At 69.6% G+C, this 82,948-nt stretch carries 68 protein-coding genes; 44 read left to right on the top strand and 24 right to left on the bottom strand.

All coding sequences use genetic code 11. The features are described from left to right. The first annotated feature begins 153 nt into the window (after nucleotides 1-153). The 3 genes from dxr to ispG all read left to right on the top strand — a co-directional run bounded on the left by dxr (nucleotide 154) and on the right by ispG (nucleotide 4,036). Nucleotides 154-1,407: a 1-deoxy-D-xylulose-5-phosphate reductoisomerase gene (gene dxr, locus ACZ48Z_RS39845; protein WP_468740805.1), complete on the top strand. Its 1,254-nt coding sequence runs from the start codon at nucleotides 154-156 to the stop codon at nucleotides 1,405-1,407. Between the two features lie 8 nt (nucleotides 1,408-1,415). Beyond that, nucleotides 1,416-2,708, top strand: a complete 1,293-nt coding sequence (locus tag ACZ48Z_RS39840) for a M50 family metallopeptidase (RefSeq protein WP_468740835.1) — start codon at nucleotides 1,416-1,418, stop codon at nucleotides 2,706-2,708. 170 nt (nucleotides 2,709-2,878) lie between these two features. Beyond that, nucleotides 2,879-4,036: a flavodoxin-dependent (E)-4-hydroxy-3-methylbut-2-enyl-diphosphate synthase gene (gene ispG, locus ACZ48Z_RS39835; RefSeq protein ID WP_468740804.1), complete on the top strand. Its 1,158-nt coding sequence runs from the start codon at nucleotides 2,879-2,881 to the stop codon at nucleotides 4,034-4,036. A 6-nt stretch (nucleotides 4,037-4,042) separates the two neighbouring features. Here the strand turns inward: ispG and ACZ48Z_RS39830 are convergent, their stop codons facing one another. Then, nucleotides 4,043-4,780 carry a GNAT family N-acetyltransferase gene (locus tag ACZ48Z_RS39830; RefSeq protein ID WP_468740803.1) on the bottom strand — a complete coding sequence of 246 codons (738 nt, stop codon included), beginning with the start codon at nucleotides 4,778-4,780 and terminating at the stop codon, nucleotides 4,043-4,045. Nucleotides 4,781-4,996: 216 nt separating this feature from the next. Here ACZ48Z_RS39830 and ACZ48Z_RS39825 point away from each other — a divergent pair, with 216 nt between their 5' ends. The 3 genes from ACZ48Z_RS39825 to ACZ48Z_RS39815 all read left to right on the top strand — a co-directional run bounded on the left by ACZ48Z_RS39825 (nucleotide 4,997) and on the right by ACZ48Z_RS39815 (nucleotide 8,218). Beyond that, nucleotides 4,997-5,845, top strand: coding sequence for a GNAT family N-acetyltransferase (locus ACZ48Z_RS39825; protein WP_468740802.1), 849 nt, complete (start codon nucleotides 4,997-4,999; stop codon nucleotides 5,843-5,845). Between the two features lie 66 nt (nucleotides 5,846-5,911). Further along, the gene (locus ACZ48Z_RS39820) at nucleotides 5,912-6,442 is read left to right on the top strand and encodes a GNAT family N-acetyltransferase (RefSeq protein WP_468740801.1); all 531 of its coding nucleotides are present in this window, start codon (nucleotides 5,912-5,914) and stop codon (nucleotides 6,440-6,442) included. Between the two features lie 72 nt (nucleotides 6,443-6,514). Beyond that, nucleotides 6,515-8,218 carry a proline--tRNA ligase gene (locus tag ACZ48Z_RS39815; RefSeq protein WP_468740800.1) on the top strand — a complete coding sequence of 568 codons (1,704 nt, stop codon included), beginning with the start codon at nucleotides 6,515-6,517 and terminating at the stop codon, nucleotides 8,216-8,218. An 80-nt stretch (nucleotides 8,219-8,298) separates the two neighbouring features. Here the strand turns inward: ACZ48Z_RS39815 and ACZ48Z_RS39810 are convergent, their stop codons facing one another. The 4 genes from ACZ48Z_RS39810 to ACZ48Z_RS39795 all read right to left on the bottom strand — a co-directional run bounded on the left by ACZ48Z_RS39810 (nucleotide 8,299) and on the right by ACZ48Z_RS39795 (nucleotide 11,345). Next, on the bottom strand, nucleotides 8,299-9,303 hold the full coding sequence (locus ACZ48Z_RS39810; RefSeq protein ID WP_468740799.1) for an ArsR/SmtB family transcription factor: 1,005 nt from the start codon (nucleotides 9,301-9,303) through the stop codon (nucleotides 8,299-8,301). A 134-nt stretch (nucleotides 9,304-9,437) separates the two neighbouring features. Next, the gene (locus ACZ48Z_RS39805; RefSeq protein ID WP_468740798.1) at nucleotides 9,438-10,328 is read right to left on the bottom strand and encodes an aminoglycoside phosphotransferase family protein; all 891 of its coding nucleotides are present in this window, start codon (nucleotides 10,326-10,328) and stop codon (nucleotides 9,438-9,440) included. A 28-nt stretch (nucleotides 10,329-10,356) separates the two neighbouring features. Beyond that, on the bottom strand, nucleotides 10,357-10,815 hold the full coding sequence (locus ACZ48Z_RS39800; protein ID WP_468740797.1) for a ferritin-like domain-containing protein: 459 nt from the start codon (nucleotides 10,813-10,815) through the stop codon (nucleotides 10,357-10,359). Next, entirely contained in the window at nucleotides 10,812-11,345 is a 534-nt protein-coding gene (locus ACZ48Z_RS39795) for a hypothetical protein (protein ID WP_468740796.1), read from the bottom strand. The genes ACZ48Z_RS39800 and ACZ48Z_RS39795 overlap by 4 nt, the downstream gene beginning before the upstream one ends. A 175-nt stretch (nucleotides 11,346-11,520) precedes the next feature. Here ACZ48Z_RS39795 and rimP point away from each other — a divergent pair, with 175 nt between their 5' ends. The 9 genes from rimP to ACZ48Z_RS39750 all read left to right on the top strand — a co-directional run bounded on the left by rimP (nucleotide 11,521) and on the right by ACZ48Z_RS39750 (nucleotide 23,825). Continuing rightward, the gene (rimP, locus tag ACZ48Z_RS39790) at nucleotides 11,521-12,036 is read left to right on the top strand and encodes a ribosome maturation factor RimP (protein WP_468740795.1); all 516 of its coding nucleotides are present in this window, start codon (nucleotides 11,521-11,523) and stop codon (nucleotides 12,034-12,036) included. Between the two features lie 2 nt (nucleotides 12,037-12,038). Beyond that, nucleotides 12,039-13,025, top strand: a complete 987-nt coding sequence (gene nusA, locus ACZ48Z_RS39785) for a transcription termination factor NusA (RefSeq protein WP_468740794.1) — start codon at nucleotides 12,039-12,041, stop codon at nucleotides 13,023-13,025. A 102-nt stretch (nucleotides 13,026-13,127) separates the two neighbouring features. Further along, nucleotides 13,128-13,409, top strand: a complete 282-nt coding sequence (locus ACZ48Z_RS39780) for a YlxR family protein (protein WP_468740793.1) — start codon at nucleotides 13,128-13,130, stop codon at nucleotides 13,407-13,409. A gap of 162 nt (nucleotides 13,410-13,571) precedes the next feature. Continuing rightward, a complete protein-coding gene (gene infB / locus ACZ48Z_RS39775; RefSeq protein ID WP_468740792.1) occupies nucleotides 13,572-16,739 on the top strand; it encodes a translation initiation factor IF-2 in 3,168 nt (1,055 codons plus the stop codon). A gap of 135 nt (nucleotides 16,740-16,874) precedes the next feature. Further along, nucleotides 16,875-17,168 carry a DUF503 domain-containing protein gene (locus tag ACZ48Z_RS39770; RefSeq protein WP_468740791.1) on the top strand — a complete coding sequence of 98 codons (294 nt, stop codon included), beginning with the start codon at nucleotides 16,875-16,877 and terminating at the stop codon, nucleotides 17,166-17,168. Between the two features lie 36 nt (nucleotides 17,169-17,204). Next, on the top strand, nucleotides 17,205-17,657 hold the full coding sequence (gene rbfA, locus ACZ48Z_RS39765; RefSeq protein ID WP_468740790.1) for a 30S ribosome-binding factor RbfA: 453 nt from the start codon (nucleotides 17,205-17,207) through the stop codon (nucleotides 17,655-17,657). Further along, nucleotides 17,654-18,559: a tRNA pseudouridine(55) synthase TruB gene (gene truB / locus ACZ48Z_RS39760; protein ID WP_468740789.1), complete on the top strand. Its 906-nt coding sequence runs from the start codon at nucleotides 17,654-17,656 to the stop codon at nucleotides 18,557-18,559. The genes rbfA and truB overlap by 4 nt, the downstream gene beginning before the upstream one ends. Nucleotides 18,560-19,002: 443 nt before the next feature. Further along, nucleotides 19,003-22,746: a trypsin-like peptidase domain-containing protein gene (locus tag ACZ48Z_RS39755; protein WP_468740788.1), complete on the top strand. Its 3,744-nt coding sequence runs from the start codon at nucleotides 19,003-19,005 to the stop codon at nucleotides 22,744-22,746. Nucleotides 22,747-22,871: 125 nt separating this feature from the next. Then, nucleotides 22,872-23,825, top strand: coding sequence for a bifunctional riboflavin kinase/FAD synthetase (locus ACZ48Z_RS39750; RefSeq protein ID WP_468740787.1), 954 nt, complete (start codon nucleotides 22,872-22,874; stop codon nucleotides 23,823-23,825). Nucleotides 23,826-23,897: 72 nt separating this feature from the next. Here ACZ48Z_RS39750 and ACZ48Z_RS39745 read toward each other — a convergent pair whose 3' ends face one another. The 4 genes from ACZ48Z_RS39745 to eccE form a co-directional block, all read right to left on the bottom strand. Then, complete coding sequence (locus ACZ48Z_RS39745; RefSeq protein WP_468740786.1) at nucleotides 23,898-26,852, bottom strand: SCO5717 family growth-regulating ATPase; 2,955 nt, start codon at nucleotides 26,850-26,852, stop codon at nucleotides 23,898-23,900. Between the two features lie 302 nt (nucleotides 26,853-27,154). Then, nucleotides 27,155-27,472: a DUF397 domain-containing protein gene (locus ACZ48Z_RS39740; RefSeq protein ID WP_468740834.1), complete on the bottom strand. Its 318-nt coding sequence runs from the start codon at nucleotides 27,470-27,472 to the stop codon at nucleotides 27,155-27,157. Between the two features lie 148 nt (nucleotides 27,473-27,620). Next, nucleotides 27,621-28,448: a hypothetical protein gene (locus ACZ48Z_RS39735; RefSeq protein WP_468740785.1), complete on the bottom strand. Its 828-nt coding sequence runs from the start codon at nucleotides 28,446-28,448 to the stop codon at nucleotides 27,621-27,623. Next, nucleotides 28,448-29,779 carry a type VII secretion protein EccE gene (gene eccE, locus ACZ48Z_RS39730; RefSeq protein WP_468740784.1) on the bottom strand — a complete coding sequence of 444 codons (1,332 nt, stop codon included), beginning with the start codon at nucleotides 29,777-29,779 and terminating at the stop codon, nucleotides 28,448-28,450. The genes ACZ48Z_RS39735 and eccE overlap by 1 nt, the downstream gene beginning before the upstream one ends. A gap of 196 nt (nucleotides 29,780-29,975) precedes the next feature. Here eccE and eccB point away from each other — a divergent pair, with 196 nt between their 5' ends. The 9 genes from eccB (at nucleotide 29,976) to ACZ48Z_RS39685 (ending at nucleotide 39,701) form a co-directional block, all read left to right on the top strand. Beyond that, on the top strand, nucleotides 29,976-31,547 hold the full coding sequence (gene eccB / locus ACZ48Z_RS39725) for a type VII secretion protein EccB (RefSeq protein WP_468740783.1): 1,572 nt from the start codon (nucleotides 29,976-29,978) through the stop codon (nucleotides 31,545-31,547). Nucleotides 31,548-31,949: 402 nt separating this feature from the next. Then, nucleotides 31,950-32,270 carry a WXG100 family type VII secretion target gene (locus tag ACZ48Z_RS39720; protein WP_031049986.1) on the top strand — a complete coding sequence of 107 codons (321 nt, stop codon included), beginning with the start codon at nucleotides 31,950-31,952 and terminating at the stop codon, nucleotides 32,268-32,270. Nucleotides 32,271-32,337: 67 nt separating this feature from the next. Beyond that, nucleotides 32,338-32,631: a WXG100 family type VII secretion target gene (locus ACZ48Z_RS39715; RefSeq protein WP_266558894.1), complete on the top strand. Its 294-nt coding sequence runs from the start codon at nucleotides 32,338-32,340 to the stop codon at nucleotides 32,629-32,631. 211 nt (nucleotides 32,632-32,842) lie between these two features. Further along, a complete protein-coding gene (gene mycP, locus ACZ48Z_RS39710) occupies nucleotides 32,843-34,090 on the top strand; it encodes a type VII secretion-associated serine protease mycosin (RefSeq protein WP_468740782.1) in 1,248 nt (415 codons plus the stop codon). A gap of 5 nt (nucleotides 34,091-34,095) precedes the next feature. Continuing rightward, complete coding sequence (locus ACZ48Z_RS39705; RefSeq protein WP_468740781.1) at nucleotides 34,096-34,410, top strand: WXG100 family type VII secretion target; 315 nt, start codon at nucleotides 34,096-34,098, stop codon at nucleotides 34,408-34,410. A gap of 39 nt (nucleotides 34,411-34,449) precedes the next feature. Beyond that, nucleotides 34,450-35,877, top strand: a complete 1,428-nt coding sequence (locus ACZ48Z_RS39700; protein WP_468740780.1) for a hypothetical protein — start codon at nucleotides 34,450-34,452, stop codon at nucleotides 35,875-35,877. Nucleotides 35,878-35,963: 86 nt separating this feature from the next. Next, the gene (gene mycP / locus ACZ48Z_RS39695; RefSeq protein WP_468740779.1) at nucleotides 35,964-37,298 is read left to right on the top strand and encodes a type VII secretion-associated serine protease mycosin; all 1,335 of its coding nucleotides are present in this window, start codon (nucleotides 35,964-35,966) and stop codon (nucleotides 37,296-37,298) included. Between the two features lie 314 nt (nucleotides 37,299-37,612). Continuing rightward, a complete protein-coding gene (locus ACZ48Z_RS39690) occupies nucleotides 37,613-38,902 on the top strand; it encodes a S8 family serine peptidase (protein WP_468740833.1) in 1,290 nt (429 codons plus the stop codon). Nucleotides 38,903-39,062: 160 nt separating this feature from the next. Continuing rightward, on the top strand, nucleotides 39,063-39,701 hold the full coding sequence (locus tag ACZ48Z_RS39685) for a hypothetical protein (RefSeq protein WP_468740778.1): 639 nt from the start codon (nucleotides 39,063-39,065) through the stop codon (nucleotides 39,699-39,701). Nucleotides 39,702-40,010: 309 nt separating this feature from the next. Here the strand turns inward: ACZ48Z_RS39685 and ACZ48Z_RS39680 are convergent, their stop codons facing one another. Further along, a complete protein-coding gene (locus tag ACZ48Z_RS39680; RefSeq protein WP_468740777.1) occupies nucleotides 40,011-40,523 on the bottom strand; it encodes a hypothetical protein in 513 nt (170 codons plus the stop codon). 372 nt (nucleotides 40,524-40,895) lie between these two features. Between ACZ48Z_RS39680 and ACZ48Z_RS39675 the strand changes: the two genes are divergently transcribed. The 4 genes from ACZ48Z_RS39675 to ACZ48Z_RS39660 all read left to right on the top strand — a co-directional run bounded on the left by ACZ48Z_RS39675 (nucleotide 40,896) and on the right by ACZ48Z_RS39660 (nucleotide 45,817). Then, entirely contained in the window at nucleotides 40,896-41,660 is a 765-nt protein-coding gene (locus tag ACZ48Z_RS39675; RefSeq protein WP_468740776.1) for a hypothetical protein, read from the top strand. A gap of 262 nt (nucleotides 41,661-41,922) precedes the next feature. Next, entirely contained in the window at nucleotides 41,923-42,357 is a 435-nt protein-coding gene (locus ACZ48Z_RS39670; protein ID WP_468740775.1) for a hypothetical protein, read from the top strand. Between the two features lie 82 nt (nucleotides 42,358-42,439). Further along, nucleotides 42,440-44,677, top strand: a complete 2,238-nt coding sequence (locus ACZ48Z_RS39665) for a hypothetical protein (protein WP_468740774.1) — start codon at nucleotides 42,440-42,442, stop codon at nucleotides 44,675-44,677. A gap of 81 nt (nucleotides 44,678-44,758) precedes the next feature. Continuing rightward, nucleotides 44,759-45,817, top strand: coding sequence for a hypothetical protein (locus ACZ48Z_RS39660; protein WP_468740773.1), 1,059 nt, complete (start codon nucleotides 44,759-44,761; stop codon nucleotides 45,815-45,817). A 35-nt stretch (nucleotides 45,818-45,852) separates the two neighbouring features. On the opposite strand, the gene ACZ48Z_RS39655 is transcribed toward ACZ48Z_RS39660, so the two are convergent. After that, complete coding sequence (locus ACZ48Z_RS39655) at nucleotides 45,853-46,359, bottom strand: hypothetical protein (RefSeq protein ID WP_468740772.1); 507 nt, start codon at nucleotides 46,357-46,359, stop codon at nucleotides 45,853-45,855. A gap of 933 nt (nucleotides 46,360-47,292) precedes the next feature. Here ACZ48Z_RS39655 and ACZ48Z_RS39650 point away from each other — a divergent pair. Continuing rightward, nucleotides 47,293-47,913 carry a hypothetical protein gene (locus tag ACZ48Z_RS39650; RefSeq protein WP_468740771.1) on the top strand — a complete coding sequence of 207 codons (621 nt, stop codon included), beginning with the start codon at nucleotides 47,293-47,295 and terminating at the stop codon, nucleotides 47,911-47,913. A gap of 251 nt (nucleotides 47,914-48,164) precedes the next feature. On the opposite strand, the gene ACZ48Z_RS39645 is transcribed toward ACZ48Z_RS39650, so the two are convergent. From ACZ48Z_RS39645 to ACZ48Z_RS39620, 6 genes are all read right to left on the bottom strand, one after another. Further along, entirely contained in the window at nucleotides 48,165-49,469 is a 1,305-nt protein-coding gene (locus ACZ48Z_RS39645) for an outer membrane protein assembly factor BamB family protein (protein ID WP_468740770.1), read from the bottom strand. Between the two features lie 374 nt (nucleotides 49,470-49,843). Continuing rightward, nucleotides 49,844-51,331, bottom strand: coding sequence for a hypothetical protein (locus ACZ48Z_RS39640; protein ID WP_468740769.1), 1,488 nt, complete (start codon nucleotides 51,329-51,331; stop codon nucleotides 49,844-49,846). A gap of 1,186 nt (nucleotides 51,332-52,517) precedes the next feature. Then, the gene (locus ACZ48Z_RS39635) at nucleotides 52,518-54,287 is read right to left on the bottom strand and encodes a WD40 repeat domain-containing protein (RefSeq protein ID WP_468740768.1); all 1,770 of its coding nucleotides are present in this window, start codon (nucleotides 54,285-54,287) and stop codon (nucleotides 52,518-52,520) included. A gap of 85 nt (nucleotides 54,288-54,372) precedes the next feature. After that, nucleotides 54,373-55,200 (bottom strand): nucleic acid/nucleotide deaminase domain-containing protein, encoded by an 828-nt coding sequence (locus ACZ48Z_RS39630; protein ID WP_468740767.1) that lies wholly within the window; start codon nucleotides 55,198-55,200, stop codon nucleotides 54,373-54,375. Between the two features lie 12 nt (nucleotides 55,201-55,212). After that, nucleotides 55,213-55,845 (bottom strand): SUKH-4 family immunity protein, encoded by a 633-nt coding sequence (locus tag ACZ48Z_RS39625; RefSeq protein WP_468740766.1) that lies wholly within the window; start codon nucleotides 55,843-55,845, stop codon nucleotides 55,213-55,215. Nucleotides 55,846-55,854: 9 nt separating this feature from the next. Then, nucleotides 55,855-57,573: a nucleic acid/nucleotide deaminase domain-containing protein gene (locus ACZ48Z_RS39620; protein WP_468740765.1), complete on the bottom strand. Its 1,719-nt coding sequence runs from the start codon at nucleotides 57,571-57,573 to the stop codon at nucleotides 55,855-55,857. Nucleotides 57,574-57,777: 204 nt separating this feature from the next. Here ACZ48Z_RS39620 and ACZ48Z_RS39615 point away from each other — a divergent pair, with 204 nt between their 5' ends. The 6 genes from ACZ48Z_RS39615 to ACZ48Z_RS39590 all read left to right on the top strand — a co-directional run bounded on the left by ACZ48Z_RS39615 (nucleotide 57,778) and on the right by ACZ48Z_RS39590 (nucleotide 63,516). Continuing rightward, nucleotides 57,778-58,533: a DinB family protein gene (locus tag ACZ48Z_RS39615; protein WP_468740764.1), complete on the top strand. Its 756-nt coding sequence runs from the start codon at nucleotides 57,778-57,780 to the stop codon at nucleotides 58,531-58,533. Between the two features lie 517 nt (nucleotides 58,534-59,050). Next, nucleotides 59,051-59,791, top strand: coding sequence for a hypothetical protein (locus ACZ48Z_RS39610; protein ID WP_468740763.1), 741 nt, complete (start codon nucleotides 59,051-59,053; stop codon nucleotides 59,789-59,791). Between the two features lie 112 nt (nucleotides 59,792-59,903). After that, the gene (locus tag ACZ48Z_RS39605) at nucleotides 59,904-60,191 is read left to right on the top strand and encodes a WXG100 family type VII secretion target (protein ID WP_468740762.1); all 288 of its coding nucleotides are present in this window, start codon (nucleotides 59,904-59,906) and stop codon (nucleotides 60,189-60,191) included. A 51-nt stretch (nucleotides 60,192-60,242) separates the two neighbouring features. Continuing rightward, entirely contained in the window at nucleotides 60,243-61,493 is a 1,251-nt protein-coding gene (locus ACZ48Z_RS39600; RefSeq protein ID WP_468740761.1) for a putative T7SS-secreted protein, read from the top strand. Nucleotides 61,494-61,498: 5 nt separating this feature from the next. Then, complete coding sequence (locus ACZ48Z_RS39595; protein WP_468740760.1) at nucleotides 61,499-62,620, top strand: hypothetical protein; 1,122 nt, start codon at nucleotides 61,499-61,501, stop codon at nucleotides 62,618-62,620. A 23-nt stretch (nucleotides 62,621-62,643) separates the two neighbouring features. Further along, complete coding sequence (locus ACZ48Z_RS39590) at nucleotides 62,644-63,516, top strand: hypothetical protein (RefSeq protein WP_468740759.1); 873 nt, start codon at nucleotides 62,644-62,646, stop codon at nucleotides 63,514-63,516. Nucleotides 63,517-63,593: 77 nt separating this feature from the next. Here the strand turns inward: ACZ48Z_RS39590 and ACZ48Z_RS39585 are convergent, their stop codons facing one another. From ACZ48Z_RS39585 to eccCa, 5 genes are all read right to left on the bottom strand, one after another. Continuing rightward, a complete protein-coding gene (locus ACZ48Z_RS39585) occupies nucleotides 63,594-64,196 on the bottom strand; it encodes a hypothetical protein (RefSeq protein WP_468740758.1) in 603 nt (200 codons plus the stop codon). Between the two features lie 20 nt (nucleotides 64,197-64,216). Further along, on the bottom strand, nucleotides 64,217-64,933 hold the full coding sequence (locus tag ACZ48Z_RS39580; protein WP_468740757.1) for a hypothetical protein: 717 nt from the start codon (nucleotides 64,931-64,933) through the stop codon (nucleotides 64,217-64,219). Nucleotides 64,934-64,946: 13 nt separating this feature from the next. Further along, nucleotides 64,947-66,245: a hypothetical protein gene (locus ACZ48Z_RS39575; RefSeq protein ID WP_468740756.1), complete on the bottom strand. Its 1,299-nt coding sequence runs from the start codon at nucleotides 66,243-66,245 to the stop codon at nucleotides 64,947-64,949. After that, nucleotides 66,242-66,553 (bottom strand): hypothetical protein, encoded by a 312-nt coding sequence (locus tag ACZ48Z_RS39570; protein ID WP_468740755.1) that lies wholly within the window; start codon nucleotides 66,551-66,553, stop codon nucleotides 66,242-66,244. The genes ACZ48Z_RS39575 and ACZ48Z_RS39570 overlap by 4 nt, the downstream gene beginning before the upstream one ends. An 88-nt stretch (nucleotides 66,554-66,641) precedes the next feature. Next, on the bottom strand, nucleotides 66,642-70,580 hold the full coding sequence (gene eccCa, locus ACZ48Z_RS39565; protein WP_468740754.1) for a type VII secretion protein EccCa: 3,939 nt from the start codon (nucleotides 70,578-70,580) through the stop codon (nucleotides 66,642-66,644). Nucleotides 70,581-70,840: 260 nt separating this feature from the next. Between eccCa and eccD the strand changes: the two genes are divergently transcribed. The 6 genes from eccD (at nucleotide 70,841) to ACZ48Z_RS39535 (ending at nucleotide 77,989) form a co-directional block, all read left to right on the top strand. Then, nucleotides 70,841-72,304 (top strand): type VII secretion integral membrane protein EccD, encoded by a 1,464-nt coding sequence (gene eccD / locus ACZ48Z_RS39560; RefSeq protein WP_468740753.1) that lies wholly within the window; start codon nucleotides 70,841-70,843, stop codon nucleotides 72,302-72,304. A gap of 257 nt (nucleotides 72,305-72,561) precedes the next feature. Next, nucleotides 72,562-72,849 (top strand): 30S ribosomal protein S15, encoded by a 288-nt coding sequence (rpsO, locus tag ACZ48Z_RS39555; RefSeq protein ID WP_007385095.1) that lies wholly within the window; start codon nucleotides 72,562-72,564, stop codon nucleotides 72,847-72,849. 302 nt (nucleotides 72,850-73,151) lie between these two features. Beyond that, nucleotides 73,152-75,368, top strand: coding sequence for a polyribonucleotide nucleotidyltransferase (locus ACZ48Z_RS39550; RefSeq protein ID WP_468740752.1), 2,217 nt, complete (start codon nucleotides 73,152-73,154; stop codon nucleotides 75,366-75,368). After that, nucleotides 75,365-76,744 carry a M16 family metallopeptidase gene (locus tag ACZ48Z_RS39545; RefSeq protein ID WP_468740751.1) on the top strand — a complete coding sequence of 460 codons (1,380 nt, stop codon included), beginning with the start codon at nucleotides 75,365-75,367 and terminating at the stop codon, nucleotides 76,742-76,744. The genes ACZ48Z_RS39550 and ACZ48Z_RS39545 overlap by 4 nt, the downstream gene beginning before the upstream one ends. Nucleotides 76,745-76,776: 32 nt before the next feature. Then, a complete protein-coding gene (dapB, locus tag ACZ48Z_RS39540) occupies nucleotides 76,777-77,529 on the top strand; it encodes a 4-hydroxy-tetrahydrodipicolinate reductase (protein WP_468740750.1) in 753 nt (250 codons plus the stop codon). Between the two features lie 7 nt (nucleotides 77,530-77,536). After that, the gene (locus ACZ48Z_RS39535) at nucleotides 77,537-77,989 is read left to right on the top strand and encodes a hypothetical protein (RefSeq protein WP_468740749.1); all 453 of its coding nucleotides are present in this window, start codon (nucleotides 77,537-77,539) and stop codon (nucleotides 77,987-77,989) included. Between the two features lie 68 nt (nucleotides 77,990-78,057). Here ACZ48Z_RS39535 and ACZ48Z_RS39530 read toward each other — a convergent pair whose 3' ends face one another. Together ACZ48Z_RS39530 and ACZ48Z_RS39525 are read right to left on the bottom strand one after the other, a co-directional pair. Beyond that, a complete protein-coding gene (locus tag ACZ48Z_RS39530; RefSeq protein WP_468740748.1) occupies nucleotides 78,058-78,612 on the bottom strand; it encodes a phage holin family protein in 555 nt (184 codons plus the stop codon). Between the two features lie 91 nt (nucleotides 78,613-78,703). Beyond that, a complete protein-coding gene (locus tag ACZ48Z_RS39525) occupies nucleotides 78,704-78,943 on the bottom strand; it encodes a hypothetical protein (RefSeq protein ID WP_468740832.1) in 240 nt (79 codons plus the stop codon). 178 nt (nucleotides 78,944-79,121) lie between these two features. Here ACZ48Z_RS39525 and thyX point away from each other — a divergent pair, with 178 nt between their 5' ends. The 3 genes from thyX (at nucleotide 79,122) to ACZ48Z_RS39510 (ending at nucleotide 82,820) form a co-directional block, all read left to right on the top strand. Then, on the top strand, nucleotides 79,122-79,862 hold the full coding sequence (gene thyX, locus ACZ48Z_RS39520; protein WP_468740747.1) for an FAD-dependent thymidylate synthase: 741 nt from the start codon (nucleotides 79,122-79,124) through the stop codon (nucleotides 79,860-79,862). Between the two features lie 217 nt (nucleotides 79,863-80,079). Beyond that, complete coding sequence (gene dapA / locus ACZ48Z_RS39515) at nucleotides 80,080-80,979, top strand: 4-hydroxy-tetrahydrodipicolinate synthase (protein ID WP_468740746.1); 900 nt, start codon at nucleotides 80,080-80,082, stop codon at nucleotides 80,977-80,979. A gap of 155 nt (nucleotides 80,980-81,134) precedes the next feature. Continuing rightward, nucleotides 81,135-82,820, top strand: a complete 1,686-nt coding sequence (locus ACZ48Z_RS39510) for a ribonuclease J (protein WP_468740745.1) — start codon at nucleotides 81,135-81,137, stop codon at nucleotides 82,818-82,820. The last annotated feature ends 128 nt before the right edge of the window (nucleotides 82,821-82,948 follow it).

Raw genomic sequence — 82,948 nt, 5'->3', positions numbered from 1 at the left:
CGCGAAGGCGTCTTCTCACCCCCACCGCCACCCCGACCCACACCAAGACCCCCCCCCCCCCCCCCCCCCCCCCCCCCCCCCCCCCCCCCCCCCCCCCCCCCCCCCCCCCCCCCCGCTGTCCTCCTACGCCGTCCTTACGGCCACAATGGAGGGATGAGCGACAGTCCAGCCCCCCTCGCCGACCCGCACTCGGTCCACGACCCCGTCGCGGGCGACGGCCCCAAGGACGTGGTGATCCTCGGCTCCACAGGCTCGATCGGCACCCAGGCCATCGACCTCGTGCTGCGCAACCCCGACCGCTTCAGGGTGACCGGACTCTCGGCCAACGGCGGCCGGGTCGCGCTCCTCGCCGAGCAGGCGCACCGACTCGGGGCACGGACCGTCGCGGTCGCCCGCGAGGACGTCGTACCGCAGCTGCGCGAAGCACTCCGCGCCCTCTACGGCGCGGAACCCCTTCCCGAGATCCTCGCCGGCCCGGACGCCGCCACCCAGGTCGCCGCCTCCGACTGCCACACCGTCCTCAACGGCATCACCGGCTCCATCGGCCTCGCCCCCACCCTCGCCGCCCTGGAAGCGGGCCGCACCCTCGCGCTCGCCAACAAGGAGTCGCTCATCGTGGGCGGCCCGCTGGTGAAGGCGCTCGCCAAGCCCGGACAGATCATCCCGGTCGACTCCGAGCACGCGGCACTGTTCCAGGCCCTGGCTTCCGGCACGCGGGCCGACGTGCGGAAGCTGGTCGTCACAGCGTCCGGGGGACCGTTCCGCGGGCGTACGAAAGCCGACCTCGCCCAGGTGACGGTCGAGGAGGCCCTCGCCCACCCCACCTGGGCCATGGGCCCGGTCATCACGATCAACTCCGCGACCCTCGTCAACAAGGGTCTCGAGGTCATCGAGGCGCACCTCCTCTACGACATTCCCTTCGACCGCATTGAGGTGGTCGTGCATCCCCAGTCGTATGTCCACTCGATGGTTGAGTTCACGGACGGATCCACGATCGCCCAGGCGACGCCCCCCGACATGCGGGGGCCGATCGCCATCGGCCTGGGCTGGCCCGAACGCGTCCCCGACGCGGCACCGGCCTTCGACTGGAGCAAGGCGTCGACCTGGGAGTTCTTCCCGCTCGACAACGACGCGTTCCCTTCGGTCAACCTTGCGAGACACGTCGGACAGCTCGCGGGCACGGCCCCGGCGGTGTTCAATGCGGCCAACGAGGAGTGCGTGGAGGCCTTCCGGGCCGGCGCGCTGCCGTTCGACGGGATCATCGACACCGTGACCCGGGTGGTGGACGAGCACGGCACCCCGCGCGCCGGAACCTCGCTCACCGTCGCGGACGTCCTCGAAGCGGAGACCTGGGCGCGGACCCGGGCCCGGGAACTGACGGCACAGACGGCGGAGGCCCGTGCATGACGACCCTGATGTTCATCCTCGGCATAGGGCTGTTCGCCTTGGGCCTGCTGATCTCGATCGCGTGGCACGAGCTCGGACACCTGTCCTTCGCCAAGCTGTTCGGCATCCGCGTGCCGCAGTACATGGTCGGCTTCGGCCCGACCGTCTTCTCCCGCAAGAAGGGCGACACGGAGTACGGCATCAAGGCCATCCCCTTCGGCGGCTACATCCGCATGATCGGCATGTTCCCGCCCGGCGACGACGGCCGCATAAGCGCCCGCTCCACCTCGCCCTGGCGCGGCATGATCGAGGACGCCCGCTCGGCCGCCTTCGAGGAACTCCAGCCCGGCGACGAGAAGCGCCTCTTCTACACCCGTAAGCCCTGGAAGCGCGTCATCGTCATGTTCGCGGGCCCCTTCGCGAACCTGATCCTCGCCGTGGCGCTGTTCCTCACGGTCCTCATGGGCTTCGGCATCTCCCAGCAGACCAACACGGTCAGCTCGGTCTCCAAGTGCGTGATCGCCCAGAGCCAGAACCGCGAGAACTGCAAGGCCTCCGACCCGGCCTCCCCGGCCGCGGCCGCCGGCCTCAAGGCGGGCGACAAGATCCTCTCCTTCAACGGCGTGACGACGGGCGACTGGAACAAGCTCTCCGACCTCATCCGCGCCAACCCCGACAAGACGGTCCCGATCGTCGTCGAGCGCGACGGCAAGGACGTCACCCTGACGGCGAAGATCGCCAGCAACCAGGTCGCGAAGAAGGACTCCAGCGGTCAGTACGTCCAGGGCGAGTACGTCACCGCCGGCTTCCTCGGCTTCAGCGCCGCCACCGGCATCGTCAAGCAGGACTTCGGCGACTCCGTGATCTGGATGGGCGACCGGGTCGGCGAGGCCGTCGACTCCCTCGCCGCCCTGCCCGGCAAGATCCCGGCCCTGTGGAACGCCGCCTTCGGCGACGCCCCGCGCGAACCGGACTCCCCGATGGGCGTGGTCGGCGCAGCCAGGGTGGGCGGCGAGATCTTCACGCTCGACATCCCCCCGACCCAGCAACTCGCCATGGCCCTGATGCTGGTGGCGGGCTTCAACCTCTCCCTGTTCCTCTTCAACATGCTCCCGCTGCTCCCCCTGGACGGCGGCCACATCGCGGGTGCGCTGTGGGAGTCCCTGCGCCGCAACCTGGCAAAGGTCCTCAAGCGCCCGGACCCGGGCCCGTTCGACGTGGCGAAGCTGATGCCGGTCGCTTATGTGGTGGCGGGGATCTTCATTTGCTTTACGGTCCTCGTCCTGATCGCGGACGTCGTTAACCCCGTACGCCTCTCCTAGCCATACGGCGTTGGCGGCGGCCCGGCGCACTGCGTGCCGGGCCGCCTTCCATTGAGTGGGTTTGACGGCGGTGATGTGCTCGTCCCCGCGCCGGTGCCGTAATCTCGAAGTCCGGAGCCCGCCGCTGACGGGACCTGGGCCTTGATCCACGACTTGGGGTTGCACAGCAGATGACTGCGATTTCTCTCGGCATGCCGTCCGTTCCGACCAGGCTCGCCGAGCGCCGGAAGAGCCGGCAGATCCAGGTCGGGTCCGTGGCGGTCGGCGGCGACGCCCCGGTCTCCGTGCAGTCGATGACGACGACCCGTACGTCCGACATCGGCGCCACCCTGCAGCAGATCGCCGAGCTGACGGCGTCCGGCTGCCAGATCGTGCGGGTGGCTTGTCCCACGCAGGACGACGCCGACGCGCTGTCGACCATCGCGCGCAAGTCGCAGATCCCGGTGATCGCGGACATCCACTTCCAGCCGAAGTACGTGTTCGCGGCGATCGAGGCGGGCTGCGCCGCGGTGCGGGTGAACCCCGGCAACATCAAGCAGTTCGACGACAAGGTCAAGGAGATCGCGCGGGCCGCGAAGGACCACGGCACCCCGATCCGCATCGGCGTGAACGCGGGGTCGCTGGACCGCCGTCTCCTCCAGAAGTACGGCAAGGCGACGCCCGAGGCGCTGGCCGAGTCCGCGCTGTGGGAGGCCTCCCTCTTCGAGGAGCACGACTTCCGGGACATCAAGATCTCGGTCAAGCACAACGACCCGGTCGTCATGGTCGAGGCGTACCGCCAGCTCGCCGCGCAGTGCGACTACCCGCTGCACCTCGGTGTGACGGAGGCGGGACCGGCCTTCCAGGGCACCATCAAGTCGGCCGTCGCCTTCGGCGCGCTGCTCTCCCAGGGCATCGGCGACACGATCCGCGTGTCCCTGTCGGCGCCTCCGGTCGAGGAGGTCAAGGTCGGCAACCAGATCCTGGAGTCCCTGAACCTCAGGCAGCGCGGCCTGGAGATCGTCTCCTGCCCGTCCTGCGGCCGCGCCCAGGTCGACGTCTACAAGCTCGCCGAGGAGGTCACCGCGGGGCTGACCGGCATGGAGGTTCCGCTCCGTGTCGCCGTCATGGGCTGCGTGGTGAACGGCCCGGGCGAGGCCCGCGAGGCCGACCTCGGTGTCGCCTCCGGCAACGGCAAGGGCCAGATCTTCGTCAAGGGCGAGGTCATCAAGACCGTCCCCGAGTCGAAGATCGTGGAGACCCTCATCGAGGAGGCCATGAAGCTGGCCGAGCAGATGGAGGCGGACGGCATCGCCTCGGGCGAGCCGTCGGTGTCGGTCGCGGGCTAGTACGTTTCAGCGGTGCCGCATCCAGACGTTCGGCTCCTGGTAGGAGCCGACGTCGGCGTCCCGGTCGACCCGTAGCACACTCAGCCCGTCCGGGATCACGTAGTCGCCCGACTCCGGGAGGGCCAGGCCCGTCCAGCCCTCCCACTCGGCGACCGTGCCGGTCATTGTCTGTGAGGCGGGGGCGGCGGCCAGGATCTCGGCGCCGAGGCGTTCGTGCGTGCGGATCCACGGGTCGAGGGCGCTGCCGTCGTCCCGCCGCCACCGCATGTACGACTCGATGGGCGTCAGCGGATAGCGCGCCTTGGCCGTGGGCCGCACGGGCGCGATGACCCGCCGGAGCCCCGCATCCTCTCCTGCGTCCCGCAGGGCGGCGAGCATCCGCCCGGCGAGCCCCTGCCCCTTCAGTGACGGGGTGACGATCGCCCCGCAGATCACCAGGGTGTCGGGATCGGCCTTGTCCTCATGCCCCTCCACGGCCCGCACCAGCGCGTCGCTGTACCCCGAGGGCAGCCCACCGACCAGCCCGTCCCACCGCACGGGAACGCCCCACCCGGCGGCCACGGGCACCCCGTCCTCGTCCACCAGCGTCAGATCCAGCTCCGGGAAGAACTCCTGTACCCGGCCGATGTACTGCGTCACCAGCCGGTCGGCGGTGATGAACTGCGGGAACCCCTCACTGAACAACTCCGCGAGTTGTTCGTCGGGCCGGGTCCGGGCATCGGATCGCTCAGCGGTCGAGATCATCTGCCGTTCCTATCAGCGCCGGCCAGACGGTGTCAGCCCGTCCGGCGTTCGAGGACGAGGCCCTTCGGGCCGGCGGGGGCCGGGCGCAGCCCCAGGAGACGGTGGGGCGAGGTGGTCGTCACGGTTCGGTGAACGGGGCCCTGACTCAGGGCGGCGCGGCTCAGCTTCCGCAGGTACAGTGCGGAGATCAGCAGACCCCAGTGTGAGGCCCCGCCCGTGTTGACCCAGACGACCTCCCGGGTCCTCGAACCGAGCGACCTGGACGCCGCGCTCGCCGTCCTCGACCGTGAGCCGGTCGCGAACGCCTTCGTGACGTCGAGGGTTCAGGTCGCCGGCCTCGACCCGTGGCGGCTCGGCGGCGAGATGTGGGGCTGGTACGAGGACGGCATGCTCACGTCCCTCTGCTACGCCGGCGCCAACCTGGTCCCGATCTGCGCGACCCCACGAGCGGTCCGCGCCTTCGCCGACAGGGCCCGGCGGGCCGGCCGCCGTTGCTCCTCCATCGTCGGTGCCGCCGAACCCACCGCGCAGCTCTGGCGGCTGCTGGAGCCCAGCTGGGGTCCGGCCCGGGAGGTCCGCGCCCGCCAGCCCCTCATGGTCACCGACCGCATGCCCGCCGATATCGCCCCGGATCCGTACGTCCGTCGCATCCGCAAGGACGAGATGGAGACGATCATGCCGGCGTGCGTGGCGATGTTCACGGAGGAGGTCGGCGTCTCGCCGCTGGCGGGGGACGGGGGACTGCTGTACCAGGCCCGCGTGGCCGAACTGGTCGGTGCCGGCCGCTCGTTCGCCCGCCTCGACGAACACGGCAAGGTCGTCTTCAAGGCGGAGATCGGCGCGGCGACGAACAGGGCCTGCCAGATCCAGGGTGTGTGGGTGGCCCCCGAGTACCGGGGCAGGGGAGTGGCGGCCCCGGGGATGGCGGCGGTGCTGCGGTACGCGCTGGCGGACGTGGCCCCGGTGGTGAGCCTTTACGTGAACGACTTCAATACGCCGGCGAGAAGGGCGTACTCGAGGGTGGGGTTCCAAGAGGTGGGCGCGTTCATGAGCGTTCTCTTCTAGCGGACGGCCCGCCGCACGCGGCCTGGACCAGGCGCACAACCGGAACTCCCCCTGTACGCTCCCCGCATGGACCTCGTCATCGGCCCCCTGGACCTGTCCGCCCACGTGGACGAGGCCCTGGCGGTCCAGGCCGTCGCGTTCGGTCTCGGCGCCGACGAGGTGGCGGTACGGCGGCAGATCGTCCTGCGCCACATGACCTTCCCGGGCGCGCGGGCACTCGGCGCGAGTGTCGGAGGGCGCCTCGTCGGGTTCGTGTACGGCATGCCCAACGACCGCACCCACTGGTGGTCCACCGTCGTGGAGTCCTACCTCCGCGCCCAGCACAACGACATCTGGCTCGACGACTCCTTCGTGATCACCGAGCTCCATGTGCACCCCCACCACCAGAACCGCGGCATCGGCCGCACCCTGATCACCACGATCACCGACGGCGCCGACGAGCCCCGCTCGATCCTCTCCGCGATCGACACCGACAGCCCGGCCCGCGGCCTGTACCACTCCCTCGGCTACCAGGACCTCGCCCGCCAGGTCCTCTTCCCGAGCGCCCCGAAGCCGTACGCCGTGATGGGGGCACCGCTGCCCCTGCGTCGCCGCTGACGGATTTCCACCGGCGCAGGGCGCCCGGCTACCCTCCTGGCATCACCTCGACGCAGCAGGAGTACGAGAACCATGGCGAACCCACCGGTCCAGCGCATGTCCCAGTTGATGGCGAAGACGCTGCGCGACGACCCCGCGGACGCCGAGGTCCTCAGCCACAAGCTGCTCGTCCGCGCCGGCTACGTCCGCCGCACCGCGGCCGGCATCTGGAGCTGGCTGCCGCTCGGCAAGAAGGTGCTGTCCAACGTCGAGCGGATCGTCCGTGAGGAGATGGACGCGATCGGCGCCCAGGAGGTGCTGCTGCCCGCCATCCTGCCGCGGGAGCCGTACGAGGCGACCGGCCGCTGGGACGAGTACGGCCCCGAGCTGTTCCGCCTCCAGGACCGCAAGGGCGGCGACTACCTCCTCGGCCCGACCCACGAGGAGATCTTCACGCTGATCGTGAAGGACCAGGCGTCCTCCTACAAGGACCTGCCGGTCATCCTCTACCAGATCCAGCACAAGTACCGTGACGAGGCCCGCCCGCGGGCCGGCATCCTGCGCGGCCGCGAGTTCCTGATGAAGGACTCGTACTCCTTCGACACCGAGGACGAGGGCCTGGCCCAGTCGTACGCCCTGCACCGTCAGGCCTACCAGAAGGTCTTCGCGCGCCTCGGCCTCGACTACCGCATCTGCGCCGCCACCGCCGGTGCGATGGGCGGCTCGAAGTCGGAGGAGTTCCTCGCCCCCGCCGAGGCCGGCGAGGACACCTTCGCGGACTGCCCGAACTGCGACTTCGCGGCCAACACCGAGGCGATCACGTACGAGTTGAAGCCGGTGGACGCGGCCGGTGTCGCCGTGCTGGAGGAGATCCCCACCCCGGACACCCCGACCATCGAGACCCTCGCCGCGCACCTCGGCGTCGAGGCCTCCGCCACCCTGAAGAACCTGCTGGTGAAGGTCGACGGCGAGATCGTGGCCGTCGGTGTCCCCGGTGACCGCGAGGTGGACCTGGGCAAGGTGGAGGCCCACTTCGCGCCCGCCGCCGTCGAGCTGGTCACCGCCGAGGACTTCGTGGGCCGCCCGGATCTGGTGCGCGGTTACGTCGGTCCGCAGGGGCTGGGCGAGAAGGTGCGGTACATCGCCGACCCGCGCGTGGCCCCCGGCACCTCCTGGATCACCGGCGCCAACAAGGAGCACACGCACGCGAAGAACGTCGTCGCGGGCCGTGACTTCGAGGTCGACGAGTACGTCGACGTCGTGGTCGTCCAGGAGGGCGACCCCTGCCCGAAGTGCGGCACCGGTCTGAAGCTGGACCGCGCCATCGAGATCGGCCACATCTTCCAGCTGGGCCGCAAGTACGCCGACGCCCTCAAGCTCGACGTCCTCGGTCAGCACGGCAAGCCGGTCCGCGTGACCATGGGCTCCTACGGCATCGGCGTCTCCCGCGCGGTCGCCGCCCTCGCCGAGCAGACCGCCGACGACAAGGGGCTGTGCTGGCCCGCCGAGGTCGCCCCGGCCGACGTGCACGTGGTCGCCGCGGGCAAGGCCCTCCAGATCGAACTGGCCCTCGACGTCTCCGAGAAGCTGCGCGAGGCCGGACTCCGGGTGCTCGTCGACGATCGCGCCGGGGTCTCCCCGGGTGTGAAGTTCACCGACTCCGAGCTGATGGGCGTACCGAAGATCCTGGTCGCCGGGCGGCGCTCCGCCGAGGGTGTCCTGGAGCTCAAGGACCGCCGCACCGGTGAGCGCGAGGAGCTGACGGTGGACGAGGCGATCGCCCGCCTCACCGCCTGATCTCGTAGGGCCGTCTTCCCGGTCCTCTGCACCGTCGAGGTCCGCCGCGGAACCCGGTTCCCGGCCCGGTCAGGACCGCGTCACCGTGTCGCCGACGGCGGAAGGTCACGGCGGCCGTCCACCAGGGCCTCCCCCAACGGGGTCGCGCTGTGGTGGACGGCCGGTCCGCGGCGCCGGGTGACGATCAGGCCGGAGTCCCGCAGGGCGGCGGTGTGATGCGACACCGTGGCGGGGGAGACGACCAGGCGCTGTGCGAGCTCCCCGGTCGATCCGCCGCCGGAGGCGAGGACGGTGAGCAGATCGGCCCGGGTCCGGCCCAGCAGGGTGCGCAGCGACTCCCGCTGCCCGTGCCCGGGCTCGGCGTCCCTCTGTGACCAGCCCAGGTCGTGTGCGATCGGGTGGACGATCACCGGAGGCAGATCGGGATCGCGCAGGGTGATCGGGGCCCGCCAGCAGAAGAACGACGGCAGCAGGAGCACCCCCCGCCCGTCGAGGTGGATGTCCCGGTCGTAGGAGCTGGCCATCGTGAGCAGACCGGACCGCCAGCGCAGATCCGGATGCAGGGTGGCCAGCATGCCCTCGACGCCGCCGTCCGCCACCGCCCGCGTCCGCAGTGCGCGGTCCGCGTCGAACGCGGTGCGGATCCGGGCCCAGTGCGGCCGCAGGGCGACGGAGAAGTATCCGCGCAGGGCCCCGCCGAGGCGCCGCAGCGTGCCCGAGTCCCCCTCGGCCAGCGACCGGGTCCAGGTCCCGGGACACCGGGCGGCGGCGAGCCTTCCGACATCGCGGCGCAGCCGTCGGCGCGGGGTGGACAGGACGGTGTCGATCGCCGCGTCCAGCCCGTCCTCGGCGAGGGCGGGGGTGAGGAAGTCGGCGGAGTAGCCACGGGGCGGGGCGAGGTCGAAGAGCATGCGGACCGGAGCGGAGAGCCGCGACCTGACCTGCCTCTTCCAGGGGCCGAAGACGACGGCGCCGTCCTCTGCCCCGACCAGATGCAGGCTGAGCAGCAGCTCCCACAGCGGATCGGGCCTGCTCGCCACCCGTACCCGGGCGATGTCCGTGTCCGTGAAATGGAACGTCAGCATGGGTCCCCCGATGCGGGACAGGCTGCGGTCAACAGCCGGACAAGGTCCCGCAGGGGATAAGAGCACCGTGTCGCGACGGGGGTTGTGCGAGTGGCCGATACCGGGTGGAGAATGGCCGATTCATCGGCACGTCCCTAGAGCCACCCGGCGAACTCCAGCAGCAGCTCGGCATCCTTCGGCCGCCCCACCCGCAGCGCCCGGACCCCGGACTCCACGGCCCGGAACAACGTCCACCCCCGCAGCCGTTCCTGGTCCACCTCCAGCGACTCCGCGAGCCGCTTGATCCGCCGCCGCGTGGTCGCCGCCCCCGACGGCGAGGCGATCAGGTCCTCCACGCGGTCCCGCACCAGCCGGGCGAGATCGAACGCACACTCCCCGACCACGGGATCGGGCCCCACGGCCAGCCAGGGCGACCGGACACCCGCCAGCACCTTGCTCTGCCGGAACGTCCCGTGCAGCAACCGCTCCTCCGGCGGCGCGGCCAGCAGCGACTCACGCGCGTCGAGAGCCGCGCTCACCAGCCCCGCCGCCTCCGCGGCAGCGCCCCGCATGACCGACGCCTGCCGCCCGGTCCGCTCGGCCACCGTCTCGAACACATGGCCGCCGGGCGGCTCCACCCACAGCCGCCGCAGGGCCCCCGCCGCCTCCAGCAGCGCCTTGGCCTCCGGCAGCGACCGCACGGAGACATCCGGATGCAGCCGCTCCAGAAGCAGCACACCCCCACCCGCGGGCTCGTCGATCAGCTGTACGGCCCCCCGCCCACCCCAGTGCGCGAGTGCCGCCCGCTCGCTCTCCGGCCGGGCCCGGGGCGGCGCCAGCTTGAGCACGGCCGGTGTGCCGTCCGCCCGCCGCACGAGCACGACGAGGCTGCTGCGCCCCCCGGGCACCTGCACCCGCTCCACGGTCAACTCCCGCAGCGCGACGGCCTGTACGGTGGTCCCGGGCAGCTTCTCCACCCAGCCGTCCCCGTCCGGCGCGCTCTCACCGAGCGCCCGCACCAGCCGCTGCGGTGGTTCGAAAGCCATGCGCGAGTCGTTCCCTTCCAGTGCCGCGTTACGCCGAGGGGGCAGCCGAGGGCGACGCCGTGGTCGCCCGCTCGGCGAGTCCAGGGAAGGCTACGCTCTCGCCCCGCCAGCGCACCGCCCGCACCGCGGCCTCCCGCAGCGCCTCCGCGGCCGTGCCCCGCCGCCCGCCCTCGGCTGCCCGCACCAGGTCGGAGTACACCCCGGCCACCCGGTCCTCCAGCTCGGCGGCCAGTCGCACGGCCGCGGCCGAGTCCGGCACCGGGAAGGGCAGCGCGTACGCCGGGGCCGCGGCCACCGGCGTACCGCGCAGGCTCCGTACGTCACGCACGAGGGCGTCCCGGCGGGCCCGGTGCGCGTCATAGGCGGCCTTGGCCTCGGTGCGCCGGCCCTCGCGGATCCGGCCGCCGACGACGCCGTAGCCGTAGACGGCGGCATGCTCCGCGGCCAGTGCCTTCTGGAGGGCCTCCAGCACCTGCTTCTCACTCATCGGGCCGCCTCCGTCAGCAGATAGGCGTGAGCCGCACCGGCGGCCGCCACCGACGCCAGCAGCCGGGCCAGCTCGCCCGGCACGTCGAGCAGCGCCTTGGCCCGCCGGTCCGCGAGCGCCCGTTCGGCTACGGCGAGCCCGGCGAGGGCGTCCTTCTCGGTCGCGGGCGCCGGGGCCGATGCCGACGCGGGTGCCGACGGCGAGGCGTCCGACGTGGTGGAAGAGGCCTTCGTGATCGTCCCCCCGAACGCCTCCGTGTGCCGCACGGCTTCCGCCCGCAACGGCCCCAGCCGCACCGCGAGCGTCGGATACGCGGCGAGGGCGGCGTCGTAGCGCTCGACCATGCCCCGGCTGTCCCGAGCCGCACGCACGCGTGCCCGCTCGACGACGGACGGACTCCCGGCGGTGCCCTCCTCGGTGCTCGAGGCCCCGTCGGAGCAGCCCACCAGCAGGGCACCCACGGCGACCGAGGCGAGCAGGGATCTTCTGCGCGGCCCCGAGGGGACGTGCGGCGGAGGCGGGTACGGCACGACAGACGTCCTCAGGAAGCTCGTACGAACACACGGGCGGGAGGTCAGCCCGCTGGCGATCACGGTACCCGCGCATCCGAGGTCACCTGGACGGCAACACCCCCTGCGACCGGATACCCTTTGACCAGACACGCGACCTACCCACAACAGCACACGCGGCCGAGGAGTCACCCGGATGAGCACCACCCAGAGCGAGAGGCTGCGAGAGCTCCTGGAACCGCTCGTCACCTCCCAGGGCCTGGATCTCGAAGAGATCGCCGTTGACTCCGTTGGGCGAAAGCGAGTGCTGCGCGTCGTCGTCGACTCGGACACCGGTGCCGACCTGGACCAGATCGCCGATGTGAGCCGCGCGCTCTCGGCGAAGCTCGACGAGAGCGACGCGATGGGCGCGGGGGAGTACACCCTCGAGGTCGGCACCCCGGGCGCAGAGCGCCTCCTCAAGGAGCGCCACCACTACGAGCGCGCCGTGAGCCGGCTGGTGAAGTTCCAGCTGACCGAGGGCGGCGGCGAACTGGTCGCTCGGATCCTGAAGGTCGGCGACGAAGGTCTCGAACTCGAAGTGCCCGGCGTGAAGGGCCGCAAGGCCACCGCCCGCGCCCTCGCCTTCTCCGACATCGACAAGGCGCGTGTGCAGGTCGAGTTCAACCGCAAGGACGACGAGAAGAACGACAAGAAGGAAGAGGAGGCGTAGCCGTGGACATCGACATGAGCGCCCTGCGGGGCTTGGTACGGGAGAAGGAGATCTCCTTCCCCCTGTTGGTCGAGGCGATCGAGTCGGCCCTCCTCATCGCTTACCACCGCACCGAGGGAAGTCACCGCCACGCGCGCGTGCACCTCGACCGTGAGTCCGGTCACGTGATCGTGTGGGCGAAGGAGGACCCCGAGGACCTCGAGGAGGGGCAGGAGCCCCGCGAGTTCGACGACACCCCGTCCGACTTCGGCCGGATCGCCGCGACCACCGCCAAGCAGGTCATCCTCCAGCGGCTGCGCGACGCCGAGGACGACGCGACGCTCGGCGAGTACGCGGGGCGTGAGGGCGACATCGTGATGGGCGTGGTCCAGCAGGGCCGCGACCCGAAGAACGTGCTCGTCGACATCGGCAAGCTGGAGGCCATCCTGCCCGTGCAGGAGCAGGTGCCGGGCGAGACGTATCCGCACGGCATGCGGCTGCGGTCGTACGTCGTCCGTGTGGCGCGGGGCGTTCGGGGGCCCTCCGTGACCCTGTCGCGCACGCACCCCAACCTGGTGAAGAAGCTCTTCGCCCTGGAGGTGCCGGAGATCGCCGACGGGTCCGTCGAGATCGCCGCGATCGCCCGCGAGGCCGGTCACCGCACCAAGATCGCCGTACGGTCCACCCGTTCGGGCCTGAACGCCAAGGGTGCCTGCATCGGGCCCATGGGCGGCCGGGTGCGCAATGTCATGGGTGAGCTGAGCGGTGAGAAGATCGACATCGTCGACTGGTCGGACGACCCGGCCGAGATGGTCGCCAACGCGCTGTCGCCGGCCCGGGTCTCCAAGGTCGAGGTCGTGGACATGGCCGCCCGCTCCGCGCGCGTGACGGTCCCCGACTACCAGCTCTCCCTCGCCATCGGCAAGGAGGGGCAGAACGCCCGTCTCGCGGCCCGGCTCACCGGCTGGCGGATCGACATCCGGCCGGACACCGAGCAGGCCGGGGAATAGTTCCCAGCCGCAGGCCGCTGAGATCACGACAGTTATCAGGGCCGCAGCTGTTCGATCCCTGCCCCGAAGGGGTGAGGTCGGTATGGAGAGGTAGACTTAAGAGTGTCTGGCCGGACGCCCGCCCGCGCATGCCCTGAACGCACCTGTGTGGGGTGCAGGCGGCGAGCGGCCAAGACGGAGCTGCTGCGCATCGTGGCGATCAAGGACGCATGCGTCCCCGATCCTCGCGGTACGCTGCCCGGCCGGGGTGCGTATCTGCATCCCGCGCTGGTCTGTCTCGACCAGGCGGTACGCCGCCGGGTGTTCGTGAGGGCGCTGCGCGCCCCGGGAGCGCTCGACATAAAGGCGTTGCGCCAGTACGTCGAGCAGACAGACAGTTGCTGAGCAGGCAACACAGTAAGAAGCGTCGCGCGGAACCCCCGTGCGGCCCTGGTACCCCGCGAGTTGGAAGTAGGTCGAGATTGCGATGAGCACTCGATGAGCACGCGATGAGTACGCCCATGAAGTAGCGACGGTCCGGACACACCCGGACCTAAAAGGAGCGAAGTGGCTAAGGTCCGGGTATACGAACTCGCCAAGGAGTTCGGGGTGGAGAGCAAGGTCGTCATGGCCAAGCTCCAAGAACTCGGTGAATTCGTCCGTTCGGCGTCTTCGACTATCGAAGCGCCCGTCGTCCGTAAGTTGACGGACGCCCTCCAGCAGGGCAACGGAGGCGGCAAGCCCGCTTCCGCACGCAAGGCTTCCCCGGCACGTCCGGCAGCCCCCTCTCCCGCGCAGGCCGCCCGTCCGGCAGCCCCGCGCCCGCCGGCCCCCAAGCCGGCCGCCGTCGAGACGCCCGCGGCCTCCGCCGCGCCGGCCGCTCCCGCCGGCTCCCGTCCCACTCCGGGTCCGAGGCCCGCGCCGCGGCCCGCCCCGGCGTCCCCGGCTCCGACCACGCCCGAGTTCACGGCACCGCCGTCGGCTCCCGCCGCCCCGGCGCAGGGCTCCGCCCCGCGTCCGGCTGCCGCTGCTCCGGGTTCCGGTGCTCCGCGTCCGGCCGGTCAGTCCGCCCCGCGTCCGGGTGCCCCGCGTCCGGCCGGCCCCGCTCAGGGTGGCCAGGGCCGCACCGAGCGCCCCGAGCGCGGTGAGCGTCCCGGCAGCCCCCGTCAGGGTGGCCAGGCGCCGCGTCCCGGTGCCCGTCCGGCCGGTCCCCGTCCGGGCAACAACCCCTTCACCTCCGGTGGCTCCACCGGCATGGCGCGTCCGCAGTCGCCCCGTCCGGGCGGCGCTCCGCGTCCCGGCGGTGCCGGCGGCCCCGGTGAGCGTCCCGGCGGCGCCCCGCGTCCGCAGGGTCAGAGCCAGGGCGGTCCCCGTCCCCAGGGTGCGGCGGGCGGTCCCCGTCCGCAGGCTCCGGGCGGCGCTCGTCCGAGCCCGGGCGGCATGCCCCGTCCGCAGGGTGGCGGTCCCCGTCCCGGCGGTGGCCCCGGCGGCAACCGTCCGAACCCCGGCATGATGCCGCAGCGTCCGGCTGCCGGCCCGCGTCCCGGTGGCGGTGGCCCCGGCGGCCGCGGTCCCGGTGGCGCCGGTGGCGGTCGTCCCGGCGGTGCCGGTGGCGGTCGTCCCGGTGGCGGCGGCTTCGCCGGCCGTCCCGCGGGTCCCGGTGGTGGCGGTGGCGGCTTCGCCGGCCGTCCCGGCGGTCCCGGTGGCGGTGGCGGCGGTTTCGCCGGCCGTCCGGGTGGTCCCGGTGGTGGCGGCGGCGGTCGTCCCGGCTTCGGTGGCCGTCCCGGCGGTCCCGGTGGCCGTGGTGGCACGCAGGGCGCCTTCGGTCGTCCCGGCGGTCCCGCGCGTCGCGGTCGCAAGTCGAAGCGGCAGAGGCGCCAGGAGTACGAGGCCATGCAGGCCCCGTCGGTCGGCGGCGTGATGCTGCCTCGCGGCAACGGACAGTCCGTCCGCCTGTCGCGCGGTGCGTCCCTCACCGACTTCGCGGAGAAGATCAACGCGAACCCGGCCTCGCTCGTCGGCGTGATGATGAACCTCGGCGAGATGGTCACTGCCACGCAGTCCGTCTCCGACGAGACGCTGAAGCTCCTCGCGGACGAGATGAACTTCGTCCTCGAGATCGTCAGCCCCGAGGAGGAGGACCGCGAGCTGCTCGAGTCCTTCGACATCGAGTTCGGCGAGGACGAGGGCGACGAGGAAGACCTGGTGGTCCGTCCGCCGGTCGTCACCGTCATGGGTCACGTCGACCACGGCAAGACCCGCCTCCTCGACACCATCCGCAAGACGAACGTCGTCGCGGGCGAGGCCGGCGGTATCACGCAGCACATCGGTGCGTACCAGGTCGCCACCGAGGTCAACGGTGAAGAGCGCAGGATCACCTTCATCGACACCCCCGGTCACGAGGCGTTCACCGCCATGCGTGCCCGTGGTGCCAAGTCGACCGACATCGCGATCCTCGTGGTGGCGGCCAACGACGGTGTGATGCCCCAGACGATCGAGGCGCTGAACCACGCCAAGGCGGCCGACGTGCCGATCGTGGTCGCGGTCAACAAGATCGACGTCGAAGGTGCCGACCCGACCAAGGTGCGCGGTCAGCTCACCGAGTTCGGTCTGGTGGCCGAGGAGTACGGCGGCGACACGATGTTCGTCGACATCTCCGCCAAGCAGGGCCTCAACATCGAGAGCCTGCTGGAGGCCGTGGTCCTCACCGCGGACGCCTCGCTCGACCTGCGGGCCAACCCGGAGCAGGACGCGCAGGGCATCGCGATCGAGTCCCACCTCGACCGCGGCCGTGGTGCCGTCTCGACGGTCCTGGTCCAGCGCGGCACGCTGCGCATCGGCGACACCATGGTGGTCGGCGACGCGTACGGCCGGGTCCGGGCGATGCTCGACGACAACGGCAACAACGTCGAGGAAGCGGGTCCCTCGACCCCCGTCCTGGTCCTGGGTCTCACCAACGTCCCGGGCGCCGGCGACAACTTCCTGGTCGTCGACGAGGACCGCACGGCACGTCAGATCGCCGAGAAGCGGGCGGCGCGCGAGCGCAACGCCAACTTCGCCCGACGGGGTGTCCGGTTCTCCCTGGAGAACCTGGACGAGGCCCTCAAGGCCGGTCTGGTGCAGGAACTCAACCTCATCATCAAGGGCGACGCGTCCGGTTCGGTGGAGGCTCTCGAGTCCTCGCTGCTCCAGCTCGACGTCGGTGAAGAGGTCGACATCCGCATCCTGCACCGCGGTGTGGGTGCGGTCACCGAGTCCGACATCAACCTGGCGACCGGCTCCGACGCCATCGTCATCGGCTTCAACGTCCGCGCTGCGGGCCGCGCGGCGCAGATGGCGGAGCGCGAAGGCGTCGACGTCCGGTACTACTCGGTGATCTACCAGGCCATCGAGGAGATCGAGGCGGCCCTCAAGGGCATGCTCAAGCCGGAGTACGAGGAGGTCGAGCTCGGCACGGCGGAGATCCGCGAGGTCTTCAAGTCGTCCAAGCTGGGCAACATCGCCGGTGTCCTGGTCCGTTCGGGAGAGGTCAAGCGCAACACCAAGGCGCGCCTCATCCGCGACGGCAAGGTCATCGCGGAGAGCCTCAACATCTCCGGTCTGCGTCGCTTCAAGGACGACGTCACCGAGATCCGCGAAGGGTTCGAGGGCGGTATCAACCTCGGCAACTTCAACGACATCAAGGTCGACGACGTCATCGCGACGTACGAGATGCGCGAGAAGCCGCGCGGCTGATCGTCGTAGCACGCGATCGGGGCCGATCGGCGGAAGTTATTCCGTCGATCGGCCCCGGCCGTTGCGTGTACGGTTCCCGTATCGGCGTCGAAGCGTGGCGCCCGTACCCCGAACCGGCGGGACATCCGGACACACATGTATGTGGGGACTCTGTCCTTCGACCTGCTCCTCGGTGACGTTCACTCACTGAAGGAGAAACGCTCAATCGTCCGTCCGATCGTGGCCGAGCTCCACCGCAAGTACGCGGTGAGCGTGGCGGAGACGGGCGACCAGAACCTCCACCGCAGGGCCGAGATCGGGCTCGCGGTGGTCTCCGGGGACACGGGACACCTCACCGACGTACTGGACCGCTGCGAGCGGCTGGTCGCCGCGCGGCCCGAGGTGGAACTGCTCTCGGTTCGACGCAGGCTCCACAGCGACGAAGACTGAAGCAAGCAGCAAGACAGTTACTAAGGAGACGGACCAGTGGCCGACAACGCGCGCGCCAAGAGGCTGGCGGACCTCATCCGAGAGGTGGTGGCCCAGAAGCTGCTGCGCGGGATCAAGGACCCGCGGCTCGGCTCACACGTCACCATCACGGACACCCGGGTCACAGGTGACCTGCGGGAGGCGACCGTCTTCTACACCGTGTACGGGGACGACGAGGAGCGGGCCGCCGCGGCCGCCGGCCTGGAGAGCGCCAAGGGCGTGCTCCGCAGCGCGGTCGGTGCGGCGGCGGGCGTGAAGTTCACGCCGACGCTGACGTTCATGGCCGACGCGCTGCCCGACACCGCCAAGACCATCGAGGACCTCCTCGACAAGGCACGCCAGTCCGACGAGAAGGTCCGCGAGGTCTCGGCGGGCGCCGCCTACGCCGGTGAGGCCGACCCGTACCGGAAGCCGGACGACGAGGACGAGACGGACGACGCCGCCGAATGAACGTGAAGACTCCGCCGCCCGACGGCCTTGTCATCGTCGACAAGCCGTCGGGCTTCACTTCGCACGACGTGGTCGCCAAGATGCGCGGGATCGCCAGGACCCGCCGCGTCGGACACGCGGGCACCCTCGACCCCATGGCGACGGGCGTCCTCGTCCTCGGCGTGGAGAAGGCGACCAAGCTCCTCGGGCACCTCGCGCTGACCGAGAAGGAGTACGTGGGCACGATCCGGCTCGGCCAGACCACCCTGACCGACGACGCGGAGGGCGAGATCACGGGGTCGGCAGACGCCTCGAAGGTCACCCGGGACGCCGTCGACGCGGGGATCGCCAAGCTGAGCGGCGCCATCATGCAGGTGCCGTCCAAGGTCAGCGCCATCAAGATCGACGGAGTGCGCTCCTACAAGCGGGCCCGTGACGGCGAGGAGTTCGAGATCCCCGCCCGTCCCGTCACCGTCTCGTCCTTCGCGGTCCACGACATCCGGGACGCGGTCGCCGAGGACGGCACCGCGGTTCTCGACCTGGTGGTCTCCGTGGTCTGCTCCTCCGGCACCTACATCCGGGCGCTCGCCCGCGACCTGGGCGCCGACGTGGGCGTGGGCGGCCACCTCACCGCCCTGCGCCGCACCCGCGTGGGCCCGTACAAGCTGGACTCGGCGAAGACCCTCGACCAGCTCCAGCAGGAGCTGACGGTGATGCCGATCGCCGACGCCGCCACGGCCGCGTTCCCCCGCTGGGACGTCGACGCCCGGCGGGCCAAGCTGCTCGGCAACGGCGTACGGCTCGACATGCCCGACGCGTACGCGGGCGCCGGCACGGTGGCCGTGTTCGACGCCGAGGGCCGCTTCCTCGCGCTGGTCGAGGAACACAAGGGCAAGGCGAAGAGTCTGGCCGTCTTCGGATAAGGGTCGTCCGCCGTCCGCCGTCCGGCGGAGCAGGCCGGCGGGAGTCGGCGTGCCGGGCCCCGCGATGCCGGGTCCGGCTGCGGTTACGGGGAGCGGACGGTTGCAGGGCGGGGCGGGAGTCGGCACTGAGCGCCGGCCCTGCTGGGCACTCCCTGCGCGGAGGGTGTGCCGCGCCCGTCCCGCCGGACCGGTGCGGGGGCAGTGCCGAGGGCGTCTGCCCGTGGAGCGGCGATCACGGGGTTGCGCCGCCGCTCCACGGTCCCCCTCGGTTCCCCCACCCCTAGGGTGTATCCGCCCGTCCCCATCCATTCACCCGCGCGGACGGGCGCTCGGAGTGAACCGGGGGAGCGGAAGGGGGCGCGTTCACCACGCGATCTGTCCCGCTGATCACCACGCGCCTACCGTCGAAAGCAGGAACGTGCGTACGGCGGGGAGGTTCGACCATGGCGGCTCGGGGCCCGCGGGGTGACTCCGTCGGCGCGGCGGCGCCTGTCGCCTCCGACGTCGGCGCACAGAGCCCGGCACAGCGGGGCGGGGCCGAACGGGAGACGGCCCCGACCACGGCACCGCCGGGCCCCGAGGCACGCGAGAGCGTTCGGCCGGGCGACCCGGGGACAGGCTCCGCAGGGCACGATGACCGCGAGGCGGCACAGGGGACCCGGCGGGTCCGGTGGGGGGACCGGGAGGCCGACGACACCGGCCAGGCCGGTCGCAGCGGGTGCGAAAGATCCAGGTCCACTCGGCGCGGCGACCCTCCCCGGCACGCGCGCGGCCGCAGCGGCGGGCTTCAGGAACAGGTCTCCGGGCCCGGTCGCGACGAGGACCTCGTACACATCCACGATCTGGCCGGGCGGGCCCGGGGCACCGGATTCGTGGCCGATCACCACGGCACCGTCGTCACCAGTCACGAGGCCGTCGACGGGCTGCCCCGACTGGTGCTGCGCGCCTCCGGCGACCGCACCTGTGTGGTGACCGCCGACGCGGTGACCCAGCTGCCCGAGCTGGACCTGGCGCTCGTGCGGACCGAGGGACTCGGCGTGGACCCGCTCCCGGTCTCCGCGCACGACACCCCCGAGACCGGCGCCTACGTCCGCCTCCCCGCCGGGTGCTGGCGCGAGGCCCGGGTCCTCGGCCCGACCCCCGTGACCTACACGGCCACCGACCGCTTCCACCTCCTCGAAGACGCCCTGGAACTGGCGATCGGCACCGCGGGCCGGGACGCCCTGCGCCTGGGCGGCGGGGCCGCCGGGGGACCGGTGCTCGACGCCGGGACCGGCGCGGTCGTCGCCGTCCTCGGCACCGCGCTGCAGAGCGGCCACCGCGACAGCGGTTACGCGGTCCCGCTCCGCCCCGCCCGCCCCGGCCCCCTCGCCGACCTGCTCGCGGAGAACGCGGCGACGGTCCCCGCGTACGGCGCCGCCCTCAACCTGGCCGGCGTGCTGGAACTGACGGCCACCTCGGTGGGCCAGGACGGCCCGCCGGGCACGCTGGCGGGTTACGTGGGGCGCGGAAGCACGACAGAGCCGGTCGAACGGGCCGCGCCGACAAGGGAGTTCACCGCCTTCACCGAGGGACCGGCCACCGTCCTCGGACTCGTCGGCCCGCCCGGCAGTGGCCGTACGACCGAACTCGCGGCCCTCGCCGCCCGCCGCCACCGCGGCCCCGTCCCGGCCCCCACCCTCTGGCTGCGCGGCGCCGACCTGGCGGACACCGACACCTCGGTGGCCGACGCGGCCCGCCGCGCGCTCACCAGGGCCGCCCGCATCGTGGCGAGCTCCGCGGACACCGTGCCCGCGGACCTCGGCGACATCACCCCCGAGCGCCTGGCGCGGCTGTCCCGGGCCGCCGACCGCCCCCTGATCCTCCTCCTCGACAGCCCCGAGGAGATGCCACCGGTCCTGGCCCACCGCCTGGCCGAGTGGACCGAGGGCACGGTGACGTGGCTGCGCGAGACGGGAGCACGCCTGGTGGTGGCGTGCCGGGAGGAGTACTGGGAGGCGGCGGGGACGGCCTTCCCGGAGGACCTGCTGCACGGCAGCGCGGACCGGTTCCTCCCGCCCTGCGTCCGCCTCGCCGACCTCACCGACGACGAGGCCCGCCGGGCCAGGGCCCGCTACGGCGTCCCCGACGGCGCCCTGACCGGCCCCGACGCCCGGCACCCCCTCGCACTCCGCCTCCTCTCCGAGGTCCGCGCGGCCCTCCCGGACGTCCCGCACACCCCCGTGGACCGCGACGAGGTCTTCTCGGCGTACCTCGACCTGATGTGCCTGCGCATCGCGGTACGGCTGGCCACCCCGAGCGGCCTGCGCGGCACCGCGGTCCGCCGCCTCGCCGCCAAGGTCTCCGGGCAGGTCCACGAGGCCGCCCGCCGCAGCCTCGGCCCCGGCCAGGGCGAACTGGACCGCGAGTCGTTCGAGGCCGTGTTCCCCTGGGGCCCGGCCCCCGTACGGCTCGGCGGCTGCGGCTGGGCCACCGCCGTCCTCACCGAGGGCCTCCTCGTCCCCGCCGGCACCGGCTACCGCTTCGCCCACGAGGAACTCGCCGACTGGATCCAGGGCACGCACCTGGACCTGGACGAGGCCCTGCGTGCCCTCGTCCACCGCCGCCGCACCGGCCGGGAACACCCCCTGCCCGTCCCGCGCCACCGCATCGGCCCCGTCGTCCAGGCCCTGCTCCTCGTCGCGCGCCAGCACGGCGCACCCCGACTGGCGTACCGGCTGCAGGAGTTGGTCCACGCCCTCGATGTCGATCCGCAGTCCTGGTGGGCGTCCCGTCTCCTCACCGAGACCCTGCTGCGCGTGCCCGACGCGACGCCGTACAGCGATGTCCTGCGGCAGCTCACCGACCGTCTCGTGGCCAGGCGCCGCCAAGGAGAGCCGGTACCGCCCGCGTTCGGCCCCGCCTTCTGGACGGCCCTTCCGCTCCCGCAGGGCGCCCGCTTCGACCTGCTCCGCCGTCTCGTCCTCGCCGACGGGCCTCCGCACGAGGCCGGTCCCCGGTTCCTGGACGCCGTCGCGGAGCTGCTCGCCGCCGACCCCGCCGCCGTACAGCCGTATCTCACTCGCTGGTTCGACGACGAGCGGCCGCTGCCCGCGACCCCGCACGCGACTGTGGCCAAGGCCGCGCAGGCGCTGCTGCACACGCATCGGACCCGAGCCCTGGACGACCTCACCGAGGTACTCGTCGGCTGTGCGCACCGGCGGGCCGACGAACTGCTCGCCGTGCTGGCCGAGGACGAACCGTCGGCGGTGTGCCGGGCCGTGGACCGGTGGGCGCACGACGAGCGGCCCGCGAGAAGGGTGGCGGCGGTGGCGTACGGACTGCGGGCCGCCGCGCACGTACGCACCGAGGCCGACCGCGAGCTCTTGCGCTACGCCGCCCTCACCCTGCTCGCCCGCCCCGACGACTGCACCCTGCACGGCGGCGCGCTCGCCCTGCTCGTCCGCGACCCACGCACGCGTGCCCGTCATCTCCCGCAGGCGCTAGGGCACTTCGCGGCCGCCGACCCGCAGTTCCCGCCGAGCGCGCTGGTCCCCGCGCTCGCCACCGACCCCGACCCGGTCCTGGACGCGTTCCGGGAGCGGCTGCGCAGGCCGGGTGCCGGGGAGGCACTGCGCACGCTCGCGGACGTCACCACGCCCGCACTGGCACGCCGGGTGGCCGCGCTGGTGCGGGAGGCGGTCCAGCAGCGCCCGGAGACGGCCGGGGACGTGGCCGCGTACGTCGACCGGCGCCTCGACCAGGGCCCCGCCGTCCGGGCCGTCCTCCTGCCCCTGGTCACCGGCCTCCTCGACGGCGGCCCGGAAGGGGTACGGGCCGCGCTGGCGGCCGTCCTCGCGGGACCCGGCGCCCCCGTCTCCCTGCCGCTGCGCCAGGAACTCCTCGAACGGCTCCTCGACCACGAACAGGAGCCCGCGGTCCTGGTAGCCCTGCTGCCCGCGGCGGCCGCCCGCGTGGACGCCGGCATCCGCGATCTCGTCCACCGCATCGGCCTCCTGCTCGTCCGCACCCCGGACGGGGCGAGCCGCTTCGACCGCGGTCTCGTCGACCTCGGCCGGCACGTACCCGGGTTCGCCGCGCTGGTCGCAGGCTGGCTCACCGAGAATCCGCAGGAGTGGGCGTCGGTCGTCGGGCCCAGTACCCGGCGGATGATCGAGAACCTGGCGGGCGTACGGGTGCCCGCCTGAGATTGCGTGCGTCGGGTCACAGCCCCCATGCCGATGCGAGCCACGGGCACGCGGCATGGCACCCTTAGACCTGCATAAGTCGTGAGAGTCAATACCGGACACGGGTTCGACGAGGAGCGGTCACAGTGCAGCGCTGGCGTGGCTTGGAGGACATCCCCGAGGGCTGGGGGCGCAGCGTCGTCACCATCGGGTCCTACGACGGCGTTCACCGCGGGCACCAGCTGATCATCCGGCATGCCGTGGACCGCGCCCGCGAGCTGGGCGTCCCCTCCGTCGTCGTCACCTTCGACCCGCACCCCAGCGAGGTCGTCCGCCCCGGCAGCCACCCCCCGCTGCTGGCCCCGCACCACCGCCGCGCCGAGCTGATGGCCGGCCTGGGTGTGGACGCGATCCTGATCCTGCCCTTCACCACGGAGTTCTCGAAGCTCTCGCCGGCCGACTTCGTCGTCAAGGTCCTGGTCGACAAGCTGCACGCCAAGGCGGTCGTCGAGGGCCCCAACTTCCGTTTCGGCCACAAGGCCGCGGGCAATGTCGACTTCCTCGTCGAGCAGGGCAAGACGTACGACTTCGAGGTCGAGGTCGTCGACCTGTACGTGTCCGGCACGGCGGGCGGCGGCGAGCCCTTCTCCTCCACGCTGACCCGGCGCCTGGTCGCCGAGGGCGACGTGGAGGGCGCCGGGGAGATCCTGGGCCGCCCGCACCGGGTGGAGGGCGTGGTCGTTCGAGGTGCCCAGCGGGGGCGGGAGTTGGGCTTCCCCACGGCCAACGTCGAGACCCTGCCCCACACCGCCATCCCGGCCGACGGTGTCTACGCCGGCTGGCTGCACACGCAGGGCGAGGCGATGCCGGCGGCGATCTCCGTCGGCACCAACCCGCAGTTCGACGGCACCGAGCGCACCGTGGAGGCGTACGCGATCGACCGGATCGGGCTCGACCTGTACGGGCTGCACGTGGCGGTGGACTTCCTCGCCTATGTGCGAGGGCAGCAGAAGTTCGAGTCGCTGGACGCGCTGCTGAAGGCGATGGCCGTCGATGTGCAGCGCTGCCGTGAGCTGATCGGGGACGCCGCCCGGGCCTGAAGCGCGCGCACATGAGTGGGGGCCGACACCTTCAAGGTGCCGGCCCCCACTCATGTCCGCTGCCGTTTCCGGCTAGTGCTGCGGCGGCTGCCCCGCGTTCGGGTCGTACGGCGGCTGGGGGAACCCGGGGTGCGGCTGGCCGGGCTGACCAGGCTGAGGGGTCTGCCAGGGCTGGCCGGGCTGGGCGCCCGGGTAGCCCTGGAACGGCGGCTGGGGCTGCTGCGGCTGTCCCGCGGGGGCCTGTTGGCCCGGCATCGGGGGAGCCATGGTCGGCGGCTGGATGCCGCCCTGCCCCGTCCACAGCCCCTGCTCCTGCTGGGCACGCACGAAGTCCTCGGCGACCATGGTGGCCAGCTCGAAGTACGCCTCACGGACCTTCGGCCGCATCATGTCGAGGTCGACCTCGGCACCGGCTGCCAGGTGCTCGTCGAACGGTACGACGATCACGCCGCGGCAGCGTTGCTCGAAGTGCGTGACGATGTCCTCGACCTTGATCGTCTTGCCGGTCTCGCGCACACCGGAGATCACGGTGATGGACCGTGAGACCAGCGACGCGTAGCCGTGCGCCGACAGCCAGTCGAGCGTCGTGCTGGCGCTGCTCGCCCCGTCCACCGACGGCGTCGAGATGATGATCAGCTGGTCGGCGAGGTCGAGCACCCCGCGCATGGCGCTGTAGAGCAGACCCGTGCCCGAGTCGGTGAGGATGATCGGGTACTGACGGCCCAGCACGTCGATCGCGCGCCGGTAGTCCTCGTCGTTGAACGTCGTGGACACGGCCGGGTCGACGTCGTTGGCGATGATCTCCAGGCCGGAGGGCGCCTGCGAGGTGAACCGCCGGATGTCCATGTACGAGTTGAGGTACGGGATCGCCTGGACCAGGTCACGGATGGTGGCGCCGGTCTCGCGCCGCACCCGGCGGCCGAGCGTGCCGGCGTCCGGGTTGGCGTCGATGGCGAGGATCTTGTCCTGGCGCTCGGTGGCGAGGGTCGAGCCGAGGGCGGTGGTCGTGGTCGTCTTGCCCACGCCGCCCTTGAGGCTGATCACCGCGATCCGGTAGCAGGACAGCACCGGAGTGCGGATGAGGTCGAGCTTGCGCTGCCTCTCCTGCTCCTCCTTCTTGCCACCGATCTTGAACTTCGACCCGCCCGGAACGGGACGGCTGCTCTTGGCCTTCTGCTTCTTGCTGTTGACCAGCCGGTCCGAGGTCAGCTCGACGGCGGCGTTGTAGCCGAGCGGCGCACCCGCGCCGGCGACCTGCTGCCGCTGGTCGTGCTGAACGGCCGCCGGCCACGCGGCCCCGGTGCGGGGATCCACGCCGGGCTGGCCGGGAGCGCCCCCGTACGGGTTGGGGTTGGGGTGGGCCGCCTGCGGCGGCTGCCCCGGGAACTGCTGCTGTCCCGGCTGCGGCTGCGGCTGGGCAGGGGGCGGCGGCACGGGCTGACCGGGGTGGCCGGGCTGTACCGGGGCCTGCTGCTGGGGGTAGCCGTAGCCGCTCTGGTCCGGCTGGGGAACGGGCGGCTGCGGGAAGCCATAGCCACTGTGCGGGTTCGGGGGCACCGGCGGCTGCGGGTAGCCGTAACCGTCCTGGCCGGGCTGATGAGGGGCGGGCGGCTGCGGGAAGCCGTAGCCGCTCTGAGGGTTCGGAGGCGCGGGCGGCTGCGGGTAGCCGTAACCGCCCTGCGCCGCCGGGTTCCCGGGCTGCGGCGGGGTGGCCGGCCAGCCTCCGGGCGCGGGCTGCGGTGCCTGGGGCTGGGTGGGCGGCAGCGGGGCGCCGGGCTGTGCGGCGGGCGGCTGCGGCTGCCCGCCTGTCGTCCACTCGGGGGCAGACGGCGGCACCGCGCCGGACGCCGTCGACGCGAACTGGGGCGGCAGCGGCGGGACGGCACCCTGCGGAGCCGGCGGCGGCCGCCAGCCGTCCTGCTGCGCCTCGGGCTGCTCCGGTACGGGGCTCTGCGCGGCCGGGGGCTGCTCCGGGACGGCGGGCTGCGCGGCAGCCTGCGGCTCGGTGGCGGTCTCGCCTCCCGGGACGGCGGTCTCGGGAGCGGGGGGTTCCTGGGCTTCCGGTGCCGCGGCCTCGGGGGCCGCGGCCTGCGGGGCGTCCGCGTTCTGGGCGGCGGCTCCGGACTCGTCGTCGGAGCCGGTTGCCCCAGCCGTCTCGCTCGGGGCCGCGGCGGCCGGTGCATCCGAGGCCGCCTCCGGCTCCGGGGACGCCTGCGGGGCTTCGGCGGGGGGAGACGGCTCGGGGGCGGTGGGTGCGGAGGGCGCGAGGGGTGCCTCCGCCGACGGGGCGGCGGGGGGCTGGGGGACGCTCGGCGTCGCAACGGGGGCGGACGGTGCGCCGCTACGGCTCTCCGCGTCACCGCCGGCGGAAGCCGCACCGATGTCCGAGGAGGGCGGGCCGGGGGCTGCGGGAGGCGCGGGCTGCACCGGGGGCGCGGGGGCCACGGGCGGTGCGGGTGCCACGGGCGGCGCCGGAGCTGCCGGGGCGATGGGAGGCGCGGGCGCCACCGGGACCGTGGGAGCCACCGGGGCCGCAGGGGGTGCAGGGGGCGCCGGAGGGGTGGGCGCTTGCGGGTAGCCGTAACCGCTCTGCGGGTTCGGGGGAGCAGGGGGCTGCGGATAGCCGTAACCGCCCTGGGGGTTCGGGGGCGCGGGCGGCTGCGGGGCCGTGCCGGGGTTGCCCGTCCACGGCGGCGGCGGAGGCGGCGGCGTCATGCCGGGCGCACCCGCGGACGGGTCGAACCGCGGGCCGGGGACGGGGGCCGGGCCAGGGGTCGGCACGCCGACCGGCGACGGTGCGGAACCGGACGTATCGGGGTAACCGGGGTGGGGTGCAGGCGCGGTGGGGGCAGGGGCGGGCGCGGGAGGCGCCGGGTCGGCTTCGGGTGCCGCGCTCTGCGTGTACCAGGCAGGTGCGGCGTAGTCGATGGTGAACTCGCCCGTGATCTCGACGGCGGACTCCGCGTCGGACTGGTCGTCGCTGGGCGTGGTCCAGCCCGCGCGCAGCCCGTCCCGATCGCTCTGCACAATTCCTCCTGGTGTGGTCGAGCACCCTCATGCCGTGTGGGCACTCATGTGCCGGGCCGGGGGCGACCGTCCTGTTGTCCGATCCGTCTGAGTCCCCTGGACGCGAACAACCCACCCGTGGGTTCTTACGTCGCACCCGCATCAAGCGTAAACGCCACAGGGCCCGGCGGGGCAGGCCCGTCCACTGTGCGCTCGCACGCACCGGACCGTCGCCCGCCTCGATGTCGCCCTTGTGGCGGTTGGTCTGTCTTCTGTGGCCCGGTGCGGTCGACCACGGCCCGGCCAGGGCCGGGCCGCCGTGCCTACTCCGCGGTGAGCCCGCCGTTGTGCGGTGCGGGCTCCAGGTCGAACTCGCCGTCACGGGCGCCGAGTACGAAGGCCCGCCACTCCGCCTCCGTGTACCGCAGCACGGTGTCCGGGTCCAGGGAGGACCGCATGGCCACCGCTCCCTCCGGGAGGTAGGCGATCTCGACGCGCTCCTCGTGCTCCTCGGTGCCGGGGGCGCTGTGCCACTCGACACCCGAGATGTCCAGGCCGTACAGCTCGTCCCGTTCCCGCTCTTTTCGCGCCTTCACGTCCGGGTCCGGTGTCTTTGCGGCGATGTCGTCCGCGTCGGTCATGGTCAGCGGGCCCTTTCTCATGAGCGAACCTCGTGCAGGAGAACCCTACTTGGCCTCGGCACCCTCACACGGCGCAACGGTTCCGTTACGAACTCGCGTGAGGGATCGGCACCTTGACCATGACGGCGTTCACCCGCCCGCCGCCGGGTCAGTCCATCCGGCGGGGCGCCCCGAGAAGACCGGTCTCCGCGTCGGTCGGCTGGGTCATCACGTACTGCCGGCTCTTCTGCGTGCACCACAGGGCGACGTTGTCGGAGAGGGACGACAGGGACGCGGCGTCGCCGTGGGGCAACCGCATGGACTTGCCGACCACTTCGGACTCCTGCGGGGAGATCCGCTGGATCCCGACGACGTCCGCGTTGGCCAGCAGCCGGGGCGCGGTGGGGCCGAGGTAGGGGAGCAGGGTCAGCACCGACTGCCAGGGCGCCGTGGTGAGACGGCTGCGCGGCGGACGGATGCCGAGGTCGCGGATGATCAGCACCGGGCTGGCCGGGGACGGGCCCTGCGGGGCGATCCGCCCCACCTGGTGCACCGTCACGGCCTGTTGGCCGCCGCCCGCCGCCTGCGCCATCGGAGCCCACAGCTGCGGACGGGCCGTCTCCACGGCCACGCGCGCGCCGATCGCCGCCGCCCGCAGGGCGATCACCTGGGCCAGCCAGGTACCGCCGACCAGCACCATGTCCAGACGGGTGGGGCGGCACAGGCCCAGCACCGCGGGCTGGTTGTCGGGGTCTATACCGAGGATCAGGCCGTCGTCGCCGACGGGCAGGGTCAGCTGCGCCAGCACGTCGGCGTCGACGAGGTGGCGGTCACGCCGGGGGCCGAGCAGACCGAAGGCCTCCCGCAGCCGCCGCTCGGGACCGATCCGGGCGGGCTCCGGCGAACGGGGCAGGTGCCCGGCACGCTGTCCGGGGAAGCCCGGGGTGGCCGATCCGAAGCCGGAACGGCCGGAGGGACGCATGGTGGGAGCGGACATCAGCGGGTACCTCCCAGCGGCAGGGTGGCCAGGACTCCGGGCAACTGCTCACGGTCGAGCCGTACGAGACCGACCTTGAACGCGGACGCGGCCCGCTCCAAGTGCTGGGCGGCCTCGCCCAGTTCGTTCTCACCGCGGCCCGTCAGGCGCACATGTCCGGACAGCGCCAGGACCTTGCCGCGCCGCCTGCTGATGGTGAGCGAGAAGGTGCTGGCGAGCGTGGGCGCGGAGGTCAGCGCGCCGACCAGCCGGGGGAAGGCAGGACCGGCGCCGCCGAACTGCGGCCACTTGGAGATCCAGTACGTGGTGTGCAGCCGGTCGTCGCAGCGCCAGGTACGGGTGGTCTCGGCCGTACGGCGGCCCGAGCGGCTCCCGTCGAGCGCGGCACCGCCGGTGGTGGCCATCGGGTTGACACAGCTGGAGGTGGCAATGGCGCCGCAGATGTCCGACTCGCTCAGCACCTTGGCCTGCATGCCGGCTCCCATGAGGCGGCTGGCCAGCTGGTCGGCGACGCGCAGCAGCGCCCGCCGGGCCCCCTGCATACCCCCGCCGCGCGCTTCCACGGCCTCGGGGCACAGCTCCGGGTCGAACTTGAGCGCGACCCAGGTGATGCGCAGCCCGGGCGTCATGCTCTGCGCCTGCAGCGGCCCGTAGGAGCGGACCGCCATGGCCTGCGGAGGCAGATGCGGGGCGGGGGCGGGCTGGGTGTGCTGGACGACCTGGACGGAGGCGAGCCGGATGTCGTCGACTTCGAGCAGACCCTGGAGCAGGTCGAGGGGGATGTCGCCGTGGCCGTGGGTCGGACGCAGCGGGGTGTCGGCGGCCTGCACCTGAACCAGCGCGGTGAGGAAGGTGCCGTCGCCGAGCATGCCGATCTCGCGCTGCTCGCGGTCCTGGAAGCTGTAGGTGCGCAGTGCCGGGTCGCACTCGACGGCGGGGGCGAAGCCGGGGTCGGTGCCGGGGGGCACCGGCTCGGCGTTGCGCTTGCGGCGGTCCCTCAGGGCACGGGCGGTGCTGAACCAGTCGGGCAGCGGGCGGCCGCGCCGGCGCAGCAGTCCGGCCAGGACCAGAGGTACGGCCAGCACGATGCCGACGGTGAGACCGATGGGGCGCAGCAGCCAGCCGATCAGCAGGACCGCGGCGGCCAGTTCGAAGCCGACCAGCTGCTGGACCCGGATGGGCCCGATGCTGCCGGGGCGCCGGGCGAGCGACGGCGAGGCCGGACTCGGGGGCGTGGACGGCTGTGCCGGTTCCGGCACCTGCCCCGGCCCCTCGTTCTCCTGGGTACGACGGCCGCCATTACGGCGCCGGGACCTGGTCGCAGTGCTCATCCCCCGGTACAACCCCTTTGCATTGTCTGGCCGCGACTCGAGCTGGCGGCGGATCACCGTACCCCGTACCGTACGGTGCGATCGTCACACGGCATAGTAGAGGCCCCTGCAGGAGCAAACGCCACGGAGTACCGGGCGGCCCTGGGGAGTTCCGCATTCGGCAGCAAAGCGAAAATAACGGGGAGTTGACCCATCGATGGCGACACGTAGGGATGAGCTGAACGCTTACTCCTTCGCGCGCAGGCGCACGGTGGCGGCGTTTCTTCAGCCGTCTCCGCACGGTTCGGAAGAGGCCGCTCCGCGCCCCCTGAAGACGGTCCTGCCGAGTCTCGGTGTGGCGGCGCTGGTGCTCATCGGATTCGGGGCGTGGGGAATGCTCAGTCCGACCGCGCCGAAAGGCTGGGACGACCAGGGCAAGAACATCCTGGTCGGCAGCGAGTCGACGACGCGCTATGTGCTGGTGAAGACCAAGGGTGAGGACAAGCCCAGCCTGCACCCGGTCCTCAACCTGGCGTCCGCCAAGCTGCTGCTGAACGGCGAGAGCCCGCAGGTCCTGAAGGTCAAGGAGTCGGTGCTCGACAACAGCAAGTACCCGATGGGCGCGACGGTGGGAATTCCCTTCGCGCCGGACCGGCTGCCCTCGGCTTCCGACGCCGAGAAGGCCAAGGTCTGGGCGCTGTGTGAGGCGCCGGGTTCGGACGGGCAGCCGGTGCGGGCCACGTACGTGCTGGACCAGGGCGACTACAACGACCTGATGCACAAGGGAAAGAAGGAGCTGAACCAGCGGCAGGCCCTGTACGTCGAGGGCCCCGCCGCATCCGGCGACACCAGCGGTCCGCGGTACATGGTCACCGGGGACGGGCAGGCCTACCTGCTGGGCGGTGTGGGCTGGAGGCTCCAGGGGGAGGAGTCGATGCAGACCCTGGAGCGCGCGGTGTTCGGTGCCGCGACGCCGCAGAAGGTCAGCGCGGACTTCATCAAGACGCTGCACCTCGCGGGCGACCTGGACTTCCCCGACCTGGGTGGGGACGTGGGATCGGTGGCGCACGTCGAGGGCCTTGACCCCAACTACTCCAGGGTGGGCCTGATCCTGGAGGCCGATGGTTCCATCGGCGGCAAGAAGCAGCAGTACATCGTGCTGAAGGACAAGGTCCAGGCCGTGTCAAACTTCACGGCGCAGATGTGGCTGCGCAGTACCTGGGTGGACGGCGCGTACGGCTCCCAGAAGCCGGCAGCGGTGCAGGTCAGGTTCAACGACGTCCGGCCGTCGCCCGGCGAGTGGATGTCGGCGAAGAACTGGCCCGCGGAGCCGGTGATCGTGGCCAACACGCAGGAGAAGGGCGGGAACAAGGTCTCGTGCAGCATCTGGCACGGCGGTAAGGACGACCCGCGGACCGGCAAGGACCAGATGACCGTCTGGACCGGCCCGGACTACCCGAAGGACGTCTCCCAGAGCGGTTCGAGCACCTACGTCTCGCCCGGCAGCGGCCTGCTCTTCAAGCGGCTCACCGGCGCCGACGCCGGTGGCGGCAGCACCTTCCTCGTGACCGACACCGGGCTGCGCTACTCGGTCCCAGCGACGAACGACAGTCAGGTCACCGGCGGAGAGAAGACCGACAGCAACACCCAGCAGCAGACCAACACCGCTCAGGTCAGGCTCGGTTACGGCAAGATCAAGCCGGTCGCGGTGCCGGCGGCGTGGGCCGATCTGCTGGCGGCGGGGCCGGAGCTCAGCAGCGGGAACGCGGAGCAGGCGCAGGGGTCGTAGGCCCGGTGGATCGTGAGGGTCCCAGGCCCACGCGATCCGTAGGTCGTAGCCCACGAGATCCCGTAGGTCGTAGGCACCGCAAGGTTCCGTAGGCCATAGAGCCGCAGGCACCACAAGGTTCCGTGGGCCGTAGGCCCGCTGATTTCCGAACCCGGACCGTTCTTCTGACGCGGTCCGGGCGGCCAGTTGTACCCGAAACGCTTTCGTACTCAACCAACACACTTGTGAAAAAGGTGAGTTGAGTTGATCGCGATCTTGCTACATACCCCAACTGATGTTCGCTCTGTCAGTCGATGCGTCTAGAGTGGAAGCAGACCGGACTGGATACGTCTGCCACCATTCGGTGTCGGCGTTCCGAGTGAGGGTCTACTCAGAACTCCTACGTCTCATGGGGGACACAACATGGCTGGACAGCAGTTCACCATGACCGAGGAGGAGATGGTCGCGTTCAGCGGCAAGATCTCCTCGGTCAACTCCTCGATCCAGGGCGAAATCTCCCGCCTGCAGACCGTGATCGACACGATCACGGGCGGCTGGAAGGGCTCGGCGGCCACCGCGTACAACAACCTGCAGTCGCAGGTGAACCAGGATGCCAACAAGATCAACCAGATCTTGAACGACATCAAGGAAGCGATCGACCAGAGCACCAAGTCCTACGCGGCTTCGGAAGAGGAGCAGCGTGCGTCCATCCAGAACATCGCGGCTTCGTCCCCCTTTGGATGATCGGACCTGTGCGCCGCGGCGCACGTCCGTGACAGACCATCCACACATCTGAGGAGACACAGAAGAGATGTCCGGGCAGATTCTTGTAAATTTCGCCACGATCTCCCAGGCCGCGCAGGACGTCCGCAGCACCGCGGGCAAGGTCCGCACGCAGCTGGACGAGCTGGAGAGCGGCGTCAAGCGGATCTCCGCCAGCTGGGAAGGCCAGGCCCAGGAGTCCTACCGCGCCAAGCAGGCCGAGTGGGACCAGCGAGCCGCCTCCATGCAGCAGACGCTGGAGGCCATTGCCAAGGCCCTCGACAGCGCCGCCCAGAACTACCAGGCGACCGAGTCGAAGAACGCCCAGATCTGGGGCGGCTGACGTGATCGCTTGATGGGGGCGGGTGCGCGACAGCGCGCTCGCCCCCATCGGCGGTTGACGGGACGTGCGGTTTCTCCGGCGCACAGCGGATCGTGACGTCCGCTGGTCGCCGTTCCGTGCGTCTCGTGCAGGAACAAAAACGGGAGGACGTAAGACAGTGGGATCCGGGGCATCGCGCGCCGCGCGTCGGAGCGCCGCAGGAACCGCCGCGATGGCGGTCCTCGCCTGTGGGCTGCCCTTCGCGAGCGCCGTACAGGCCGGCGCCGCGGAGCAGGTACGGACCGTCCTGGCCGACGACGGCGACGTCCGGTTCCAGATCGACGACACCAGCTGCTCGTTCCCTTCCGACATCATCAAGGGAACGCCCTGGTCGCTGCAGCGTGTGGTCCTCGACCAGCTGTGGCAGGACACCAGGGGCAAGGGCGTCAAGGTCGCCGTCATCGACACCGGCGTGGACACGGTCAACGCCCAGCTCAAGGGCGGCGCGGTCGCCAACGGAACCGACTTCCTGCACAAGGGCGGCAACGGCAAGAACGACTCCGAGGTGGGCCACGGCACCAAGGTGGCGGGGATCATCGCCGCCCGGAAGCTCGACGGCACGGGTTTCATCGGCCTCGCTCCGGAAGCGACGATCATCCCGATCCGGCAGAACGACGACAAGGGCAGCGGCAACGTCGGCACGATGATGAAGGCGATCAGGTGGGCGGCCGACCACGGTGCGAGCATCATCAACATCTCGCAGGACACCGCGTCCAAGATGGACCCGACGGTCGACACCGCCTTCCGGGAGACCATCAAGTACGCCCAGGGGAAGGACGTCCTGATCGTCGCGGCGGCCGGTAACGACGGCGCCGACGGCAAGGTCAAGAAGACGTACCCGGCGGCGTACCCGGGCGTGCTGGCCGTGGCGGCCTCCGACCGCAACAACGCGCGGGCCCCCTTCTCGCAGTCGGGCCCCTTCGTCGGCGTGGCGGCACCGGGCATCGACATGGTCTCGACGGTCCCGGTGGGTGGCAACTGTGTCGACCAGGGCACGAGTTTCGCCGCCCCGTACGTCTCGGGTGTCGCGGCCCTGATCCGCGCCAAGCACCCGGAGTGGAACTACAAGCAGGTCATCACCCAGATCGAGCAGACGGCGGACCGGACGACGTCGGGCCGGGACGACTTCGTGGGCTGGGGCGTCATCGACCCGGCGTCCGCGGTCAACGACGACACGACGGAACCCTCGGCCGCCGGCCCGAAGCCGGACTCGGCCGGCCCCGCGGGCCACTCCGCGGACGTCCAGGCGGCGACGCTGGTCCTGGGCGAGTCCCAGCAACAACGCACGGAACGGTACGCGCTGTACGTACTGGCGGCCGGATTCGCCCTCGTGCTTCTGTTGTTCGGGGGCGGACGGGTTCTGAGTGACTGGCGACGCAAGCAGGGTGTGGGTAACAACGTGGAGTCAACGGGGAGCTGAGCATCATGGCTGAGCAGTACAAGGTCGATCTGAGTGAGATCGAGGGCACGATCACCAAGCTCAACGGCGTCATCAAGAACATGACGACGTCCAAGTCGAGCTGCATGGGCAACACGTACCTGCCGCAGGGCGCGTTGGGTACGGGCTTCGGTGAGGCCAAGGCGCTGTACGACGCGCACGAATCGATGAAGGAACGTCTCTACGAGATCGTCGCGCACCTGGAAGACGTGCTGGACGACTTCGGCAAGAAGACGAAGAGGACGCATGACGCGTTCAGCGACGCTGAGGCGGAGAACTATGCGGCGTTCAACAGGAAGTAACGGGATGTCCTGCTACGTGGATATGAGGGGGCTGTAGACATGGGCGACAAGGGCATCGACGACTTCGAGTACGTCGAGACGAACCAGTGCATTTCGGCGAAGCACACCACGCCGTTCGGGCTCGGCTACGACATGGACCAGATGAAGGACATGGTCCGTGACGCCGACCCGGGGACGGTGAACAGGGTCGCAACGGCCTGGGACGCTCTGAGCAAGGACCTGGTCGGGCCCGGCGGGATCAAGGAGAGCCTCGACGCCGCCGTCGAACACGTCCTCGCTCACTGGGAGGGCCAGAGCGCGGACCTGTTCAGGGCACGGGCGCAGGTGATCAGCAAGAAGCTCATCGACAGCTCCAAGTACGCCACCCACACCTCGACGTCCCTCAAGGGCGCCGCCGCGGTCCTCGACGACATCAAGCCGCAGGTCCTGGCGATGGAGAAGCCGAGCAAGGTCTCCAGCGCCCTCGACTACGTCGGCAACCTGGGCGACCGCGACGACACGGGCGCGAACAACGCCCTCAAGAGCGGCGCCAGCTCCCAGTCAGCCCTCGACGGCAACGCGGGCAGCCTGTCGGAGGGCCGCGAGGCGCAGCTGCGGATGGCTGTGAAGATGGAGGCGTTGGGGGCGGCGTATAACAGCCGGGCTGCGGAGATGGGGTCGTGGCAGCCCAAGGGCAGGGTCGACGATCACGAGGATTATCCCGGTGACCCCGGCGGCGTGGCTCCCGCTCCCGTGGTTGTCCCGACAGAGACTGCGACGCGAAGTCCGCAGCGGGCTACGACGAGCACTGCTCGCAGTGGTCAGACCAGCACGATCAGCACGTCCAAGGTGGTAACTCCCCCCTCTGGCATCACGGGGGGCGCACACCAACCGATCGTCTCGGAGCCTCAGGTCGGCACGGCGATTGACGGCGTCTCTGGCGGACGCACCGCACCGTCCACGATCGGCGGTGCCAGCACCGTCGGTGGCGCATCGGCTGGCGGTGGTGGCCTCGGTGGTGGTGGCGTAGGTGGCGGCTTCGTCGGAGGCGCCGTTGGCGGAGCAGCTGCAGCCGGTGCTGCTCGCGGCGGTATGGCCGGTCGTGCTGGTGGCGCTGCGGGTATCGCGGGTCGCGCCGGCGCAGGAGGTAATGGTGGCGCAGGTGCTGCCAGGGGTGCTGCCGGTCGCGTCGGGGGCACGGCGCGTGGCGGCGTAGTCGGTGGCACGCCCAGGTCGGGTGCTGGTGCTGGTGCGGGTGGCAGCGCGGGCAGGGGCACCGCCGGTGGCTCGGGCCTGCACAGCAGCCGTGGCGCCGCAGGCAAGGGAGCCAGCGCTGTCCGCAAGGGCGGCGTTGCAGGTGCTCCGGGTTCGCGTACTGGTCGCCGTAAGGAAGACGAGCAGCGCGAGGGCGAGCGTCCCGACTATTTGGTCGAGGACGAAGAGACCTGGGCTCCGCCGACCGACGCAGCGCCTCGTGTCATTGAGTAGTTGTTCAGTGCTCACCGGCGCGTGACAGGATGCGTGGGCGTGGCCTTCGGGGCACGCCCACGTCGGGTATGGGAGAGGAAGACGGAATGGCCCTCACGCGAATGGTGCGTGCTGTAGCCGCCAGTGCAATGACAGGCGCGCTCATCCTGGCGGCGGCTCCTAGTGCTTCTGCCGACCAGACCAGACGTGACCAGTGGGCGCTGGAGACGCTACAGGCCGATTCCGTCTGGAAAATTTCGGAGGGCAAGGGTGTCACTGTTGCAGTAATTGACACCGGCGTGAATTCTCAACATGTCGACCTCAAAGGTAATGTTCTCCACGGTAAAGATTTCGTTGACGGTGACGAAGATGCATCTCCTTCAGCGACAGATGACGACCCGACCCACGGCACGGGAATGGCTTCGATCATTGCGGGTCACGGTCATGGTTCAGATGCGGCCGACGGCGTGATGGGGCTGGCGCCCGAAGCTAAGATCCTCCCCATTCGAGATAACCTCGACACCGATCTCAGTTTTGCTGATGAGATCCGCTATGCCGTCGACCAGGGGGCATCAGTAATCAACATCTCTGGTTTCACAGGCAAGGATGACCCCGCTGATCGTGAAGCAGTGGCATACGCCCTGAAGCGCGACGTGTTGATCGTTGCTGGTGCCGGGAACCAAGACAAAGATCCCAAAATTGAATACCCTGCAAAGTATCCGGGTGTGCTCGCAGTGGCAGGAGTGGGAAAAGACGGGAACTTCTGGAACGGATCAAACTACGGTCCGGAAGTTCTACTGACTGCGCCTGCGACGCGCATTGTGAGTGCATCATGGCCCGGTGATAAACTGCGTATCGGCGACGGCACCTCTGATGCTACTGCGTTCGTAGCTGCCGCCGCAGCTTTGCTCCGGTCGAAGTTTCCCGACCTCTCGGCTGGCCAGATTGCTAACCGCCTCGTAAAGACGGCGGTCCTGCCAGATTCCGCCAAGGGAATCTCCCTCCCCGACGAGAAGTACGGCTACGGCACCATCCGCCCGCTCGCCGCGCTGACGGATAACATCCCCGCAGGCTCGAAGTACGGACCGCTCAAGGCCCCCGAGGCAGGATCTGAAAGCCCGTCTGCTGCCGCAACTGACGGCTCGTCTGGCACTGAGGGCTCTGCAGCACAAGAAAAGGCCGACCAGAAGCAGACGATCTTCTTTGTCGTCCTCGGTGTTGTAGCCCTGATCGTGATTGGCCTCATCGTTCTTCTGATTGTGAAGCTGGCCAGGCGTAACAAGAACAAGAACGGTGGACCAGGCCCGACCGGGTACCCGCAGTACGGCCAGCAACCCGCCCCACCGCACCAGAACCCGTATCAGCAGCAAGTGGCGCCGCAGCAAAACCCGTATCAGCAGCAGTCCACCCCGCCTCACGGCCAGTGGCCGCCGCAGCAGTAGCCGCAGGTTCTGTTCGACGCGGATCTCTGTAGGCAGGTCGTGGGTGCAAGGACGACCGATCGTCCTTGCACCCACATTGTTGTTTTGGACCGCTTGCGCTCTCCTGTCACTGGCCGATTACCTGGTCGAGGACGAGGAGACCTGGACCCCGCAGACGAACGCGGCTCCTCGAGTCATTGAGAAGTCGCCTGCAATCGGGGCTCACCGGCACGTGACAGGATGCATGGGCGTGGCTTCTGAGCCACGCCCACTTTCAGCAACGGGGTAGGGGATACGGAATGGCCTTTAAGCGAACGGTGCACGCCTTGGGCACCATGGCGCTCACTGGCGTGCTTGTCCTTGCCGCGGCTCCTGCTGCTTCGGCTGACCAGACCAGACGTGACCAATGGGTACTGGATGCGCTTCAGGCCGATTCTGTATGGAAGGACTCGAAGGGCAGGGGCGTCACCGTTGCTGTAATTGACACCGGCGTCAACGCCGAGCACCAGGACCTTAGGGGAAGCGTACTCCAGGGAAAAGACTTTGTAGATGGCGACGATGACGCTTCTCCGAAGGAAGATGGTGGCCTGAACTCTAATCATGGCACAGAAATGGCCTCTCTGATTGCCGGACACGGCCATGGGGTGGGGGCTGCTGACGGCGTAATGGGACTGGCGCCAGAAGCCAAAATTCTGCCTATTAGATGGAGTGGTCCTGGGTTCGCGGATGAGATTCGCTATGCCGTGGATCATGGAGCATATATCGTGAGCATGTCCGTTAGCTCCAGTCAGGATTTTTCTGAAGACCGAGAAGCAGTGACTTATGCACTTGAGCATAATGTCCTTATCGTGACAGCTTCGGGAAATGAAGGAAAAGCCGACGCGATCCAGTTTCCAGGAGAGTATCCGGGTGTCCTTACTGTCGGCGGCGTAGACAAGACCGGCATTATTTGGAAAAAGTCTAACTACGGTCCTCAAGTTCTATTGACTGCGCCTGCTGTGGGTATTGTCAGCGCAGGATGGCCAGGTAATAAACTGCGCATCGGCACAGGGACGTCTGCATCGGCAGCGCTAACATCTGCAGCGGCTGCCTTGGTCAAGGCAAAGTTCCCCAACTTGACCCCCGGGCAGATCGCAAATCGGCTCGTTAAGACGGCAACGTTGCCCCAGTCGGCCAAGAGTATCTCTCTACCCGATGAGAGGTATGGCTACGGCATCGTCAACCCGCTTGCAGCGTTGACGGAGGACATTCCGGCAGGCTCGAAGTATGGGCCGCTGCGGGTTTCAGGAGCTGAGGACTCCTCCGCTGCTCCCAGCGTTAGTGCCTCCGATGCTGGCTCCGTCGCAGAAAAAGAGAAGGCAGACCAGAAGCAGATGCTCTTCCTCGTCGTTCTCGGCGTTGTCGCTCTGGTGCTGATCGGCCTCATCGTCCTCCTGATCGTGAAGCGGTCTCGCCGCAAAAAGAGCAGCAACGATAGGTCCGGTGGCCCACCCGGCTACCCGCAGTACGGCCAGCAGCCTGCTCCGCCGCACCAGAACCCGTATCAGCAGCAAGTGGCGCCGCAGCAAAACCCGTATCAGCAGCAGTCAACCCCGCCTCACGGCCAGTGGCCGCCGCAGCAGTAACTGCAGATTTGGTTCGGCAGTTGGTGACCCCGGCGGTGGAGCTCGCGGACGACTACCGCGGAGTGTTGCTGGGTGTCGCCCGCACAGTGACGTTCACTGATCCCATGCCACCGGCCGAGGCGAATCGCAGCTCTGGGATGGAAGAAGGAAGTCCCTTCGGATGAAAATGAGAAAAGGCGATGGTGGTGTTGAGTCGCAGTCAGCGCAGCCTCCTTACCCGACCGATGGAACTGACTTCCGGGGGGCATTGAGGCATCACTACGTTTTCGCCCTGAAGCGCTTTGCCCGGCTCGGCCCCATCTTCCTGGCCGTTTGGCTCTTCGTGTTCTACTCGAAGATCGGTTCCCTTTTCCTGCTGGGAATCGTAGGGTTCTTTGGATTCGCTTTCACGCTGATCGCCTTGTGGAGTCGAGTGCTCTGGATCCTGAAGTGCTCCCGAGTGTTCCGTACTTACCCCCTTGAATTCAGGGGGCCGGTCACCAAGGTGAACCGGGACGGCGAGCTGCTGTTCCTCCGCTTCGCGGATCAGGGTAATGAAGCCACGATGCGTGCGAGAAATCCTCTGAAGCGTCCAGAATGGCCTGAAGGGATTTCGGACGGTGTGTGGTTCGCCGGTGACGACCCGTTCGGCGGTGCGGCCATCGTGGTGGGAACCGGTGAACTGCTGTTCATGCAGCCGAACGCGTGGAAGCTGTTCGCGGACAAGCGGAAAGACGCGGGGACTGAACGCAGAACGCGGGCACGTCGAGCGTGGATCTCGTGGCGTGTCACCTTCCGTCTCCGCGTCTTCGGAACGTAGGTCGTCACGGCGGCAGGGCAGGGCCTCGACGTAGTCACAGGTTGCTGGGGCGTCCGCTGCGAGACCGCTGGACATGGCCCTCGGCAGGACTCCGGTGGGTCAAAAGACCGTTGAAGTCGTCTGCGTCCGGTTGAGTTGTCCGGTGGCCCTGTCCAGGCGGTGCTAGGGGTCAGACGAGCGCCATCCCAACGATCGATGCGTCACCGGGGACGCGTCACCGCATGGGGTGGTTCTCTCGATCGTGTTGGCAGGCCGGCCTTCGAAGAGGCTGATCGTCCTCCTTGGCGTAAGGAGGACGGCTGCTCGACGTCACAGCCCGCCGAAGACCACTCCACGCCAGGTCCATCCGGACTGGAGCACGGCGTCCCGCAGGGGGTTGACCAGTTCCGCGCTGTCGAAGCGGAAGGTCTCCGTTGCTTCGAGGCTGCTGTCGTCTCCTCGTTGGATTCGTCGGTGGGTGGAGATGGTCCTGCTCGGTCCGCGTGTATACCGCGACGAAATCCTGAGCGTCGGAGGATTCCCCACGCGGCTCACCTCCCACCCTTCCTGGAGGGCACGTACCTCGTGGTCTTCGTGGTCCAGGCGCATGCGGATGCGTACGGCGCGCGACAGTTGGGACTGGATGAAGAAGGGCTGCCAGGTCGGTTCCGCCAGTCGCCATTCCGCGACGAGGTCGGCGTCTTCGGGGGCGCCGTCGCGGATGACGTAGGGGAGGTCGGGCCGGTTGAGGCCGAGGAGGGTTGTCCGTACATCCTTGGCCGAGGCTGGTACCGCACCGTCGGCGGGGCGCTGGGTACCGGTCAACTTGTCGAAGATTCCCACGGAGACAAGCTACGACGATTTGAGTGCGGGTTGCGTGAAGCATTGATGGCCAGCGAGTGGGGATGTCGCTGTGACTCGCCGCCTGCTCGAACTCGCGGCTGCCTATCGCTGGTTCTTGTGTCGAGCAGGCTGAATCTGGAGAGTAGAATCGGCCGCTGTTCGTGAATGTACGGGCGTACTCGGCGGATGTGTGACGTGCCATGGGCCCCTCCCGAGTTTCGCCAAGCTGTGACGGCTGTATGGGCGTTGAGGTGTGCCCTGACGCTTTCGGGTGACAACTCTGGCGATATGCAGTCGAGTTGGAGTGCGGGGCGATCGTTGTTTAAATGATCGAGCAAGTTCGCCCGCAATCGCATACTCACGGGGTTACTTATGAAGACGTCCGCTCTGTCCACCCGGCATGCCGTCACCGCTCTCGCTTGTGCCGCTGCGCTCGTGTCACTCACGGCCTGCAACAGCGACAGTGACACCGCAGACTCCGCAGCCGGCTCCACGCCTTCCAAGGCCGCGAATGCCAGTCCCGCCGCCAAGGCGAACGGAATCGAAAAGCTCTCCGTGAAGGAGATCTACAACACGGCGATGAAGACCAATGCCGAGGCGGGATCCTTCCACGAGAAGATGGAGCGCGAGGGCGCCAAGAGCGATCTGCGGCTCTCCGCGACGGAATGTGTCGGCACCGTCGACATCTCGGAGAAGGGCTCCTTCCAGGTCGTCCGCAAGGGAAACGACATCTGGGCAAAGCCTGATGCGACGTTCGCCAAGGGAATTAACTCGGAGCTCGGTGACAACGCGCTTTCCACCGAGAAGTGGAGCCACGGGACGCCGAGCAACGCGCTCATGGCGAAGCTCGCCAGCTGGTGCCACCCGGAACAGTTCACCGCTCCCGACACGCTCGACGCCGCCACCAAGGCGACCAAGGGCAAGGTCACCATGGTGGACGGTCAGCAGGTGGTGCCGCTCGTCCTGGCGGGCAAGGGGGATTCCGTCACGTGGTACGTGGCGACCACCGGCAAGCCGTACTTCGTCAAGCAGGACAGCACCCGTGACGACATGCAGGACCTCACGGAGTCCGACTTCGGCACGTCGGTGGGTGCGAAGGCGCCGACCGGGGCTGTCGTGGCAGCACCCAAAGTCTGATCTGCGGTGAGTGAGACGGCTCGGCGGGCAGATGCCCGTCGGGTCGTTCGCGTTCGTGTCTCACGGTCCGGTGAACGGTGGTACACGCAACGGAAGATCCGGTATCTTCGGCCTGCCTGATTGGCATGTCCTTGCCTGCGGCGCGCCGGGCGCGCGGCTCGGCCGGAGTGGGCACCTCACGTCGTACGGATGAGACGAAGCCGTAGACCGGGGAACGAAGCGGGCATGCCCACCACTTTTCACAACGGGGATGGGACAAGGGATGAGTACTCCCTTCGATGCGCCGCAGCACAGCGGATCCACACCGACGCGGCTGAACTCCGTGCCCGCGGACGGCGGCGGAGGGGGCGGTGGCGGCGGGACTAACGTCGACACCCAGCGCCTCGACGAGGCCGCCAACGCGCTCGTCGAGCTGCGCGGTGATACCGAGAACGCCGACAAGGGTGCCGACGACGACTGCCTGAGCGCTTCCAGGGGGCTGAACAAGCACAGCGCCGGGGGTATGGCCGAGGCGGGCTCCTGGGCCACCGCCGGCTCCCTGGTGACCATGGACGTCCGCTGGGGCTCCCAGGTCATCAATCTCAAGCGCCTGCTCCAGGACATCAGCGACAAGCTCCACACCACCTCCGGCCACTACACCAGTACCGAGCAGGAGGAGCAGGCCCGGCAGCACTCGATCAGCACGCCCTTCGGGTGACTGCGGCCGCCCGGGCGGCCTTCGCGCTGTCCGGTCAGCCCATCGAGTCGGACCGTAACCCCCTCACAAGGAGCTGTCGCACATGGTGTCCATCCCCTACCTCGACAAGGCCGACCTCGCCCCGCTGGCCGACGCCGCCGCATCCTGGAAGGCGCTGCCTGCCAAGTACGACGCGTTGCAGCGGGAGTTCGAGCAGCGGGTCGTCAACCACCTCAAGGGCCACTGGGACGGCGACGCGGCCGAAGCCGCCTTCGTCACCATGGGCAAGGCCCGCACGGAGTACGAGAACGCCGCCACCGAGGCCGAGCGCATAGCCAAGCTGTTGCTGGACGCGCACGGTGAATTCGCCGCGTCCCAGAAGCAGTTGCACGCCCTGCTCGACGAGGCCCGTAACGACCACTACAAGGTCTACGACGACGGCCGTGTCGAGGACGTCGACCCGCGGCAGGACAGCCCGACCGCCTCCGCCTCGCCTGGCCTCGCCAAGGAACGCAAGCAGAAGCTGGACTCGATCGTCTCCCGGCTCACGAGGGTCCTCGAAGTTGCCACCGCCGCCGACGAAGCCGCCAGTTCGGCGCTGGAACGCGACGCCAACGGTGACAGCCAGTCCTTCAACACCAGCGTCTACACCACCCTCGACTCCGTCGAGGCCGACCAGGCGTCCGCGCTGATGAACAAGAAGGACCGTCTCAGCGACGCCGAGATCACCAAGCTCAACCTGCTGCTCTCCGCCAACAAGAACGACCCCGAGTTCTCACGGGAGTTCGCGGTCAAGACCGGCGGCGAGAACATGCTGAGCAAGTACAACGAGCTCATGAGCCCTCCGGCCGGCACCACGCTCTCCAAGGTGCAGCTGGCCCAACTCAAGGAGCTCAAGGCGAACTTGGGCACCACCATCGGTACGGCGACGACGTCGGACGACCAACGCAAGGGCGGTCCCGACCCGGACATCACCAAGTTCCAGAACGACCTGCTCAAGGCGGGCCAGCGCGACTTCAACGCCAACCCCACCGAGTCGCCGTACGGCCTCAGCGGCTACCAGCTCAGCAGCAGCCTGATGAGCGAGGGCAAGTGGGACAAGGACTTCCTCCAGGACTACGGCGACGCGCTGATCACCGCGGAGAAGAACGGCGCCAACGCGGGGCAGAACCCGGACGCGTACTGGGGTTACCCGCGGACGCTGGGCACGACCAACATCGGGGCGCTCGACCCGATGACAGGGTTCATGGATGCGCTGGGGCACAACCCGGATGCCTCCACCGAGTTCTTCGGCTCGGACACCTCGGTCAATGGCGAGAAGGTCGATCACTACGACTACTTGATGAAGGACCGGCATTGGCCCGAGGGCGGGGCCTACACGGGTGACTCCAAGAATCCCAGCGGCTACGACAACCTCGGTCACGCTCTGGAGTCCGCGGTCACGGGGCACTCGTACGACAGCAGTCCCTCGGCGGACACACCGGCCCACAACGAGCAGCAGGCCGCGCTCATGGAGAAGGTCGTGCACGACGTCTCCAAGGACGACGGACTGGCCCACGACGGTATGCAGGACAGTCTGGGACGGATGGCCGGTGAGTACATGCCGGACATCCACCAGTCCCTGACGAACGACCAGTCCGACAACAGGGGCCAGTTCTATCCGCTTTCGGGCACCCGGGCTGTGTTCGACGAACGCGACACCTCCCGGTTCCTCATGACCGTCGGGAAGGACCCGGACGGTTACGCGGCGGTCAACATCGGCGAGAGCGCGTACACCTCCAACCTCATCGACTACCACCTCCAGCATCCGGAGGCCTTCAAGGGGTCCACAGACACCGCGCTCAGGGAGATCGCGAGGTCTTCCGGCGAGGTTCAGGGAAGCATCGCGATCGGCAGGCGGGAGTCGGACATCGGCACCGGTGTGGAGGCCGACAAGTCGTACAACGACGCCATGGGGCGTGCGGGCGGCTACGCGGCAGGCATCGTGGGCACCGGCATCGGTGTCGGTACCTCCTTCATTGCCACGCCCGCCGTCGGCGCCGGAGTGGGCGGTATCGCCACCACGGTCACCGGAGACCTCATCAACCAGATCGTCCAGGGATCCGAGCGGGACACCCTCGGTGACACGGTGTACTCCAGCGGTGCGGACTGGGAGAACTCGAAGCACTCCACCACGGCGGTTCTCCAGGACGCTTACCAGAACTCCGCGGAGGCCCAGGGCAAGGGTGACGTCGCCGACTACAACAACATCCTGGCCAACGAGGTCGAGCAGGGTTTCCAGTCGGCCGAGAGCAACCTGGACGGTTACGGCCAGGACAAGAGGGGCACGGGCCAGGGCTGACCCGGAGGGCCCGAGGGGCGGCCCGGCGGTCACACGCGGCGCATACAGGTTCGGTCGTCACGCAGACAGGGATCACGTGGGATGAAGTGGGACTCTCGGGCTCTGTTCCGAGGAAAAGGAAGACGTCGGCTGATCGGTTCCGCGCTGACGCTGGCTGTCCTGGGGGCCGGATACTACGGATTCCAGTTCCAGTATCCGGCCGCCAAGACGGCACGGGCGTGCGGCGGGATGCTCCCGGTCGACTCGGTGCTCGACCTCGCGGGGAAGTCGAAGCTCTCCCTGCTCGGCCTGGGCTTCGACGTTTCCAGTTGGCAGTTCGACGTGTCGGGTGACGTGAGCGAACCGGCCGGTCTGGCGACGAGATGCAAGGTTGACGGCATCGAGATCGCCATTGAGACCACGGCCGGCGCTCAGAACGCGTACGGCGCCTACCAGGACGACGAGAAGACCTCCCCCGTACCTCTGGCCGGAGGGTGGCAGGGGCTCATGGTCACCAAGAACGAGGAGGCGACCGCATCGGTGCTCCTCAACTGCAAGAACTGGTCGTCGAAGGAGGGCAGCGGCATCCTCGTGACGGCGGATTCGCCGTACGACGTCGAGGCCACCGAGTCCGTACGCCTCAAGCTGGCCCGGGCCGCCACGGGGACGGCACAGCGCGCGGCGGACAAGACCGGTTGCGAGACGGAGCCAGGGGACCCGGGCAAGCTGACCGCTCCGGCCACCACCGCCCGGACAGTGTCGGCCGATGCCGCCACGGGGACGTGCGAGGGGATGACCTCCGCGCCGACGGTGCGAGAGACGGCCGCCGCGAAGTCGCCGGTAGAAGAGTGTGTCCTCGTCGGGAGCCTGCGCCTCGTCGCCGCGTACGGCCCCTTCAGCGACGCGTCCGAAGCGGTCGTCAACGGTAAGTACGGCGGCCACGACGCCCCTTCCGGAGTTGACAGCTCCACGGCCTGGACGTCGGTCACGTGCCAGGGCGCCCTGGGTATCGGGTACTACCATGCTTCGCCGGTCGAGGGAAGTGACCGGAAGTTCACCTCGGACCCGCTCACCGAAAAGGAGCGGGCGGATCTCGTGCACTTCGCGGAGCGGTCGGCGGTTCGCCACGGGTGTGGTGCACCGGCGGCTCTGGGCTCCTGAAAACACGGGTGTTGGGGACATCGATGCTGCAAGGGTCATGGCGGCGGCGCAAGTCGCTGCGCATAGGGTTGCCGCTTGTGCTGCTCGTCGGCGGGATGGCCGGTCTCCTTCTCGCCGAGGGTTCCGGCGGTGGACATACGGCAGCGAACCGGGCGCAGTTGAGGAGCGCTTGCGCCGGACTGCTGCCGTACGAGGAGCTCAAGAGCCTCGGACTGATCCGCAGGGGGTGCGGTCCCGCCGGATCGAGGACGACGTCCACCCCGGGTGGCAGCCTGGGACAGGAGGTCCGCGCCGGTCGTGGAGAACCAGTCGCCCTCACCCGCGAACCGCGCCAGTTCCTCCAACGACGTGCACATGTCGACGACTTGGCCATCATCGGTCTCGGCGACGAACACGCCCGGCCTCTCCGGGCGAGCGCAGTACACCGTGGCGGTCAACCAGGCGGCCAGCAACTCCTGTGGCGACGACTCCTGTTGCGCAACTGCCTCCAGTACCGCGGGCAGGTCGCGCGGGGTGGCGCCGCCGGAGGCACTCTTGATCATTTGAAAGATTCAATCATGCGGTGGGGCAGGCCCAGGTTGCCGTACCTCCATCGTGTGCACATGCGTGACTCTTCGGCCGGTGTGGGGTTGAGCGATGCCGGTCCGGGGAGTTCTCTCCACGAGTTGGGCCAGACGCCGAAGGACGAGGCCAAGAACTCCGAGGCGGTGGACGAAGCTCCAGCCGCCCCCGTGTTCCAGACCTCTCGCCCCTTTGTGAGGGACAGCAAATGGGCAGGACCGGTGACCGAGTTGGGCCGCCGGGACCGGCACGGGGGCCACGGCGACCGTCACCGAGCCATTGGCGTAGCCGAAGAACACGCCGACCGGGAGATCGACGAGCCATGTCCACAGGGTCCACCCGCTGTGTCACAAGCCCGTCGCGTCCGGCGTTTTCACAGCAGCCCCGGAGACATGTCACCCGCCCCGGAGTCCTCGGCCTCCCAGCGCAGCGGATCCCCCGGTCCCACAGCTCGATGTCGTCGGCCGCCGCCCTCTCGACGTACGGCGCACAGCGGTCCATGTCCGTGGCCTCGGCATGGCGGTCGGTGCGGCGACCAGCACAGCCGTACCGATCGTGGGAACGATCGCGGGCTGGGCCGTCGAGGACATCCAGGCGCTTGTGGTGGATCAGGTTCAACACGACACCGTTGACGAGGCCCAGCACGAGGCAAGGGAACGGTATGCCGAGGGCAGGGAAGGGGTGAGGTCCTCAAGCGCGGAGTCATTGCGTCAGGCCATCGCGCACTCCGGTCTGCAGATGTCAGAGAAGGACATCAACGTGTATGCCGAATCTGCGGCGCGGGCCTCGGAGGACGGGTGTGCCGCAGGGACCACTTGGAACTCATCCACTAGCGGACGGTGATCAAGACAGTGCCCAGCATTCTTGGTTCACGAACGTTTCCCGGGGCACGGCGGAGACTCTGGCCGCTCGTCGTGGTTGTCACGGCGACGCTGGTCGTGTCCAGCTGCAGCGGCAGCGGAGGCGACGACAAGACGGACAACCGCAATACGTCTGTATGTGACGGAAAGCTCCATGGCGACGCCTTTCGTACGCTCGCGGGTGATGGTGGTGCGGCCTCGGAGGAGACCCACGACTTCCATCCCAAGGAGTGGACCGCGGGAGGCAGGTGCTATCTGTACGGTCAGAAGCACTCCGTGGAGATCGACTACCTCTGGCATCCGGACAGCATCGACAACCTCGACAGGTACAGGTCTCCGGGGCCCTCCACCGTCAAGACCTTCAAGGTCGGTTCGGCCACCGGATATCTGGAGACGACCAAGGTGCGGGTGGCCAAGGGAAACGTGAACCAGAACCGGGCGTGGCTGGCTCTTCCCTGTGCCATGCCGGGAGAGGCGACGAGTGATCACTCCATGCTGGAGATCGAGGTGAAGGAGCCGCCCCCGGCACGGACCCTCGACGACTCGCTGACCAAGGCGTTCGTCTCTGCCCTGACCATCGCTACGAACTACCTCGGTGACGATGTCTTCAAGTGCTTGACGTCCCCCTCCGCAGCGGCGTCCGGGTCGGCTTCTCCGAGCGCTTCGGGCGACTGACATCGACGTGGGCCGGGACTCTGGCACTTTCCGGCACTTGATTGGCCGCGCAGGCAGTCGTACGGCTGGGGGACTGGCACGTCATGTCGACGAGGTCGGGCAGGCCCTGAGGGCTCAACGCGAAGAGCTCCCAGGCGGCGGACGACACTCTCGTCGATCTGTCGGCTCGTAGGAGCTCAGGAGTGGGGCGGGGGACTGCACACTGGAGCTGCGTCGTCCCCCGCCCTGCCGCCGATCCGGCTTGCCACTCCTCAGTCGGTGGTGGGAAGGGCCACCAGGGTGTACGCGGTGTCCCCGGAGATGATGGACGGGGTCGCCTCGGAGACGTAGAGCCGGTTGTCGTGCCAGTAGGGCCTGGCGAAGACGGACATGCCCTTGTGAACGTCCGGCGGGTACTCGACGACGGTCTTGATGGCACCGTCCTTCGAGCCCAGTTCCACCAGCTCGGACCCCGCGTCGTTGTCGTTGCTGTCCCGGTAGGCCAGGATCCGGTCGCTTCCGGCCGCCGGCAACGGATGGAACCCTCTGAACTCGACCGCCTCGGTCTTCCACAGCTGCTTGCCGCTGTCGAGGTCGTAGGCGGCCAGCAGGTCCTTGCTCTTCTCGCCGGTCACAGCGATGACGAACGTGTCGCCGAAGACACCCGCCTCCGACCAGGGGCCGCCCCGCGAGTCGTGGGTCATGACGTACTCGGCCGGTGTGGCGGGGGAGAACTGGCTGCGGACCTTGCCCGTCTCGTCGTCGAGGGAGAACAGGGCGTCTCCGTCGTCACCGTGCCGGATCAGGACGACGGGGGAGGTCGAGATGACGTCACCCCCGTCGAGCTCGCCGAGACTGTCCTTGGGAACCTTGTGTCGGTAGGTCCAGCGGGCCTGCCCGGTGGCCGGGTCGATGAGCGAGACCTCGTCCCAGCTCTGGCCCCAGTCGGGGTCGGCGAAGTCGTTGACCCGGCATCCGCGGACCCGGATCAGCGCCTTGCCGCCGGTGAACTCGCCGCTGTCGCAGTCCTGTGTCGCGAACTTCTTCGGATCCCAGGCCGTCGTACCGTCGACCGCCTTCAGGGCCAGCGTCACCTTCGCGGCGTTGATGACGACGACGTCGCCGGCCCGCGCGACCGACACCTGGTCCTTCGACGTCGTGTCACCGGGCTTGAGGTCCTTGTCCCAGAGCTGCCTGCCGCTGCCGAGGTCGTAGGCCACCACGTGATCGCAGGCATTACCCTCGCCGTAGGCGACGATCCCGATGTCACCGGAGGAGTTCTCGGGTGCGACGCACGCCTCGTTGCTGTCGCCGGGCAGCGCCGTGGCCCACAGCTGCTTGCCGGTGCCGAGGTCGTACGCCTTCACACCGTTGGACAGGGTCTGGACCACGGCCTTGTCGGTGAACCAGGTGCCCCGGGTGTTCGCCTGGAGTGCGGCGCCGGCCTCGTCACCGCTCAGCTTGGTGGCCTCCACGCTCCACAGCACGTTGTTGCTCGGCGAGCCGATGAACATGTACCAAGCCCCGAACCCGGCCCCGCTCAGAACGAGCACGGCCATGACTAGCAGCACGATCATCCCGACCGGCTTCTTGCGCGTGCTCCCCGGCTGAGCTCCGCCGACAGGACCGACGGGGCCGGGGTGCCCGTACGGCTGTGGCTGCTGCGGGAAGCCGTAGCCCTGCGGCGGGTGCTGCGGAAACCCGTACCCGGGGGGAGACGCTTGCGGGCTTCCGTACCCGGGCGGGGGTGCCTGTGGGGGGCCGTACCCGGGTACGGGTGGCGGTGAAGCCTGCTGAGGAGCCCCGTATCCATATCCATACCCGTGCTGCTGCGGAGTTCCCTGCGGTGGCGCCGGAGGCTGCTGCGGGTACCCGTACCCCGGCGGGGGCACGGGTGGAGGAGGCTGCCCGCCGTACGCCCCGCCGGCTCCCTGCGTGCCATCTGTGCTCATCAGCTGTGGCTCCTCACATAACTCGCCCAGGCGGCCTGGAACTGGCTCTCCCCCATACCCGTGGCCTCGCGCAACTGCTGGTCGAGTTGCTCGGGGTCGCGATAGTGGTCGGCGACGAACTGAAGCGCGGCGGCGGCGCCGCTCTTCTCGGCGATCATCCGGATAGCCAGGTAACTGACCGTGTAGTCCTTGCCCACGTCGCCCCCGCTCCCGGCCGAGGTGGGCAGCGTGCCGCTGAACTCCTTGCCGGTGACGTCGTTGCGGACGTTCCACGCGCCGAGCTCGGTGTCGAAGCGGAACGCCACATAGTCGGCGAAGCCCTCGACCACCCACCAGCGGGCGTTGGACTCGGTGACGAAGCCGCCGGCGGCCTCCAGCGGCTGGACGATGGCGTGCGCGAACTCGTGGTGGGAGATCTCCTGGACGAGCTTCGGCCAGTACGTCGCGTTGGTGAAACGGCTTCCGGACGTGTCCATCTTGACCCGGGCGCCTCCGTACTCCAGGTCCTTGCGGTCCCCGCCGAACCCGGCGTCGAAGGTGGGCATCGCCACGCTCTGTCCGGCCTCCCAGTCGACGTAGGGCGAGCCGTACAGGGAGGAGTAGGTCTTGCGGTCCGGTTCGAGGACCGTCACGAATCCCGTGGGCGTCTCGGTGTCCTCGGGACCGTTCGCCTTCCACAGCTCGATGTCGTCGGCCGCAGCCTTCTCGATGTATGGCGCATAGCGGTCCGTGTCGGTGGCGTGCTTCTTGTCCGAGATCGTGAGCGTGTGGGCCTTCTTGACGACGTGCATGTCCTCGTAGAGGTCCCAGGGAGCCGGGTAGAAAACATAGCCCTTGGAGCCGTAGGCGCCGGGCGAGGGACCCACCTTGGTGACCCGCGGTTCGGCGTCCTTCGACTCCCGCTTGATGATCCACCGGTACCACTCCGACACCGGCCGGACGTCCACGTCCTGGATCTTGTGGACGAAGGCGACGTCGAGGGCGATCGTGGCCCCGTCGCCGTACTCGTTCGTGCTCGATCCGGTCGTCTTGAGGACGGAGTACTCGGCCTGGGTGAAGGGGATCTTTCGCAGGTTCTCGAAGAGGTTCTTCTGGGTGTCCTTGGCCTTGCCGGCGAAGGGCGCGAGATACGTGTCCTCGTCGCCGCTTCTCAACGCCTGGCTCCGGCCGTCGAGCAGCTCCTCGATGTCGTCCGGGCTGAGCAGTTGCTCGCCTTGCGCATCGCCCGCCGCAGTGGGCAACGTGCCGCCACCGAGGGCCTGGTAGGCGGCGAGGCCACCTATTCCGAGCACGGCGAGCACGGCAAGGATGACGACACCGATGACGGCCTTCTTCAGGCCGCTCCCGCCCTGGTCACCGCCGCCTCCGCCGGGAGGCTGCTGCTGTGGATACGGGGTGTGGGGTGTGGTGGGCCACCCCGGCGCCGTGGTGGGCGGTTGCGGCGGATAGCCGTAGTGGCCGGGCGCGGCCTGGGGCGGATAGGGCACGCCACCCGGCTGCTGCTGCGGTGGAGGCTGCGGAGGTGGTGCCCACCCTCCTTGCCCCTGTGGATACGCGCCGCCCGGCCCTCCGGGCGGCGGAGGGTACGACATGAACTCCCTCTCCCCATGAGTCTCGAAGATGCGTGGGAGCCCACAGTGAAATGGAGCATGACGCTCAAGTGATCAAAAGCTCCCCCGAAATGCTCATGACACCCTACTAGCTTGTCGGTTTCGGACTGGTGCCGCTGCTCGCCGCTTTTCTCATCCGGGCGGAAAAAGATGGTGATCCATACGGAAAAGACCGATGGGGGTGGCGTGGGCCGATTGCGGTGATGGCGTGAATATCCGTGACGGAATGATGGCCTCCGAGGGGGAAACAGTGCCTGTACGGCCACAGAACGGACGTGTGGACGCGATGATCCGGCGACCGTCCGTCCGGCCGAATCCTTACTCGGGATCGCTAAGGTGCGGGCCCTCTGCCGTTGTCACCTGGAGGTTCCTCGTCGATGCAGATGGCCGCTGTTCCGCTCGCGGCCCCGCCCGGCGGTGTCGTCAGCCTGGTCACCCTCGGGTGGATCGGTGTCGGCGTGGCCGGCTGGTGCTTGTGAACCTCCTCATCGCATTCGGGTCGCGGCGACGGCGCAGGCAGGCCCCGCCAGGCAACTGCGCGAGGAACTGCGTGAGGAGATCCGGAACGCCGCACCGAACGTCCGCGGGCACATCCGGGTCAATCCCGCCCGGTAACCGGGGATTTCCGCCGGGGAGGCCGAAGCCGTCGCCGGGGAAGAGGGATTCACCCGGCAGACTCACGGCACGAAGGGAATGTGGCTTTTCCTGCGCCGAGTTTCCGACTGACACGCAGCACCGGAACGCGGGGAGAAGGAACACGGCCGATTTCAAGGTCAGTCCGACGCACTGCGCAAGCTGAAGAAGAAGCTTGAGGACAGCCAGGCACAACGCGACGAGGCGATGCGCCGGACAAGGGCCGACTGGACGACACCCAGGCCCGGTTCGACAGCGCCAGCAGTCGGCTGGAGAACGCCAACGGGGAAAGTACACCCCCGTCGAGGCGGAGGAGGAGTTCCTGGAACCGGCCGCGCTGATGGCCGCGGGGATTTCCTTCACGGCACCGGAACCGGACCGGGTTCCGAAGAGCACACTCGCCGGTGCGAGCCCCTTCGGGCAGCCCGTCTCACGGCTCCAGCAGCGCGTCCACCCGAAGCTGTACCGCGTACACCCCCTCCGGATCCCCGACGACGAGCAGGCCCTCGGGTGTGAGCGTGAGGGTGGTGCAGGGGTGCAGCAGGGGCAGGGTGCGCATCCGGCCGGAGAACACGTGCCACAGGTGCAGTTCGCCGTCGCTCCAGGCGACGGCGAACACCGGGCCGACGGGGGTGTCGGCGGCGGCGAGCGCGGTGGGCCGGGATCCGCGGCGCTCCACGGGTGTGGGCATCGGCTCCGCCGAGGTCTCCCACAGTCGCACGGCCCCGTCCAGCCCCGCGCTGAAGACGAGCGTCAGGCCCTTGTCGGTGAGGTGCAGGCATGCGGCGGCCGTGACCGGGCCCTCGTGCACCGGGAGGGAGCGCGGGGCGTCCTGGTACTCGGTCAGGGACCAGAGGTGCAGGGCACCGGAGCCGTCGCCGACCACCGCGTACGGGCTTTCCGGGCCGCTGCCGAGCGCGGTGACCCGGGCGTCCCGCTCGGCGAGAGCCTGCGAACCGTGGTGCTCGGCGATGTGCCCGAGCACGAAAGCGGCCGTCGGGTCGTCCTCGGGCGCCCACGGCAGCAGCGCGTCGGCCCCGTCGTCGAGCAGCAGCGCCGAGCCGCTGTCGCGCGGGGCGACGGAGCCGGGCCGCACGAAGGCCGCGCCGGAGGCGGGGTGCACGCCGGTCCGGGCGCCCGTGGCCACGTCGTACGTCCCGAACCGCCCTGTCACGTCGGCCGCCAGGAGTCCGCGCCCGGCGCCCGGCAGCAGGGCCAGTGCGGTCACCGGGAGGTCAGGTCGCGCCCACACGGCGGACCACCAGTGCCGCTGGGCGAGGGGACGCAGGAACTCCGTCAGGGACGCGTCGGTGCCCACGGCGGCGGCGTGCAGCACGGCGGCCCGGCCGGCGCTGTCGTCGTCCTGGGCCGTCAGCCCGGACGCGGCACGCCGCCACACCCGGCGCAACTGCCCGGGTACGGGGATGCGTTCGTCGGCGAGGACGGCCGTGAGGGCGGGCACCGAGCCGTGCACCAGGAACCCCGGATCACTCAACAGGCCGCGCACGGCGGCCCCTTGGTCGTCGGCACGGAGCGCGGCGTCGAGGACGTGCCGCAGGACCGGAGTGGATGCCCGGGCCCAGTCCGGTCGGCCGTCGGCGGTGTGCGGGACCGTCGCGACGAGGTCCGCGAACGACTGCCGTCCGGTGTCGGGGCGTGGGGTGGTGCCGACGCCCACGTCGATGGTCTCGGCGTCGTCCGCGGGCAGCAGGCCGGATTCGCCGACCTCCACGACCGCCCGCACATGAGGGAGGGACAGCAGGGGCTCCAGCAGCTCGGCGACCAGGGTCGCCGGTGCCGCCGCCGGCAGATCCACGGGGCCTGCTCCGGCCCGGTGCAGATCAGGCACGAGCAGCAGGACCGGTCGCTCGTCCTGGCTCATCCGGTCCAGCAGCCGCGCCGGGGCGAGCGGGCCGTAGCCGAGCTGGTGTCCCGCCGCCCAGGCGAAGGACTCGGCCGTCAGTCCCTTGGCCAGGACGGTGGCGTGGACGGTGGTCGCCGGGTGGCCGGCCGAACCGGCCAGGAACCATGCGAGCAGACGGCTCTTTCCACTGCCCGCGGCACCCCGTACCACGCACAGCCGAGGCACGGCCCCGCTGTCGTCGGCCGCCCAGTCGAGCAACTGCCGCCCGGCGGCCCGCTCATGGTCGTCCAGTGGCGGCCAGGAGGCGATGTCCGGTGTGGTGATGCCGGCGGTCATGGCGTACTGCTTCCCCTCATCGGTCGTTCACCGGCGTCCTACGACTGCTCTATGACGGCTGCTGTTCCACGGCTCCACGACTGCTCTACGACGGCTGCTGCTCGGCGGCCTCGCTCAGCAGCCGGATGCCCTCGGCGCGGGACTCGGCTGTCTCGCCGTAGGGGAAGTTGTGTGTCAGCTGCGCCTCGGGGAAGGTCTGCCCGAGCCACAGCGAGCAGTAGTGCCCGGGCATGAAGCAGGCCTCCAACTCGGTGTAGACCCGCAGGACTTGCTCCGGTTCCACGCCCGCGGCCCGCAACCGGGCCCACAGCCGCTCCTCCGGGTGGACGCCGATGTCACCGGCCTGCGTGACGATCTGCTTCTCGCCCTGGTCGTTCAGGATCTCGAAGGCGGTGAACCACTCCGCGCTCGCGGTGTCCCGGATGTCGTCCAGGACGAGGGGCCACCAGTGCTCACGCTCCTCGAACGCCCGCGCGTCCAGCGCCCGCAGCCGCTGCTCCAGCTCCGCGTACGCGGCGGCAGCCGCCTGCGGCTCGTCGGTGCCGAGGATCGCGGCGAAGGCCTGGTCGAGCGCGGCGAGCGACTGGGCGAACGCCTCCGCGGTCGCGTTCACGAACCTCGACTCCTCGGTCCAGTCGAGGAGTACGGCCCGTACGACGCCCTCGTGGTCGGCGCAGAGCTCGAACCCGCGGTCGGAACCGAGGCGCGCCCACTGCCGGCACTCGTCCAGCACGACCGTACGGCCGACGGACTGCGCGAACGCCTCCAGCGGTACGGCGTCGTCGTGAGCGGTGACGAAGTACGGGCCGACCTGGACGGGGACCGCGACCTGGGCCAGTCGACGCACGCTCGCCGACGCGTCACCGGCGACCTCCGGCCCGAAACGCCGGATATCGCCTTCGGGGACTGTCATGGAAGATTCCGCCTAGTCGATGGACTCGTACACATTCGAAAGGACATCGTCCCACGGGGGCAAACGGGGAGCGTCCTCGTCATCCCAGTCGAACTCCTCCGACCAGGCGGGCTCCACGCCCTCGAAGGGAAGTGGATCGGCCTGGATCATCCGCTCCCGCAACGAGATGGCCACGGCCTCCGAATCCTCGACATCCCCGGACACCGAAAAGTCGTAATGCGGGCGCTCGACCTGGAGCAAATACGTGAAATAGGCGAAGGAATCGAGACTCCGGTTCAGCGGGAGGGCCCGGTACTCGCCGTCCGGCAGGCAATACACCCTTCCGGACTCGGGATCCAGGACGACGACGTCGTAGAAGATCTCACCGATGACGAGCCAGTTCTCCCAGCCCTTGGGCATGTCCTCGTAGTCGGAGAAGCGGGCGATTTCCGCGCAGCGGCGGAAACGGCCCGGGGTGTCCTCGCCCTCGAAGAGCGCGCCGTCCAGGAGGAAGAAGGAGCTGCGGTCGTGCGGAAGTCCGACGTCGGTCAGGACCGTGCGGGCCGAGGCGTGAAGTCCGGCGGGGAGCTTCTCCTCCTCCCACCTCTCGATCTCCTCGGCGGGGAAGACCGACTCCATCATCGCGTGGTCGACGAGCGGGGCCATGTGCTGTTGCTACCTCTTCTTCGGGTTCATACCGGTCAGGTACTTCTCCATCGCGTCATTGCCCCTCTGCTTCGAATCCGGTGTGTCGCCGTATTCGACGGTATGGGAGACGCGTACGTCCTTGGGGAGGTACTCCGACATCCAGGCGCTGCAGTTCTGGGCGCCCTTTCCGGTCGAGCAGGGTTCGCGTTCGGTGTAGAGCTCGGTAAGCCCGTCCTTGGTCCCGGCGTTGAGGAACGGTATGCCCACCTGGCGCTCCGAATGCGCTGCGGGCCATTTGCTGCGGCCGACGATGATGAACTCGTCATCGCCACCCTGCTTTCCGTAACGGCCCGCGGCGTAGTTCCGGCTGGAGAAGCCCTTCTTCGACTTTCTCCCGTAGTCCTTGTTGGCCTGGCGGGCCGTCTTCGTGGCCTGCGAGAGATCAGTGCTACCGAAGGCTACCTGCTGCGAGGGTTTGCTCTCCCGCCTGTCCTTGGGCGGCAGCGGGTAGTTGCCCGCCTTGCGCTCGGGGACGCTGTCGCCCTGCAGGTTCAGCGAGGTCAGGCGGGTGCGGTCGTCGTCGGTCAGGCCGTGATGGCCCTCCGGGGTGATCCGGGTGACCTTGCCCTTGTCGTCGAGGTGGTAGACGGGGATGTCACGGCTGGGCGACTTGGTGAGGCCCTGGATCTCGGTCGCGATGCCGTCGTCGTTGTCCTTGTGCCGCTTGGCCATCTGCTTCAGGCCGCCGGTCATGCTCTCGTCGAGGTGGGCGGCGGAGCGCTTGACGCCCCGCCCGATGCCCTCCATGACCTCGTCCACCATGGGGTCGAGCGCCGCGGTGAGCGGGTCCTTGCCGCGGGCGCGGCCGTGCGAGGACTTCGCGCGGGACAGCTTGGTGCCGGCCCCGTCACGGATCTTGCCGCCGGCGCCCTTGAGGCCGTTGCTGGCGCGGTCGTAGGAGTCGGGGTCCATGCTGAACTGACCGCCGCCGCCTCCACCGCCGCCCGAGCTGCTGGATCCGCCGTCGGCACCGGCCAGTTGCATCGACCCGCCCGCGCTCCCGCCGGCGCTCGCCAGTTGCATCCCGCCCGACTTGAGGGTGTCGACGCCCTCGCCCAGGCCCTTCTCGCCGGCCTTCGCGGTCTGACCGAGGTCGACGCCGTTCTGCGTCCCGAGAGCGTTGCCGCCGATCTGTACGACGAGATCGCCCGCCATCGAGCCGAGGGCCTGGAAGACCGGGCCCATCGCGACCTCCATGATCCGCGAGGCGATCTCCTCGCAGACCTCCTCGAAGATCTTCTTCACAGCGACCCGGGTGACCTGGGTACCGGCGATACCGCCGAGCGTCGACAGGCCGAAAGTGAGCGGGGCGGCGGCGATGGCGGCCGCGATCTCCGCCGCCAGGATGCCGAGTTGGACGATCGCGGCGAGCTTGGCGCCCTCGATCAGCACGGCGACCGCGTCCAGGGCGGTCGCCGCCACCCGGCCACCCTCGGAGAGGTTGGTCAGATGCTTGCCCTTGACGAGGTCCCAGTGCTTCTCCAGCGCCTGGATCGCGAGACCCTCGTTGCCGCCGATCAGGTCGGTGATCACCTGGTGCGCGTCGGCGGCGCCGTCGTCTATGTCGTCGGCGAACTCCCGCATGGCCTGGGCCATGTCGCGGTAGTCGTCCTCGTCGACGTTGGGCCAGCTGATACCTATCAGGTCCAGGGCCGCATCCAGCTCGCTCGGCAGGACTACACCCACAAGGGCCCCCGTTCGAAAGTTTCTCGAGTGAACGTAACTTTGATCGAATCGTGGACACAAGTTGAACCGCCGTCACATGACTTGATCTCAAGCTCAGTTGGCGCAGACCTTTCCGAACGGAACCCGGAGGCACGGAAATCCGTCGCGCCCCCCGCGGACGGCCGGTTAGCCTCCGCCCGGACGGGACCGAGAGGGGAGCCGAGCATGGAGACGGGACGCGTACGGACCGACCGACTGGGCGTGCTGCTGGACCAGTTCGACTGCGTCAGGGAGCGGGCGCAGGTGCGGCTGGAGGGGCTCGGCGACGAGGAGTACCTCTGGGAGCCGGTGCCGGACTGCTGGTCGATCCGGCGCCGGGCGGAAGCGGTGACACCCAGGGCGTACGGGCCGGGCGAGTGGGTGCTCGACCTGGGCGCCCCTGACATCCCGGCGGGGGAGTACGCCGAGGTCGCCCGGCAGGCCGCCGACGGCATGACCGTCGCGAAGATCGCCGAGGACTGGAGCGTGAGCGTCGAACGGGTCGAGGAGGTCCTCGCCCACACCGGCCCGGTGGAACCCGACATCACTCCGGTCACGACCATCGCGTGGCGGCTCGGGCACCTGCACTCCTGCTTCGCGGGCGAATGGGAGTGGACCTTCGGCGAACGCCGCCGCGATCCCCGGCAGTTGGTCGACTTCACGCCCTCCGCCGCGCTGGCCCAGGAGCGGTTCTGGTCCCTGATCGACCGCTGGCGCGACGCCGTCGGCCGGGTGACCGAGGAGCAACTCGACACGGTCGGTTTCTCGCAGTACCCGTACGGATCCGCCCCCGACGATCCGTACATCTCCGTGCTGTGGGGATCCAACCTGGAACTCATCCACCACATGGCGGAGATCGCCCTGCTCCGCGACCTGTGGCAGGCACGGTCGGTACGGACATCGGCGGAGCGTCCGGGGGCCGGTGAACGATTGGGGCGGTAGGCGCGGGTCGCGTGCCGGATGCGGTGGGCGGTCGGCCCGGTCCTGCTCGGTCCAGGTCGGTGGGGTGATCGCACGGTCCTTTGAGCGGCCAAGGCCTTTGCCGGCAGCGTTTCCTAGCCCCTGCGGCGACTGCGGTCGGCACCCTGCTCCCGTCCCGGCGGCTCGGAGCCGGACCGCCTCGACACGGTCGGAGGCGGCGCAGGCAGAGGACGGGCGGGCGGGATGACCGGCGACTTCGCCGAGTCCGAGCCCGAGTCCGAGTCCGAGTCCGCGTCTGAGTGCGACCCCGACCCCGAGTCCAAGCCCAAGTCCGCGTCTCGGCCTGCCCCGCGGACAGGCGGCCCGCCCCGGAAGCCTCGCCGAGCAGTGGGGACAAGCCCTTCGGGGGAAGTCATGTGAACGTTCCGTGAGCAAGTCGTCGTCGAATCGCCGGACGTCGACCGCCCCGCGACATGGCCTACCGACCTTTGAGAACCTGGCGTTCGTCATCGTCAACGGCATCGACAGTTGGGCGGCCATGAACCACGCCAGCCAGGAATGGGCCTCGCAGGGGCAGCAGCCGGGACAGCCGCAGTACGTCCCGCAGGCCCCGGCGGAGACCGTGATCGAGGTCCCGAACAAGCGGCTGCACAAGTACGGCAAGGTCGCGCAAGGGGAGCAGACCCTTGCCGTCCTGCAGGCCGGCCCCGGCACCAAGGGCGAGCCGGTCGCCTACGTCCACGTGCCGCAGGACGCCCCGAAGGGCGGGCGCCAGGCGCGACCGCAGTTCACCGTGAGCGGCCCGAACGGCGAACTGCTCAGCTCGGTGCGGTCCGTCGGCGGTGGGGTGTACGAGGTCCACGGCGGTGACGGCGCCCTGATCGGCCGCATCACCCGGCGCGCCGGACGGATCCTGCCGTGGCCGCGGCGTGTGCACTGGAGCGTGCAGCCCGCGGGGAGCGGCGAGCCGCTGACCGGAGAGGTCGGAACCCGCAGAGCGTGGACGGTGTTCGTGCTGATCTCCCCTCTGTACTTCGTGTGCTGGGCGGTCATGGCCGCCCAGGGATCGCTCTGGCTGCTTCTCGGTGAGAAGGGGGAGGCGAAGAAGGAAGCCGCCTGGGAGATGGAGCCCCCGACCTGGACCCGGTGGCGTTCGGCCGACCAGGCGGACGTGGTCGTCGAGTACCAGACAGGCCGTAAGTACCGGCTCGCCGCACCCCGTCTGGATCACCGCCTGGCCTACGCCCAGGCGGTACTGCACGTGTGGGACCGCGCATGAGCGTGCGCATGCCACAAATTGGCGACAGCGAACATCGCCAGGTAGGCCGGAAGTTGCCGCTCGGATAGTCTGACCGGCGATCACCGAGCACGCTACGGGGAGGCACACGGCGATGGCGGACTTCCAGATCGATGTCGATCGCATGAAGACACTGATCAACAGGCTGGACCAGGTGGACGACCGCATGCGCGGCGCCCAGGAGCGGCTGAACAAGGTCGGACCCAAGGGTTTGGGCACGGACGGACTCGACAGCGCCTGCGACGACTTCCAGGACGACTGGGGCGACGGCATCAAGCGGATCGCCGACGGCGCCAAGCAGCTGCACGAGGGGTTGCAGAAGACCGTCGAGTCGTACCAGGCGACCGACCAGGATTTGCAAAAGGGCTTCAGTCAGAAGTAGTTGTCACCACCGCTCCGAGAACTCGCACACGCACACAACGGGGAGAAGACGATGGGAATGTTCGACGACCCCAGCTGGCCAGGACTGACGTTCAATCCGGCCAAGGGCGACCTGCACACGATCGAGTCACTGGCCTACGACGTCAAGACGGTCGGCGACGAGCTCGACGAGATGCGCGAGATGCTGGTGGGCATCGGCAGGACGGACGGCATCTGGGACGGCGAGGCCGCCAAGAAGTTCCAGGAGAAGATCGGCGAACTGCCCAAGTACCTTCAGCAGGGCCATGACTCGATGAACGCCTGCTCCAGGGCGCTGCGCGGCTGGCACGACGAGCTCGAGACCATGCAGCGCCAGGCCAAGAACCTGGAGGAGCGCGCGGTCGAGGCCCGTAAGCGGCTCGACCAGAAGAACTCCGATGTCGACCGGGTCAACGTCAAGATCGAGGGCGCGCAGTTCCAGCAGCTCACCGAGCAGCAGGCCAAGCAGCTCTCGGAGGAGGCCGACTCCGCCTCGCGGGCGGCCCAGGACGCCGCGACCGACCTCAAGCTCCTCATCCAGAACGGCGAGGCGCTGCGCAATTACTGGGAAGAGCAGGCCGCGAAGGCCGAGAAGGCCATTCGCGAGGCCGCGGCCAACCGGCCGCCGGACATCAGCATCTGGGACAAGATCACGGGCGGCCTGAAGGGCGCCTGGGACGGCTTCAAGAACTTCCTGATCGACCACGCGGACCTGTTCTCCACGATCTCCGCGGCGCTCGCCGCGGCCGCCATCGTCGTCAACGTCATCCCCGTCGGCGGTCAGGTCGCCTCGGCCATTCTGGGGGCGGGCTCGGTCGCGTTCGCCGGAGCGGCGATGGCCGGCCACTGGATGGGCGGGGCCCCGATGTGGAAGGTCGGCCTCGACGCCCTCGGTGTGATTCCGGGTGTCGGTGGCGCCGGCAAGGCCATCTTCTCCGGCGGCAAGGCGCTCTTCACCGGAGCACGCGAGGCGGGAGCGCTCGCGTCGGGTGCCAAGGTCATGATGAACCAGATCAAGAACCCCATGAGCACGAAGATGATCAACTGGGGCCTCGGAAAGTTCGGCAAGGCCGTCGACCCGTCGCTCATCACGGGAGCAGTCAAGGGCTTCTCCACCGGTTTCGGCATCGGCCACCTGATCTCCGGCGGCGATGACGGCGGCAGCCAGCCGGCGGTCTCGACCCAGCCGGCCCCGGCCACCGGTCAGCCGCAGCCCACCCCCCAGGTCACGACGATGCCGTGGCCCGCCTCGGGTGACAAGTTCCACCAGACCCTGGCGGCCTGAGCACCATGACCGAATCCCTCACCACCGCACCCGCCCCGGACACGGAGAAGCCCGGACTGCACGTCGGGTGGGTGATACCGCCCTTCTTCCACGAACTCCCCGTGGAGAGCGACGACGTCGACGAGGCGGGCGAACAGCTCTACGAGACGGTCCGGAAGGTTCTGCCGGGCGGCACGGACGAGGACCGGTTCCGGATGTTCGTCACCTACGCCGGGATCATCGACGATCTGCGCAACGCCGGCGCGGTCTATGCGGGCTTCTGCAACCTGGACTTCGACGGCCGCCCCAGCACCGCCACGGTCGCCGTCTACCGCATGCCGTTGCACGACATCAGCGCCGAGGACGTGCTGTCCGAGTCCCTCGCCGCCCTCCAGCGGGCCTACCCCGACGACGACGTCCGGATCAGCAACCTGCCCTCGGGCAAGGGCGATTCCCAGGCTGTCGTACGGATCGGCCAGGCTCCCTTCACGCTCGCTGCCGAGGCCTCTCCCACCGGCGAGCCCCTGGAGGTGCCACGCGGCCAGATCCAGGTCTACATCCCGCTGCCCAACGATGCCGACCTGCTCGCGTTCGAGCTCTCCACGCCCTGCCTGGAGGACTGGGACTTCTATTCGGAGCTCTTCGCGACCATCGTCCGGACCCTGGACTGGGCGACGGAGGAGCAGGCCGAGATGGAGGCCGCCCTCTCCCGGGCCCAGCCGGTCCCCGACATCGCCCCCGACCCGGCCGTGGTCCAGGAGCTCTACTCCTTGTCCAGCCGGGTCCTGGACGGCCTCGGGGTACGGGGCCGGATGGACGAGGGTCATACGGTGTCCTCGGTGACCTGCGGCGACTGCTGGTCCAAGGGCCTGATGTCCGTGTGCACGGCCCGGCATCTGTGGCAGATCGACGACGTCCCGGACGAGCAACTCGCCGTCGCCGTCGGCCGCCTCGACGCGACCTTCCAGAGCCAGGGCTGGCTCAAGCTGTCGGGAACACCGGGAGAGAACGTGTCCCTGGCCGCGGACAGCGGGGCGGCACACCGCGTCAACGTCACCCTGATCCACGGCCGGCAGAGGCTCGTCGTCGAGATCGTCGCGCCCTGCACACGCACGGTGCGTGGACCGGGCGACTCTGCTTTCGGATAGCTGCCTGCCTGGGGGATCGCATCATGGACGACAAGGCCATCGGCCTCCTGCCGGTCGGCGCCCGCGCGCTGTCCGCAGACCCCCGGCTCGCCACCGCCGTACGGGACTTCGGCAGCACCTACGGGTACGACTACTTCGACGACGAGACGGTCGGACGCACTCTCGCCGAGCACGAGGCCTCCCTTCGCCGGGTTTCGCGCGGGGGACTGGTCTGGGCCGGATCCCTGGCGACCGCCGTCGGAATCGTGTGGCTGGTGTGGGCCGCCTCCGGCAACCCGGACAACACGGTGGTCGCCGTCGCACCCCCGGCCGCCGTACTGGCCTTGGCGCTCGCCGCGTTCGTCCAGGTCAACCTCCAGGCCAGGCGCAAGCTCCGCCACCCCTTCCTGCAGGGGTACCGGCACGTCCTCGCGGCGGCGCTCGCGCACGGCGCCCCCGTGACCTTCGTGCCCGCCTGGCTGACCGGCCGGGGCGGCGGGCAGCTGGAGGTGGCGCCGCTGCCGTCGTACGCCGGGCCGGCCGGGGGCTCGTCCCGCGGTGCCGGTGCCGCCGTGACCGCACCGCTGCCGCCCAAGCCGTCGGCGGTCGAGGAGTACGAGCGGATCGCCGAACACGGAGGCTGGCACGACGAGGCAGGCTGGATCCTGGTCGTCGCCGGAGCCGTCGGCGTGGGCTACGCCGTGGTCGAGGACCTGCCCGCGGCGTTCGCGTCCGTACTGCTCATCGCCCTCGGTGTCTGGACGTGGGTGTCCGGGCACCGCCTCGGCACACGCCAACGGGAACTGTCCCGCGAGGCCCGCGCCTACCTCGACGAGCTGACCAGTGCCCAGGCAGCCGGAGCGCCCGTCCAGGAACTCTCCCCCGCGCTCCGCAAGCTCCTGGACTCCCCTCTCTGAACCGCCTTCACGAGAACGGCGGTGGCGGCATCCGACTCCGGGCGCCGCCACCGCCGTATCCACGCGTGCTCAGCGCCTCAACCGACCCGCGCCCCCGCCGCCTTCGCCCGCTCCCGCGCCTCGTCGCTGACACCGCGCTTGCGGGCCGACATCCGGTCGTCCACCGCCGTGCGCTGAGCCACCCCGAACAGCCGCCGCGGTCCCGGTACGGCGACGACGCCCAGGAAACGCGGGTCGCCCGCGAACCAGACCTCGCCCACCTCGCCGGACCTGACCTTGCGGACCCAGAAGGTGTAACCACTGCCCAGGAAGCTGCCGTAGCCGAGGGAGACGGTATTGTCCGGGCGCTCGGGGTCCCCGAAGGAGAACCGGGTGGTGCCGTTCTTCGCGATCGAGGCGGCGCCCGGGACCGACTGCCAGGGATAGACGCGCAGGACCCGGCGCAGCGACCGGATGCCCAGGACCCTCGCGGTGTTCAGCATGGCCAGGTAGATCAGCACGAACAGGGCGGGGAAGAGGACCCAGAGCGTCCACACCGGTGTCAGGAGCACCGCGTACAGCCAGGCCACGAAGGACCCGAGCGAGAGCACGAAGGCACTGAGCCGGAACGCGGCCGTGCGGCGCCAGGCCCGCCGGGTGGCCGGGTCCTCGTAAGCCGTCTTGGTCAGGGGAACGTCCACTGCGTTTGACTCCATCAGGGTCAGCCGAAGACCGCGCGCACGGACGCCTCGACCTCGGACTGGGGGATCCGGGCCTTGAACTCCTCGGGGAGCGGGTTGTCGAAGCTCACCATCTCCGCCATGGCGCGGTGGATGTCACGGTAGTTCTCGCGAGCGTCGACGGCCGTGGTCGTCAACGTGAGGACCGCGAGATTCCGCCCGTCGGGGAAGGGCAGGTACGCGGTCGCCTCGTACAGGGAACGCTGCCGGGGGTCTGCCTCCGGCGGCAGCTCCACCAGGGACTCGGTGAACGCGCCGGGCCCGCAGGGCAGATCCACCACGGCGACCGGCAGTGCGTTCTTGCGCGCGGTCGCGGCCTGTGCCGCCGCCAGCTTCGGCGGGGTCCAGGGGATCTCACGCCGGGCGAGCATCACGACCGACTCCAGCATGGAGCCGTCGTCCCCCTCATGGGCGCCGATGGCGAAGCCCACCACGCCTTCCCGCCGCATCTCCGAGGTCAGGGCCCTGGCCTGGGCGAGCTGCTCCAGGAAGCCCGTCTGCTGCTCCTGCGGGACCAGTTCGAGGAGCGACTGGACCGCCTCGACCACCCTCGCGCCCTCGGGGGACTCCGGATCGGCGAAGAGGTCGCGGAAGGGGACCTCCACATAGCCGGGCGCGAGCGCGAACCACAGGTCGCAGCCACGCTCCAGCGCCGACTCGTCGATTGCGTACTCGAACTCGTCCGCGTCGTCGGTCATGAGTTCCACTCCTTCAGTGCGTCGCGCCGAACAGGATCTTCAGCGTCTTCAGGGCGGTGGCACCATGGCCGGCCCCGTCGAAACTGCCGGCCCGGACACCGTCCGCCCCGGTCGCCGCGTTCTCCGCGGCGGGGTTCTTGATCTCGTCCCACAGGTTCTTGGCCACGCCGTACGTCCCGGTGAGCGCCCCCGCGCCGGAGACCGAGACGTCGACGATCCGCGCCGCCGAGGACGGGTCGGCGGCGCCCTTCACCAGCCAGGTGGTGAGCGGGTTCTCGGCGGCGTGGATGCGCTGCGCGGCCAGCCAGGTCTTGCCGCCCGCGCTGCTCAGCTTCTCGCCCAGGGTGAGCGCCTCCGCACCGGCGCTCGCCGACCGCGCGGCCCCGTTGACCCCGCGAGCGACGGCACCGACGCCCGGCACCATGCCGAGGGTGTCGCCGACCACGCCCACCGCGTTGCTCCAGAAGTCCGCGTCGAACTCCCCCTTGGTGAAGCCGTCCTTGAGGGAGGCCCGGACCACCGGGTTCGACAACCGGCTGATCAGCGTCGCCGCGCTCGCCGCCGCCGCGACCAGCAGGAGGATGGGACCGACCGGTACGGCGAAGAACAGCGCCGCGAGACCCGCGATGGCGGCGATCGTGCCGAGGATGTCGGTGAGGTTGTCGCCGACCCAGTCCATGGCCTTCTCGAACCAGTTCGGCTCCTCGGGCGCCAGCTTGTCCGTGGAGTCCCGCAGCACCCGCGCCTTGCCGCGGGCGTCGGTGCCGTGCTCCTCCTGCAGCTCCTGCGCCTTCCTGACGACGTCGCTGTAGGCGGTCCTGGCGTTGTTCACCGCCTCGCGTGCCTTGGTGAGCTCTTCGGTCGCCCGGTCCAGCCGCGCCTGCGCGTTCCTCAGCTCGGCGTCGTTGGTGAACGTCTTGCCCGCGAGCTTCAGGTCGGGATTGGCGGAAGCCGTCTTCTCCTGGCCCTCCGCGGTGTCGATCCGCCCCTTCGCGTCCTTGGCGTCGCCGTCCAGAGCCCGCGCCCGCTGCTGGTAGCCGTCGAGCGCCTTGTGCCAGTCGGCCAGCGCGGTGGCCGCCCTGGTGATGGAGGCGTGGGCGTTCTTCAGGTTCGTCGGCAGCGCCCCGTCGAGCTGTTCGCGGAAGGCGACCGCCGCGTCGCCCTCCCAGTCGCCGCCCGACCGCAGGTTCTCGATCATCTTGTGGGCGTCGGAGATGGTCTGCGCCGACTTCTGGAGCCGTGCCGTCAGTTCCGACACGACGGGGACGCTGCCCGGTGCGGGGTCGAAGCCCAGCGAGGGATAGGTGGTCACTTGCCGCCTCCCTGTGCCGCCGCCTTGCGGAAGCCCTCTTCGAGGGCGTGGTCGACCTCGTCGTAGTTGGCCTTGCTCTGGCCCACGCTGTCCGCGAACTTCCCGGTCAGCTCAGCGATCTGCTCGGAGCCGTACTTCCAGTGCTCCTGGAACTCCGCGCAGGCGGCGTCCAGGTCCTTGGTGCCGATGCCCTCCGCGGACACGTCCTGCATCCACTTGCGGACGTTGTCCAGTTCGGCCTTCGCGTCCTCCAACGTCTTTCTGAACCGCCCCAGTTCGGCGGTGTCGGTCTTGAAATAGTCCGTCACGGTCTCTCTCCCCGTTCGACACGTTTCTTCACAACGACAAAGAGAGGCGGGCCGCAGACACGGCCCGCCTCCCTCGCCGAGCCGGTACTCAGCTCTCCGGCAGGTATCCCGTCTGGACGAGCTGGCCGCTCGACCGGCGCGAGATGAACTGGCCACGGCCCTGCGGCTGCGGAGTCGCCTTGATGTTGTTGAACACCGGGCCCTCCGACGGGTCACCGGACAGCACGATGCCCTGCGCGCCGAGTTCCTTGATCCGGGTGAGGACCGGTTCGAAGGAGGAGCGCGAGGCACCGGAGGTGGTGCGGGCCAGGATGATGCGCAGGCCCAGGTCACGTGCGAACGGCAGGTACTCCATGAGCACCGACATCGGGTTGCCCATCGACGTGGCGACGAGGTCGTAGTCGTCGATGAAGATGAACGCGTCGGGCTCGTTGTACCAGGAGCGGTTGCGCAGTTGGTCCGGCGTGACGTCCGGGCCCGGCATACGGCGGCTCATCGAGCCGGCCAGCGACTCCATGACCTCCTGGAGCTGCGGCCCCGAGGCGCAGTACTTGTACATGTGGCTCTCGGGCACCTGGCCGAGCAGCGCGCGCCGGAAGTCCGAGACCACGAACAGCGCCTTGTTGGTGGCGTACCGCTCCGAGATCTGCTTGGCCATGAACCGCAGCAGCGAGGACTTGCCGGACTCGCTCTCGCCGTAGATGACGAACAGCGGGTCGGTCTCGAAGTCCACGAAGACCGGCGAGAGGGTGAGCTCGTCGACGCCGACCGCGATACCGCGGCTGCCGAAGTCGCCGCCACCGGGCAGCTCGGACGCGTGCAGCATCGTCGGCAGCATCCGCACCTTCGGTGCCGTCGGGCCCTGCCAGGCGTTGTTGACGCTCTGCACGAGGTTCGCCATGCCGTCGGCGAGGTCCTCCACCGCCGTCGACCCGTCGATGCGGGGCGTGGCGGCGAGGTAGTCCAGCTTGTCCGGGGACAGACCGCGCCCGGGCTTGCCCATCGGCACGTTCTCGGCCCGCTTGCGGTCGAACTCCGACTCCATCGCGTCACCGAGCCGCAGTTCGAGCCTGCTGAGGATCTGGTCGCGCAGCGCGGGCCGCATCTCGGTGTACCGGGTCGCGGTGATGATCAGGTGGACACCGAAACCGAGACCGCGGGTCGCGATGTCGGCGATGACCGGGTCGAGCATCTCGTAGTCGTTCTTGAACGTCGCCCAGCCGTCGATGATGAGGAAGACGTCGCCCCACTGCTGGTCGGGGTAGTGACCCTGCGCCCGGCGGTTTCGGAAGGTGCCCATGGAGTCGATGCTCTTGGAGCGGAAGAACTCCTCACGGGCGCCCAGGATGCCGTGCACCTCCGCGACCGTACGGCGGACCTTCTCCTGGTCGAGCCGGGAGGCGGCGCCGCCCATGTGGGCCAGGTTCTCCAGCGCGAGCATGCCGCCGCCGCCGAAGTCGAGGGCGTAGAACTGCACTTCGGCCGGCGTGTGGGTGAGCGCGAACGACGTGACCATCGTGCGCACGAGCGTCGACTTGCCGGACTGCGGGCCACCCACGATCAGCGCGTGACCGGCGGCACCCGACAGGTCCGCGTACATCACGTCACGGCGCTGCTCGAAGGGCTTGTCGACCAGGCCGACCGGCACGGTCAGCTTGCTCTGGGCGTGATAGCCCTCGGCGTGCAGACCGCGCTCCGGGCTGACACCGAGCACCGGCAGCACCTGGTCGAGGCTGAACGGCTCGTCCAGCGGCGGCAGCCACACCTGGTGGGCGGGCGGACCCTGCCCGTCCAGGCGGCTGACGATGACGTCGAGAACGGTGTCGGCGAGCGCGTCGTCGACCTGGTTGGTGCGGGTCTCCGGCTCCGGATCGGCGAGGATCCGCACCGGCACCGGCGCGGCGGTGAACAGCACCGGCGAGCGGTCGATCCGGCCGCCGCCCTGCGCCGTCGGCCCGTTCGACCGGTAGGTGCCCGACACGTACGCGGCCTTGAACTGCACCATCGTCTCGGTGTCGTACTTGAGGATGCCCGCGCCGGGCACGTTCGGCAGGTGGTAGGCGTCGGGCACACCGATCGCCGTACGGGACTCGGCGGCCGAGAAGGTGCGCAGACCGATGCGGTACGACAGGAAGGTGTCGAGACCGCGCAGCTTGCCCTCCTCGAGGCGCTGCGAGGCGAGCAGCATGTGCACACCCAGCGAACGGCCGATACGGCCGATCTGGATGAACATCTCGATGAAGTCCGGCTTGGCGGCGAGCAGTTCGCTGAACTCGTCGATGATCAGGACGAGCGAGGGCAGCGGGTCGAGCGCGGCGCCCGCCGCGCGGGCCTTCTCGTAGTCGGTGATGTTGGCGTAGTTGCCGGACTGCCGCAGGAGTTCCTGACGGCGAGTCAGCTCACCGGTGATGGAGTCGCGCATACGGTCCACGAGCGTCAGCTCGTCGGCCAGGTTGGTGATGACCGCGGACACGTGCGGCATGTTGCCCATGCCGGTGAAGGTGGCTCCACCCTTGAAGTCCGCGAGGACGAAGTTGAGAGTCTCGGAGGAGTGGGTGACCGCGAGGCCGAGCACCAGGGTGCGCAGCAGCTCCGACTTTCCGGAACCGGTGGCGCCGACGCACAGGCCGTGCGGGCCCATGCCCTCCTGCGAGGCCTCCTTGAGGTCCAGCATGACCGGCTCGCCACTTGAGCCGAGACCGATCGGGACCCGCAGCCGCTCGTGCAGCGTGCGCGGCCGCCAGGTGCGCGAGACGTCCACGCCCGCCGCGTCACCGATCTGCATGAGGTCGGTGAAGTCCAGGTTCGCGAGCAGCGGTTCGTCGGCGTCGGCGGCACCCAGCCGCAGCGGCGCCAGCTGACGGGCCAGCGACTCCGCCTGCGCCTGCGACAGGACGTCGGGCGTGCCGGTGAAGACACCCGTGCCCGCCTCCAGTTCCATGCCCTCGGGCCACACCCGCACCGACAGGGAGCCACGCGCCTCGTCGAGCTCGCCGGGCACCACCTCGACGATGGTCACGCCCTGCAGACCCTCCGCCGAGGCGAGGACCGAGTCCGCGGGCACCCCGCCGCCGTCCAGGACGACGACCACGTGCGGCTGGTCCAGGACCGGCGAACCGTCCCGGCTCCAGCGGGCGCGGCCCTCCAGCTGGTGCGCGATCATCTCCTCCAGCTCGCCCAGGTCGAAGCAGAGCAGACGCCGGGTGCCGGCGCCGTCGGAGTCCTTGTGCTGCATGTGCGGCAGCCACTTGGTCCACTCCCAGTCCACCGCCGCGCCCGGCGAGGCCACGACCGCGATCAGCACGTCGTCGGGGGAGTGCAGCGAGGCCAACTGGCCGACCACGGCACGGGTCTGGCCGTAGACCGTCTCGGCGTCACCGGAGATCGTCACGTGGTAGAAGGAGCGCAGCCCGATGGCCAGCGGGAGTTCACCGAGCGTGCCGTAGCTCGCGATGAACTGCTGCATGGCGTGGGCGGTCAGCGGCTCCAGCTCGTCCACCGGCGCGGTGTCGGGAGCGACCAGGGGAGTCGCCAGCTGCTGCGGGCCGAGGCCGATGCGCACCTGGGCGAAGTCCGGGTCCGTGGAACGCCGTTCCCACAGCCGCGACCCCTCGGCGACCAGCGCCCACAGCTGCTCCGGCGCCGGGTGCAGGTAGTACTGGGCGTCGCGCTGCTTGTGCACGGTGCGCCGCACCTCACGCCGCTTCTGCGCCAGGTACTTGAGGTAGTCGCGACGGGCCTCGGCCATCTGACCGGACGGCCCCTTGCGGGCCCGCACTATCTGGGCGACCAGCATGGCGACCGTGGAGACCATCATGAGCCCGCCCATGATCTTCATGAAGCCCTGGGCCCCGGGCATGAAGAAGAACGCCGCCGACGAACCCATGCCCAGCATGGGCAGCAGGTTCATCAGCAGACTGTCGTCCTCGGTACGAGGGAGTTCGGGAGGTGACTCGAGCTTGACCTCCTCACTCGGCACCTCCGGCGGGTATACCCGCGGCGGGCGCTTGACGATGACGACGCTCACCGATCCACCAGTCCTTCACGCAATCGCAATGTCGAACCGCCCCCGTCGTGACGGCCCCCGTATGTTCGTCAACTCATGGGGCTTTGCCAACTCATGAGCCGGGCGCTGATCCTACTGTTCTGCGGGGCCGTTGAGCCGGGAGGGGATGGGGAGATGCCGCAAGAGGACGGTAGGGTGACGCTCCAAATGAAGCGGGGAGCGGGAATCACCCTGGCAAACCGCGACGAATCACCGAGTACTGGACTAGGGGGAACCGTCAGGTGAGTACGGTTTCAGCAACCGGATTCTGCCGGGTCACGGTGGCGGCACCGAACAGCCGGATCGATGTGGCACTTCCCGAGGACGTGCCGCTCTCTGACGTATACCCGGAGATCCTGCGGCTGTCGGGGCAGACGCCCGAGGAGGCCGCGCCCACCGGGTACAACCTCGTACGCAGGGACGGTTCCGTCCTCGACGACGGCCGTTCGCTCTCCGAACAGCAGATACGCGATGGCGAATTGCTGCTCCTGCGGCCGTTCGCGGACTCGCTGCCGCCCGCCGTCTTCGACGACGTCGTGGACGCCGTGGCCGCCGTCGTCGAGGCCGACCGGCGCAGCTGGAACGACAGCATGATGCGGGTCGTGGGCCTGACCGCCGGCGCGCTGCTGCTGACGATGATGGCGCTGGCCCTGTGGTTCTCGGAGCCGCTGCGCCACGACATGCACGGCCTGCCGGGCGTCATCGCGGGCGTCACCGGAGTCGTCCTCGTCGCGCTCGCGTCCGTACGGGCCCGCGTCTACGACGACCACCACGCGGCCGTGGCCCTCGGTCTCGCCTCGCTGCCGCACCTGATGGTCGGCGGCTCCGGCGTCATGGGCCTCGACGCGGGGGAGGGGCCCGGACGCCTGAACCTTCTCGTCGGCTTCGCCGTCGTCCTCGTCGCCGCGGTGCTGCTCGTCCTGATGCTGCCCCAGAAGGACGCGCCCTTCATCGCCGCCGCGTTCGGCGCAGGCGTCGGCGTGCTCGCCACCTTCGCAGCGATCGTCTCCGAGGCCGAGCCGCGCGAGAGCGCCGCCGTCACCGCGGTGGTCATGGTCGCCGTCATCGGCTTCCTGCCCGGCTGGTCCGCCCGCTTCTCCCGGCTCCCCATCGGCTTCCGCTCGCCCGACCAGATCGCCAAGCGCGGTCGTGCCGAGGACCAGCACGAGCAGGAGCCGGTCGACTACCAGCTCATCACCGACCAGGCCCGCCGCGGCCACGAACTGCTGCTCGGCCTCGTCGGCGGCTGCGCGGTCACCGGTGTCGCCTCCGCCGGCGTGGTGCTCGGCTTCTCCACCAGCGGCTGGGCGCAGCTGCTGTCCCTGGCGGCCGGCCTCGCCATGCTCATGCGGGCCCGGCTCTTCCTGTACACGTCGCAGGTCGTGACCCTGATGATCTCGGGCATCATCACCGTCAGCCTGCTGGTCCTCGGCCTGGCCCTGAACCCGCCGGCCGACATCATCAAGGACCTCGTCTACGACCACAACAGCGCCCCCCTGGACATCCGCACCGTCTGGCTCTCCGCCGCGGTGGCCCTGGGCGCCACGCTTCTCGTGGCCGTCGCCCTGATCGTGCCGCGCAAGGGCGTGACCCCGTTCTGGGGCCGGATGCTCGACCTGAGCGAGGGCGCGGTGCTGCTCTCCCTCGTCCCGCTCTGCCTCGCGGTCCTCGACCTCTACGCGGCGGCCCGCGGCATGACCAGCTGACGCCCGGCCCGAGCAGTTGACAGCGGCTGTCACCCACATGGGTGGCAGCCGCTGCGTCATGTGTACGACGTCGGCGTGGACCGGGGCACTCCCGCCGGGCTGGTACCCTGGCTGACGGCCGTTTGTGTACGCACCCCCGGAGCTGTCCGCTCCGGAGGCCGCGCCCAGCGGATCCCCGCCTCCCGAGTTACGGAAGCTCCCCTGAGAAGTGGACCAGGGGCACTCGGTGGCCACCCAAGAGACTACGAGGAGTACGCGTGTCGCTCGACGCCGCTACGAAGAAGCAGATCATGACCGAGTTCGGCCAGAAGGAGGGCGACACCGGCTCCCCCGAGGTCCAGGTCGCGATGCTCTCGCGCCGTATCTCGGACCTGACCGAGCACCTCAAGACCCACAAGCACGACCACCACTCCCGTCGTGGTCTGCTGATCCTGGTCGGTCAGCGCCGTCGCCTTCTCCAGTACCTGGCGAAGAAGGACATCCAGCGCTTCCGTGCGCTGGTCGACCGCCTCGGCATCCGCCGCGGTGCGGCGGGCGCCAAGTAGGACGCCGTGAGGGGAGCGGTTCCCGAAACGATCGGGGACCGCTCCCTTTGCCGTACGCGCGGAAACGTGCGCAGTGTCACACCCACTTTGTAGTGTGGTAGCACAACGCAATATCACGAGGAGAAGTGCACCTCGCCGCCGCCGGTCCTCGGTAGTGGCCCCCGGGCAGCAGGAACCCCCGGGTGCTTCGATCGAAGACCGGCCCGCACCAGACGGAGCGCTTCTCCGCGCATGTCCCCCCGCCACACGGGCGGATCGGGACAAAAGACGAACGCAGACGAAAAGTAACGGAGAAAACGCTAGTGGAGAACGAGACCCACTACGCCGAGGCCGTCATTGACAACGGCTCCTTCGGCACCCGCACCATCCGCTTCGAGACGGGCCGCCTGGCCAAGCAGGCCGCCGGCTCCGCCGTGGCGTACCTGGACGACGACACCATGGTGCTGTCGGCCACCACCGCTTCCAAGAAGCCCAAGGAAAACCTCGACTTCTTCCCCCTCACGGTGGACGTCGAGGAGCGGATGTATGCCGCCGGCAAGATCCCCGGCAGCTTCTTCCGCCGCGAGGGCCGTCCCTCCGAGGACGCCATCCTCACCTGCCGCCTGATCGACCGCCCGCTGCGCCCGTCCTTCAAGAAGGGCCTGCGCAACGAGATCCAGGTCGTCGCCACGATCATGGCCCTCAACCCCGACCACCTGTACGACGTCGTGGCGATCAACGCCGCCTCCGCGTCCACCCAGCTGGCCGGCCTGCCCTTCTCCGGCCCGATCGGCGGCGTCCGCGTCGCGCTGATCAACGGCCAGTGGGTGGCCTTCCCGACGCACTCCGAGCTCGAGGACGCCGTCTTCGACATGGTCGTCGCGGGCCGCGCCCTGGAGGACGGCGACGTCGCGATCATGATGGTCGAGGCCGAGGCCACCGAGAAGACCATCCAGCTGGTCCAGGGCGGTGCCGAGGCGCCGACCGAGGAGGTCGTCGCCGCCGGTCTGGACGCCGCGAAGCCCTTCATCAAGGTGCTCTGCAAGGCCCAGGCCGACCTCGCCGCCAAGGCCGCCAAGCCGACCGGCGAGTTCCCGGTCTTCCTCGACTACCAGGACGACGTCCTGGAGGCCCTGACGGCCGCGGTCAAGAGCGAGCTCTCCCAGGCGCTCACCATCGCCGGCAAGCAGGACCGCGAGGCCGAGCTGGACCGCGTCAAGGAGATCGCCGCCGAGAAGCTGCTCCCGCAGTTCGAGGGCCGCGAGAAGGAGATCTCCGCCGCGTACCGCTCGCTGACCAAGTCCCTGGTCCGTGAGCGCGTCATCAAGGACAAGGTCCGCATCGACGGCCGCGGCGTCACGGACATCCGTACGCTCGCCGCCGAGGTCGAGGCCATCCCGCGCGTGCACGGCTCGGCGCTGTTCGAGCGTGGCGAGACCCAGATCCTGGGCGTCACCACCCTCAACATGCTCCGGATGGAGCAGCAGCTGGACACCCTCTCCCCGGTGACCCGCAAGCGCTACATGCACAACTACAACTTCCCGCCGTACTCCGTCGGCGAGACCGGCCGCGTGGGCTCCCCCAAGCGCCGCGAGATCGGCCACGGCGCCCTCGCCGAGCGCGCCATCGTGCCGGTCCTGCCGACGCGCGAGGAGTTCCCCTACGCGATCCGTCAGGTGTCCGAGGCTCTCGGCTCCAACGGCTCGACGTCCATGGGCTCGGTCTGCGCCTCCACCATGTCGCTGCTGAACGCCGGTGTGCCCCTCAAGGCCCCCGTCGCCGGTATCGCCATGGGCCTGATCTCCCAGGAGATCAACGGCGAGACGCACTACGTCGCCCTCACCGACATCCTCGGTGCGGAGGACGCCTTCGGTGACATGGACTTCAAGGTCGCCGGCACCAAGGAGTTCGTGACCGCCCTCCAGCTCGACACCAAGCTGGACGGCATCCCCGCCTCCGTCCTGGCCGCCGCTCTCAAGCAGGCCCGTGACGCCCGCCTCCACATCCTCGACGTGATGATGGAAGCGATCGACACGCCGGACGAGATGTCCCCGAACGCCCCGCGGATCATCACCGTCAAGATCCCCGTGGACAAGATCGGCGAGGTCATCGGCCCGAAGGGCAAGATGATCAACCAGATCCAGGAGGACACCGGCGCCGAGATCACGATCGAGGACGACGGCACCATCTACATCGGTGCCCAGGTCGGCTCGCAGGCCGAGGCGGCCCGCGCGACGATCAACTCGATCGCCAACCCGACCATGCCGGAGGTCGGCGAGCGCTACCTGGGCACGGTCGTCAAGACGACCACCTTCGGTGCGTTCGTCTCGCTGCTCCCGGGCAAGGACGGTCTGCTGCACATCTCGCAGATCCGCAAGCTCGCCGGCGGCAAGCGCGTGGAGAACGTCGAGGACGTCCTCGCCGTGGGCTCCAAGGTCCAGGTCGAGATCGCCGAGATCGACTCCCGCGGCAAGCTCTCCCTCATCCCCGTGATCGAGGGCGAGGGCGACGAAGAGAAGAAGGACGACACCGACCAGTGACGTCGACCAGCTCCACGGCGACGGCCCGCACCTCCTCGGAGGCGCGGGCCGTCGCCCGTACCCAAACCCTCATCCGGGGCACCAACGGCATCGGCACGGTCCGCAAGACCACCCTCCCGGGCGGCCTGCGCATCGTCACCGAGACGCTGCCCTCGGTCCGCTCCGCGACCTTCGGTATCTGGGCGCACGTGGGCTCCCGTGACGAGACGCCGTCCCTGAACGGCGCCACGCACTACCTGGAGCACCTCCTCTTCAAGGGCACGTCGAAGCGCAGCGCGCTGGACATCTCCTCCGCCGTCGACGCGGTCGGCGGCGAGATGAACGCGTTCACGGCGAAGGAGTACACGTGCTACTACGCGCGCGTGCTCGACACCGACCTGCCCCTCGCCATCGACGTCGTCTGCGACATGCTGACCGGCTCGCTGATCCGCGAAGAGGACGTCAACGTCGAGCGCGGCGCGATCCTCGAAGAGATCGCCATGACCGAGGACGACCCGGGCGACGGTGTGCACGACCTGTTCGCGCGCACCATGTTCGGCGACAACCCCCTCGGCCGTCCCGTCCTCGGCACGGTCGACACCGTCAACGCCCTCACCGCCGACCGCATCCGCCGCTTCTACAAGAAGCACTACGACCCCACGCACCTGGTGGTCGCGGCCGCGGGCAACGTCGACCACGACAAGGTCGTACGACAGGTCCGCGCCGCCTTCGAGAAGGCCGGCGCCTTCAGGAACCCCGAGGCCACGCCCATCGCCCCGCGCGAGGGCGTGCGCACCCTGCGCGCCGCGGGCCGCGTCGAGCTGATCGGCCGCAAGACCGAACAGGCCCACGTCGTCCTCGGCATGCCCGGCCTCGCCCGCACGGACGACCGCCGCTGGGCCCTCGGCGTGCTCAACACCGCGCTCGGCGGCGGCATGTCGTCCCGCCTCTTCCAGGAGGTCAGGGAGAAGCGCGGGCTGGCGTACAGCGTCTACTCGTACACCTCCGGCTTCGCCGACTGCGGCCTGTTCGGCGTGTACGCCGGCTGCCGGCCCTCGCAGGTCCACGACGTGCTGAAGATCTGCCGCGACGAACTCGACCAGGTCGCCGCGAACGGCCTCTCGGACGACGAGATCGGCCGTGCCATCGGCCAGCTCCGGGGCTCCACGGTCCTTGGCCTGGAGGACACGGGCGCGCTGATGAACCGCATCGGCAAGAGCGAGCTGTGCTGGGGCGAGCAGATGTCGGTCGACGACATGCTGAGCCGGATAGCGTCGGTCACCCCGGACGACGTCCGCGCGGTAGCCCGCGAGATCCTGGGGCGGCGCCCGTCGCTGTCGGTCATCGGCCCGCTGAAGGACAAGCAGGCGGCCCGACTGCACGAGGCCGTTGCCTGATCCCCTCGCAAACCCCGGTTAGGAAGCAAGAGATGAGCAAGCTGCGCGTGGCCGTCCTCGGTGCGAAGGGCCGCATCGGTTCCGAGGCGGTGCGGGCCGTCGAGGCGGCCGAGGACATGGAGCTGGTGGCCGCCCTCGGCCGGGGCGACAAGCTGGAGACCCTCGCCGAGAACGGCGCCCAGGTCGTGGTCGAACTGACCACACCCGCCTCGGTGATGGACAACCTCGAGTACTGCGTGGGTCACGGCATCCACGCGGTCGTCGGCACCACGGGCTGGACCGACGAGCGCCTCACCAAGCTGAAGGGCTGGCTGTACGCCTCCCCGGAGACGGGCGTCCTCATCGCGCCCAACTTCTCCGTCGGAGCCGTGCTGAACATGAAGTTCGCGCAGCTCGCCGCCCCGTACTTCGAGTCGGTGGAGGTCATCGAGCTGCACCACCCGAAGAAGGTCGACGCCCCTTCGGGCACCGCCACCCGCACGGCCCAGCTCATCGCCTCGGCGCGTGCCGAGGCGGGCACGGCCCCGGCGCCGGACGCCACGGACACGGCCCTGGACGGCGCGCGGGGTGCGGACGTGGACGGCGTCCCCGTCCACTCCGTCCGGCTGCGCGGTCTGTTGGCCCACCAGGAGGTCCTGCTGGGCGGCGAGGGCGAGACGCTGACCATCCGCCACGACTCCCTTCACCACAGCAGCTTCATGCCGGGCATCCTGCTCGGCGCGCGCCGCGTGGTGACCACCCCGGGCCTGACCTTCGGCCTGGAAAACTTCCTGGACCTGGGCTGACACCGTCATGCGAGCCAAGCTGTCCTACGCCGTCACGGCCGCCGCCCTGCTCGTCTACTTCGTGCTGGTCGGCAGCCGTGGCGTCATGCTCATCCAGTCCGGCACCCTGCTGACGGTCACCTTCGGCGTCGCGGTGCTGATCCTGCCGGTGATCGGACTGTGGTTCCTGTGGAAGAACACCCAGTTCGTCCGCAGGGCCAACGCCCTGGCCGCCGAGCTCGACGCCGAGGGCGGCCTGCCCGTCGACGAGTTGAAGCGCACGCCCGGCGGCCGGATCGACCGTGACTCGGCCGACGAGGTCTTCGCCGAGCGCAAGGCCGAGACCGAGGCGGCCCCCGACGACTGGCGCAGCTGGTTCCGCCTCGCGATCGCCTACCACGACGCCCGCGACACCCCGCGTGCCCGCAAGGCGATGCAGCGCGCGATAGCCCTGCACGACGGCAGGACGATCGAGGCCTAGCCGCACGTACGCCGAAGGGGTCGGCCCGCATCTGTAGCGGACCGGCCCCTTCGGCGTACCGCGATGTGTCAGGCCCGCCGGTACTCCGCCGCCCAGGCCTCCACCGCGTCCGCGGCCCGGTCGAACGCCTCGCCACGCGCCAGGAAGTCCGCGTTGTGCGAGGTCAGCAGCGGCCCCTCGGCCTCCGGCGACCGGCCCTGTCGTACGACGGTGAGGGCCTGCCCCTGAACCGTGCGCGGCAGTCCGAGCCAGCGCACCGGCTGCTGTGCCGTCCGCACGGTGACGACCTGCTCCCAGGCAACCGTCCGGGTGAAGAGGAAGCTCACCCGACGCACCCCGCGGGCGCTCACCCACACCCCCATGCGCAGCAGCCGCAACGCACAGGCGATGACGAACACGGCGATGCCGAGCACCACGCCGGCCTCGGACGGCGAGTCGGTGAGCGCGATGATCACCGCCGCGAACAGCACGTAGGAGGCGAGCAGCAGAAGGATCGCGGCCGAGCCCACCCGCCACGGGCCGGGCCGGTAGGGGCGCCGCCAGCGGTCACGGTCGTCGAACGGCAACGCGACGTCGTCCGTCGTCTCGAATGCGCGGTCGGCCGTCAGGAAGGGCAGGGGCACGGCGGGTCCTCACTCGGTCCATGCGGTGGGCTGTGCCCGGTGAGGCTATCCGCCGATGTCCCCGCGAGCCACCTTCAGGGGCTCGGATGAGTCAGTGTCCTTGCGAGGCCTGGGACTGCTGCGTCTGCGAGGGCGGTTGATCCTGCGACAGCGCTGGCATCCCTATGACCAGGGAACCCACGAGTCCGGCGACGATGGTGAGCCCGAGCAGCCAGCGCCCGGCTATCTCCCCGACGGCCGCGCGCTGACGGGGCGGCGGAGTGACATTGCTGCGGAACCTGTCGGCTTCGGCGACAAAGGCGAACGGTACGGGTTCGCGCCGACGCAACAGCATGGAGGTACCTCTCCCTTCGGGGATCGAACGAATCGCTGCTGTCTGTACAGACGAGCGACTGCCGCAAAAGGTGCCCGTTTTCGCCGACTTAACTCGGTCACGGCAGTGAAAGTCCCGTTTGGCGGGCCGTAGAGTGTCGTCGCCACCGAACGAGCTGGGAAGGACCCCCCGAACCGTGACCCCCACCCCCGACGACGATTTCAAGATCGAACTGCGCGACGACGTCACCGTCGAACTGGTCAAGCACAGCGCGGCCGACTCCGACGTGCTGTTCGCCGCCAGGGTGTCGACCGTCGGAGAGCAGTCCCTGGAAGAGCTGAGCAAGGACCCGGAGCGCTCCAAGGGCCTGATCAACTACCTCATGCGGGACCGGCACGGCAGCCCGTTCGAGCACAACTCCATGACCTTCTTCATCAGCGCTCCGATCCTCGTGTTCCGCGAGTTCATGCGGCACCGCGTGGGCTGGTCGTACAACGAGGAGTCCGGTCGCTACCGCGAGCTCCAGCCCGTCTTCTACGTCCCCGGCCCCGACCGCAAGCTCGTCCAGCAGGGCCGCCCCGGCAAGTACGTCTTCGTCGAGGGCACCCCGGAGCAGCACGCGTCCGTCGGAAGCGCCATGGAGGAGTCGTACCGCCAGGCGTACCGCGCCTACCAGGACATGCTCGCGCAGGGCGTCGCCCGCGAGGTCGCCCGTTCGGTCCTGCCCGTCGGCCTGTTCTCCTCGATGTACGCCACCTGCAACGCCCGCTCGCTCATGCACTTCCTCGGCCTGCGCACCCAGCACGAGCAGGCGAAGGTGCCGTCGTTCCCGCAGCGGGAGATCGAGATGGTGGGCGAGAAGATGGAGGCGGAGTGGGCCAGGCTCATGCCGCTGACGCACGCTGCCTTCAACGCGAACGGCCGAGTCGCGCCGTAACGGACGTGGACGCCCGTTTCCCCGGAGGGCACAGATGTACGGGTCCGCCGCGCGAAGTGTCCGTATTGCGGCATTTGGAGAAGTTCATCTAGCCTGATCAAACGGACCCGGCACTGCTTGAACCCCCGAGCAGGCAGTGCCGGGTTCCTCTTTTGTCCTGACTTTTCGCGCCCCCCTAGGGCAGACCCCGCCTTGAGCAACGAGTAGCGTGTTACCCATGGCTCCGACCTCCACTCCGCAGACCCCCTTCGGGCGGGTCCTCACCGCCATGGTCACGCCGTTCACGGCGGACGGCGCACTCGACCTCGACGGCGCTCAGCGGCTCGCCACCCACCTGGTGGACGCAGGCAACGACGGCCTGATCATCAACGGCACCACCGGTGAATCCCCCACCACCAGCGACGCGGAGAAAGCGGACCTCGTACGAGCCGTACTGGAGGCGGTCGGCGACCGTGCCCACGTCGTCGCCGGCGTCGGCACCAACGACACCCACCACAGCATCGAGCTCGCCCGCGCCGCCGAGAAGACCGGCGCGCACGGCCTGCTGATCGTGACGCCGTACTACAACAAGCCCCCGCAGGAGGGCCTGTACCGGCACTTCAAGGCAGTCGCCGACGCCGCCGAGCTGCCCGTCATGCTCTACGACATCCCCGGCCGCAGCGGCGTCCCGATCAGCTCCGAGACGCTGGTCCGCCTTGCCGAGCACCCGCGGATCGTCGCCAACAAGGACGCCAAGGGCGACCTCGGCCGCGCCAGCTGGGCCATCGCCCGCTCCGGCCTCGCCTGGTACTCCGGCGACGACATGCTGAACCTCCCGCTGCTCTCCGTGGGCGCGGTCGGCTTCGTCTCGGTCGTCGGCCACGTGGTCACCCCGGACCTGCGCGCCCTGGTCGAGGCGTTCACCTCCGGCGACGTCCAGAAGGCCACCGAGATCCACCAGAAGCTGCTCCCGGTCTACACGGGCATGTTCCGCACGCAGGGCGTGATGACGACCAAGGCGGCGCTCGCCCTGCAGGGCCTGCCCGCAGGACCGCTGCGCGCCCCCATGGTCGAGCTCTCCGGCGACGAGATCGAGCAGCTCAAGATCGATCTTGCTGCCGGCGGGGTACAGCTCTAGCACCAGACTTCGCGCGCCCGGCGCGCAACCGGACTCAACAACTGAATACGCGGGCCACCGGTGTCCGCACACCACAACGACAACTGCTACACGCACGAACGTCACGCGCGCCACGTGCCCCACCGGCACGTGGCGCGCGTGGTGAGGAGAGTCTTTTGAGTCATCCGCATCCTGAACTGGCCCCGCCCCCGCCGCTTCCCGAAGGCGGCCTGCGGGTCACCCCGCTCGGCGGTCTCGGCGAGATCGGCCGAAACATGACGGTCTTCGAGTACGGCGGCCGCCTGCTGATCGTCGACTGCGGCGTGCTCTTCCCGGAGGAGGAGCAACCCGGAATCGACCTGATCCTGCCGGACTTCTCGTCCATCCGGGACCGCCTCGACGACATCGAGGGCATCGTCCTCACGCACGGCCACGAGGACCACATCGGCGGTGTCCCCTATCTCCTCCGCGAGAAGCCGGACATCCCGCTGATCGGCTCCAAGCTGACCCTCGCGCTCATCGAGGCCAAGCTCCAGGAGCACCGCGTCCGCCCGTACACCCTTGAGGTGGTCGAGGGACAGCGCGAGCGCATCGGCCCCTTCGACTGCGAGTTCGTCGCGGTCAACCACTCCATCCCCGACGCCCTGGCCGTCGCCATCCGCACTCCCGCGGGCATGGTGGTGCACACGGGCGACTTCAAGATGGACCAGCTCCCGCTGGACGGTCGGCTCACCGACCTGCACGCGTTCGCGCGTCTGAGCGAGGAGGGCATCGACCTCCTCCTGGCGGACTCGACGAACGCCGAGGTCCCGGGCTTCGTTCCGCCCGAGAAGGAGATCTCGAACGTCCTGCGGCAGGTCTTCGGCAGCGCCCGCAAGCGAATCATCGTGGCGAGCTTCGCCAGCCACGTCCACCGTATCCAGCAGATCCTGGACGCGGCCCACGAGCACGGCCGCCGGGTCGCCTTCGTCGGCCGCTCGATGGTCCGCAACATGGGCATCGCACGTGACCTCGGCTACCTGAAGGTCCCCCCGGGGCTGGTGGTCGACGTCAAAACGCTCGACGACCTCCCGGACCACGAGGTGGTCCTGGTCTGCACGGGCTCCCAAGGCGAACCGATGGCCGCGCTGTCCCGCATGGCCAACCGCGATCACCAGATCCGCATCGTCCAGGGCGACACGGTCATCCTCGCCTCCTCGCTGATCCCGGGGAACGAGAACGCGGTCTACCGCGTGATCAACGGCCTGACCCGCTGGGGTGCCAACGTCGTCCACAAGGGCAACGCCAAGGTCCATGTCTCGGGCCACGCGTCCGCCGGCGAGCTCCTGTACTTCTACAACATCTGCCGGCCGAAGAACCTGATGCCGGTGCACGGCGAATGGCGGCACCTGCGCGCCAACGCCGAGCTGGGAGTCCTGACCGGCGTCCCGCACGACCGGATCGTCATCGCCGAGGACGGCGTGGTGGTCGACCTCGTCGAGGGCAGGGCGAAGATCGCCGGCAAGGTCCAGGCGGGGTACGTCTACGTCGACGGCCTCTCGGTCGGCGATGTCGGCGAGCCGGCCCTCAAGGACCGCAAGATCCTCGGCGACGAGGGCATCATCTCGGTCTTCCTGGTCGTCGACTCGTCCACTGGGAAGATCACGGGCGGGCCGCACATCCAGGCCCGCGGCTCGGGCATCGAGGACTCGGCGTTCGGGGACGTGATCCCGAGGATCACCGAGGTCCTGGAACGCTCGGCCCAGGACGGCGTGGTCGAACCCCACCAGCTCCAGCAGCTGGTGCGACGGACCCTGGGCAAGTGGGTCTCCGACACGTATCGCCGCAGGCCGATGATCCTCCCGGTGGTGGTGGAGGTCTGACGGACCGTCGGACACCCGTCCGAGTGAACCAGGAGCGGGGGGGGGGGGGGGGGGGGGGGGGGGGGGGGGGGGGGGGGGGGGGGGGGGGGGGGGGGGGGGGGGGGGGGGGGGGGGGGGGGGGGGGGGGG

Source organism: Streptomyces sp. NPDC031225, assembly GCF_055570355.1.
The sequence above is the reverse complement of the archived record's forward strand: the minus strand, read 5'-3'. Positions and strand labels throughout refer to the sequence as shown.

What these genes read in the sequence shown, in the direction of transcription:
- dxr (WP_468740805.1), top strand. Translation starts at nt 154, where the DNA reads ATGAGCGACAGTCCAGCCCCCCTCGCCGACCCGCACTCGGTCCACGAC.
- ACZ48Z_RS39840 (WP_468740835.1), top strand. Translation starts at nt 1,416, where the DNA reads ATGTTCATCCTCGGCATAGGGCTGTTCGCCTTGGGCCTGCTGATCTCG.
- ispG (WP_468740804.1), top strand. Translation starts at nt 2,879, where the DNA reads ATGACTGCGATTTCTCTCGGCATGCCGTCCGTTCCGACCAGGCTCGCC.
- ACZ48Z_RS39830 (WP_468740803.1), bottom strand. Translation starts at nt 4,780, where the DNA reads ATGATCTCGACCGCTGAGCGATCCGATGCCCGGACCCGGCCCGACGAA.
- ACZ48Z_RS39820 (WP_468740801.1), top strand. Translation starts at nt 5,912, where the DNA reads ATGGACCTCGTCATCGGCCCCCTGGACCTGTCCGCCCACGTGGACGAG.
- ACZ48Z_RS39815 (WP_468740800.1), top strand. Translation starts at nt 6,515, where the DNA reads ATGGCGAACCCACCGGTCCAGCGCATGTCCCAGTTGATGGCGAAGACG.
- ACZ48Z_RS39810 (WP_468740799.1), bottom strand. Translation starts at nt 9,303, where the DNA reads ATGCTGACGTTCCATTTCACGGACACGGACATCGCCCGGGTACGGGTG.
- ACZ48Z_RS39805 (WP_468740798.1), bottom strand. Translation starts at nt 10,328, where the DNA reads ATGGCTTTCGAACCACCGCAGCGGCTGGTGCGGGCGCTCGGTGAGAGC.
- ACZ48Z_RS39800 (WP_468740797.1), bottom strand. Translation starts at nt 10,815, where the DNA reads ATGAGTGAGAAGCAGGTGCTGGAGGCCCTCCAGAAGGCACTGGCCGCG.
- rimP (WP_468740795.1), top strand. Translation starts at nt 11,521, where the DNA reads ATGAGCACCACCCAGAGCGAGAGGCTGCGAGAGCTCCTGGAACCGCTC.
- ACZ48Z_RS39770 (WP_468740791.1), top strand. Translation starts at nt 16,875, where the DNA reads ATGTATGTGGGGACTCTGTCCTTCGACCTGCTCCTCGGTGACGTTCAC.
- truB (WP_468740789.1), top strand. Translation starts at nt 17,654, where the DNA reads ATGAACGTGAAGACTCCGCCGCCCGACGGCCTTGTCATCGTCGACAAG.
- ACZ48Z_RS39755 (WP_468740788.1), top strand. Translation starts at nt 19,003, where the DNA reads ATGGCGGCTCGGGGCCCGCGGGGTGACTCCGTCGGCGCGGCGGCGCCT.
- ACZ48Z_RS39740 (WP_468740834.1), bottom strand. Translation starts at nt 27,472, where the DNA reads ATGACCGACGCGGACGACATCGCCGCAAAGACACCGGACCCGGACGTG.
- ACZ48Z_RS39735 (WP_468740785.1), bottom strand. Translation starts at nt 28,448, where the DNA reads ATGTCCGCTCCCACCATGCGTCCCTCCGGCCGTTCCGGCTTCGGATCG.
- eccE (WP_468740784.1), bottom strand. Translation starts at nt 29,779, where the DNA reads ATGAGCACTGCGACCAGGTCCCGGCGCCGTAATGGCGGCCGTCGTACC.
- eccB (WP_468740783.1), top strand. Translation starts at nt 29,976, where the DNA reads ATGGCGACACGTAGGGATGAGCTGAACGCTTACTCCTTCGCGCGCAGG.
- ACZ48Z_RS39720 (WP_031049986.1), top strand. Translation starts at nt 31,950, where the DNA reads ATGGCTGGACAGCAGTTCACCATGACCGAGGAGGAGATGGTCGCGTTC.
- ACZ48Z_RS39715 (WP_266558894.1), top strand. Translation starts at nt 32,338, where the DNA reads ATGTCCGGGCAGATTCTTGTAAATTTCGCCACGATCTCCCAGGCCGCG.
- mycP (WP_468740782.1), top strand. Translation starts at nt 32,843, where the DNA reads ATGGCGGTCCTCGCCTGTGGGCTGCCCTTCGCGAGCGCCGTACAGGCC.
- ACZ48Z_RS39705 (WP_468740781.1), top strand. Translation starts at nt 34,096, where the DNA reads ATGGCTGAGCAGTACAAGGTCGATCTGAGTGAGATCGAGGGCACGATC.
- ACZ48Z_RS39700 (WP_468740780.1), top strand. Translation starts at nt 34,450, where the DNA reads ATGGGCGACAAGGGCATCGACGACTTCGAGTACGTCGAGACGAACCAG.
- mycP (WP_468740779.1), top strand. Translation starts at nt 35,964, where the DNA reads ATGGCCCTCACGCGAATGGTGCGTGCTGTAGCCGCCAGTGCAATGACA.
- ACZ48Z_RS39690 (WP_468740833.1), top strand. Translation starts at nt 37,613, where the DNA reads ATGGCGCTCACTGGCGTGCTTGTCCTTGCCGCGGCTCCTGCTGCTTCG.
- ACZ48Z_RS39685 (WP_468740778.1), top strand. Translation starts at nt 39,063, where the DNA reads ATGAAAATGAGAAAAGGCGATGGTGGTGTTGAGTCGCAGTCAGCGCAG.
- ACZ48Z_RS39675 (WP_468740776.1), top strand. Translation starts at nt 40,896, where the DNA reads ATGAAGACGTCCGCTCTGTCCACCCGGCATGCCGTCACCGCTCTCGCT.
- ACZ48Z_RS39670 (WP_468740775.1), top strand. Translation starts at nt 41,923, where the DNA reads ATGAGTACTCCCTTCGATGCGCCGCAGCACAGCGGATCCACACCGACG.
- ACZ48Z_RS39665 (WP_468740774.1), top strand. Translation starts at nt 42,440, where the DNA reads ATGGTGTCCATCCCCTACCTCGACAAGGCCGACCTCGCCCCGCTGGCC.
- ACZ48Z_RS39660 (WP_468740773.1), top strand. Translation starts at nt 44,759, where the DNA reads ATGAAGTGGGACTCTCGGGCTCTGTTCCGAGGAAAAGGAAGACGTCGG.
- ACZ48Z_RS39655 (WP_468740772.1), bottom strand. Translation starts at nt 46,359, where the DNA reads ATGATCAAGAGTGCCTCCGGCGGCGCCACCCCGCGCGACCTGCCCGCG.
- ACZ48Z_RS39645 (WP_468740770.1), bottom strand. Translation starts at nt 49,469, where the DNA reads ATGATCGTGCTGCTAGTCATGGCCGTGCTCGTTCTGAGCGGGGCCGGG.
- ACZ48Z_RS39635 (WP_468740768.1), bottom strand. Translation starts at nt 54,287, where the DNA reads ATGACCGCCGGCATCACCACACCGGACATCGCCTCCTGGCCGCCACTG.
- ACZ48Z_RS39630 (WP_468740767.1), bottom strand. Translation starts at nt 55,200, where the DNA reads ATGACAGTCCCCGAAGGCGATATCCGGCGTTTCGGGCCGGAGGTCGCC.
- ACZ48Z_RS39625 (WP_468740766.1), bottom strand. Translation starts at nt 55,845, where the DNA reads ATGGCCCCGCTCGTCGACCACGCGATGATGGAGTCGGTCTTCCCCGCC.
- ACZ48Z_RS39615 (WP_468740764.1), top strand. Translation starts at nt 57,778, where the DNA reads ATGGAGACGGGACGCGTACGGACCGACCGACTGGGCGTGCTGCTGGAC.
- ACZ48Z_RS39610 (WP_468740763.1), top strand. Translation starts at nt 59,051, where the DNA reads ATGAACCACGCCAGCCAGGAATGGGCCTCGCAGGGGCAGCAGCCGGGA.
- ACZ48Z_RS39605 (WP_468740762.1), top strand. Translation starts at nt 59,904, where the DNA reads ATGGCGGACTTCCAGATCGATGTCGATCGCATGAAGACACTGATCAAC.
- ACZ48Z_RS39600 (WP_468740761.1), top strand. Translation starts at nt 60,243, where the DNA reads ATGGGAATGTTCGACGACCCCAGCTGGCCAGGACTGACGTTCAATCCG.
- ACZ48Z_RS39595 (WP_468740760.1), top strand. Translation starts at nt 61,499, where the DNA reads ATGACCGAATCCCTCACCACCGCACCCGCCCCGGACACGGAGAAGCCC.
- ACZ48Z_RS39590 (WP_468740759.1), top strand. Translation starts at nt 62,644, where the DNA reads ATGGACGACAAGGCCATCGGCCTCCTGCCGGTCGGCGCCCGCGCGCTG.
- ACZ48Z_RS39580 (WP_468740757.1), bottom strand. Translation starts at nt 64,933, where the DNA reads ATGACCGACGACGCGGACGAGTTCGAGTACGCAATCGACGAGTCGGCG.
- dapB (WP_468740750.1), top strand. Translation starts at nt 76,777, where the DNA reads ATGAGCAAGCTGCGCGTGGCCGTCCTCGGTGCGAAGGGCCGCATCGGT.
- ACZ48Z_RS39535 (WP_468740749.1), top strand. Translation starts at nt 77,537, where the DNA reads ATGCGAGCCAAGCTGTCCTACGCCGTCACGGCCGCCGCCCTGCTCGTC.
- dapA (WP_468740746.1), top strand. Translation starts at nt 80,080, where the DNA reads ATGGCTCCGACCTCCACTCCGCAGACCCCCTTCGGGCGGGTCCTCACC.